At 38.3% G+C, this 115,343-nt stretch carries 95 protein-coding genes, 1 tRNA gene and 8 pseudogenes; 35 read left to right on the forward strand and 69 right to left on the reverse strand.

Features of this window, described 5'->3' with window-relative positions; translation table 11 throughout:
• Nucleotides 1–78: 78 nt before the first annotated feature.
• Nucleotides 79–459, reverse strand: a pseudogene (locus NO346_RS10595) (peptide deformylase); the annotation flags it as partial.
• A 130-nt stretch (nucleotides 460–589) separates the two neighbouring features.
• Between NO346_RS10595 and NO346_RS10600 the strand changes: the two are divergent.
• Nucleotides 590–793 (forward strand): hypothetical protein, encoded by a 204-nt coding sequence (locus tag NO346_RS10600; RefSeq protein WP_034602845.1) that lies wholly within the window; start codon nucleotides 590–592, stop codon nucleotides 791–793.
• Between the two features lie 45 nt (nucleotides 794–838).
• Here the strand turns inward: NO346_RS10600 and NO346_RS10605 are convergent, their stop codons facing one another.
• Nucleotides 839–1,330: a DUF2505 family protein gene (locus NO346_RS10605; RefSeq protein WP_005161389.1), complete on the reverse strand. Its 492-nt coding sequence runs from the start codon at nucleotides 1,328–1,330 to the stop codon at nucleotides 839–841.
• Between the two features lie 109 nt (nucleotides 1,331–1,439).
• Nucleotides 1,440–1,730, reverse strand: a complete 291-nt coding sequence (locus NO346_RS10610) for a hypothetical protein (protein WP_005161399.1) — start codon at nucleotides 1,728–1,730, stop codon at nucleotides 1,440–1,442.
• 213 nt (nucleotides 1,731–1,943) lie between these two features.
• Here NO346_RS10610 and NO346_RS10615 point away from each other — a divergent pair, with 213 nt between their 5' ends.
• Nucleotides 1,944–2,384, forward strand: coding sequence for a universal stress protein (locus tag NO346_RS10615; RefSeq protein WP_256415142.1), 441 nt, complete (start codon nucleotides 1,944–1,946; stop codon nucleotides 2,382–2,384).
• 44 nt (nucleotides 2,385–2,428) lie between these two features.
• Here the strand turns inward: NO346_RS10615 and NO346_RS10620 are convergent, their stop codons facing one another.
• The 3 genes from NO346_RS10620 to NO346_RS10630 are packed head-to-tail and all read right to left on the reverse strand — an operon-like array spanning nucleotide 2,429 to nucleotide 6,645.
• Entirely contained in the window at nucleotides 2,429–3,592 is a 1,164-nt protein-coding gene (locus NO346_RS10620) for an alanine racemase (RefSeq protein WP_256415143.1), read from the reverse strand.
• A gap of 18 nt (nucleotides 3,593–3,610) precedes the next feature.
• Nucleotides 3,611–4,903 carry a D-arabinono-1,4-lactone oxidase gene (locus NO346_RS10625; RefSeq protein ID WP_256415144.1) on the reverse strand — a complete coding sequence of 431 codons (1,293 nt, stop codon included), beginning with the start codon at nucleotides 4,901–4,903 and terminating at the stop codon, nucleotides 3,611–3,613.
• On the reverse strand, nucleotides 4,900–6,645 hold the full coding sequence (locus NO346_RS10630; RefSeq protein WP_256415145.1) for a neutral/alkaline non-lysosomal ceramidase N-terminal domain-containing protein: 1,746 nt from the start codon (nucleotides 6,643–6,645) through the stop codon (nucleotides 4,900–4,902). Before NO346_RS10630 ends, NO346_RS10625 begins: the two co-directional genes overlap by 4 nt.
• Nucleotides 6,646–6,707: 62 nt before the next feature.
• Here NO346_RS10630 and NO346_RS10635 point away from each other — a divergent pair, with 62 nt between their 5' ends.
• Nucleotides 6,708–7,808, forward strand: coding sequence for an AraC family transcriptional regulator (locus NO346_RS10635; protein ID WP_256415146.1), 1,101 nt, complete (start codon nucleotides 6,708–6,710; stop codon nucleotides 7,806–7,808).
• Between the two features lie 109 nt (nucleotides 7,809–7,917).
• On the opposite strand, the pseudogene NO346_RS10640 reads toward NO346_RS10635, so the two are convergent.
• Nucleotides 7,918–8,181, reverse strand: a pseudogene (locus NO346_RS10640) (IS701 family transposase); the annotation flags it as partial.
• Nucleotides 8,182–8,439: 258 nt separating this feature from the next.
• On the opposite strand from NO346_RS10640, the gene chrA reads away from it, so the two are divergent.
• Nucleotides 8,440–9,783 carry a chromate efflux transporter gene (chrA, locus tag NO346_RS10645; protein WP_256415147.1) on the forward strand — a complete coding sequence of 448 codons (1,344 nt, stop codon included), beginning with the start codon at nucleotides 8,440–8,442 and terminating at the stop codon, nucleotides 9,781–9,783.
• Nucleotides 9,784–9,922: 139 nt separating this feature from the next.
• Here chrA and NO346_RS10650 read toward each other — a convergent pair whose 3' ends face one another.
• From NO346_RS10650 to modA, 3 genes are read right to left on the reverse strand one after another with little or no spacing between them, the layout of a single operon-like run.
• Nucleotides 9,923–10,540: an ATP-binding cassette domain-containing protein gene (locus tag NO346_RS10650; RefSeq protein WP_256415148.1), complete on the reverse strand. Its 618-nt coding sequence runs from the start codon at nucleotides 10,538–10,540 to the stop codon at nucleotides 9,923–9,925.
• Nucleotides 10,541–10,542: 2 nt separating this feature from the next.
• Nucleotides 10,543–11,232: a molybdate ABC transporter permease subunit gene (modB, locus tag NO346_RS10655; RefSeq protein ID WP_005161422.1), complete on the reverse strand. Its 690-nt coding sequence runs from the start codon at nucleotides 11,230–11,232 to the stop codon at nucleotides 10,543–10,545.
• A gap of 4 nt (nucleotides 11,233–11,236) precedes the next feature.
• Complete coding sequence (modA, locus tag NO346_RS10660; RefSeq protein WP_371924557.1) at nucleotides 11,237–12,007, reverse strand: molybdate ABC transporter substrate-binding protein; 771 nt, start codon at nucleotides 12,005–12,007, stop codon at nucleotides 11,237–11,239.
• 752 nt (nucleotides 12,008–12,759) lie between these two features.
• Here modA and NO346_RS10665 point away from each other — a divergent pair.
• Together NO346_RS10665 and NO346_RS10670 are read left to right on the forward strand one after the other, a co-directional pair.
• On the forward strand, nucleotides 12,760–14,289 hold the full coding sequence (locus NO346_RS10665) for a cryptochrome/photolyase family protein (protein ID WP_256415149.1): 1,530 nt from the start codon (nucleotides 12,760–12,762) through the stop codon (nucleotides 14,287–14,289).
• A 2-nt stretch (nucleotides 14,290–14,291) separates the two neighbouring features.
• The gene (locus NO346_RS10670) at nucleotides 14,292–14,453 is read left to right on the forward strand and encodes a DUF2256 domain-containing protein (protein ID WP_081399873.1); all 162 of its coding nucleotides are present in this window, start codon (nucleotides 14,292–14,294) and stop codon (nucleotides 14,451–14,453) included.
• A 24-nt stretch (nucleotides 14,454–14,477) separates the two neighbouring features.
• Here NO346_RS10670 and NO346_RS10675 read toward each other — a convergent pair whose 3' ends face one another.
• A complete protein-coding gene (locus tag NO346_RS10675) occupies nucleotides 14,478–15,011 on the reverse strand; it encodes a lipocalin family protein (protein ID WP_371924560.1) in 534 nt (177 codons plus the stop codon).
• A gap of 344 nt (nucleotides 15,012–15,355) precedes the next feature.
• Between NO346_RS10675 and NO346_RS10680 the strand changes: the two genes are divergently transcribed.
• On the forward strand, nucleotides 15,356–16,528 hold the full coding sequence (locus NO346_RS10680) for an iron-containing alcohol dehydrogenase (RefSeq protein ID WP_256415151.1): 1,173 nt from the start codon (nucleotides 15,356–15,358) through the stop codon (nucleotides 16,526–16,528).
• Between the two features lie 365 nt (nucleotides 16,529–16,893).
• On the opposite strand, the gene NO346_RS10685 is transcribed toward NO346_RS10680, so the two are convergent.
• The gene (locus NO346_RS10685; RefSeq protein ID WP_256415152.1) at nucleotides 16,894–18,075 is read right to left on the reverse strand and encodes a transcriptional regulator; all 1,182 of its coding nucleotides are present in this window, start codon (nucleotides 18,073–18,075) and stop codon (nucleotides 16,894–16,896) included.
• Between the two features lie 142 nt (nucleotides 18,076–18,217).
• On the opposite strand from NO346_RS10685, the gene NO346_RS10690 reads away from it, so the two are divergent.
• Nucleotides 18,218–19,729, forward strand: a complete 1,512-nt coding sequence (locus tag NO346_RS10690) for an aldehyde dehydrogenase family protein (RefSeq protein ID WP_256415153.1) — start codon at nucleotides 18,218–18,220, stop codon at nucleotides 19,727–19,729.
• A gap of 212 nt (nucleotides 19,730–19,941) precedes the next feature.
• Here NO346_RS10690 and NO346_RS10695 read toward each other — a convergent pair whose 3' ends face one another.
• The 7 genes from NO346_RS10695 to NO346_RS10725 form a co-directional block, all read right to left on the reverse strand.
• Entirely contained in the window at nucleotides 19,942–21,336 is a 1,395-nt protein-coding gene (locus NO346_RS10695; protein WP_256415154.1) for an amino acid permease, read from the reverse strand.
• Nucleotides 21,337–21,513: 177 nt separating this feature from the next.
• Nucleotides 21,514–22,488, reverse strand: coding sequence for a succinylglutamate desuccinylase (gene astE, locus NO346_RS10700; protein ID WP_256415155.1), 975 nt, complete (start codon nucleotides 22,486–22,488; stop codon nucleotides 21,514–21,516).
• A 34-nt stretch (nucleotides 22,489–22,522) separates the two neighbouring features.
• A complete protein-coding gene (astB, locus tag NO346_RS10705) occupies nucleotides 22,523–23,863 on the reverse strand; it encodes an N-succinylarginine dihydrolase (protein WP_256415156.1) in 1,341 nt (446 codons plus the stop codon).
• 32 nt (nucleotides 23,864–23,895) lie between these two features.
• A complete protein-coding gene (gene astD / locus NO346_RS10710) occupies nucleotides 23,896–25,365 on the reverse strand; it encodes a succinylglutamate-semialdehyde dehydrogenase (RefSeq protein ID WP_087546862.1) in 1,470 nt (489 codons plus the stop codon).
• Complete coding sequence (gene astA, locus NO346_RS10715) at nucleotides 25,365–26,408, reverse strand: arginine N-succinyltransferase (RefSeq protein WP_256415157.1); 1,044 nt, start codon at nucleotides 26,406–26,408, stop codon at nucleotides 25,365–25,367. Before astA ends, astD begins: the two co-directional genes overlap by 1 nt.
• A gap of 22 nt (nucleotides 26,409–26,430) precedes the next feature.
• Nucleotides 26,431–27,636 carry an aspartate aminotransferase family protein gene (locus NO346_RS10720; RefSeq protein ID WP_087543387.1) on the reverse strand — a complete coding sequence of 402 codons (1,206 nt, stop codon included), beginning with the start codon at nucleotides 27,634–27,636 and terminating at the stop codon, nucleotides 26,431–26,433.
• A 79-nt stretch (nucleotides 27,637–27,715) separates the two neighbouring features.
• Entirely contained in the window at nucleotides 27,716–28,990 is a 1,275-nt protein-coding gene (locus NO346_RS10725) for a Glu/Leu/Phe/Val dehydrogenase (protein WP_256415158.1), read from the reverse strand.
• Between the two features lie 226 nt (nucleotides 28,991–29,216).
• Between NO346_RS10725 and NO346_RS10730 the strand changes: the two genes are divergently transcribed.
• Nucleotides 29,217–29,639 carry an Lrp/AsnC family transcriptional regulator gene (locus NO346_RS10730; protein ID WP_004660976.1) on the forward strand — a complete coding sequence of 141 codons (423 nt, stop codon included), beginning with the start codon at nucleotides 29,217–29,219 and terminating at the stop codon, nucleotides 29,637–29,639.
• An 82-nt stretch (nucleotides 29,640–29,721) separates the two neighbouring features.
• Here the strand turns inward: NO346_RS10730 and NO346_RS10735 are convergent, their stop codons facing one another.
• The 13 genes from NO346_RS10735 to NO346_RS10795 form a co-directional block, all read right to left on the reverse strand.
• A complete protein-coding gene (locus tag NO346_RS10735) occupies nucleotides 29,722–30,561 on the reverse strand; it encodes an SDR family oxidoreductase (protein ID WP_256415159.1) in 840 nt (279 codons plus the stop codon).
• A 9-nt stretch (nucleotides 30,562–30,570) separates the two neighbouring features.
• Nucleotides 30,571–31,638: an amidohydrolase gene (locus NO346_RS10740; protein WP_087546866.1), complete on the reverse strand. Its 1,068-nt coding sequence runs from the start codon at nucleotides 31,636–31,638 to the stop codon at nucleotides 30,571–30,573.
• 298 nt (nucleotides 31,639–31,936) lie between these two features.
• Nucleotides 31,937–32,047 (reverse strand): hypothetical protein, encoded by a 111-nt coding sequence (locus NO346_RS10745; RefSeq protein WP_087543379.1) that lies wholly within the window; start codon nucleotides 32,045–32,047, stop codon nucleotides 31,937–31,939.
• 213 nt (nucleotides 32,048–32,260) lie between these two features.
• Nucleotides 32,261–33,961 (reverse strand): NAD-dependent malic enzyme, encoded by a 1,701-nt coding sequence (locus tag NO346_RS10750; RefSeq protein WP_256415160.1) that lies wholly within the window; start codon nucleotides 33,959–33,961, stop codon nucleotides 32,261–32,263.
• A gap of 292 nt (nucleotides 33,962–34,253) precedes the next feature.
• Nucleotides 34,254–34,640 carry a carboxymuconolactone decarboxylase family protein gene (locus NO346_RS10755; RefSeq protein ID WP_087537219.1) on the reverse strand — a complete coding sequence of 129 codons (387 nt, stop codon included), beginning with the start codon at nucleotides 34,638–34,640 and terminating at the stop codon, nucleotides 34,254–34,256.
• Entirely contained in the window at nucleotides 34,637–36,094 is a 1,458-nt protein-coding gene (locus NO346_RS10760; protein ID WP_256415161.1) for an NAD-dependent succinate-semialdehyde dehydrogenase, read from the reverse strand. Before NO346_RS10760 ends, NO346_RS10755 begins: the two co-directional genes overlap by 4 nt.
• A gap of 147 nt (nucleotides 36,095–36,241) precedes the next feature.
• Entirely contained in the window at nucleotides 36,242–37,411 is a 1,170-nt protein-coding gene (locus tag NO346_RS10765) for a hypothetical protein (protein WP_256415162.1), read from the reverse strand.
• A gap of 25 nt (nucleotides 37,412–37,436) precedes the next feature.
• Nucleotides 37,437–38,837, reverse strand: coding sequence for a cytosine permease (locus tag NO346_RS10770; protein ID WP_005161499.1), 1,401 nt, complete (start codon nucleotides 38,835–38,837; stop codon nucleotides 37,437–37,439).
• A 313-nt stretch (nucleotides 38,838–39,150) separates the two neighbouring features.
• A complete protein-coding gene (gene tgnC / locus NO346_RS10775) occupies nucleotides 39,151–40,620 on the reverse strand; it encodes a (Z)-2-((N-methylformamido)methylene)-5-hydroxybutyrolactone dehydrogenase (RefSeq protein ID WP_046738912.1) in 1,470 nt (489 codons plus the stop codon).
• Nucleotides 40,621–40,630: 10 nt separating this feature from the next.
• The gene (gene tgnB / locus NO346_RS10780) at nucleotides 40,631–41,668 is read right to left on the reverse strand and encodes a flavin-dependent trigonelline monooxygenase oxygenase component (protein ID WP_005161501.1); all 1,038 of its coding nucleotides are present in this window, start codon (nucleotides 41,666–41,668) and stop codon (nucleotides 40,631–40,633) included.
• A 2-nt stretch (nucleotides 41,669–41,670) separates the two neighbouring features.
• Nucleotides 41,671–42,603, reverse strand: a complete 933-nt coding sequence (gene tgnA, locus NO346_RS10785) for a flavin-dependent trigonelline monooxygenase reductase component (RefSeq protein WP_225530754.1) — start codon at nucleotides 42,601–42,603, stop codon at nucleotides 41,671–41,673.
• 30 nt (nucleotides 42,604–42,633) lie between these two features.
• Nucleotides 42,634–43,425 carry an alpha/beta fold hydrolase gene (locus tag NO346_RS10790; protein ID WP_087546623.1) on the reverse strand — a complete coding sequence of 264 codons (792 nt, stop codon included), beginning with the start codon at nucleotides 43,423–43,425 and terminating at the stop codon, nucleotides 42,634–42,636.
• On the reverse strand, nucleotides 43,394–43,996 hold the full coding sequence (locus tag NO346_RS10795) for an amino acid synthesis family protein (RefSeq protein WP_256415163.1): 603 nt from the start codon (nucleotides 43,994–43,996) through the stop codon (nucleotides 43,394–43,396). Before NO346_RS10795 ends, NO346_RS10790 begins: the two co-directional genes overlap by 32 nt.
• Before the next feature lie 153 nt (nucleotides 43,997–44,149).
• Here NO346_RS10795 and NO346_RS10800 point away from each other — a divergent pair, with 153 nt between their 5' ends.
• Nucleotides 44,150–44,812, forward strand: a complete 663-nt coding sequence (locus NO346_RS10800; RefSeq protein ID WP_256415164.1) for a GntR family transcriptional regulator — start codon at nucleotides 44,150–44,152, stop codon at nucleotides 44,810–44,812.
• Nucleotides 44,813–44,868: 56 nt separating this feature from the next.
• Nucleotides 44,869–45,156, forward strand: a complete 288-nt coding sequence (locus NO346_RS10805) for a DUF1330 domain-containing protein (RefSeq protein WP_050041607.1) — start codon at nucleotides 44,869–44,871, stop codon at nucleotides 45,154–45,156.
• Nucleotides 45,157–45,272: 116 nt separating this feature from the next.
• Here NO346_RS10805 and NO346_RS10810 read toward each other — a convergent pair whose 3' ends face one another.
• The 6 genes and pseudogenes from NO346_RS10810 to NO346_RS10840 all read right to left on the reverse strand — a co-directional run bounded on the left by NO346_RS10810 (nucleotide 45,273) and on the right by NO346_RS10840 (nucleotide 50,481).
• Nucleotides 45,273–46,643, reverse strand: coding sequence for an ATP-binding protein (locus NO346_RS10810; protein WP_005214970.1), 1,371 nt, complete (start codon nucleotides 46,641–46,643; stop codon nucleotides 45,273–45,275).
• Nucleotides 46,643–47,323: a response regulator gene (locus tag NO346_RS10815; RefSeq protein ID WP_256415165.1), complete on the reverse strand. Its 681-nt coding sequence runs from the start codon at nucleotides 47,321–47,323 to the stop codon at nucleotides 46,643–46,645. Before NO346_RS10815 ends, NO346_RS10810 begins: the two co-directional genes overlap by 1 nt.
• Nucleotides 47,308–48,212 (reverse strand): annotated as a pseudogene (locus NO346_RS14955) (FAD:protein FMN transferase). The gene NO346_RS10815 and the pseudogene NO346_RS14955 overlap by 16 nt, the downstream one beginning before the upstream one ends.
• 81 nt (nucleotides 48,213–48,293) lie before the next feature.
• A complete protein-coding gene (locus tag NO346_RS10830) occupies nucleotides 48,294–49,673 on the reverse strand; it encodes a DUF3570 domain-containing protein (RefSeq protein WP_256415167.1) in 1,380 nt (459 codons plus the stop codon).
• Entirely contained in the window at nucleotides 49,664–49,918 is a 255-nt protein-coding gene (locus NO346_RS10835; protein WP_004660946.1) for a DUF4266 domain-containing protein, read from the reverse strand. Before NO346_RS10835 ends, NO346_RS10830 begins: the two co-directional genes overlap by 10 nt.
• A gap of 14 nt (nucleotides 49,919–49,932) precedes the next feature.
• Nucleotides 49,933–50,481, reverse strand: a pseudogene (locus tag NO346_RS10840) (TlpA family protein disulfide reductase).
• 168 nt (nucleotides 50,482–50,649) lie between these two features.
• Between NO346_RS10840 and dsbD the strand changes: the two are divergent.
• Nucleotides 50,650–52,557 carry a protein-disulfide reductase DsbD gene (gene dsbD / locus NO346_RS10845; protein WP_256415168.1) on the forward strand — a complete coding sequence of 636 codons (1,908 nt, stop codon included), beginning with the start codon at nucleotides 50,650–50,652 and terminating at the stop codon, nucleotides 52,555–52,557.
• A 65-nt stretch (nucleotides 52,558–52,622) separates the two neighbouring features.
• Here dsbD and NO346_RS10850 read toward each other — a convergent pair whose 3' ends face one another.
• The 6 genes and pseudogenes from NO346_RS10850 to NO346_RS10875 form a co-directional block, all read right to left on the reverse strand.
• A complete protein-coding gene (locus NO346_RS10850; protein WP_256415169.1) occupies nucleotides 52,623–53,507 on the reverse strand; it encodes a cation diffusion facilitator family transporter in 885 nt (294 codons plus the stop codon).
• Nucleotides 53,508–53,526: 19 nt separating this feature from the next.
• Nucleotides 53,527–54,036, reverse strand: a complete 510-nt coding sequence (locus tag NO346_RS10855; protein WP_250748186.1) for a cytochrome b — start codon at nucleotides 54,034–54,036, stop codon at nucleotides 53,527–53,529.
• A 322-nt stretch (nucleotides 54,037–54,358) separates the two neighbouring features.
• The gene (nudC, locus tag NO346_RS10860; protein WP_256415170.1) at nucleotides 54,359–55,132 is read right to left on the reverse strand and encodes an NAD(+) diphosphatase; all 774 of its coding nucleotides are present in this window, start codon (nucleotides 55,130–55,132) and stop codon (nucleotides 54,359–54,361) included.
• 97 nt (nucleotides 55,133–55,229) lie between these two features.
• Nucleotides 55,230–55,442 carry a TIGR03643 family protein gene (locus NO346_RS10865; protein ID WP_046738190.1) on the reverse strand — a complete coding sequence of 71 codons (213 nt, stop codon included), beginning with the start codon at nucleotides 55,440–55,442 and terminating at the stop codon, nucleotides 55,230–55,232.
• A gap of 1,336 nt (nucleotides 55,443–56,778) precedes the next feature.
• Nucleotides 56,779–56,868: transfer RNA gene (locus tag NO346_RS10870), tRNA-Ser, on the reverse strand.
• A gap of 96 nt (nucleotides 56,869–56,964) precedes the next feature.
• Nucleotides 56,965–57,312: pseudogene (locus NO346_RS10875) on the reverse strand (GreA/GreB family elongation factor); the annotation flags it as partial.
• 108 nt (nucleotides 57,313–57,420) lie between these two features.
• Between NO346_RS10875 and gmtY the strand changes: the two are divergent.
• The 7 genes from gmtY to NO346_RS10910 all read left to right on the forward strand — a co-directional run bounded on the left by gmtY (nucleotide 57,421) and on the right by NO346_RS10910 (nucleotide 65,287).
• Nucleotides 57,421–58,731, forward strand: coding sequence for a gamma-mobile-trio recombinase GmtY (gene gmtY / locus NO346_RS10880; RefSeq protein ID WP_004660863.1), 1,311 nt, complete (start codon nucleotides 57,421–57,423; stop codon nucleotides 58,729–58,731).
• Nucleotides 58,728–61,496, forward strand: a complete 2,769-nt coding sequence (locus tag NO346_RS10885; protein WP_256415171.1) for a VPA1269 family protein — start codon at nucleotides 58,728–58,730, stop codon at nucleotides 61,494–61,496. Before gmtY ends, NO346_RS10885 begins: the two co-directional genes overlap by 4 nt.
• A complete protein-coding gene (gene gmtX / locus NO346_RS10890; protein WP_005084418.1) occupies nucleotides 61,486–62,097 on the forward strand; it encodes a gamma-mobile-trio protein GmtX in 612 nt (203 codons plus the stop codon). The genes NO346_RS10885 and gmtX overlap by 11 nt, the downstream gene beginning before the upstream one ends.
• Nucleotides 62,094–62,567: a transcription elongation factor GreB gene (gene greB / locus NO346_RS10895; protein WP_256415172.1), complete on the forward strand. Its 474-nt coding sequence runs from the start codon at nucleotides 62,094–62,096 to the stop codon at nucleotides 62,565–62,567. Before gmtX ends, greB begins: the two co-directional genes overlap by 4 nt.
• An 80-nt stretch (nucleotides 62,568–62,647) precedes the next feature.
• Nucleotides 62,648–64,081, forward strand: coding sequence for an SIR2 family protein (locus NO346_RS10900; RefSeq protein ID WP_256415173.1), 1,434 nt, complete (start codon nucleotides 62,648–62,650; stop codon nucleotides 64,079–64,081).
• Nucleotides 64,082–64,089: 8 nt separating this feature from the next.
• Entirely contained in the window at nucleotides 64,090–64,686 is a 597-nt protein-coding gene (locus tag NO346_RS10905; protein ID WP_180061298.1) for a TIR domain-containing protein, read from the forward strand.
• A gap of 16 nt (nucleotides 64,687–64,702) precedes the next feature.
• Nucleotides 64,703–65,287 (forward strand): toll/interleukin-1 receptor domain-containing protein, encoded by a 585-nt coding sequence (locus tag NO346_RS10910; protein WP_180061297.1) that lies wholly within the window; start codon nucleotides 64,703–64,705, stop codon nucleotides 65,285–65,287.
• Nucleotides 65,288–65,363: 76 nt separating this feature from the next.
• Here NO346_RS10910 and NO346_RS10915 read toward each other — a convergent pair whose 3' ends face one another.
• The 4 genes and pseudogenes from NO346_RS10915 to NO346_RS10930 all read right to left on the reverse strand — a co-directional run.
• A complete protein-coding gene (locus NO346_RS10915; protein WP_256415174.1) occupies nucleotides 65,364–68,057 on the reverse strand; it encodes a DEAD/DEAH box helicase in 2,694 nt (897 codons plus the stop codon).
• 9 nt (nucleotides 68,058–68,066) lie between these two features.
• Entirely contained in the window at nucleotides 68,067–69,611 is a 1,545-nt protein-coding gene (locus NO346_RS10920; RefSeq protein ID WP_256415175.1) for a site-specific DNA-methyltransferase, read from the reverse strand.
• 80 nt (nucleotides 69,612–69,691) lie between these two features.
• On the reverse strand, nucleotides 69,692–70,984 hold the full coding sequence (locus NO346_RS10925; protein WP_256415176.1) for a hypothetical protein: 1,293 nt from the start codon (nucleotides 70,982–70,984) through the stop codon (nucleotides 69,692–69,694).
• Between the two features lie 199 nt (nucleotides 70,985–71,183).
• Nucleotides 71,184–71,327: pseudogene (locus NO346_RS10930) on the reverse strand (transcription elongation factor GreB); the annotation flags it as partial.
• A 367-nt stretch (nucleotides 71,328–71,694) separates the two neighbouring features.
• Here NO346_RS10930 and NO346_RS10935 point away from each other — a divergent pair.
• Nucleotides 71,695–72,804, forward strand: a complete 1,110-nt coding sequence (locus NO346_RS10935) for a transglycosylase SLT domain-containing protein (RefSeq protein WP_256415177.1) — start codon at nucleotides 71,695–71,697, stop codon at nucleotides 72,802–72,804.
• A gap of 52 nt (nucleotides 72,805–72,856) precedes the next feature.
• Here the strand turns inward: NO346_RS10935 and NO346_RS10940 are convergent, their stop codons facing one another.
• The gene (locus NO346_RS10940; protein ID WP_004660844.1) at nucleotides 72,857–73,240 is read right to left on the reverse strand and encodes an SCP2 sterol-binding domain-containing protein; all 384 of its coding nucleotides are present in this window, start codon (nucleotides 73,238–73,240) and stop codon (nucleotides 72,857–72,859) included.
• A gap of 200 nt (nucleotides 73,241–73,440) precedes the next feature.
• A complete protein-coding gene (gene ttcA, locus NO346_RS10945; RefSeq protein ID WP_256415178.1) occupies nucleotides 73,441–74,346 on the reverse strand; it encodes a tRNA 2-thiocytidine(32) synthetase TtcA in 906 nt (301 codons plus the stop codon).
• 492 nt (nucleotides 74,347–74,838) lie between these two features.
• Here ttcA and NO346_RS10950 point away from each other — a divergent pair, with 492 nt between their 5' ends.
• Nucleotides 74,839–75,699 carry a lytic transglycosylase domain-containing protein gene (locus tag NO346_RS10950; RefSeq protein WP_256415179.1) on the forward strand — a complete coding sequence of 287 codons (861 nt, stop codon included), beginning with the start codon at nucleotides 74,839–74,841 and terminating at the stop codon, nucleotides 75,697–75,699.
• Between the two features lie 211 nt (nucleotides 75,700–75,910).
• A complete protein-coding gene (gene htpX / locus NO346_RS10955; protein ID WP_004660837.1) occupies nucleotides 75,911–76,816 on the forward strand; it encodes a protease HtpX in 906 nt (301 codons plus the stop codon).
• A 57-nt stretch (nucleotides 76,817–76,873) separates the two neighbouring features.
• Here htpX and NO346_RS10960 read toward each other — a convergent pair whose 3' ends face one another.
• Together NO346_RS10960 and NO346_RS10965 are read right to left on the reverse strand one after the other, a co-directional pair.
• Entirely contained in the window at nucleotides 76,874–77,467 is a 594-nt protein-coding gene (locus NO346_RS10960) for a DUF4112 domain-containing protein (protein ID WP_256415180.1), read from the reverse strand.
• Between the two features lie 172 nt (nucleotides 77,468–77,639).
• The gene (locus NO346_RS10965) at nucleotides 77,640–80,747 is read right to left on the reverse strand and encodes a multidrug efflux RND transporter permease subunit (RefSeq protein WP_256415181.1); all 3,108 of its coding nucleotides are present in this window, start codon (nucleotides 80,745–80,747) and stop codon (nucleotides 77,640–77,642) included.
• Between the two features lie 310 nt (nucleotides 80,748–81,057).
• On the opposite strand from NO346_RS10965, the gene NO346_RS10970 reads away from it, so the two are divergent.
• The gene (locus NO346_RS10970) at nucleotides 81,058–82,671 is read left to right on the forward strand and encodes a phosphoethanolamine transferase (protein ID WP_256415182.1); all 1,614 of its coding nucleotides are present in this window, start codon (nucleotides 81,058–81,060) and stop codon (nucleotides 82,669–82,671) included.
• A gap of 91 nt (nucleotides 82,672–82,762) precedes the next feature.
• On the opposite strand, the gene pnuC is transcribed toward NO346_RS10970, so the two are convergent.
• Entirely contained in the window at nucleotides 82,763–83,338 is a 576-nt protein-coding gene (pnuC, locus tag NO346_RS10975) for a nicotinamide riboside transporter PnuC (RefSeq protein WP_256415183.1), read from the reverse strand.
• 438 nt (nucleotides 83,339–83,776) lie between these two features.
• Between pnuC and NO346_RS10980 the strand changes: the two are divergent.
• Both NO346_RS10980 and NO346_RS10985 read left to right on the forward strand, forming a co-directional pair.
• Nucleotides 83,777–83,938, forward strand: a pseudogene (locus NO346_RS10980) (EamA/RhaT family transporter); the annotation flags it as partial.
• A 120-nt stretch (nucleotides 83,939–84,058) separates the two neighbouring features.
• Nucleotides 84,059–85,663, forward strand: a complete 1,605-nt coding sequence (locus tag NO346_RS10985) for a CocE/NonD family hydrolase (RefSeq protein ID WP_256415184.1) — start codon at nucleotides 84,059–84,061, stop codon at nucleotides 85,661–85,663.
• 29 nt (nucleotides 85,664–85,692) lie between these two features.
• Here NO346_RS10985 and NO346_RS10990 read toward each other — a convergent pair whose 3' ends face one another.
• The 5 genes from NO346_RS10990 to rlmE all read right to left on the reverse strand — a co-directional run bounded on the left by NO346_RS10990 (nucleotide 85,693) and on the right by rlmE (nucleotide 91,535).
• Nucleotides 85,693–86,007 (reverse strand): DUF5713 family protein, encoded by a 315-nt coding sequence (locus NO346_RS10990; protein ID WP_256415199.1) that lies wholly within the window; start codon nucleotides 86,005–86,007, stop codon nucleotides 85,693–85,695.
• Between the two features lie 111 nt (nucleotides 86,008–86,118).
• Nucleotides 86,119–87,738, reverse strand: a complete 1,620-nt coding sequence (locus NO346_RS10995; RefSeq protein ID WP_256415185.1) for a VWA domain-containing protein — start codon at nucleotides 87,736–87,738, stop codon at nucleotides 86,119–86,121.
• 118 nt (nucleotides 87,739–87,856) lie between these two features.
• Nucleotides 87,857–88,711, reverse strand: coding sequence for a dihydropteroate synthase (folP, locus tag NO346_RS11000; RefSeq protein WP_256415186.1), 855 nt, complete (start codon nucleotides 88,709–88,711; stop codon nucleotides 87,857–87,859).
• Nucleotides 88,712–88,852: 141 nt separating this feature from the next.
• On the reverse strand, nucleotides 88,853–90,748 hold the full coding sequence (ftsH, locus tag NO346_RS11005) for an ATP-dependent zinc metalloprotease FtsH (RefSeq protein ID WP_087536934.1): 1,896 nt from the start codon (nucleotides 90,746–90,748) through the stop codon (nucleotides 88,853–88,855).
• A gap of 136 nt (nucleotides 90,749–90,884) precedes the next feature.
• The gene (gene rlmE / locus NO346_RS11010; RefSeq protein ID WP_004660807.1) at nucleotides 90,885–91,535 is read right to left on the reverse strand and encodes a 23S rRNA (uridine(2552)-2'-O)-methyltransferase RlmE; all 651 of its coding nucleotides are present in this window, start codon (nucleotides 91,533–91,535) and stop codon (nucleotides 90,885–90,887) included.
• 228 nt (nucleotides 91,536–91,763) lie between these two features.
• Between rlmE and yhbY the strand changes: the two genes are divergently transcribed.
• Complete coding sequence (yhbY, locus tag NO346_RS11015) at nucleotides 91,764–92,090, forward strand: ribosome assembly RNA-binding protein YhbY (protein ID WP_256415200.1); 327 nt, start codon at nucleotides 91,764–91,766, stop codon at nucleotides 92,088–92,090.
• Between the two features lie 5 nt (nucleotides 92,091–92,095).
• The gene (locus NO346_RS11020; protein ID WP_005161717.1) at nucleotides 92,096–92,632 is read left to right on the forward strand and encodes a DOMON-like domain-containing protein; all 537 of its coding nucleotides are present in this window, start codon (nucleotides 92,096–92,098) and stop codon (nucleotides 92,630–92,632) included.
• Nucleotides 92,633–92,681: 49 nt separating this feature from the next.
• Here the strand turns inward: NO346_RS11020 and NO346_RS11025 are convergent, their stop codons facing one another.
• Complete coding sequence (locus tag NO346_RS11025; RefSeq protein ID WP_005161718.1) at nucleotides 92,682–93,290, reverse strand: hypothetical protein; 609 nt, start codon at nucleotides 93,288–93,290, stop codon at nucleotides 92,682–92,684.
• Nucleotides 93,291–93,650: 360 nt separating this feature from the next.
• On the opposite strand from NO346_RS11025, the gene carA reads away from it, so the two are divergent.
• From carA to greA, 3 genes are all read left to right on the forward strand, one after another.
• Nucleotides 93,651–94,790 carry a glutamine-hydrolyzing carbamoyl-phosphate synthase small subunit gene (carA, locus tag NO346_RS11030; RefSeq protein WP_005161719.1) on the forward strand — a complete coding sequence of 380 codons (1,140 nt, stop codon included), beginning with the start codon at nucleotides 93,651–93,653 and terminating at the stop codon, nucleotides 94,788–94,790.
• Between the two features lie 14 nt (nucleotides 94,791–94,804).
• A complete protein-coding gene (gene carB, locus NO346_RS11035; protein WP_256415187.1) occupies nucleotides 94,805–98,038 on the forward strand; it encodes a carbamoyl-phosphate synthase large subunit in 3,234 nt (1,077 codons plus the stop codon).
• A 90-nt stretch (nucleotides 98,039–98,128) separates the two neighbouring features.
• Complete coding sequence (gene greA, locus NO346_RS11040; RefSeq protein WP_087546585.1) at nucleotides 98,129–98,605, forward strand: transcription elongation factor GreA; 477 nt, start codon at nucleotides 98,129–98,131, stop codon at nucleotides 98,603–98,605.
• 105 nt (nucleotides 98,606–98,710) lie between these two features.
• Here the strand turns inward: greA and NO346_RS11045 are convergent, their stop codons facing one another.
• A complete protein-coding gene (locus NO346_RS11045; protein ID WP_256415188.1) occupies nucleotides 98,711–99,193 on the reverse strand; it encodes a hypothetical protein in 483 nt (160 codons plus the stop codon).
• Nucleotides 99,194–99,676: 483 nt separating this feature from the next.
• Between NO346_RS11045 and NO346_RS11050 the strand changes: the two genes are divergently transcribed.
• On the forward strand, nucleotides 99,677–100,300 hold the full coding sequence (locus tag NO346_RS11050; protein WP_256415189.1) for a CatB-related O-acetyltransferase: 624 nt from the start codon (nucleotides 99,677–99,679) through the stop codon (nucleotides 100,298–100,300).
• A 210-nt stretch (nucleotides 100,301–100,510) separates the two neighbouring features.
• Nucleotides 100,511–100,948, forward strand: a complete 438-nt coding sequence (locus NO346_RS11055) for a universal stress protein (protein ID WP_256415190.1) — start codon at nucleotides 100,511–100,513, stop codon at nucleotides 100,946–100,948.
• Nucleotides 100,949–101,021: 73 nt separating this feature from the next.
• On the opposite strand, the gene NO346_RS11060 is transcribed toward NO346_RS11055, so the two are convergent.
• The 4 genes and pseudogenes from NO346_RS11060 to NO346_RS11075 form a co-directional block, all read right to left on the reverse strand.
• A complete protein-coding gene (locus NO346_RS11060) occupies nucleotides 101,022–101,150 on the reverse strand; it encodes a hypothetical protein (RefSeq protein WP_256415191.1) in 129 nt (42 codons plus the stop codon).
• 76 nt (nucleotides 101,151–101,226) lie between these two features.
• Nucleotides 101,227–101,349: pseudogene (locus NO346_RS11065) on the reverse strand (IS5/IS1182 family transposase); the annotation flags it as partial.
• A gap of 18 nt (nucleotides 101,350–101,367) precedes the next feature.
• Nucleotides 101,368–102,261, reverse strand: coding sequence for a neutral zinc metallopeptidase (locus NO346_RS11070; RefSeq protein ID WP_005161727.1), 894 nt, complete (start codon nucleotides 102,259–102,261; stop codon nucleotides 101,368–101,370).
• Between the two features lie 42 nt (nucleotides 102,262–102,303).
• On the reverse strand, nucleotides 102,304–103,227 hold the full coding sequence (locus NO346_RS11075) for a DUF808 domain-containing protein (protein ID WP_256415192.1): 924 nt from the start codon (nucleotides 103,225–103,227) through the stop codon (nucleotides 102,304–102,306).
• A 165-nt stretch (nucleotides 103,228–103,392) separates the two neighbouring features.
• Here NO346_RS11075 and trpS point away from each other — a divergent pair, with 165 nt between their 5' ends.
• The 3 genes from trpS to NO346_RS11090 all read left to right on the forward strand — a co-directional run bounded on the left by trpS (nucleotide 103,393) and on the right by NO346_RS11090 (nucleotide 107,212).
• The gene (trpS, locus tag NO346_RS11080; protein WP_004664430.1) at nucleotides 103,393–104,406 is read left to right on the forward strand and encodes a tryptophan--tRNA ligase; all 1,014 of its coding nucleotides are present in this window, start codon (nucleotides 103,393–103,395) and stop codon (nucleotides 104,404–104,406) included.
• Nucleotides 104,407–104,830: 424 nt separating this feature from the next.
• Nucleotides 104,831–105,475: a YqiJ family protein gene (locus NO346_RS11085; protein WP_256415193.1), complete on the forward strand. Its 645-nt coding sequence runs from the start codon at nucleotides 104,831–104,833 to the stop codon at nucleotides 105,473–105,475.
• Nucleotides 105,476–105,505: 30 nt separating this feature from the next.
• Nucleotides 105,506–107,212 carry a flotillin family protein gene (locus NO346_RS11090; protein WP_256415194.1) on the forward strand — a complete coding sequence of 569 codons (1,707 nt, stop codon included), beginning with the start codon at nucleotides 105,506–105,508 and terminating at the stop codon, nucleotides 107,210–107,212.
• A 111-nt stretch (nucleotides 107,213–107,323) separates the two neighbouring features.
• On the opposite strand, the gene sucD is transcribed toward NO346_RS11090, so the two are convergent.
• From sucD to NO346_RS11115, 5 genes are all read right to left on the reverse strand, one after another.
• Nucleotides 107,324–108,214 (reverse strand): succinate--CoA ligase subunit alpha, encoded by an 891-nt coding sequence (gene sucD / locus NO346_RS11095; protein WP_003655479.1) that lies wholly within the window; start codon nucleotides 108,212–108,214, stop codon nucleotides 107,324–107,326.
• 12 nt (nucleotides 108,215–108,226) lie between these two features.
• Entirely contained in the window at nucleotides 108,227–109,393 is a 1,167-nt protein-coding gene (sucC, locus tag NO346_RS11100; RefSeq protein ID WP_004664440.1) for an ADP-forming succinate--CoA ligase subunit beta, read from the reverse strand.
• A gap of 136 nt (nucleotides 109,394–109,529) precedes the next feature.
• A complete protein-coding gene (lpdA, locus tag NO346_RS11105; RefSeq protein ID WP_178882411.1) occupies nucleotides 109,530–110,963 on the reverse strand; it encodes a dihydrolipoyl dehydrogenase in 1,434 nt (477 codons plus the stop codon).
• 96 nt (nucleotides 110,964–111,059) lie between these two features.
• Nucleotides 111,060–112,256 (reverse strand): 2-oxoglutarate dehydrogenase complex dihydrolipoyllysine-residue succinyltransferase, encoded by a 1,197-nt coding sequence (gene odhB, locus NO346_RS11110; RefSeq protein WP_178882412.1) that lies wholly within the window; start codon nucleotides 112,254–112,256, stop codon nucleotides 111,060–111,062.
• A complete protein-coding gene (locus NO346_RS11115; RefSeq protein WP_256415195.1) occupies nucleotides 112,256–115,096 on the reverse strand; it encodes a 2-oxoglutarate dehydrogenase E1 component in 2,841 nt (946 codons plus the stop codon). The genes odhB and NO346_RS11115 overlap by 1 nt, the downstream gene beginning before the upstream one ends.
• Nucleotides 115,097–115,343 lie beyond the last annotated feature (247 nt).

A 115,343-nucleotide genomic window follows, 5' to 3' on the forward strand; every position in this document is an offset into this window, starting at 1 on the left:
CTTCATTGATGACTTTATTCTCGATAAAAATCATCTCCTACCACAGAGAATCTATAAATAATAGTGCGTAAGTCCTACTTGTAAAGTGTAATAACGCAATTTAATTGCCTCAGCACGTTCAACCTGCCCACGTTCATTCGGTACACTCAGGCATCCCTCTTCCCCCAAACAAGTCGCTTGAGAAAACTCCAAAATCTCAGGGTTCACCATCACCGCTGGATCCATTTCAGGAGCATCTGGATACCGAGGATTGGCACGAGAAGCAACGATGATCACTCGCTTAGAGATATACACTTGTGGTGCTGCTATCCCTACACCATTACGTTCAAGCATAGTGGCATGCATCGCAGAAGCCAGTTGCAATAGCCACTCGCTATTAAACTCCCCCTCAGCAACCGCAGTCGCTTTAATTTTTAAAATCTCTTCACCTCGTTGCGCTACAGGTAAAATTACATTCATCCCACGACCTAATTATTTTTGATCAATACTCACACACATCGTATTCGATATTTATTCACGCTTCTATAATTTTCATTTGAGAATCTTGTCATAGTATATGCACGATAAAAATAACGTATGGCAAATCACAATGAACGCAACCCAGCTTTTTCTTGGTGTGATCTTTAGCTCAATTGGCTTAGGCTATTTTATGTATGGCAAAAAGCAAAAAATGACTGTGCCTTTAGTTTGCGGTTTAGTTCTGATGATTTATCCTTATTTTATCGAAAGTACGACTTTATTAAGTGTCATCGGTGTGGTTATCTCAATATTGCCCTATTTTCTACGCTTCTAAAATAAAAAAACTCCCCTTACGGAGAGTTCTTTTATCGCATCTAAATTAAAGGTTTTTCTTTAATTCATCCTCAACAATTTCAATCTCAAGCTGGCTAAACTTGCGAATCTCGCCCTCTGCATGCTTTTCAAGCATTCCACCGATCAAAGGTACTTTCACCTTTACCGTCCAGGTCAGAGTAATGTCTACTTGGTTACTGTTACCTGTTACCTTACGTTCAGCTTTTGCTTCTAAAGGTAAGTTTGCGCCTAGCTCTACAGTTGAGGTTAAATTTTTTAAATCAGTAATATCAGAACGTTTTAAACGGAATGCATTTTTTAATAATTTTTTAGCCACATCCGGGATATTCACATCAAGATTATATTCACGACGTAAGGTATAAATATCACCTTTTACAGCAGATTCAATAATTTCTAAGTTCTCACCTGGAATACGCTTACATACTGCTTCATGCAATGAAGTCATAGCAACTAATCTTGAAAAATCTTCAATTGAAACGCCATGAATTGTTTCATTTACCGTAAATTGATGTGCCATTTTTTAAATTTCCGTTTAGTTTTAATTAAGGTTTCATCATCGCAGCAAATTATATCATTCTCATTTCAATCACAAAATCTGAACATGTAAAAATTAATGACTGCCCGGATTAATAATTTTTATTGTAATGATGTCTTATACCTAATTTTACCGTTACTCGCTCCGTTCGGCTGATATAGAGATAGTGATTGCCATATTCGATGACTGCATAAAACTGCTCAGCGCCATCATCTAATCCTGTAGCAGACCATGTCGCCCCTTGTGGAAACTCATCTAGCCATTCAGCTTTATAAAAATCTGAAACTGAGTCAAATGCGAGATAACGCTCTGGATCAGCCATAATTTTTGCTGCGACTTGATCAAATTTTTGTTGTTTGAATGCTTCTAAACTGAGTAACACGGATGTTCCTATGCCGATAAATATGAAGAAAAATTACAAAAATACAGAGATTCTCTTAGACCCATATTTTGCTGAGGGATTTCCTATATTTCTAGATTATATTCAGCGTTATCATAGGTTTTAGATGATCGTCCCATTTGCTAGAATAGGTTCAATGTGTTATCAACTGCTTATACTTTTATCTTTTACAACGATAAACTATAAGGAGTAAATATGTCTTACCAAAATATTTTAGTCGCTGTGGATGATTCTCCTATCTCCTATGCAGCGGTTGAACACGCCCTTTCCTTAGCTAAATTATCAGGGGCAAAAGTGACCATTCTGAGTGTGGTTGCAGTTGACCCTTTTGTTGGCGTGGATTTTTATCAGGTTGTGCCAGCAATTACCGATCATTTTATGCAGGCTGAAGCGCATGCTAAAACCCAACTACAAGATATTGCTCAATCTTTCATTCGCGATGGAATTGAGGTTCAAACCAAAATTCAGCATGGTGCAGCGAGTGAAGGCATTATTTTTATAGCTGATGAAATTGGCGCAGACCTTATTATTATGGGTTCACATGGTCGTACAGGCGTAAAACGCTTATTACTGGGTAGTGTAGCGCGTGCTGTTTTAACGGAATCACATATTCCTGTGCTGATTGTCAAACAATAAACTGAGACAAAATGCAAAGCCTTGTGTGATCGCACAAGGCTTTTTTATTCCCGAAAGCTTTGCCATGTCTCAAAAGCATGTGCGCAATAAAGCTTCAACTTAGAAAACTGAGGAATAATCGCTTCACTCTGTGTCGGTCTTAAAAACACAAAATCATCGACCTGAATATCACAATCATTGGGTACATTGACCAACTCCTGATTACTACTTCGCCCATAGAATGCATGTGGATGCGCTTGTTTTGGATAGACATAATTCGCCAGCCAATAGCCGCCATAAATAAACAGTGCCTTATACTTATGTGGCAATTTATCGAGTAAAGACATTGATGGCAGCTGGGTAAAAGGTAAAACTTTTAAGACTGGCGATGCAATCCATAAAGCAGGCTGTAAAGCCTTTAAAAAATCACTGTCAAAATCACTTGGTTTTAAGAGCATTGAACCAAAAGACAAATCATTGCAGACACTTTCAGTGGTATGAAAGCTAAAGGTTGGACTACCACCGCCATTAAAACACAGCGCATCACTCCACAGCGATGGAAACTGCTGTTTAATTAGCTTTTGGTAATCGGCATAGGTCTGCTGTGAGCTTTGATAAGCCAATTCAGGTTTTTTAATGATGGCTGGAATTTTAGTGACATGTGCATCATAGCCCATCAAACCAGAAAGCTTTAAATACTGCGGATACTGTTGAATCAACTTTAATATTTCGACCATTTGTGCTTCCGATTGCACGCCACCACGATGCAAACCAACATCAATCTCAATATTCACATGCAAAGATAGAGCATAGAGCTGAGCAATCTCAAGATACTGTTGTAAGCGTTGTTTGGTATCAATCAGCCACTGAATGTTGGCATTTGACCACTCCGCATGCTGATCAAAAAATTGATGGACTGCTTGAGCGGGCATTGGTTTACCCAACAAAATATTGGCTTCGGCAAAATTTTCTAAGATCGAAACAATATGCGGGTGATGAAATACCATAAAGCATTGCGTATTCAGTTGTTCAGATAGCAACTTAAGTAATTCTAGGCTTGCTAATGATTTCACTACCAAGCGTGCTTTTAAATGTGGTGCATGTGACAAACGCAGTTGTACATGTTGGATATTTTGTTTTAACGCAGCCGCATCTACAATAAGTTGCGGGGTCGCAATCCCCTGTTTTTTTAGGTCAAGATTGAGTTGTTTAAAATAATGCTCCAACATGCACATGTCCTTATTGTGTTAGTTTTTCCCTAAAAACAGCTTTTCCAGATAGGGATTTAAAAACTTAGCTTCTGGATCAAGCTGCTGACGCAAAGCCATAAAATCATCCCACTTTGGATATACAGCCCGAAGCTGTGTGCTGGTCATATGATGCATTTTACCCCAATGCGGACGCCCTCGATATTTCTGCAAAATCGGCTCAACCACATCAAAAATCAACTTCGGATCTTGCTTATGATATTGATGTACTGATATCGAAATCGAGTCCTGCTGATAAAAAGGACTGAGCCAAATATCATCACCTTTCACAAAGCGAAATTCGAGCGGAAAAAAGGTGGCGACTTTATACGTTCTTAAAGCATGTAATACTTCATCCAAACACTCAATTCCACGATCAACGGGAATCTGATACTCCATTTCATTGAACTTGGTATTACGCGGTGTTGGAAATATCTTGCTCGACCAATCGACATAGGTGGTTGGTTTGACAAAGATGCCTAATAGTTTCTGTAAATAAGGATTTAGTGACGGAAAGTTTTTGGTCAACTCAGAGCATAATGTCAGTAAGGTATCATCCGATGGGAAATTTTCCTTACGTGGCAAAATCTCCTCATCGGTTTCATCCAGCGTTTTCAACATCAACTGTTTTTCATAGCAAAAGATAAAGCATTCAATATGTCGATGCTGATGCTTCCATTGGTGAATGTTTTGCATCATGTCCTCGACTAGACAAAGTTGAATATGCTCTTTCAGCTTATAGCGAGGTCGGTTCTGCATAGTGATCTTGGTTAAGATTCCCAAGCTACCCAAAGAAACCCGCCCTGCGGCAAAGATTTCAGAGTTCTCTGTGCGACTGCATTTTAGGATTTCACCAGATGCCGTCAATAACTCAAAAGCTTCAACATAGGCTGAAATACAATGTAAATCTGCACCTGTGCCATGTGTGCCTGTAGAAACTGCACCCGCCAGACTTTGCTGATCAATATCTCCTTGATTCATCAAAGCCTGATTGATGGATTGCTGCTGTAAATGCTGATCTAAATCGTATAAACGTGTACCCGCATAAATATTGCTCTGACAGTGTTCTACATCGAAAGATGCAACACCTGAAATTCGATCTAAAGATACTAAGGTCGCATCGGTACACACCAACGGCGTAAAGGAATGCCCTGCACCCACGACTCTTATTTTTTGCTGTTCATAAACAATCGACTGTAATTCTTGAATATTGACTGGTTGTAAAATCTGTTGTGGCTTGGCTTTTTGAAAGCCTGACCAGTTTGTCCAAATGCCTTGTGTTAAATCACTCATACTGCCTCTCCTTGGCTAACGGCAGTTTTTAAATTGCCATGATTGCTGCGTTTTGCGAGTTCGTTTTCTGGAATCGGCTGTGGTCGTGTCATTTCATCGTAATGACGTTTATTTTTTTCTAACAACAATTGTTTTGCCAAATCTTTGAATTTGCTCTGACAAGCTGCCAATGTCCATTGACCAAATAAGGTATGCCCACCCTCATAAGCTTGTTGTTGGTATTCTTCATAGGTCGTGACATAACCCATATAATCATTGCAATACGATGCCAACCAAACGCTTTCAATCGAAGCCTGTACGGCAAGCATCTGTTTAACCGTATCAACCACACGATGCCCTGCGATGGTGGTAAATTCGCCTGGACAGCAAATCAAAGCCAATTGACCTAATCTCACAATCTGTAAGGGAACCACGCTCGGGACTAAAGGACTATGCTGAATCGCGCCTGCCTTGACCTGTCGGTTCATCTCTGCAATGAGAGGATCAAGAATACTCGGTGGAAAACCAATCGGCTGACCTAAAATCTTTTTAGTACCTGCTTCCAGTAAGATCTGTTTTGGTCCTTGAGAGGCATAGAGTTGCTGATAGTCTGCAAAATCAGCTGCTTTTGAATGCTTGGTTTTCTGTTTGCGAAATTGATCGGCTAAAAACTGCATCCCTTTAATTAAAACTTTTGGCGCACCTAAACCATCGACAGGTGTTCCTGCAAAAAATGCGGTGCCATGACAAGGCTGACTGGTTTTTGCATGCTTTTGCCCAGCTGCAAACTCATCGGGAATCTCAATATTACTCAGATCAACATAGGACAAAACAGCATCGATCTTGCCTTCAACTTTATGTAAATTTTTAGGAATATTGGACTGTAAAGCCGTCAAAGCCAGCTCACTTTGATAACGACCATTTTGTTGTGCGTATTGATATTCCTGCTCGCCTTTAATCTTATTGCGAATCTTCAGCTGATCTTTGCCATGAAAATGCGGTGATACGTCCCCTGCAGTTGCTTGAGCAAAAATCGTGACTGGATTTTGAATCCCTTGCTCAATTAAAGCCTGCTCAGAGAATACGGCTGCATAGCCTTTATTATCGCCATCATAGGCGTTTAAAGAATTTCCCAAACAGGTTGCATGGACACCAAATAATGAAATAAACGACTGTAGTTGTTGCTCACGATAGAAACCGATCAACTGCATTTCTCTGTTCAAGGCTAAATGCGTTTCAGCTTCGGTACGTGGCTGAACTTCTGGATTCCGATTATAGGCTTTGATTGAACGATTCCATGCGACAGGTGTCTGTTCTGGAAAATCCTGCGTCCCTAAAAAAATCTCGGTGTCTTGTTCAGATGCAATCGCATTTTGAATACTCAGTACAATCGCCTCAACAATGGCAGTTAAATGTTCAGGCACAAAACCAGGGGTTGGCATATTGTATAAAGCTTCATAGCCACAACCACCAGGTCCTGAGTGAGTATGGGTTGCCATGAGGACTAATTGATTTTCATCAAATTGTGAATCAAGGATTTGTGTGAGTCGCTCAACTGTTTGGCTACGCATGGCATGGGTAATACAGCCTAAATCCAGACAGCAAATGATGAGCCGATGCTGCTGATCAACAATACTAAAGCTACGTGCAAATAAAGCTGTGCGCTGTTCATAGGCCCGATGTGACCATTGTCCATAACCAAACATGGCATAGCCTTTCGGTGTAATTTTGATTTGTTGTTTATCCCAACCCACCTGATACATCACGACTTCCTTTCGATTCTTTTTCTAACTGTGTTAAAGCATGTTGAAAGTTAATCAAAATTATGCGATACGCAACAGGGTTAAAGAGACTTTTCTTTGGGGGGCAAAACGGACTTATGCTTATACGTAGCAGCGATAAAAATGATCAACAGCAATTTATTCCACCCACCATTCTGGCGAGCCTGATCCATTATGCAGAGCAGCAACAGTGGGATTATGCTGCATGGTTTCAGAATTCAGGTTTAGACATTGCACAAATACAGCAAACCCAAGCTGTGGTCCGTTTTAGCCAACTCTGTGATGTGGTTGGGCAAGCCATGACCACCTATCAACAACCTAACCTAGGTTTAAAGCTTGGCAGTAGCGAAGGTCTGATTTCGATGGGGATTTTGGGCTTTGCCATGCAATCCTGTAAAACCGTTGCAGATGCTCTAGATATTGCACTGCGCTACCATCGTATTTCGGGCAGTGTACTCAATATCGACTTTAAAATTCAGGGTGATGTTTGTGAATTGGAAGTGACTGAATCTCATCCATGTTTAGACCTCAAAGCCTTTTTCTATGATGAATTATTTAGCAGCATCATCACTTGTTTAAATGCAATGCTAGGTGATCATGATGATGTGATGAGCCTTGAGCTCAGCTATTTAGCAAGCGAATATCAACAGCAATATAATGATATCTTTGGCTGCCCAATTCAATTTAACCGTGACAGGAATATCATGCGTTTTAGCACTAGCCTGTTGCAGCGCAGCTTAAAAAATTACAGCCCTGCCAATTATGCAACTGCTATCCAAATCTGTGAACAAGCCTTAAAAGAAATCGACAGGCTCAATCAGGTCGGCTATGTACATTTACTTGACCACTTGATTGAACAGCATTTACCTGAACGTTTTGAAATGCAGCAAGCTGCGGAACATTTACGCATCAGCGAACGCCATTTAAGACGGCAATTATTATTAGAAGGCTTGAGTTTTCAACAAATCCGACAAAATGTCTTGGAGCGTAAAGCCAAACAATTACTGGAAAAGAACCTATCCATGAGTGAGATTAGCCTGCAACTGGGTTTTAGCGAATTACGTGAATTCCGACGTGCCTTTAAACGCTGGACAGGGCAAGCGCCTTCGGTTTATAAACAAGAGATCATTTTACTTGATGCCTAAGAATCAAACGGTCTAGAAATTTCCAAGCGCAGATAAAAGAGAACCGGAAATGCCTTTTCTTGTAATTTTAAATTCTCGCAAATATTCACTACCGCGCTCGGCGGCATGTATGCTGACTATACGGTTTATCTAAAAAAGTATCATCAATACTAACAATAAGTTTATTATTATCAATATGTTGAATTGCTTATTGATATAGGTCGTGAGGTGTGTAGTCTTCACGCTCTAGAAAGCGATTTACACTATCATGCGAGATGTTATAAGTCTCGGCAAGTTGTGTGCAGCTAATAGAGTTCGGTTCTGTCATGAGAAAGCCCATATAAATGGGTAGAGTACAAGTTGCCGTAGAAGCATGTTTAATTCGTCTGATCACAGATACTTTATAAAGCATTTTAATACTTTTTTGAATCTGTCAATGCGTAAGTCCTATATTTATATTTTTTATCGATATAAACACTTTGTTTTTATTATTCTGCAATCAGAAAAATTTATTAAAAGTCATTAATTTTAATTATTAAAGCTATTAAATATATAAAGAAATGAATTGGATTCATTTAGAATCGACAACTTCTTATGGTGTGCAATACAACTCGCGATATTCAGAAAATAAACGCTCTATCTGAGAATAATTATGCAGCAATCTGATCCAATAAAAGCTCTGGACTCTATTCCTTTTTGGCAAGCCTTTTTATTTTGGTTGAAATTAGGCTTCATTAGTTTTGGGGGACCAGCAGGTCAAATTGCAGTGATGCACCAAGAACTGGTCGAACAGAAACGTTGGATTTCTGAAAAAAGATTCTTACATGCACTCAACTATTGCATGCTTTTACCTGGCCCTGAAGCACAACAACTCGCCATTTATATTGGTTGGTTGATGCATCGAACCGCAGGTGGCTTAGTTGCAGGCATTCTATTTGTGCTGCCTTCTTTATTTATTCTAATTGCCTTGTCATGGATTTATGTACAGTTTGGTGATGTGCCAATTATTGCTGGATTATTTTATGGCATCAAACCTGCAGTCACGGCGATTGTGTTTCATGCAACCTATCGAATTGGCAGTCGCTCACTCAAAAACAATTTCTTATATTTGATTGCCGCTGCTGCTTTTATCGCGATCTTTTTCTTCAATATTCCCTTTCCATTGATTGTATTGAGTGCCGCAATACTGGGCTATTTACTGAGTAAAAAGCAACCACACTTATTTGCAACTCAAAGCACCCATCAAGGCAAGCAAAAACATTATGGCTCAGCCCTCATTGACGATGATACGCCTCCTCCTGCACATGCTATTTTCCGTTGGACTCAACTGACTAAAATCCTCGTTATCGCAGCATTGTTATGGTGTATCCCAATGATCAGTTTAACCTTAAGCTTAGGATGGCAACATGCTTATACCCAAATGGCATGGTTCTTTACCAAGGCTGCATTACTGACATTTGGTGGAGCTTATGCCGTATTACCTTATGTGTATCAAGGTGCGGTGAATCATTATTCATGGCTCAGTCCAACCCAAATGATTGATGGACTGGCATTGGGTGAAAGTACTCCAGGCCCACTGATTATGGTGGTTGCATTCGTTGGATTTGTAGGGGGCTTTAATCATGCCTTGTTAGGTGCAGATCATTTATTCTTGGCGGGTGCATTTGGTGCTGTCATTGTTACATGGTTTACTTTTTTATTTTCCTTTGTATTCATTCTCGCAGGTGCTCCGATTATTGAATCCACTCATAATGAACTTAAATTTACTGCACCACTTACGGCAATTACCGCTGCTGTCGTGGGGGTTATTCTCAATCTGGCACTCTTCTTTAGTTATCATGTGTTGTGGCCACAGGGTTTCGATCACGCTTTTAATTATGAAGCGGCAATCGTCACAATCGCTGCGATGATTGCGCTGTTTAAATTCCAAATCAATGTGCTTTATGTGATTTTCGCTTCTGCACTTTTTGGTTTAGTTCTATACCTATTTGTATAAAAATTTGCACTAGCGTTGATGCACAAATCAACTCTAGTCAGCCCAATCTATTGAATATGATAAATTTCCACTATTAAAAGATGTTGATCATGTCAATGATGAGGAAGTACAGAAATTTCTGGCTTTATTACAGCGCTATTTACAAATACCAGATTTCATGGGTGAGCTGCTCAATCTCAGATTTATCATGACTGACATATAACATTGGAATGCCTAATTCCTGTTTGACGCTTTGAAAAAAAGGAATGATCTCTGCTTTATGTGCTGCATCCAATGCAGAAAGTGGCTCATCTAATAATAATAATTGTGGTGAGTACAGTAAGGCACGACCAAGAGCAACACGTTGTTTTTCCCCTCCTGAGAGCTTAATCGGCATCCTTTCAGTTAAATGCTCCAATTTAAGCAATTCAACAATATAGTCGAGTTCAAACTGTCGCTGCTCGGGGCGAATATGTTTGAAGCCAAACAGTAGATTCTGCATTACATTTTTATGAGGAAATAACTGTGCATCCTGAAATACCAAACCAATCCGACGCTGTTGTGTACTCAGGTTAATGTTCTGTGCCCGATCAAACCATGTTTGATTCTGTATTTTAATCCAACCTGATTGAGGTTTAATCAACCCAGCAATACTATGCAAAATCGTGGTTTTTCCTGAACCTGAAGCTCCAAATAAACCAATCACAGACTGATCGGATTGAAAGCGTTGATCTAGAGAAAATTGTCCTTGGGTAAGTTGGATATGACAATCAATCATGCTTAACGACCACGTTTATTTTTCTGATAACGATTGAACCATTGCGCAAACCATAGTGCAAAGAAAGCTACGGATAAGGATAAGATTATTAAACGCCAAACTGCTGCTTCAGTATCAGGTTGCTGCATCAAACTATACATGGCTAAAGGCAAAGTACGAGTTTCACTGGCAATATTCCCCACGAAGGTAATCGTTGCGCCAAACTCACCTAAACTTCGGCAAAAACATAAAATACTTCCCACCAAAATTCCGCTACTTGCAAGTGGCAAAGTTACCTGCATAAACGTGCCGAATGCAGAAGCCCCTAAAGTTTTTGCAGCCATTTCTAAACGCTGATCCACCAGTTCAAACGCCAATCGAATTGATTGTACGAGTAAAGGAAAGCCCATTACCGCAGATGCCAATACCGCCCCTTTCCAATTAAACGCAAACTCCAATCCTAGTGGTGCTAGATATTGTCCTATGATGCCTCGATTGCCAAAAATTTGAAGTAACAAATAACCAGGTACAACTGGTGGTAACACTAAAGGTAAGAAAACCAGTGTTTCAAATAGTGATTTACCCCAGAACTCTTTCCTAGCTAAAATCCAAGCAATCAAAATTGCTGGAATTAAACTCACAATCAGACATGTTGCTGCCACTTTAGATGACAGTAGCAACACCTCAAGTTCTTCAGGAGTCAGAATCATCATTTAATTACTTAAGTACGCTAAAACCATATTTTTTAAATACTTTTGTTGCCTGACTGCTTTGTAAAAACTTATAGAATTTCATTGACTCTGTATTCTTCTTTACTAAACCTATTGGATAAATAATAGGTTGATGGGTATTTTCTGGAAATGTTCCAATGATGACGACATTTTTGCTGATCGCTGCATCAGTAGCGTAAACAATTCCTAACTGACATTCACCACGTGCCACAAAGTTTAAGGCAGCACGTACATCCTCTGTCTCCACTAGGCGAGTTGAAACCTTATCCCACCAGCCGATCGAGATCAAAGCCTGCTTTGCATATTTCCCAACAGGTACACTCTTGGTATCACCTGTACACCATTTACCTTGAGCAACCCTAGTGAAATCAAAACTTTTATCTATTTTTAATTTGATTGGACGAGCTTTGAGAGCAATCACTACCAAACGATTACCCAATAAATTCACGCGATCACTTGCTGAAACAAGCTGCTTATTCTGTAAATAATCCATCCATTGCACATCGGCCGAAATAAATACATCAGCTGGCGCACCTGCTTCAATCTGCTTAGCTAGCGTTGAAGAACCCGCATAAGAAGTCTTTACTTCAACTTTATTTTTTTGTTCGTAGATTGCATCTAATTCATTCACCGCATTGGTCAAACTTGCTGCGGCATAGACAGTTACAGACTCATTTGCAAAAACATTGCTACTAGAAAATACGCTACAACCAAAGATAGTACATAAAACACGGATCGCTTTCATGTTGATCGACATACCTCTCTTCCCTCAGAAATCGCTATATTTTTAAAAACATATTGAAAGATAAAAATATGCTCAAAATAACAGAGATTAGGGCTTTGCTATTTTTAATGATGCTATGAGTCAAAATAAAATCTCACAGCATGATGAAATTCAATTTCACCTAATGTGAGTTCATCCCAGTTTGGTGCAAAAATTAAAAACAGCTCAATTTAGTGCAATCCAAATTATGAAACCTTTTCCGCTTTTGCAAAGGTCGCATTTTAAAGATTCTGATTTTATTGAAATCAGAACGATAAAATATACTTCATACTTAAAAATATATTCTCAGAAATATAGCGATAAGCAAAAGATTTCACTCCAAAAATACAAAAAATATCGTGAAATATGTTTCAAGAAGGAAACAAACGAAAAATACTTTGTATCTCTTCCAAGAGCCTGAGCATAGATATTTTTCAACCAGCATAAAGCAATGGCTATGCCAAAAAATTGGATGATTAATGTAACTCACACAAAAGCTGTGGCAATGTCATTCAACCAACGCTGAGCTGTAATTGTTACGGTCAAAAATTAGATGCACGTTTGATGTCACCTGTTTCTTTCACTGAAAATATTTCATAGTCTATATTCAAGTTTTAGCCATTTATTTGAGTGCCCATGCTACTTAATTTAAAAGCTCTCAATCCAATACGATTAAAAAGAATTGCAGTATTCACAAGAACTTTACAACCGAAAAACTATATTCAAATTTTTAAGCGTGAAAGCTTATGCGCTACGGTTTAATTTTAGGTGATCAACTCTCGGAAGAAATCGCCACATTAAAACGACTTGATAAACATGAAGATGTGATTTTAATGGCAGAACTGGTTGAAGAAACCACTTACGTAAAACATCATCCTCAGAAAATTGCACTCATTTTTAGTGCAATGCGACATTTTGCCAAACATCTTAAACAACAAGGATGGACTGTTCGTTATCAAGTTTTTGACCGTTCAAAAACAACAAACAATTTTCTTCAATTTCTTAAGTCTCAATTAGATAAACAAGAGGCAAAAGGTTTAGTCATAACCGCATGTGGAGAATACCGCTTACAATATCAAATGGAAAATAGTTGGGAAAAAGAACTTAACATTCCCATACAAATCCTTATAGACGATCGTTTTTTCTCTTCGATTCAAGCTTTTAAACAATGGAGTTCAACTGCCAAAGTCCTACGGATGGAGTTTTTCTACCGAAAGTTAAGACAGCAAACAGGCTATTTGATGCAGGCGGATAAACCAATTGGAGGAAAATGGAATTTTGATAGTGATAATCGTCAAAAGTGGAATGGAACCCCCGCTATCCCTCCTACTTTAGATTTTACTCATGACCAAATTGATTTAGATGTGATCGCTTTAGTTAAAGCAGAGTTTCAAGATCATATTGGTCAAATTGATCATTTCAACTGGGCAACTACACGTCAACAGGCTCTTCAAGCCCTTGATTATTTTATCCGACATCAATTAGTCCATTTTGGTCAATATCAAGATGCTATGGTCAACCAACAAGATTATATGTTCCATAGCCTCCTTTCTCCCTACCTAAACTGTGGATTGCTGTCACCCAAAGAAGTTTGTGATGCTGCTGAATCAGCTTATTACAATAACCAAATTCCGTTGAACGCTGCTGAGGGTTTTATTCGACAAATACTAGGTTGGCGTGAATTTATTCGCGGCATTTATTGGCTGTATATGCCAAATTATCGTGATCTCAATAAATTAAATGCTGAAAGAGACTTGCCTAGCTATTTTTGGACTGCTGAAACAAAAATGCAATGTATGCATGAATGTTTAAGAAACTCTTTGGAAAATGCTTATGCTCACCATATTCAACGCTTGATGGTGATTGGTAATTTCACATTACTGAATGGCATCTCACCCAAGCAAGTCAATGAATGGTATTTGAGCGTGTATGCTGATGCATTTGAATGGGTACAACTTCCAAATACTCATGGAATGGTTTTATTTGCAGATGCTGGTCTTGTTGCAAGTAAACCTTATGCAGCATCAGGTAATTACATTCATAAAATGTCCAATTACTGTCAGCACTGCCATTACAATGTAAAAACCAAAACTGATCATGATAGTTGCCCATTCAACAGTTTATATTGGGACTTTCTACATCGAAATCGAGTCTTTTTTAGTTCAAATCCGCGGATGACAATGATGTATAAGCAATGGGATAAATTAGAATTATCTGAACAAAATCGTATTTTAAAACGTGCCTCCCACCTTCAAAATCAAATCGAAGAACTCTAAAAATGCATAAAAAAATACATTTACCCGAGAAAGTTTGTCTAAATTGCCACCTCACATTTTCTTGGCGTAAAAAATGGGAAAGATGTTGGAATGAAGTTCAATATTGCTCTAAAAAATGCAAATCACAAGCTAAAATTAATAGTAAAAATCAGGTATCAAACTGAGATACCTGATTAAATTTTAAGAACTTATGGTGTTCGATGAGGAGTTTTGATGAGCTTAGATAAGTCGTAACCTTGTTGTTTCGCTGTTTCAAGGTATGAATTATAAGTAGCGTCATCAATTGTTGGTGTCTTAGAAAGAAGCCATAAATATTTCGTCGATGGCCCACCTACCAATGCAACTTTATATTCAGGATCTACGCGTAAAACCCAATAATCGCCTTTCGTAAATGGCAGCCAACGTAAACCTTTAGGTAAGAAACTAACTTTCAATTTACTATTCCCACTATTAGCAGGATAAGCCACACCTTCTGAACTATCCATTTGCCCTGTTTTAGTTCTACAGCTATTTAAGACCCCGATGGTTTTATCAGGATTAAGCGTATACACAGCAGTCGTATCACTAAGACAGTGTCGTTGAAAATACATTGGCAAATGAGCGATCTCGTACCATTTTCCAGCATATTGATTCACATCAATTTTATCGACAGCAGAGGGTTTTTCAGCATTTGCTTGGATTGGTATTACAGCAGCAGTCATTGCAGCAGACAATATTGCCATGCCAAATAAAGTTTTAGCTTTCATTTTATCCTCTTGATTTTATCAAAATTGACTAAACAATTTATAGAGATAAAACCGTGAATAAAATGTGAGATTTACTCTTTATTACATTAAAAAACAATTATTTAACAACATAAATATTCAGTAAAAATACAGAAATTTAATTTTCTAATATGCATCGATTGCGCCGAGATAAAAATTCATATTATTTCATTTAAACAGTCTGAGACATTTCTTGGTAGGTTTTTGGTAGGTAGGAAAAATTTTTAAGCCTTGCATACTGAGCCTACAGTGATGAGATCACTGAATAACAAACAATGGAATATGGAAGAAGGAATCGCTCCATGGCTTTTAAAAATATTGCAGATCAAACTAACGGTTTTTACATCCCTTGTGTATCTCTTTTTGGACCAGGCTGTGCAAAAGAAATCGGTGCGAAAGCACAGAATCTTGGTGCAAAAAAAGCACTGATCGTAACTGATCAAGGCTTATTTAAATTTGGTGTTGCAGACACCATTGCACAATATTTAAAAGATGCAGGCGTTGACAGCCACATTTTTCCAGGCGCAGAACCAAATCCAACTGACATCAATGTACATCATGGTGTACAAGCCTATAACGACAATAGCTGTGATTTTATTGTCTCTTTAGGTGGTGGCTCATCACACGATTGTGCAAAAGGGATTGGACTCGTCACGGCTGGCGGTGGTCATATCCGTGACTATGAAGGTATTGATAAAAGTACAGTACCAATGACCCCACTTATTGCGATTAATACGACTGCGGGTACTGCATCAGAAATGACTCGTTTCTGTATTATTACCAATACCGATACCCACGTAAAAATGGCAATTGTTGACTGGCGCTGCACTCCATTAATTGCAATCGATGACCCTAAACTCATGGTTGCAAAGCCAGCAGGTTTAACCGCTGCAACGGGAATGGATGCACTTACACATGCAGTTGAAGCTTATGTATCGACTGCAGCAAACCCAATCACCGATGCCTGTGCAGAAAAAGCCATTACCATGATTAGCCAATGGCTACGCCCTGCGGTTGCAAATGGTGAAAATATTGAAGCACGTGATGCAATGAGCTATGCACAATACCTCGCAGGTATGGCATTCAACAATGCATCTCTAGGTTATGTCCATGCCATGGCTCATCAATTAGGCGGATTCTATAATCTCCCACATGGTGTATGTAATGCGGTATTGCTCCCTCATGTATGTGAGTTCAATCTAATTTCTTGCCAAGACCGTTATGCAAAAATTGCTGAACTTATGGGTGTAAATACTGAAGGGCTTACAGAAACTGAAGCGGCTTTTGCAGCCATTGACGCCATTCGGGAATTATCATCTTCAATCGGTATCCCATCAGGTTTAACTGAACTTGGTGTGAAAACTGAAGATCTTGCAATTATGGCTGAAAATGCTCAAAAAGATGCCTGTATGCTGACTAACCCTCGCAAAGCAACGCATGCCCAAGTTGTTGAGATTTTTAAAGCAGCATTGTAATCCACGCTTTTCCCGAGAAGTAAGCTGAATCTCTCCGACCGTTAGCTTACTTAATTTTAGGAATACCCCTCAAAAGGTATTCCCTTTTTTATTTCATTGAGCTTGTCAACATCCATAATCGAATTAAATTTCAGCGATCTTGTGAATCATTTTTTCTAAATTAACCGTGTCTTTGATAAGGTCAAACGCTGCTATATTGTTTAAAGGTTATGAACTAAATTAAGCGAATCATATTGTTTTTCAATTTGATTAGATGACATGCCTTTAGACAAATTTTTCTAATGCCAGCTAAATGACATCCCAAAAGATATCACCCTTTGTTATTGAATAATAAAACAAAATTTTATTTTTTAGATCCGCTATAGTTATGACATATCTCTGAATTTGCTCAGCGATTGATGAGCAGGATGATCTAAAGGTAACAATTCAATTAATCTTTCAACGGCATCAATTGCTTCAGGAAAATGAGCTACATGTTTCAGTAATACATCAATTTCTTTGGTTTTAAAAATCATATCGCTGAGACGTGATTCAAGACAATCTCGCCATGCGCATAGGAAAGGACTTTCTGTTTTTGATAAGAAGATACCCTTATACAATTGTAATGCTGAGGCGATATAACCCGAATCAAGTGCCTGTTCCACATATAAAAAATCAGCTTCTACATTTGCAAGTAAGCGATAAGGTCTTGAGCCTAGCATTCCGCCCAAAATATCACGTAACTGTGACATCTCAGCCTTTAACGTTCCAACACTGACTTTACGCTCACCATAAAGCGCTTGATGTAAATTTTCTAAATTTAAACCATTCGGACAGAGCGCTAAAATTGCCAAAATTTCAATTTGACGCGGCGTTAAAACCAAAGATTTATTATTAAAAATCACTTGCGGTGAAGTAAAAGCACGGATATATAAACGCTGACGTTGCTGTTCAATCAGAGCGGTTTGAATAATAGATGCACAACGCTCAGCAGCCAATACACCGAGCGTATTGTGATTTTTCCAAGTTGTGGATAAATCCACAACACCTAACACTTGTTTGGAGTAGGGATCAATCACTGGCGCTGCATAACAAACCCAGTCATGCACTGATTCCATATAATGCTCATTTGAAAACACGCAACTAGATTGTTGAGTCTTTAAAGACAGCGCTAAGGCATTCGTCCCAACCTCTTCTTCTGCCCATTGACCGCCTGCAATAAAATGTACCTTTTCAGCGGCGCTTTGCATCTGCGTGCTCGATGCGGTCCAAATAATCGTACTCCCAACATCTCCAACGGCGATGACCATAGATGATTGTGCCGCAATATGACTGAGATCATTTGAACAAGCCTCTAATGCTAAATCTAAAGTCGTTTTTGCTTTGTTATGTTGTGCCAATAAAGGTGCAGCCAAGCGCTCTTTTGGAATCGCACAAGATGCTGAGCGTTGCCAAGAACTAGCAATACTTTGTCCTAACATTTCAGCACTTTGCGGCGACAAACTATTGTGTCGCTTAAGTTGATCAATTGATGTTCGTTGTTGTAATAGGTCTCGTTTTGTAAACATTTGTGTATCCCTTACTAATGACCACGATTTCCAACCTTTCTCCAACCTTCCCAGTTATATCCTAATCAAATAGCGTACAAAAGTACCTTATACCAAAGCTGTAGATGCTTAACAGATCAATTATAAGCAAAGGAATATATATATGCGTTATGTCGATCCTAATCAACCTGATTCAAAGGTTCAATTCAAAGCTCAATACGAGAACTTTATTGGCGGTCAATGGGTAGCACCTATTAAAGGAGAATACTTCGATAATATCTCTCCTGTCGATGGCAAAGTATTTACAAAAGTACCGCGTTCGTCAGCTGAAGATATCGAACTCGCATTAGATGCAGCACACAAAGCCAAAGCTGAGTGGAATAAAAGCTCTCCGACAGTACGTTCAAATATTTTACTTAAAATCGCTGATAGACTAGAACAAAATCTAGAATATCTTGCCGTTGCAGAAACTTGGGATAATGGTAAGCCTGTTCGAGAAACACTTGCTGCCGATATTCCATTGGCAATTGACCACTTCCGCTATTTTGCTGGTTGTATCCGTGCACAGGAAGGCGGCATTTCAGAAATCGATGAAGATACAATTGCTTACCATTTCCACGAACCTTTAGGTGTCGTTGGACAAATTATTCCATGGAACTTCCCAATTCTCATGGCTGCATGGAAACTTGCTCCTGCACTAGCAGCAGGTAACTGTGTCGTATTAAAACCAGCAGAACAAACACCTGTAAGCATTCTACTTGTTTTAGAATTAATCCAAGATATTCTACCTGCTGGTGTATTAAACGTTGTGAATGGCTATGGTGTCGAAGTAGGCCGTCCACTTGCCACTAATCCTCGTATTGCCAAAATTGCATTTACAGGTTCAACCCAAGTTGGACAGTTGATCATGCAATATGCAACTGAGAATATTATTCCAGTCACTTTAGAACTTGGTGGAAAATCTCCAAATATCTTCTTTGAAGATGTTATGGATCAAGAAGATGATTTTCTTGATAAAGCACTTGAAGGCTTTGCAATGTTCGCACTCAATCAAGGCGAGATTTGTACTTGTCCCTCTCGCGCATTAGTTCAAGAAAGTATTGCGGATAAGTTCTTAGAAAAAGCCATTGAGCGTGTGAAACGTATCAAAGTTGGACATCCACTTGATACTGAAACAATGGTTGGTGCACAAGCTTCGCAAGAACAACAGGAAAAAATCCTACGTTGTATTAACATGGGTCGAGAAGAAGGTGCTGAACTTCTTACGGGTGGTGGTGCTAGACAAGAAGTGGGTGAGGGTTTCTATATCGAACCAACTGTCTTCAAAGGACACAACACGATGCAGATCTTCCAAGAAGAAATTTTTGGACCAGTTCTATCTGTAACAACGTTCAAAGATTTTGATGAAGCCATCAAAATCGCAAATGACACTATCTATGGTTTAGGTGCTGGCGTTTGGGCTCGTTCTGCACATACTTCATACCGCGCTGGTCGAGCAGTTGAAGCAGGACGTGTTTGGACAAACTGTTATCACATCTATCCTGCCCATGCTGCATTTGGTGGTTATAAAAAATCAGGCGTTGGTCGTGAAAACCACAGAATGATGTTAGATCACTATCAACAAACCAAGAATTTATTGGTGAGTTATTCAACTAAACCTGCTGGATTCTTCTAAAACATGACTAGCGATATTTACCTATAAGTGAATATCCTAAATCAAATGAAAAGAGCAAGTACTACGGCACTTGCTCTTTTTTGTCATCTCTATTTGAAGTTCTTTACATTTTATAAACAGCCAAATCGTCATTTCCTAAAGTAAAAAAGAGGAATCTCAACTCAAAGATTTTGAGTAAGGATTCGTCTGTTATGAAAGATTAGCTTATACAGTTAAGCTTTGTTTTTATAAAACATATAGTAGCTTGCATAGCAGGCGATGATAAATAGAACACAGCAGACAAAACCAACTTGCATTGAAGGATCTGCCACCATACTAATACAAGTAATGACACAGAAAGCCCCACCTAAAATTGGTGTCAACGGAAACAACGGCGCAGCAAATTTAAGATCTTTTACCGTTTTTCCAGACTTGATCCATTGTCTACGGAAGTTAAATTGGCTCACGCAAATTGAGATCCAAACCACGACCATGGTAAAAGCAGCAACACCCAATAAATTTTTGAAAATGGTTTCTGGCGCAAATTGTTCAGATAATAAACCAGGAATTGCACCGAACATGGTGACAATAATGGCGATAATTGGCGTGCCTGAACGTGTCAATTTAGCAAAAACTTTAGGGAGTTGATTCTGCGTTGACAATGACCACATCATTCGAGAAGCAGCAAATAAGCCAGAGTTGGCAGCCGATAATAGTGCAGTAATAATCACGAAACGAATAATATCTTCCGCATATGGAATACCGATGTAATTAAATACAGTTACAAACGGACTATTACTTACGCCACTCGCGTTAAGTCCAGCCATTTCATAAGGTAAAAGTGCACAAATCACTACGATCGTACCCACAAAGAAAATCAACAACCGCCAAATCGCAGCATTAATTGCTTTCGGTACCGTTTTCGCAGGTTCTTCAGCTTCCCCTGCGGCAACCCCAATCAGTTCTGTACCAGAGAATGCAAAATTAACGATCAGCATTGTGGCAAAAATTGGGTAAATACCATTTGGGAACCAACCATGCTCGGTCAATTTACTAAACAGCGGTGCTGACTCATGACCATGATAGGAGATCAAGCCAAAAATAGCGGCCAGACCCAATGCAATAAAACAGATAATGGTGAGAACTTTAACCAAAGATAGCCAAAATTCCGACTCAGCAAATAACCGAGTGGAACTCACATTCAGCGTAAAGACCAGTGCTGCAAATAATAAGGTCCATGTCCACATGGATATGGAAGGAAACCACTCCTGCATGAGTAAAGCTGCAGCTGTGAATTCAGTACCTAATGTTGCAGTCCACGTCAACCAATACAACCATGTGATCATATAGCCCGTGCCTGGTCCAATATAGGTTCTGGCATATTCACCAAATGAACCCGAAACTGGCATGTGTACTGCCAACTCACCTAAACACAGCATCACCATGTAGGCAATGACACCACCAAGCAGGTAAGAGAGAATCGCACCAATGGGACCTGCCTGTGAAATCACATCACCTGAGCCTAAAAATAAGCCCGTTCCAATTGCACCACCTAATGAAATCATCACCAAATGACGTTTCGTCATGGCACGTTTTAGCGGCTTACCCACTTCCATATTGTTAATCATACACGATCACTCCAACTATCTTTTTATGACAACCTGTCCTTGCTTTCCACTTCATAAAAATGAATATCCAATGGATATTTTTTCCGATCTTTTGTTTTCTACTGAACATCCATATTCAAACTCCATTTACGCCTATTCCGTATCACATCCATTTTTTAAAAGTCGATGTAGTGTATGCTACCCAATTTCCTTTAAAACCAGTCCAGCTCTCAAGCCCATCTTCACATTTGGATTTGGAAACAAAATCCAAACTTGTTGATTATCGACGACATAATTGCCTACTTGCTGAGTTGCAATCACCTCATCTTTCTGAAAGGTCGAAAAATTAGGCGCATCAGCACTTAATTGCAATTGGAAATCGTCACTCTGCTTTAGAACGGAGTCCACCACCTTAAATTGGCGAATACTTGGCTTCTGTCTACATGGCAAAGCCTGCTCTGAAAGTACCGCACGTAAAACCTGATCGGTACTCGCAAATTCAGCTAAATCATTTTGACCAAACGGCTTTGCTTTGCCTAACTCCAAGGTACTACTCGCCGCTTGACATCGTTCAGCAGTAAAATGAGTAAAGGTTTTTCCAACCGCATTGTGATACACCAAAGCATCCAAATCCGCAGCATTCAAACTTTGAATCAGGAAGTCATCATAGGGCTGTGTTTGATAGGGAAATAATGCAAATACAGGCAGTAATGATGCACGAATTGCAGTGTGCATATCATAATGATAGCGCTGTGCTTCAAACTGACTTTGCTCAAAAAACTCTGAAGTACACTGTTCTAATTGTGCCGCTCGATGCGTTTCATCATCTTGTGCTAACTGCTGATATGCACCACAAAACATTCGGTTCATATCATTTTCGAGATAACGAACACCTTGTCGAATTGCCTTAGGATTACCTAAAACAAAGAGTACACGCACCGCTAATTTTAAATGCTCAGCAAATAGGTCATTAATGATGCGAGACAATAATTCAATCGGTGCTGTTTCATTACCATGAATTCCAGCAGAAAGCACCATGGTTTTTCTATACACTGTTTTAGGTGTACATTGCAGTAACCCTTCACCTAGCCATTTCCATGTAAACTCAACTGTTTCACCCTGCATTTGCTCGGGTTCCTGTTGCGCTAAAGTCAACGCGAGTAGATCAACCATGTACTTTCATCCTTAAAAGCCGTTCTTTACTGTTTTATCTTTGGAAGTGATAAACCGAACCTAAATTTAAAATCTTAGTGAGTTCATCTAGCGCAGTACGGCTCTCAATCAATAAACTTGGATCATCCAAATCATCCTGCGTTAACTCATCACGGTAATGCTGATCCACCCACTGATTCAGTGTTTTGAACAAAGCATCATTCATGAACAAGTTTGGATTGACTGCATTTAGCTCAGCTTCGTTTACAGCAACACGAAGTCTTAAACATGCAGGTCCGCCGCCATTCCGCATACTTTCACGCAGATCAAATACTTTAATGTCGTCAATTGGTGTTCCCATTTGAATCATGTCATTTAAGTAACTCCAAACGGCTGAGTTCTGACGAGATTCTTCTGGTACAACAATGCTCATGCCACCATCAGCACGGGTTAAAATTTGACTATTGAATAAATAAGTTGAAACAGCATCTTCAACCTTCACTCGACTTTCAGGCACTTCAATCGAAACAAACTCTTGTTCAATTTCGGCCATCTTGTGACGAATTTCATCTAAGGCTGCAGCTTGATTTAAAAATGCATGTTGGTGATGGAACAACACCTGTTGGTTACTCACGGCGATCACATCATTATGAAATACGCCTTGATCAATCACGTCAGGATTTTGCTGAATAAATACAGTACGATTTGCATCTAACCGATGTAAACGCGCAATCGCTTCACTCGCCTCACGTGTTTGACGTGCAGGGAATTTTTGTGGTGCAACCGTACCACCAAGTTGTTGTTGACCGTAAACAAAAACTTGCACACCAGCCTGATCATAAGCACCGCCTAGACGATTATGATTGGCTGCACCTTCATCGCCAAATAAAGCAGCTTCTGGCAATGCTTCATGATGTGCGAAATATACATCATTCTTGAACATCGCTTGAAGAATACGAGTCGTTGTATGATGCTCAATTGATCGATGAAACTTATTATTTAGGTTTGCAGCAGTAAAATGCATCCGCCCGTCAGCACTGTCAGCCGATGGTGATACCGTACACGAGTTCGCGGTCCACATTGATGAAGCTGAACTCAATGATGATAGCAACGCAGGTGCCGTACGCATAGCTTGAGCAATTACATCAATATCACTACCCGTAAAGCCTAAACGACGCAATGTTGGCACATGCGGACGCTCTTGTGGTGCAAACACGCCTTGTTTAAGCCCTAAGTCTGCAAGGGCTTTCATTTTCTTCAAGCCTTGTTTTGCAGCAAGCTTAGGATTTGATGAGTTATTACGGTTTTTAGTTGAAGCCACATTACCAAATGATAAGCCCGCATAATGATGCGTAGGACCAACTAAACCATCAAAATTGATTTCATAACCAGACATTTTATTCTCCATGTGTCCCGATGCGATCCGTCTTAGAGCACAATGCCCGGTGATAATTTTGCAGGAAGCGTCACGTTATCACTTTCCAATGATGCCATTGGCCAAGCACTATAATCTGCTGCATAAAAGGCACTCGCTCGGTGATTACCAGAAGCACCTACTCCACCAAACGGTGCTGCACTTGAAGCACCAGTCAATGGTTTATTCCAATTCACAATACCCGCACGTGCTTCAATCAACACACGATCAAATAAATCGCGATCAGGTGAAACCAAACCAACCGCCAAACCAAAGCGAGTGTTATTGGCGATGCTTAATGCTTCATCAAAAGTGTTATAGCGATAAATCGTCGTCAATGGACCGAAGTATTCATCATCAGGAATACCATCCACCTGTGTTAAATCTAAAATACCTGCGGTCAACAATGAACTGTCTGCTTGTGGACGTGTCATTTCTAATAATGGTTTTGCGCCTAAAGCAATCAGTTTAGTTTGTGCTACTAACATTTGTTCAGCAGCACGAGAAGAAATCACACCACCCATAAATGGTTGTGGTTCAGCATTCCACTCACCAACAACTAGATTCTTCGCGACTTCCACAAAACGTTGAATGAAGGCATCACCATTTACACCCTGCTTGACAATGATTCGGCGTGCACAAGTACAACGTTGTCCTGCCGAAACAAAAGCGGATTGAATAGCTAAATTCACGACCGCATCAATATCTGTTACTTCGTCAATGATGAGGGCATTATTGCCACCCATTTCCAAAGCAAGGATTTTTTCAGGCGCGCCTGCCATTTGCTTATGCAAGTGATAACCTGTATTCGCACTACCTGTGAACAACAAACCATCAATTTGTTCAGCCGCAGCAAGTGCCTCACCTGTACTACGCCCACCTTGTACGATATTCAATACGCCATTCGGCAAACCTGCTTGCTGCCATAACTTTGCCGTTTCTTCCGCAGTCCAAGGGGTAAGTTCACTTGGTTTAAACACTACGGTATTGCCTGCAATCAATGCAGGAACAATATGACCATTTGGCAAATGACCTGGGAAGTTATATGGACCAAATACAGCCAAAACACCATGTGGACGATGACGTAGTGAAGCAATACCATCTGGCATTCTAGTTTCACTGAAACCCGTACGTTGATCATAAGCACGAATTGAAATCGCGACTTTGCCAACCATCGATTGCACTTCGGTCAATGTTTCCCAAAGTGGTTTACTGGTTTCTTGACTAATCACTTGAGCCAATTCATTTTTATTCTGCTCAAGTAGACTCGCAAAACGTTCAATAATTGCGATACGATCTTCTAACGGCATACGTGCCCAAGCAGGAAATGCCTGACGAGCAGCAAGACATGCCTGCTCAACATCAGCTTGGCTGGCTTCATGACCTGCCCAAATTTGCTGATTGTTAACAGGGTTGGTTTTACTGAATGCGGTTCCTTGTCCTTGGATCCAAGCACCATCAATTAATAATGCACCTTGTGACATTAGTTCTTCTCCATTTTTTCTAATGCTAAAACGCGTACTTGATCGTGTTCAGCAATATTCAGTGCTTGTGCTTGTGCTGCTGTCATGTACAAAGTGTCACTTTCAGTGATTTTGTTATTGATCAACAACACGCAATAATCTTGGTATTGGTCATTCGCAACCAAAAAATGAGTTTCTGTCGTTTCAACTTGCTCAGTGATTTGAACGTTGAGCAAACGACTCTCTTTGACTGCACGTAGTTCAGCGGTATTGGCTTCCAGTGTTGGTCCTGCATCAAAAATATCCACATAACCCTGATATTTAAGCCCTTCTGACATCAGCACTTTCGCCGCAGGCAATGTGTGCGGATGTACTTCAGCAATCACAGCACGCGCTTCTGAGGTCAGCAAATCAACATAGACTGGAAATCTCGGCATGAGTTCTGCGATAAACGCTTTTTGTCCTACACCACTTAAATAATCCGCAGCTGCAAAATCCATATCAAAAAATAGATAACCGAGCGAATCCCAAAATGGCGAATGTCCATTTTGATCTGAAAAACCACGCATCTCAGCAATCAATCTTTCTTCAAAGAAAGAACGAAACGCTGCAATAAACAGAAAACGTACTTTTGATAAAAACTTACCGTTTTGGTTTTTGCGGTATTCAGGATCAAGGAACAAAGTGCAGAGTTCACTGCAACCAGTATGATCATTACTTAAAAAAAGAGTATCTAAAGTCTTATACACATTTAAGGCTTTAGAGGCATGCACCTGTTTTGCTACACGGAAGTTGTAAAATGGTTCTTTTAACCCCACTGCAACTTCAATCGCACTCACACCCACAATTTTGTGAATACTGGTATCTTCTAAAACAAACAAATAACTTGCCTCACACTTTTCGGTTAAGCCCGCTAAAGTGTGAGTCGTACGTGTAATACGTTCAGCTAAGATTTCTTTGTTTTTTGGTAAGGAGGTCAAGCCAATGCCCGACTCTCCTGCTCTTTGCGCTAAACGATAAATATCATCTAAGTCCCGATGCGCTGCATGTCTAACAATCATCATGGTTAGATGCTCACAACAAGATTTAGAGGCGTGCTAAGGCACGAGCGAAACGATTTAAACCTTCGTCAATATCTTCCATTGGAATAATTAGTGAAGGGGTAAAGCGTACGACATCAGTACCTGCAACCAATGCCAACAAGCCTTCTTCACCCGCTAAGGTCACAATATTTTTTGCTTTGCCTGCATACTCATCTTTCAGTACGCAACCAATTAATAGACCTTGACCGCGGATTTCTTTGAATAAACCATATTCAGCATTGATTTTATGCAAAGCATCGATGAAATATTGATGACGTTTTTTAACGCCGTCTAAAACTTCTGGTGTATTGATGAATTCAAACACCGCACCTGCCACTGCACAAGCCAATGGGTTACCACCATAAGTCGTACCGTGATCACCCACCGCATACATGTTGGCATAATGATCTGTAGTAATCATTGCACCAATTGGGAAACCACCACCTAAGGCTTTTGCTGTCGTTAAAATATCTGGAGTTACGCCTGTATTCATATAGGCATAAAGTGAACCTGTACGGCCAACACCTGTTTGCACTTCATCAAAAATCAGCACAGCGCCTTTTTCATCGCACAACGCACGTAAGCCTTTCAAAAATTCGATGTCAGCGGGTAACACACCACCTTCGCCTTGGATCGGTTCTACAATCACCGCACAGGTATTTTCAGTAATAATAGCTTTAGCAGCATCTAAATCATTAAATGCCGTATGCTCGATTCCACCCGGTAAAGGTGCAAAATCTTGAGAATATTTAGGTTGTCCACCCGCTGTTACAGTAAACAAAGTTCGACCGTGGAATGCATTTTTAAATGCAACAATATGATTTTTATTTGGATTACCACTGAGTAAACCAACTTTACGTGCCAGTTTTAATGCTGCTTCGTTCGCTTCTGCACCAGAATTACAGAAAAATACTTTGTCAGCGAATGTACTTTCAACCAATTGTTTTGCAAGGCGTAATACTGGCTCGTTGGTATAACCATTACCAATGTGCCAAAGTTTTTGAGCTTGTTCTGTTAAAGCATTTACCGCAACTGGATGGGCATGACCTAAAGCATTAACCGCAATACCACCTGCAAAATCGATATATTCTTTATCGTTTTGATCCCAAATACGAGAACCTTCGCCACGAACCAAAATGAAATTTGCTGGAGCAAAAACAGGCACCATCCAATCATTAAAATTGTTACGTGTAATTGCGACTTCGCTCATTTTATTTACTCACTTCCTGTTTTGATATGCAGGCTCATTGAATATTCAATGAGCCGTTTGCTTTAACTTTATGGATGGTTTATCCCGGGAAAATACCACGCTCTTTACGAGCTTTGAGGATACGTTCACACGCTAAAATATAAGCTGCTGTACGCAAGCTACATTGCTTTTGCGCTGCGGTATTCCACACATCACTCATGGCTTGAATCATCAGCTTGTCAAGACGTTCATTAATTTCGTCCTCGCTCCAGAAATAACTCGCCATATCTTGAACCCATTCAAAATAACTGACGGTTACACCACCTGCGTTACAAATTACGTCAGGAACTACAGTAATGTTACGGCTAACGAATACATCATCTGCTTCTGGATAAGTTGGTCCGTTTGCACCTTCAAGCACAATTTTCGCTTTGAGTTTTTGTGCACGTTCAACCGTAATCTGACCTTCTAATGCTGCTGGAATCAGAATATCCATATCGACATCCCAGAATTCTTCATCCGAGATCACAGTCGCTTCAGCAAAACCTTTCACGCCACCCTGTTCAGCAACATGCTTTTGTAATGCTTTTACGTTAAAACCTTCAGCATTAAAAATTGTGCCTGTGTGATCTTGCACAGCAACAATTTTTGCACCTGTCTGATTAAACAAATAAGCAGCTTCATTACCTACGTTACCAAAGCCTTGAACTGCAACTTTGCTGCCTTCGATAGGTAATTTGATACGCTCTGCAACTTGCATACCTGTAACAAATACGCCACGACCTGTTGCACGAACACGGCCGAGTGAACCACCTAAATGCACAGGTTTTCCAGTTACAACACCCGTAACCGTGTGACCTTTAATACTTGAATAAGTATCCATCATCCAGCCCATGATATTGGCATTAGTACCAACATCAGGTGCGGGAATATCAATTTGTGGGCCGATAATTGGGCTAATTTCACTAGTAAAACGACGAGTTAAACGCTCTAATTCACGTGTTGAAAGTTCTTTTGGATTGACACGAATACCACCTTTTGCGCCGCCAAATGGGAGATTAAGCACCGCAGTTTTAATGGTCATCCATGCTGATAAGGCCATGACCTCATTCAACTCAACATCTTGGTGATAACGAATACCACCCTTACCAGGACCACGAGAGAGATTGTGCTGTACGCGATAGCCTTCAAAATGACGAATTGTGCCATCATCCATCACGATTGGCACATCAACAATTAGCGTACGTTTTGGTGTTTTCAGTGTGTTGATAAAGTTGCTGAGGTCGGCATCCAAATAAGGTGCTACACGATCTACTTGAGTGAGAAAGGTTTGCCAAGCACTACCATTTTGAGCCGCATATGATAAAGACATCATCTTTTCCTTAATTAATCAATTGTCCCTGTTATCTACAGATTCCCTTACTGCAAAGGTTTCCGCTCACCCCATCGTTCCGTGTCAACATAGATCTCTTGATTCATTCGAAAAAAATGTTTGGGGCTTCGTATATTGATTATTATTAAGAATCAAATTGATTCAAAAAATTCTTTATAATGATTAAAATGAATTAATTTTTATCAATTTGCTAATAGTAAGTATCAAAATGAACAATATTGATCATATTATCTTAGGTTTACTCAAAGATAATGCTCGGATCTCAATTACAGATCTGGCTGCAAAAACACGAGTCTCTAGAGCGACTGTGCAAAAACGAATTGAATACATGGAATCGACGGGTATCATCACGGGATATACTGTACGCTTTCGCCCTAATGTGGAGAAAAATATTATTCGGGCGTGGATGAATATCATGGTGGAGGGAACTAAAGCGCAAGCGGTTATTCGTGAATTACGCCTAGAATCCGCCGTTGAACGCCTGCATACTACAAACGGGAAATGGGATATTTTGGTTGAATTACAGTCCGACAGTTTAGAAAATTTTGACAAGGCACTCGAACGAATTCGAAATATTTCAGGTATTTATAATAGTGAAACAAGTATTTTACTTTCTACATATAAAACATAATGATAGATGATAATTCACCTTAAAATGAATTAACTAGGATGCTCACACAAATTAAATGAGCATCCTTAGATTGAAGAATATTTTATCTTTTTTTCAAAGTTTTTTTGGTTAAAAAATCTAATGCTTGAGAATAATGAGTTGGTGTAATCCGCTGAATCAAATCTAAAATTTTGGCATCATTGCCAATCAATATTCGAGCTTTATCCTGTTTGACCGCCTCTAAAATGATTTTTGCAGCTTCTTCAGGTGGGGTTTTCAAAACTTTATTAAATGATCGACTAGCCTTTGCAGGGTTCATACCCAAAGAACGAATACTGTCACTCATACGAGCACTATTAGCGATATTGGTTCGTATACCACCCGGATGCACACAAGTCGCACTAACACCATTATTTTGCATATTTAATTCTTGACGTAATGATTCGGTAAAACCACGCACTGCAAACTTTGTTGCGTTATAAGCACTTTGAGAAGGTTGAGCAGTGAGTCCAAATAAACTAGAAATATTAATGATATGCCCTTCACCACTTTGCTTTAAATAAGGCAAAAACTCTTTTGTGCCGTAGACAACACCCCAAAAATTAATATTAAAAATCCATTCCATTTCTTCATAGCTCATACCTTCTACGGTGCTTGCTAATGCAACGCCAGCATTGTTAAAAATCAAATTGATTTTGCCATGATCTTTGAAACTATTCTCCGCCCATTCACGTACAGCTTGCTGATGAGAAACATCCAGTTTGGTTAAAGTAACTTTTACAGGATACTGTTTTACTAAAGACAATGTTTCGGCTAAACCTTGATCATTTACATCGCTCAAAGCTAAATCAGCGCCTTGCTGTGCTAATAAAATTGCAAGTTGTTGACCGATTCCAGAACCTGCACCTGTAATTGCAGCAACCTTTTGATTAAAACTTTTCATATGATGACTCTAATTTAATTGATAAAAATTGGCAGCGTTTTGTCTAAAAATGGAATACATCGCTTGATCACCATAAGGTGTGATCATTTCAATATAAGCTTGGATCAAATCGCTTAGCGTTGTATTTGCTTTATCCATAGGAAAATTTGAAGCAAAAATGATTCGATCTGGGCCAAATACCTGTATTGCATGTTGAATCAATGGTGTTAATAAATTCACCATTTCATAGACGGTTGCAGTACGGTATTGTTGATAAAATCGGTGTCCTAACACGGGCATCATCAGCCCTGAAATCTTGGCATAAACATTTTTCTGCTCAGCCAGAACTGCCAAATCACGCTGCCATTGCTGGAAAATGGCGGCACGTTGTGAAGGTGTTTGACCAGTTTTTTTGCCAATAGGGCCAAAAAGTCCTGCGGGTGTTGCTAAATGATCAACGACTATAGGTGTTTGAGGAAATTGTTTCGCTAATTTTGTAATTTCTGAAATTTGTGTTGAATAAGTCCACGCATCAAAAGATAAATCCATTTTGGCAAGTTGTTCAAAGCCTTTAAGGAATTTTTTAGACTGATATAAATGTGCTTGATCACACCAACGAAAAATACCAGAATCCTCATGCCAAGAAGCCATTTTACGAATCCCCCTAAATAGCGGGCTGGCATCTTGATGTGCTTTTAAAATCTGTTTAAATTTTCGATCTCGCGGATCAGCAGTGGCAATAATTGCACCTAGCTTTAAATTTTGGTCTTTAAAATTTAATTGTTGAATCCATTTGGTTTCTTCAACAACACCAAACCCTTTATGATGATGCCAATTTGCTTCGACATGTACTACGCTTTCAATCCTATGATGTCCCATATCTTCATGATAATTTTGAGGGAGATAAGGACTCAACGCATATTTAGTTAATCCTAGCGTGTCTAAAAGTGGCTTCGGTTTAACGACTCGAATAACTTTATTCATCACACGGGGATAATTCCCCAAAGCTTTAACCAACAAGGCAGCAGAATGTGGAGTATGGTATGGATCCCATTGATGGATATGCGGATCTATAATTGCAAAATCAAGTTTTCTCATTCCAACACTCTTTATTTTTTCAAATGATGAAGATGTGATGATCATTGTCCCAAGTCATCATTTATGTAATTTTTAAAATACGGCTTATTTTTAGAGTACAGAACAAAAATCTATGAATAAAATGATTTATTCTAATGAAGAGCTATGAATATTATTCATTGTTTTGAATGGCTGGATGAATATAATCCAAGCCACATCCAGTAGATGTGATCATTGTAGCGAAACAGATTACCAAGCTTAAATTTGCTGTATTAAATGAATAGCTAAACAGTGCTATAAATCAGACTTGAAGCTGATTTTAAAGAAAATATTCCCAAATAATATAGCCTAAACCAAAACCGATAAAAGCATAGAGTGTGATAATAAAAAATACGAAACTCGCATTATTTTTCTTTTTTAAAAAACTCATATTTAGCCCATTCATATCAACCTCGTTATACTTTGAATGAATACAGATGATAAAGGTAGATACAGATTTTATAAAAAAAATATAACAGATAGTTGTATGAGAGTAATAATAAGCTAAAAACCTGAAAGATCATTCAAGATCAGTCAGGTTTTGTTCTGTTCTAGATTACTGAATTACATTTACATTTCATCAATCAGACTAGATCTGGCTCAATTAAAAAGTAACTCGGCGATAATTTCGATATTCAGGTGTCCAAAAATTATCTTCAATCACATTTTTCAGCACATCATTGCTCATGGGTACTGCTAATCCATCTGCCATCGCAGCTTTTGCAACTTTAAAAGCAATGAATTTGGAGACTTGATGAATGTCATTAATATTTGGCAATAGATCTGCAGCTGGATTTTTTAAACGCGGTGAGCAATCTGCCAATGCTGTGCTTGCAGCCATCAACATTGCATCACTAATATGATTTGCACCACACGCAATCACACCCAAGCCTATTCCTGGGAAAATATACGAATTATTACACTGAGCAATCGTATAGGTTTTACCTTGGAAATATACTGGTGCAAAAGGACTACCTGTCGCAACGATTGCAGCACCTTGTGTCCATTCAATAATATCTTTTGGCTGAGCTTCTACTTGAGAAGTCGGGTTAGATAATGGCAAAACAATCGGATGCTTATAATATTTAGCCAAAGTTTTAATCACTTGTTCACTAAATAAACCTGCTTGCCCTGATACACCAATCAGAATACTTGGTTTCGCATTTTTTACGACATCAAGTAGCGCAATCTCTTGTCCTGAATATTCCCATTCTGAAATTGTATTCACAGGTGTTGCGAGTTTTTGTTGAAAGTCGAGTAAATTGGGCTGTTGATCAGTCATTAAACCGAAGCGATCAACCATGAAAATACGTGAACGGGCTTCATGATCGCTCAAACCTTCATCCATCATTTGTCTAAAGATATGCTCAGCAATACCACATCCTGCTGAACCAGCACCAACAAAAGTAATGGTTTGATCTTTGAGTTGTTTACCAAGTGCTCTAGATGCAGCAATTAAACTAGCAACTGTAACTGCTGCAGTTCCTTGAATGTCATCATTAAAGCAGCAAATTTTATCTCGATACTGAGTCAACAATGGCATCGCATTAATTTGGGCAAAATCTTCAAACTGTATCAACACATTCGGCCAACGTTCACGCACAGCAGAAATAATCTGTTCGACAAATTGGTAATATTGCTCCCCTCTGATTCGAGGTTGCTTCAATCCCATGTAAATTGGATCGTTGAGTAATTCTTGATTATTTGTACCGACATCTATCGTAATCGGTAACGTATAAGCGGGACTAATACCTCCACATGCGGTATATAGAGATAATTTTCCAATTGGAATTCCCATACCGCCAATACCCTGATCACCTAAACCAAGGATGCGCTCACCATCGGTAATGACAATCACTTTGACATTTTTCTTATTTACATTATGAATAATTTGATCGATGTATTGACGTTCAGCATATGAGATGAAAATCCCACGATGACGACGATAAATATCAGAAAAACGCTGGCAAGCCTCGCCGACGGTTGGTGTATAAATAATGGGTAGCATTTCATCTAAATGCTGACTCAATAAATTATAAAAAAGAGTTTCATTTGTGTCTTGAATATTTCTTAAATAAATATGCTTATTCAAGTTATTGTCAAATGACAAGTACTGCTGATAAGAGCGTTGCGTTTGTTCTTCAATGTTTTCGATATTGTTAGGTATCAGTCCATGCAAGTTAAACTGCTCACGCTCTTCTGTTGAAAAAGCTGAACCTTTATTCAAGAGTGGAAGTTCTAAAAGAGCGTTCCCAGCATAAGGAATATATAAAGGTTTTTGGGTTTTACTAGGATTTGCGGGCATACCTTACTCTTTCGATGATCTATCAAATATCAAATTTTCTTTGCTCAAGATGGGATTAAAACCACCTTAAACGAAGTGCATAATTTACACCAATAGACACCTAAAGCTGCATATATCTCAGTATATAAAAGTTGATTGGTTATTTAGAAAATAAATACTCTGTTTAAATTATATTCATTCTGACCGAAACAATCGTAACAATTGGTATGTCACTTTAAGCGTAAAGAGCCAAAATGTAATCACTTAAGCAAACATTACCAATAAGCTGGGTAATGTTTGCTCAATCGTTCAATTAGTTATTTTCTTGTTCATATTCCTGAATCGCTTCTTTAGCAATTTGGAAACTATCTACGGCTGCCGGTACACCACAATAAATTGCGACTTGTAGCAGCACCTCACGAATTTTTTCTTTCGGTACACCATTACGCAAAGCACCTTTGACATGCAGCTTCAACTCATGTGGACGATTCAGCGCAGAAATCATGGCAAGATTGATTAAGCTTCGTTCAGGCTTGCTCAGTTCCTCTCGCCCCCAAACTGCCCCCCAGCAATACTCTGTAACTAACTCTTGTAAAGGTAAGTTAAAATCATCAGTATTGTTGATCGAATTATTGACATAAGCTTCACCCAACACTTGTTTACGAATGGCTAAGCCTTTTTCAAATTTTTCATTACTCATGCATTCAATCCCCCAAATAAGGTGTATTTGATTTCAAGATAATCTTCGATCCCGTATTTCGAACCTTCACGACCTAAGCCCGACTGTTTGATTCCACCAAATGGTGCGACTTCATTGGAAATTAAGCCTTTATTGATTCCAACCATACCGTATTCAAGCTGCTCACTCATCCGCCAAGCGCGTCCTAAATCTTTGGTATAACAATAGGCTGCTAAGCCAAATTCCGTCGCATTTGCCATTTCAATGGCTTGTTGTTCAGTTTCAAACTTGAATACAGCAGCCAATGGACCAAATGTTTCTTGAGTCGCAACATCCATCTCAGCTGTGACATCAGCAATAATGGTAGGTTCATAGAATAACTCACCTGCACTATGACGTTTACCACCAGCAACCAAACGACCTGCTTTAGCTAAGGCATCCGCAACATGAGCCTCAACCTTTTTCACTGCATTGGCATTAATTAATGGACCAATTTCACTCCCAACATCCAAACCATTGCCGATTGCAAAAGCATTGACCTTTTCACTTAATGCAGCAATGAATTTTTCGTAAATTCCTTCTTGAACAAGAAAGCGATTCACACAAACACAGGTTTGTCCTGCATTGCGATATTTAGCAATTAATGCCCCTTCGATTGCAGCATCCAAATCTGCATCATCAAAGACAATAAAAGGTGCATTACCGCCCAATTCTAATGAAACTTTTTTCAGCGTTTGCGCTGAACGTTGATATAGTAATTTTCCAACGGGTGTTGAACCTGTGAAAGTAAATTTCCGTACATCATCACTTTCAAAGATTGCATCCCCAATCGTGACTGCATCACCTGTAATGACACTGAAAATCTCAGCAGGTACACCCGCTTGAATCGCTAAATCGACCAAAGCCAATGCCGTAAATGGGGTTTCTGGCGCTGGTTTAACAATACAAGGACAACCCGCAGCCAAAGCAGGTGCAACTTTACGGGTAATCATTGCCGCAGGGAAATTCCACGGCGTGATTGCTGCAACAACCCCAATCGGTTGCTTGCTCACGATAATCCGTGCATCTGGATAAGGACTGGGAACAATATCACCATAAACGCGTTTTGCTTCTTCAGCAAACCATTCAACAAAGCTAGCAGCATATAAAATTTCACCTCTCGCTTCTGCTAAAGGTTTTCCTTGTTCGCTCGTCAAAATAAATGCAAGTTGATCTGCATTTTCAACCATCAAATCGAACCATTTTTTTAAAATCGTTGAACGATCTTTGGCTGTTTTATTTTTCCATGCAGCCCAACCTGCAACTGCTGCTTGAATTGCGCGTTCGGCTTCTGCCTTGCCCATATTCGGTACAGTACCAATCACTTCTTGTGTTGCAGGGTTATAAATATCAGAAGTTTGTTGATTATCGGCATCACACCATTGTCCAGCAACAAAAGCTTGTTGATGAAATAATGGCAATTGATTAAGTTGCATACTGATTATCCTATTTAGACTTCGGCATTAATACACAGAACATTTTAAAAAACAGTATCAATGTTCTGGTATTAACTAAACCTGTATTATGGCATACCAAATAAATCTTGAAAAAATTTTTCGGTTGCCCGAATGTTATAGCTGATTTTAGAAGTAATAGAATAACGTTAGGTTAAGTAACTTATTCCATTTACCATCATCTCCAACTGCCAGTGATTTTTCAGTACCACCAATGAAAGGATCATTTTGACTCATAATGTATTCTGCGACCAAAGAAATCTGTTTATGGTCGATTGAAACACCAAGGATATTACGGGTTGAATCTTGAGAACCAGCCAAATCCTTATTGTACCGACTGTGCATAAAATACGGCGTGATATTGCCAATTTGCTTAACATCTTTAAAAGTATAGCCAAGATCAGCTGTATAGTAAGTCGCTTTGTTTGCAACATAATATTCGCTGTCATATGAACCCATCAAAGATGAAGTTGCATCAACAACGTCTTTATTACTGACATCATTTTTACCCCCCGTTAAGGTCAGACCTAGATTACCATAATTGATTTTGCTAAATAATGCCCACGCATTACGTCGACCCGTTTGTGATGTGGTTTTATTGTCAATCTCTGAAGTCCAATATGAAGCACCGACTTGTGTAGTTAAACCTTTTACACCCAGATTAATATCTTGGGTAATACGTCCAACCCACATGTTTTTCTCTTCGATATCACTTTTGGTAATGTCATCAGAACTTACATAGTTCGCACTATAGCGACCAGAGTCTTGGGTAGTACCTTCATAGTGACCTGCATCTGCAGCAAAATAACCGACATCAAATTTGGTCGCACTTGGCAATTCAAAATGATAGTTTAAACCTAAATTATGAACATCTTCTAAACCTGCTGTAGTATTGATACTACCGTACAAACTATTGCCCCAGAAACGTCCTGATCCAAATGGAATAGCTTGCATTCCCGCCACAACCTGATCAGTTTCATTTAAATGATAACCTGCATATGCATCGATCAAGGTTGAAAAATCACACAGCGTATCGTATTGATAACAACGATATTCAGCATGTCCAAATAGTTTGCCGCGTTCATAATCAAGTTTTAGTTGTGCAGCATCAAAACGGATCTTATGTTCTGAAGCAGGTTCACCGTAATCTTTGTCTTGATAATTGGCACGTACATAACCAGAAACCGTTAACTTGCCTGAGTCGGCATTGCTGTCGCCAAAACTAATTCCTGCATAACTTGGTGTAATCATACTGGTTAATGCAGTCACCAATGTGAGTTGTAAATAACTTTTTTTCATGTCATCGATTCCGTTCTAAGCATGTTTAATGTTGCGCTTTTACATTGAGTGCTGGGCTGCTGCATTTAATCTTTTCGAGATTAAAGACGTAGTACACAACGAAACTCACCACCAATCCAATCACCCAAGAAATATCCACATCCTGAATGACGTTTGCGAATGGGCCTGTAAAAAATGCATTGGTAAGAAAAGGAATTTGAACCACGATTCCGATGAAATATGCAGTTAAAGCTTTGCCATTAAATTTGCCGTAGATGCCACCATCTTGTGCGAAGATCGACTGAATATCATAAGATTTCTTATTGATCACATAGAAATCCAATAGGTTAATCGATACCCAAGGTACTAAAATAAATAATAAGGCAAAAATGACGTTCAGGAAGAAGCTAATAAAGTTGCTTGATGCCCAAAGTGCTGTAAACGTAGCGAGGATTAAGACCATAATCGACAAAATAATACGGACATTCTTACTTGGCATCCATTGACCTGCAAAGGTTTGGATCGAAGTAATACATGATAAAACCGCACCATATAAATTCATGGCATTGTGACCGATGATATTACAAAGGAATAAAATCATCAGAATCGAACCGAAAATACCTGTACCCGATTTCACCGCTTCCATCGCATCGGTACCAGAACCAATACTCACCGCTACTGTACCAAATGCCATCGCAAAGATCGTTCCAAGCGAAGCGCCCAAGTAAGTAAAGATAAATGGTTTGAAAATCCCAATCGACTTAGGTAAATAACGTGAATAGTCTGAGGTATAAGGTGAAAAACTAATTTGCCAAACTGCACATAGACCAAACATGGCAAACCAACCTTTTAGGTTAAATGAGCCTTTGGCAAGTACTTCAGCATTAATTTGTGGCAACATAATCAACAAGCCGATCAGTAATGAACCACCCATCAACCATGTCCCAATTTTATTAAAATTATGAATTAAATGATAACCCACCACCCCAATGGTTGTTGCTGCAATTGCACCAATCACCGTCGCAGTTGGAACAGGGATTGCGGGAACGACGGTATGTAAGGTTTTACCTGACAAGATAATGTTGGAAATAAAGAAACCGAGATAAATCAGTGTTGTAAATAATACGACTAATAATGCACCATAACGCCCAAACTGTGCTCGGCTTTGAATCATTTGGGGAATGCCGACTTGGGGTCCTTGAGCAGAAGTTAAAGCTAAAATTGCAGCACCAAAGAAATGACCACAACAAATTGCCACTAGCGCACTGATCAAACTGAGGTTAAACGTTAGCATCGACATTGCACCAGTAATTACAGCTAAGGGTGCAATATTGGTACAAAACCAGAGCGTGAATAAATCACGTACTTTTCCGTGACGTTGAGATGGATCAACATAATCAATTGAATTGCTTTCAATGGCGAAAGCACTATTTTCATTTTGGCTCATATCCTTAATCTCTCTTTGAGGACTTCATTTTCCTCAATATCAAATATTTGTGAGAGTAAACTTAGGTTTCACAACCTGCCTGATCAGCGCCATATCCAGATGACCTGACCTTTATTTCTCTTGTTTTACAGACGAATCTCATCAACTTTGATTAAAGAAATGGCAAAAAAAGATAAAGGAAACCTTGTCGAGGCTCTTGGAGCTCAACCAATATTATCTTACGTATGCCTTGATCAGATTTATGTGATTTTGAAATTCAACTGCGTCATCTTTTCATCCTTGAAATTTAAATCCTAATGACTGTTGTGATGTATTAACGCATCACAAAAGGGTCATCAATCGGTTGATCTGAAGTACGTAACCACACAGTTTTAGTAGTGGTATAGTCCAACACCGCATCTGAGCCAGCTTCACGACCATGTCCTGATAGACCATGCCCACCAAAAGGTGCAAGTGGAGAAACAGCGCGATAGGTATTCAGCCAAACAATCCCTGAACGAATTGCTTTGGTCATACGATGCGCACGGCTTAAATTGTTGGTAAATACACCAGCTGCGAGTCCATAAGGCGTACTGTTGGCTTTTTGAATCGCGTCTGCTTCAGTGTTAAAACTCACTACAGACAAGACAGGACCAAATAACTCGGTCATGACGCAATCCGCTTGCGGTACATCACTACAGTCTAAAATTGTGGGTGGATAGTAATAACCTGCTCTTTCAAGCGTTTTCCCACCTGCCAATAATTTCGCCCCTTGCTGAATCGAGCGAGCAACGACTTGCTCAATTTTTTCACGTTGGCGCAAGGTGCACAGAGGGCCGTATTCAGTTGCCATATCATCAGGCAAACCAATCTTGATACTTTGCACACGCTCAACCAAACGTTGAACAAATTCATCTTTGATACTGTCTTCAACCAGCAACCGTGAACCAGCAACACAGCTTTGCCCTGTTGCTGCAAAAATCGCTGCGACTTGTGCATTCACAGCACTTTGTAAATCAGCATCTGCAAATACAATAAAAGGAGATTTTCCACCTAACTCTAACGATACTTTGGCAAGGTTCTCAGCAGAGTTGCGCACAATATGGCGTGCTGTTTCTGGACCACCAGTAAATGCCACATGAGCAACATCTGGATGACTACTTAAAACTGCACCACATTCAGGGCCAAAACCTGTAATAACATTCACCACACCTGCTGGAAATCCTGCTTCATGCACCAAACGCGCGAAAGCAAGTAAAGGCGCTGGCCCCTCTTCAGAGGCTTTCAGAACAATACTGCAACCTGCCGCCAATGCTGGACCAACTTTAACCGCAGACAAAAATAATTGGCTATTCCATGGAACAATTGCAGCAATGACACCCACAGGCTCACGAATGGTCCATGCTTGCATATCTGGTTTATCAATCGGTAAATAGCTACCTTCGAGCTTGTCTGCAATTCCTGCATAGTAACGATAATATTCAGCTACATAAGCAATTTGGCTCGACGTCTCACGAATGATCTTGCCTGTATCACTGGTTTCATATTGAGCCAGTTGCGGTGCAGCTTTTTCGATTAAATCAGCAAGTTTATATAACAATTTTCCACGCTGTGAGGCAGTTAAACCTGCCCAAGCCGCATCTTGCAGAGCCTGAGATGCCGCAGCAACTGCACGATTGACTTCATCTGTACGTGCTTCAGGCATTTTCGCCCAAACTTGCCCTGTCGCTGGATTGATGCTGTCAAATTGTGCAGCACCATCCTCAAATTGACCATTGATATACAACTGGAATTGAGAAGTCATGTCTTCTCTCCTATGCAAATGCAGGCATCACTTCATTAATCATACGTTGTAACGATGCTTTTTTACGCTCAAAGCTCATTCCTGTATCAATCCAGAATGAATATTCGTTATAACCCATTGCTTCATAAGCTTTTAAGCGATCAATCACTTCTTGCGCCTGACCAATCACATTATTTTTACGCATGGCTTCTGGCGTATAAAATGGATGAGCTGCAATTTCTTCATCACTCAATGGCGCGATTAGACCTTGCGTAATTTCACGCTCATTTTTAAACCATGCGCCAAAATAGTTATAGAATGTATTGATTTCATCTGCTGCTAATTGAGCATCTTCCTCACTATCAGCGACATAGGTATGACGCAATAACATAATTTCAGGACGAGGAATATCAGCAAACTTTTCACAGGCGGTATTAAAATGTCCCATGAGTTTTTCAACTTCTTCATCACCAAAATGTAATGGTGTGACTTGTACATTACAGCCGTTTTGCACCGCAAATTCATGGCTATTTGGATCACGTGCTGCTACCCAAATCGGTGGATACGGTTGTTGTAACGGTTGAGGTGCAGAAGTGGTTTTCGGGAACTGCCAAAACTCACCATTATGCTCATAATCACCTTTCCACAGGTTTTTAATCGCGGGGATCATTTCACGTAAACGCTGACCTGCACTCCATGCATCCATACCAGGCACCATACGCTCATATTCAAACGAGTAAGCACCACGTGCAATGCCAATATCTAAACGACCATTGGTGATAATATCCGTCATAGCAGCTTCACCTGCCAATTTAATTGGATGCCAAAATGGCGCAACCACTGTACCCGTGCCCAAACGTACATTTTGGGTTTTATTCGCAATATCAACTAAGTTAATGAATGGATTAGGTGCAATCGTAAAATTCATTGCATGATGTTCACCTGTCCAAATCGCATGCATACCACCTTGATCGGCAATCTGGCAAAGTTCAATCATCTCATCATAGAGCTGCTTCTGCGTTTGTTGATCAGAAACACGTTCCATGTGTACAAATAATGAAAAACGCATAGTTAAACTTCCTCTTTAACAATTTGACGAACCGTACCGCTAATTTGATTACCGTAATAAACACCATAGGTTTTGAGATGGTTTTCTTTACGATAACGCATCAACATACTCTCTAAAGCGCTATCCACAAAAGTCAGTTGTTCTAAATCATTTAAATCAACAAATTGACCTTTGGTTGCATGTGCGATCGGGGTATTACATAAAAATGCAATATATTGCTGCTGGGTGGTCACATCATCATAGACAGAATAGATAAAGCTTGGTGAGGCTTCTGGCTGATAAGCTGCAAAGATTTTTTCCAGTGCTTTTTCTGCACCATCTTTTTCAACCATCAAATGTGGCAATGTCCACTTTTGATCCTGTGTCTGTTCAAGCAAGATCTGATTTTCATGTCCAATCAATGCCATCATCATGACTTTCATACTCGAAATCACATCCGTAGATGATTTGGCAGGTGTGAAATAAGCTCCACGGTAATACCCTAAACCAGCAAAGCCTGCTGAGCCAAAATCTTCAACTTTACCAATTAAAATCGCATGATCACCTGCATCTACAACTTGATACGTCGTGCAATCAAACCAAGCACTGACTTGATCTATGACAGGGTTATGAGATGCGCTCTTTGTCCATGCTAAATTTGCAAATCGATCATCACTTGGGCGAGCAAAAGTATTCGAAATATCCTTTTGTTCTTCTGCCAAAATATTAATTGCAAAATGTGAAGCATTGGCAAAGTTATTATAATTGCTTGATGTCTTGGCAATGCTGACCAGCAGCAAAGCTGGGTCCAAAGACACCGAAGCAAAAGAGTTCGCAGTAAAGCCTAATGGTGTTCCATCATCTTTACAGGTGGTTACGACGGTTACGCCAGTCATAAATGAGCCAAAGGCATCACGTAGTTCACGTATTTTATTAACACTATCCATTTCACTCATTGTCATATTCCTTCATCAATGTGTGGCAATTTAGACTTGGGTTTCTAACCACGCCTGCATTGCAATATTTACTTGGTCTGGTGCAGTCAAATTCACCATATGACGCTCATTTTCAATCACAATAGCGGTGCCATTTCTCGCTTGGCTTGCCATTTGTATTGCCATTTCTGCTGTTGAATTTGGGTCATCTGTTCCAGTTAACACCAGTGCTGGACACTGAATTTTGCTCCAGTCATCTGCGTAAATTTGATCGCCATGTGCAAATGCCGCATATGCTGTGGTATATCCAGACAAGTCCACATTTTCTAACCAAGACTTGACTTTTCCAGCAGCAATTTGTTCTGCTTCACTGTTACCAAACCAGCGTTGTAGTGGTGTTTCAACGTCAATATGACCTGTTTTTAACTCTTCTGCACGATTCACGACAGCATCACGAGCTTGGCTGGTACGCTTGTATACACCGTTCAACACCGCCATTCGTTTGACTAAATCAGGACGAGTTGCACTTACGCCTGTCGTAATCAATGAACCCATCGAATGACCTGCCAAATTCACTGCACCTAAATTCAATGCTGTAATAAATTCGATCGCCCAATCAACAAATGCTTTTAAAGGTGCACCATCCGCAAGTTTTGTACTTTTTCCATGACCCGGCATATCCACCGAAATCACACGATAATGTTTCGAGAAATATTCGATTTGTGGATACCAAGCGGCTGCTTGCATACCTACACCATGGATGAGAACCAAAGGCTCTCCTTCTCCTTGCTCAAAATAATGAGCAATCCGACTATTTGACAGCTGCAGGGTTTTTGAGATCATGACCTAACTCTTCCAAATCTTGATAACGATCGCCAATACGATGATGTGGACGTCCACCTGTCGCTGCACCAATTACAATCACAATTTCATCGGCAGCAGGTGCATCTGGAATTGCAAATTGAAGAGTCAAATAATGAGAACGGCGGCCTTCATCATTTTTATCCATCATTGGAACAAGAATCGAAGCATTCGCTGGACCACGCGTATTATTAAAAGCGAGATAAGACTTAGCCCCGACCGCATTACGATATGTATTTCCAAAATGTAAGGTATGAATGAGGGCTGATGCATGCTCGAGCTCACCATTCAAACCTACGACCGCACTTTTACCAAATGCTTCTACCGCCTCACCTGAACCGACTTCATCAAGAATAAGTTGAGTTAAATGCTCACTTAGAATCGGAGCAATACGGCGAATATCAGGTGTTAGGTTTTCGACATAACCCTGACCAGCCCATGGGTTTTTGATCACAGCAGCAGCAGCCACCATTTTTAACGGTTTTGTTGCTTCTTTATCGCCATCGACATAAGTCGTTTCAACATGAAGAACTGTTTTACGGATTAGATTCATGGCATTTCCTTGCGAGTGAATTTATTTTTGCATTCGTATTATGGTATACCATAATACATAATGAAAAAAAAGCAAGAGTTTGGTATGCTAATTTTCAGCTAGAAACATGTAACAAAATTTTGACTTATTAAAATCAGGAAAGATTAATCATCTATGAATCTTAAAATTGAAAATCCACCTGTGACTTTACGCGAGCTTTGTTTGAATAAAGTACGTAATGCGATCATTACAGGATATTTCCCTTCTGGAAAAAGATTAGTCGAAAGAAGCTTGTGCGAAGAATTAGGAGTAAGTCGCTCTGTTGTACGTGAAGTCATTCGTTATTTAGAAGCAGAAGGTTTAGTTGAAATTCTGCCAAATAAAGGTCCAATTGTTTCATTATTGGATTGGGAAATTGCATCGCAAATTTATGAAATTCGACTATTACTCGAACAAAGTGCCGTTGCAGATTGCACCCAAAACCTAACTGCTCAAACAAAAGAAACGCTGAAAGTATTATTGATTGAACTTGAGCAAGCCTTTGCAGCAGATGATATTAATTTAATTATTTCTACCTCTTCAAAACTTTACGAAACTATTTTTACAACCGCAAAACATCATATTGCTTGGGAAGTGGTACAACGTTTGAATGGTCGGATTAGTCGTCTTCGTGCAATGACCATGAAATCGACGAAGCGAGAAATTTCTGGCTATCAACGTATTAAAAATATGTGCGAAGCAATTTATCTGCACCAAGATCCTGAAAAAGCAAAACAAGCCGTGGCTGAACATATTGCTGAAGCTGCTGCGGTTGCAAAAAATATTTTGAATGCTTAATGCCTCAATCTGTAACTAAAATGGTTTTTTTAATTTAGAAATAAAAGGATAAGGAAATGTCTGCTTACTGGATTGCACATGTCACCATTCACGATATGGAACAGTACAAAGAATACATGGCATTAGCTCCCTTAGCATTTGAAAAATATGGTGCTAAATTCCTTGCTAGAGGGGGAAAATCAATCTGTATGGAAGGTATACAGTTTCAACGCCATGTGATTATTGAATTCTCTGATTTGGCAACTGCACAAGCTTGTTATGATTCTGAGGAATATACTAAAGCAAGGCTTGCTCGTGAAAATTGTGCCGAAGTCATGATTAGTATTGTTGAAAGTCTAGATTGATCAAAGAAGAGAGATCGCCTCTCTTCTTTTTCTTATTCAACGATAAATTTGAAACAATGAATTTATTGAAATAAAAACTATTACATCACCGTAAAAATCAGGTTTATTTCTGTTTTCTACCATTGTAAGTGCACAATCAAGCCACCTGTTTCATGGTTATTTAGAACTAAGCGCATACCATGTAATTGAGCAATTTTAGATACTATTGCCAATCCTAATCCTGAAGCTCCCACATCACTTCCACCAACTTGGGTAAACCGATTGGTAACCTCACCTAAAAACTTTGGATCAATCCCCGTTCCAGCATCAACCACTTCAAAAATTATCATTTGAGCTTGCTTAAATAACTTTACTGAAATGACAGCATTATTTGGTGAGTGCCTTAGGGCATTATCAAATAAATTACGTAGCAACGAGAGTAAAAGCGCCGAGTCTCCATTGATAGTCACCTCTTCAACATCTAAGTGAAATTCAATATTTCTCTTAAATGCCAATGGCATGAGTTGAGCAATTGCCTCTCGAATTAAAGCTGAAAAAATAACAGTTGTGGTATGTACAGACATTTGCCCCGCTTCTAAACGGGCCAACAAAAGCATTTGTTCGACCACTTGCTGATTACGCTCTACACTTTCAGATAAACGCTGTAAAATCGTTTCTCTTGCATCAGGTTGGATAAGTGCTTGTTCAACTTGTAATTTAATCACAGTAAGTGGAGTTCTTAGTTCGTGCGCTGCATCAGCTAAAAAACGTTTTTCTCTTTCTAATGAAGAATCTACTCGATGGAATAGATCGTTTAACTCCGTTATCACGGGTTTCAATTCGTCGGGCGAATGAGGTAAATGTAACGCACTTAAATCATTAAAATCGCGTTGAGAAATTTTCTCACCTAATTCCACTAACGGTGCAAATGCTTTTTTAAGTTGAAGTTTTAATAAACATAAGGCTAAAAAAAGTGCAAAAATCAAACTGAGTAATAGACTAGCTTCGATATTGGTTGATAGCTCCTTTCGAATATCTAATCGCTCTGCAACAGCAAGCCAGCTCTTTTTGTTAGGCAGCCAAACGGTATAAACCATCCAATCATATTCCCCACCTTGAAATTGTGTTAATCCCTCTTTTAATGGTGCTAAAGCATGATTTGGGGCACTGGCCGAACGAAGGACTAAATCGCCCTCTTTACTCCATACCTGAATTGCGATCTTCTTTTCATACGCATGACCATTGAAGCGTTGATCGCCTGAACTAATATGTTCAAGTAATGTTTCATCAAGGCTTTTTTGCAAATCTATCCAATTTTGATGGGTCTGTTCTGAATCAATTAAACCCTTAATAATTCTGGTATTATCAATTAGAGTTGCGTCAAACAACTCATTTACTTCATGTTTTGTCGCAAGATAGCCTAAAATACTACTCAACACTAATGCGAGAATAAGTGCATATAAACTTGTTCTAACAACTTGTTGTTTTATCGATAATATTTTCTGCATTACAGTTCTACTTGAACTAAATATCCAACACCGCGAATGGTTCGAATAAACTCAGGAAATAGCTTTTTACGTAAATGATGGATATGCACCTCTAGCGCATTACTTTCTAATTCATCTTTATCTAATAATGCTGTTTCTAAACGATCACGGGTGATCACCTGTCCAATATGCTCCATCAGCAACTTCAGCAAACGATATTCTTGACGTGATAAGCTAATTTTTTGATTTAAATAAAAAACTTGATGTGAACTTGGATCTAAACAAACCTCACCAATTTTAATTTTGGTCTGCGCACGGCCACAACGTCGTCTAATTAAAACACGAACTCTTGCCAGTAATTCAGATAAGTCAAAAGGTTTTAAAACATAATCATCTGCACCAAGATCGAGACCAAAAACTCGGTCTTGAATCATGTCCCGTGCCGATAAAATCAGAACAGGCAAATCTTGTTGCATTTCCCGTAATTGAGCAAGTAACTCAAAACCAGAAATTTTAGGTAAACCAATATCCAAAATTATCAAGTCATAGCTTGAAGTTTGCAAGCAACTCATAACGCGTTCAGCATTCTTATGCCAATTTACCTCTGCACCTTGAGCTTGCAAAATTTCGGACAAAGACTCACCCAGCATAAGATCATCTTCAACTAAAAAAATACGTTGTCCACTTAGTCGATAATCCATGCTTGTCCCTCTGATTGTTCTGCTAAGAACCGTTTTGCACCTGCACCTTCTAACATTGCTAAGGTCGCTAACATGCCAGCTTGAATACAGGTTTGAGCATAAACGGTAATTGAACGCGGTGCATCTTTTACAGAGGCCCCTGTTAATGGATTTAAAATATGACTATAACGAACACCATCTTTGAACAAATACCTTTTGCTATCGCCGCTAGTCGCCATAGCCCCTGTATTTAAATCAAAATAGGCTTGAGCTTGATTGTTTTGTTCAGGTGTTTCTAAACCGATTCGCCATGCCAAACCTGATTTTCTTGGTCCTCTCGCTCTGAGATCCCCACCAAAATTGACTAAATAAGCTTGCTGACTTAATTGTTCAATAATGTCTGCACAACGATCCACTGCGTATTCTTTACCAATTCCACCAAAATCGAGCGACATTCCTTGAGGTAAGTAAATTTTTTTCTGAGATTGATTCCATTTTACTTTGTCCCAACCAATATGAGGCAAAAGCTGATTGATTTGCTCAATAGTTGGAACTTGCTCTGAACCATCAAAATGCCAAATTTTTCCAAGTACACCAGAGCTAATATCAAATTTTTTTCGGACAATTGATGTAAAATTTCAGAAAAATCAAATAATTTTGCTGTTTCTTCATCCACATCAAACCAACAGTCTGTATTGCGATGCAGAGCAGATAAAAAACTATCATCCCGATAACGGCTATATTTTTGTTCAATGCGTAAACATTCTGCATAAACAGCTTGTGCGATACGTGCTGCACTCGTCCAATCGGTATGATCTAATAAAACTTGGCAAGGGCTTGCCATCGCAGTAAAGCGAATTTGATGAAGCGCATCATTTTCTTGTATTAATTCTAATCTATGAGACATCATACTCAGGCTTAGTTTAAATCAGTATAAATTATGAAACCTACCACTCGAAAGTAATAGGTTTTAATAGCTTAGATTAAATTATTACCATTTAAAACTATAACCAAGTTGAACAAAGGTTGCCGATAAATCTGGTTGCAAAATTTGTCCTGCTAAGTTCCCACCAATCGGTTTTAGATCTTTAGCTTTCTGATCATATTGTTCGACGCGGAAGCTAAGCTCTCGGTCATTTGCAAGATTCATCCCAAACTTAACACCGTAGGTTGTTGCATCAAACGCACCCAAGCGGCTATCCGCCGATGCATACTGTACGGTCGGAACAGGTTCACCTTGAGCATCTAATTCAATACCATCACCCACTTTTAAGTAGCTATGATAGAAATCAGCAGCCGTTTGGGCATAGTAACGAACATGGGGTTCTACAAAATATTTCTCATTAACCGCATAACGATATTTTGCATCGAATGTGTGTGATTTAACACCCCAATCATCTGTGGTAAAACGATATGAGACATCGGCAACATCACCTCGATCAAACCCATATTTATATTCACCAAAGAAGCTATGACGTGTTCTTTTGTCTGGACGATTTTCAAATAAGTAGAAATTATTGCCTGCCGCAAAGTCCTGATCAGCAATTAAATTTCCGTTAGCATCGACTAGCGTCAAAATTTTATATGGGTCGTTTTGGTATCCATTACTCATCGATAATGAATAGTTGAATTGTACCAATGAATGACGATCAATTACTTGCGTTAAACCAAGTAAAACATCAGAAACATTCTTGCTCTTTGTACCTTGTTGTTTCTGTCCATCCAATTGTGGAGTTAGAGGTACAGGCGCACCACCAACCGCATCAATACTGTCATACTCAAATGCGCCACCCAATGACACAGTGGTATTTTTGTCATTAAAGTCTTTCGCAATGCTCGCATTTGCTCCGATTGATCTGAAATCGTATTCATTTGAGACATTTCCACCCACATTCAGCTTCATATCTGGTGCAATCGGTTGTTGCCAATTTGCGGATACTGCAACACGGGTATCATGAAATTCATCATCTAAGGGTAATTGGTTTGCCAGCGTTGGTTTCGCAGCATTACCTGATGGGCCTGTAAAAGTTTGTGGCACATTGGCTGATGTCGCACCGTTCGGTGAAGCACCTGTGAGTGAATCAATAACCACTTTTCCAGATAAAATATGTTGATCACCAAAGTCTTTTTCAAAGCGCAGACTCGGTTCGATAGCTTGAACACGACTGTCTGCCTCTTTATACATCAACACCGCAGTATCAACTTTCCAACCCGGCTCTACGATTTTAGATAAACTAAAAGGTGAAGTTGTACTTTCTTTGCTAGAAGTTGCTGTCGTTTCAGCATGTGCAACGTGACTACTTAATAAAACTGTTGAAGCCTGAGTCAAAGCAAGCGCAATGTGGCGTGCTGATTTTTTTGTTAATTGCATCCGCAACCTCCACCACCAAAACCACGACCGCCACTGGCTGCTTCTTTACTAAAATAAATATGTTCATCATAAGCTGCATCTAATGGTGCAGCATCTAATTGCATCGCTGGACGAGCCAAAATATCACGCTCCCAAGGCTTAACCCCTAAAGTTTGCATCTTTGTCGGCATATGACTACATGCGGATAACAACAGACTCGGCAATAAGATGCCTAGACTGCTTAATATCTTTAAACTAAGTTTCAAATTTCACCTCTGCTCTAAGTATTTTTTTTGGAGAGTAAGCGCACAATCTCAGCCTCATACTCGGCTTCTTTGGCCTTGAAGAAACCTTGATGTTTTGCTGCTGGCTGACCATCGCGGCCAAGAATGAATGTGGAAGGCATTCCTGGTACCTTAAATTGGCTGGCTAACTTTCCTTGTTGGTCTGATCTAATTTCAAAATTAGGCTGATATTGCTGAATAAACTTGAGCGCTAATGCAGGATCTTTGTCTACATTGATTCCGATGAAGACCAATCCATCTTTTCCATACTTGGCTTACATTTGTTTCATCCACGGAAAAGATTCTCGACAAGGGCCACACCAACTGGCCCAGAAGTCAATCACAACCACTTTCCCTGCATATTTCGACCAATTAATATCGCTCGCTGGCAACATTTTATTGTTCGCAGAAACTGCTGACGGTTCTGCTGCCTGAATTGTGCTGACACTCAAAGCACCACCACAACTCAGTAATGCTAAAACTGCAATTCGCCATTTTATTTTTGCTAACGTTTGTTTTTCCCAAGCCATCGACTGACTCCACATTTTCCTCAGCTCATAGACTAATGAAATGCAATCGGTCAAACATTAACACTTGCTTAAGACAATCCAGCAATGGCTTAAGCAAGTGTTAAGGCAAGTTGTGATTAACTTCAGTACGCTTCATCCATCAAAAAATGTACGTCCGTATAAATGAAATTAGGGGATGTCTGGATGAGACCGTTCTTCAATCCGATTCAAGATGTTTATAGATCTACACTGCATATTTTTATTGTTTTAATTTTAGGTTTTTTATCACTGCAAAGCGTGAATGCAGCTACACCTGATTTCTCGAAAGTTGTGGATACAACTCAAGATAGCTTTTTGCCTGTAGAACAAGCATTTTCATTAAAAGTACAACCAGATCAAAATCAAGCTGCACTAAATTTGAAATGGACGATTGCACCCAATTACAGTTTGTATCGAGATCGAATTCATGTAGAAGTCTTCACACCAAAAGATGTGACGATAGATACAAGCGAACTTGCTGGTCATATGGTATGGAAACAAGATCCTAATTTTGGACGTGTGGCTGTATTTCATGATGCTGCAACAATGAAAGTTGGTATTACCCATTTAGGTAGTAGCCAACCAGAAACAGTCCAAATCAAATTGCGTTACCAAGGTTGTGCTGATAGTGGCTTATGCTTTCCACCTGTAGATGAAGTACTCACCATTCATCCCAAAGGATTAAAATTGGTTTCTGCAACTAGTATTAAAAAGCTCAACACCACACTAGAAACCATAAGTCCTGTAAAAAATAAAGATGAAAATTACGATCTGAATAATGCCTCTAGTCTTGCTGCATTTTTAAATCATGCGAGTGTGCCACTTATTTTATTAACACTTTTAGTCTTAGGTGCAGGTCTTGCATTTACACCTTGTGTATTTCCGATGATGCCGATTCTTTCAGGTTTGATTGCGGGTGAAAAAAGTGAGCGATTAACAGGATGGAGAGGTTTTAAACTGTCCCTTGCTTATGTACTGGGTATGGCGGTGTGTTATGCCATCATGGGAACACTCATGGGGTATTTCGGTGCGAAAGCAAATCTTCAATTATGGCTACAATCACCAGCGGTACTTATCAGCTTTGCTATTTTATTTATTGTTTTGGCTTTCGGTATGTTTGGTGTATACACCCTACAACTCCCGCATTTTGTTCAAAACAAATTAGATCGATTTTCTCAACAACAAAAAGGTGGGCGCATTGGTTCGGTTGCACTGATGGGCGCACTTTCAGCACTTGTTGTTTCGCCCTGTGTTTCTGCGCCTTTAGCGGGTGTATTGGTCTATATCAGTGCCACTGGTGATGCTTTACTTGGTGGAATGGGATTATTTAGTTTAGGACTAGGTATGGGAATTCCATTAATTGTCCTAGGTACCACAAGTGCTAAATTATTGCCACGCTCTGGAAGCTGGATGGAGCAAATCAAGAGTATTTTTGGTGTTGGATTAATCGCTGTCGCAATTTGGTTACTATCTCGCGTTTGGACAGGAAGTGTAACGCTATGGATGTGGGGTGCCTTACTTGGAGGCTATGGGGTTTGGTTAGGTGCTTTTGAACAAGCAAAAAACCATAAAGATCGCTTAGTCAAAGCATTTGGTCTTGGGCTTAGCGTATTGGCGCTATTTTTATGGATCGGTGCTGCAACAGGCCAAGATGATCCATTACACCCACTTGCTGCTTTAAGCCATACGGCGGTATCACCCGATACCACTAAACCAGCGAATGTAGTCTTTGAAACAGTGAGCCAACCGCAAGCTTTACAAGCCTTATTAGATCAAGCCAAACAAAATAAACAGACTGTTGTAATCGATGTATCTGCCGATTGGTGCGCTGCTTGCCAAGTCATGGAACGTTCAACGTTTCGCGATAGCCGTGTGATTGAAGCATTTTCGAAATATAAAAGAATTCGTTTTGATATGAGCGAAAGCACTCAAGTACAAAAAGAATGGCTACAAGCCATGCATTTGTATGGCCCACCTGCACTCATTTTTATCGACAATAATGGTAATGAATTAAAAAGTTTACGCGTTCAAGGGGAAATTGAAGCAGATAAACTGATTGCACATCTTAAATAAATCATCCAAATCTAGGCATCTTGAATATCAGTTATTCTAGATGCCTTTGCATTTTCAATGCCTCACTATATTGGATCAATATGAGTGACAACATCTATGACATTATGATTTTTAAGGACTTCATTTCTCGCCTCTACTGCAATTCTATGTCCTTCTTTGACACTTTGTTCGCCACTGACTTCCAAATGAACATCGACAATAATCATGTCACCCATTTTACGTGTTCTGAGTTGATGCAGACCTAGTATCCCGTCTTTCTTCAACAAAGTTGCTTTGATCGCGGCTATTTCATCTTCGTTCGCCGACTTGTCCATCAAATCATGTAAGCCCGTCCAGCTAAACTCAAACCCCATTTTGGCAATCATTAAACCGACAATTAAGGCTGCGATTGGGTCAAGAATTGGATATCCTGCGAGATTACCTAAAATCCCTAAGGCAACAACAAAAGAAGATGCTGCATCTGAACGTGCATGCCAAGCATTTGCAATCAATAAACTTGATTTTACTTTTTTGGCAATAGCGAGCATATAACGGAACAAAAGTTCTTTGCATATCAAGGCTGTTATCGCAACCCAAAGCGCCATACTGTGAACTTTGGGAATCTGTTCAGGATGCAGTATCTTATGCGTAGCTGTCCATAACATGCCGATACCAACAATGAATAAGATCAGACCAAGTATAAAAGATGCTGCATTTTCAAAACGAAGATAACCATATGGATGTACATCATCAGGTGCTTTTTGGCTATGACGGTTCGCCACCAATACAATAAAATCCGCAACTAAATCACTTAAAGTATGAATACCATCTGCAACTAGACCTTGTGATTTTGAAAAAATACCAATCAATATCTGTCCAATCGACAAAAAGATATTAACAACAACACTTATCCACGTTGATTTGGAAGCAGCTTTTGCTCTCGACTCAAGATCAATATTTGATTCAATCATAATCTTTTAAGCTCTTGGTTCATTTTTTAAAATAAAGCATACTTTTCAAAACATTATCTTTAAATACATAATGATGAATTAAGGCAGCTAATGCATGTAAACCTATAAGCACCATGAAAAAATTTCCAAGAAATTCATGAGTTTCACCAATTATTTCTACGTCCCATGAATTACTTATTAAAGGTAAATTGACTCCAAACAACTGATAACTTTCGGTTAATCCAGATAAAGTAAACCAACCCAAAACAGGAATTAAAAATAACAATGAATAAAGTGTATGTTTCACCATTAAAAATAATGTTTTCTGATATTTACTCATAGACTTATTGTGTGGGAGATCTTTTTTATAAATAGAAATCATTATAATTCTGATAAAAAATAACAGAAATACTGAGACTCCAGCAAAAACATGCAGTTCCCCACTTTTTAGATGCACTGTTGGATCTCCACCAGTGATATAAGCAAGTACGACAAGAAGAAACGTTAACCAATGCACTGTCATTACAGGAAAAGGATATTTATTTTTCATACCACCCCGACATTAAAATTCATATTTCAAAATATATAAAAATATTCTATTACATTATAAAAGTGATCTTAAATTTAAATTAATTTTTTAAAAAAATTTTAAATATCAAAAACTAAAAATAAATATCATTTAATACTAAATAAAAGCAATCATTCTCAATTTCATTCATTATAAATTCATGAGAAAATACAATTCTAATTATTTCCATGTTTAATCGGAAAGTATTTTATGCAAAAATTTAGCATAAAATACTTAGGTATCTGTGAATTATAAAATTGGCTTAATCCGCCCAAATAATGCTATTAAGTGAATCAATACAAAATTACAACCATTCACTCGTATCATCGGCGACTGCTGTACCATGAATGATATGCATAATCATGGCATAGGCAATGCTGCCTTTAAATGGGATTTCTGGAAGTTGATCAAATTTAAAAAACTGCGCATCACTAATCTCATCTTGCTGTAATTCAATTTGACCCGCGTGATAATCTGCTTTAAATGCAACCATCAAATTGCTTGGAAATGGCCAAGGCTGACTTGCCAAATATTTTATATTTTTAATGTGTAGACCTACTTCCTCAAGTGTCTCACGTCGAACAGCATCTTCTAATGTTTCCCCTACCTCAACAAAACCCGCGATCAAACTATACATTTGCGTTTTATTTCGTGCATTTTTTGCGAGTAGTATTTCATCATCACCACGTGTAATAATCGTAATGACACATGGATTAACTTTTGGATATTGTGTATAGCCACAACTTGAGCAAACCATCGCAAACTGCTCAATGCTCTGGGTAGTTTTAGTTCCGCATCGACCACAAAACTGATGATTACGTCGCCATTCAAGTAGTTGAACAGCTCGACTTGCTTGCTCAAATTGCGTCTTATTCCAAAACTGTACTAATTGACGAATCGGTACAAAATCGAATCCTTCAGGAATCGTTTCATTTTCACATAAATCTCGAGCAATCACTTTATGATCACTTGATAACGCCAGATCATTATGCAATCTTTCGACTTGAGGAAGTTGGAAATCTTGATCCACTAAAAGCTGCTGTTGTTGAAAAATATAAGCAATTGATAAATTAGACATTACTTTACCTTAGTGATATACAATTGATCTATATAAATAAAATCTATGCCGTAGAATTGGTTATGAATGAAAGCTTATAATTTGTCACTGAACTTATTCAATGATGTTTATATTGGCGTGAGCAGTAACCACGAGACACTTCAGGCGAACGCAATTGCAAATGTTTTGTCTTCCTTCCACTTACTCTCTTCCGCCAAAGCTTAAAGCTATTGGTTTGTAAATGAAGCCGCATAAGTCGGATTACAGCTGATTCATTCAAACCATATTCACGAGAGATCGCTTCAAATGGGGTTCTGTCTTCCCAAGCCATTTCAATAATTCTAGATATATCACCATCAAGATATTGAGCTGTCTGAATCACTAAATCATCCTTACTTTTAGAATTAAACTCAAAAATTCATGCAATAGATGACTATCAATCATCTGTTATCAGAATTTAAATATTTGGATGATATTAAGATGTTGTAGATGAAAAATTTGTGATTTTTTAAGATAAAGTAATATAAGGAAATGATCTAAACAAGGGAGAAATTTAATCTCCCTTAAAACATAAGTGATTGATCTACAATTTTATATAATTCGTTTTATACGAGAGCAGTCTTTTTAGGATGTAACCTTGCTTAGGCTACTCAGAGATCAAAATTTTTTGACTTAAACAAACCATCGTAAACGGAACAGAATATTTACAGTATTGGATAATTAAAGTTAACCAGATTAAAAAAAGCTACATCTGGAAATGTGGCGAAAGGTGTAACTATACTTGTACGGCTTTAGCGTATTTTTAAGTTAACTGAATTAGCTTAAATCAAACTGAATTTATCAAACTCAAGAAAGTTCTCTGATCAGTAATGATCATATTAAGTAATAAGACATCTACGTTTTATATAGGATGCAATGGGGTTAAATTAGAGCAGAAAAAAGAAAGACACTGGTTACTAAGCCAAGAAAGCACTCGTCATCTTGGTCGGCTATTCAGACAGTACAATTCAGTACTAGTCTCACGAATTAGTTTTAAAATTTACTGTGAGATTAATGTCCTAGGCTGTAACATAAAACTACTACAGCAAGCAGCGAAACGATTATATCAAAAATTTGTCTACCACATTCATCACATTGGTTTAGATAAAATTTTATGTATTCAAAGTCGGATTCAAAGAACAATGACAGACCAATGTTACGTCAATATTCTTGTTTAAGCTAAACCAAATGCAGAAATTAATTCAATATTGATTTAAGTCTATTTCGCGATAGATACGAAAAGGATTCAATTCAACTTATCACCATTGCCGATGATCTGCTTGATAAACGCTTTGAACTATTCGCTAAAAGCAACAACCGTACTGATATCAATTTCAAGGAATGGAAAGGATTTTTTAAACATATACTCTATGCTTTGAATCATTACTACTGTGAATCAGAGCATATAAAATCATCATTTACCACAACTTTGCTATAAGTTGAAAACAATTACTAAATCAAGTTTCCAGTCAACCAACGAAATTTCAAACTTGGCAATTTCAAATTCCCAAGTAGTCCTCTAGACTCCTATCAAATGTAATTAAATCCAAAGTTTGATGAGGTATAGATTGAGGGATAAAACCACAGATAAAAAAAGCCCTTGTAATAACAAGGGCTTTTTTAATATTTGGCGGAAGCGGTGAGATTCGAACTCACGGAGGACTCACACCCTCGTCGGTTTTCAAGACCGGTGCATTAAACCGCTCTGCCACGCTTCCAATGGCGGCTATCATATAAATAAAAATTAGAATTGGCAAATCTTTTATTCAAAATAATCAATCAAATGCTCAAAATAAAATCAAAACAGTAAAAATTTAAGCATTTTCAGATTTTTCATAGCAAATTGAGTTGATATACCACACTTTTTTTCCTAATGGAGTAATGACTTCCACCTCATCATCCACCTGTTTACTTAACAGTGCCCGCGCCATAGGAGATTCAATTGAGATATGCTGAGGATGATGGTCGTAGATTTCATCCACCCCCACGATACGCAAGGTTTTCTGTTCACCATCATCATTCTCGATTTCAACCCAGGCACCAAAATAGACTTTTCCCTCCTGCTCAGGCACAAAGTCAACAATTTTCAACTCCTCTAAACGCTTACCCAAATAACGAACACGACGATCTATCTTCCTAAGTAATTGTTTATTATATTGATATTATAACCCCACCTTAAAACATACTATTTCTAGTATTCTGTATTGACAATAGATCAAATAATGATAAGTTTAAATTGAGAAAACCTCATACTTCATACTAAATAGTATATGGCTTACGTTAAGAAAATTTATGTAAATTACAAAGATTGTTCTACTCAAACCACCTTAGTCTTGCCTTGCCTCTTGACTGAGAAAGGAATCATCATTTCTCATTTGCGCTATTTGGCTTGGTTTAATTCAAAAAGTGAATCATGGAAAGAAAGATCTTGTTATGCACTTAAACTTTTATTGAAGTATATAAATTCAGTTCCACAAATTGAGAATGCTACTAAATTACTGAAAGCTTTCACCGAGGCATTAATCACAGGCACAATTGACCCAACAACCCGTACAGATTCTCTTAATCTTTATTGGCGACCACGCACAGTCAGAGATACCAATAATCTATTATTTCATATTACCCATTACACTGATTTTCTGACTTCACAGGATGAACATTCAACAATTCGTATAAATCCATTTCGCAAAGCCACAAGTTATGAAGAGCGTCTAAATTGGTGCGCTTATTATCATAAACAAGCAAATGTCTTTCTAAATCATTTAACTAAAAGAGATTTATCACAGCAGCAAGTTCGTTTGGTTGGATCGTTCAATGAAGACCTGATTGATTTTGAATATGCAGTTCGTTTCCCTGAAGATCAAATTGAAAGATTGATTTACTTAGGGTTCGAAAAAAATGGTAAATATGACTATAAATCGCAAGCGATTACGATGTTGATGAATTACGGTGGGCTTAGGAAAAGTGAAATTTTTCATATTTACACTTCAGATATCACATTAAACCCAAACCGTCCTCAAGAAGCTCTTGTTCGTGTTTATCATCCTGAATTAGGTCTAGCTCCAGACCCTCATTTCAAAAATAGACGTGAATTTCTTTTATCCAAAACATCATTGAAGCCTAGAAATAACTATCCATTTACCGAACGTTTATATGCAGGATGGAAGTCCCCATTACTTACATCTAAACAAGGTTACTTTGAGGTTGTATTTAACCCTCCTGAAAAAGCTAAAGATTTCCTATTAATTTGGGCAAACTATCTCAAATATCAGCGTGTAGAGCCGCTGAAAAGTAATCCACATCCTTTTGCATTTACAAATAATTTAGGTCAGCCTGAAACTATAAAAAACTTTCAACGCCTGCATAAACGTGCAGTAGAGCGTATCGGGCTAATTTGCAAAAAATCTCTTGGTACGACTGAGCATGGTCATCGTCATGCATATGGATTTCGTGCGCGTCAGGCTGGTTTAAATCAAGTCGAAATTCAAAAAGCTATGCATCATAAAAGCCCAACATCATGTCTTGTTTATATCAAACCAACAATTGAAGAAGTCCAAGAAAAGTTGAGAGCGATTAAATGATTAAACCTCAAGCAATCAGACGAATTGAAAGTAAACGATTTAATAAAGAGTTTTCGACTTTTCCTAGCTTAGATTCTTTAAAACAATTTTGTAAAAATGAAGGTATTACAAACTCAGTACTCTATAAACAGAAATATAGAGAATATGGGCTACCTGCTCATCCCGAAAGAATTTATGACGAATGGATTAGCTATAAAGATTTTTTTGAAATAGCTGATTTTATTTCATATGTCGAACTAAAAAATTTGATTGAAAACAAAAATCTTAAAAATGCGAAAGAGTACAAAGCTTTTATTTTAAAATTAAATGATCTAAGTCTTCCACTTGATCCACAAACTGCATATCCAAATGAATGGGAAAACTGGTATAAATTTTTAGGTAAAACAGAACCATTTAAGCCAGATTTTATTTCTTCTGACTATGTCACTTGGGCAATAAAAATTAAAGAATTTATGACTAAAGCTCGTGGTGGAGGTACTAAAGAAACTCAGCTTTGTCGTTTCGTTCGTCTTTATATTGAACAATTTGATAAAAGCAAAACACCACATGCTTTTCTTATACAGGAAAAATTCGATGTAAAACCCTTTCGAGATATTCTTGAAAATATAGAATCTGAACCTATGAGGAGGAAACTCGTTGTTTATGTCAATGAATTCTTAGATTACATTATTGACAATGATTTAACGATTGAAGATGAAGAAACAGGCGAAATAGTACGAGTCGATAATGCTAGAAATCCGTTCAGCCTTTTACTCAACCAACAGAATATATCATCTAGCTCAATCCGTTCTGAAACGACAAAACCATGCTTACAATATCATTTTGTCAAAAAAGCTCAAGAATGGATTATTCCATCAAGTGCAAAATGCTTCCAAGATTTAGAGCATCTTCATAAATTTGATGCCGATTGGGTAAAAGTCAACTTTGATCAATTAGACTTATATGACCCTGATTGTGTTTATCGTATCGTTGATAATCAAGCATATTTATGGTGTCCAATAGATTGGATTCATACTTATGCACTTACCAAAGTTCCCTTAAGAGGACGGCAAATCGCCTATAATGATTCTGGCGAAGCTGATGAATATATTGCTGATTTAGATCAACAAAACAAAATCATTTGGCTAAAAAATAATTCCCCACTTTCACGATTAACCAAAGAACAATCGTTCATCAAAAGAATGCCTGATGGTCAAACAGGTATGTTTACCACTACAAATAAAACAAATAACAATGGGCAAGGCTACACAATTCCGTGGATACCCGAAGACTTAGCATATTGGCTTATTAGGCTAAGGAAATGGCAACAAAAATATAATTCTATCTCATACCCCAGTGCTTGGATTAATTGCCAAAGAACAAATTTAAATGAGGTACAAAGAAAAGCCAAAGGATTGAATTGTTTTCTTTTTAGGCGCTTTAATGATTTTGAACCAGCAAATGTCGGAAATGCTTTAACCCCAAGATTAGCGGCTGCTCTTTATAATATACAGCCCTCAAATCTTTGCTTAGCTACACTTGAAGGAAATAGAGCAATTTTAGGTGCATATAAGTCTAAATATACACCTCATAGCATGCGTGTTAGCCTCATTACAGCCTATGTTCTTGAAATGGGTATGCCTATTGAAATCGTGATGAAGATCGTTGGCCATAGCTCCGTGATCATGTCGATTTATTATTGCAAAATTTCCAATCATGATATTAGAACTCGATTAGAAGAAGGTGAAAAAATAGCCTTAAAATCTGAAGTTGAATCAATTCAAAGGACAATTGAGCAAAATAAAATTGAAAGTGTTAAAAACCAATTAATTGGTAATAATTTGGAGTTACTGCAAGCTTTATCTAATGAGGTTCCTGCAGGTAATTTTATTTTTAGAGATTACGGTATTTGCCCTTTTGCAGCTTCAAGATGTGAGGATGGTGGTGAGTTAATAAAAAGTAGTTCATTCTATACCCCTACACCCCAAGGTTATTTAGGAACTCAGAATTGTATCCGTTGTAGACATTTTATAACTGGGCCTGCCTTTATTGGTGGTTTATTGGCAATTACAAATGAGATCTTACTCCAATCCAATGATCAATCTGAAATATGTTCGAAACTACAAATTAAAATCAATCAGATTAATCAAGATATTGATAATATTGAAAAAGAAGAATATATAGCCAATTTGAAGAAAGAAAAATTTGAAGGCACAGCAAACAGATCCAAGCTTGAGACTGAACTTCGAAATTTCGAATCTGAATATGAAACAGCCGCTAAAAAATTGGATATGCTTTTATGCGATATCCAATCGGCTTATAGTCATATTACGAAATGCCACAAGCTCATCAACAACAATCCCCTTATAGAGAGCGATGAAAAACTTTCCTTAATTACAGCCCCTAATGCTGAATTGATATTAGAAATGGAAGAAGTGAGCCATTATCAACAATTACAAGAAGTCTGTGAAAATGCAGCCATTTATAAATCTTGTAATGCAGATCAAGCTATTTATCCAAGAACTCAGCTCATTGATAAAATGGCAATGTTTAATGAAATTATGCCCGCTTTATTCATGTTATCTAAAGAACAGCAACTTTCAGCAGGCAATCAAATTTTCAAGTTATTGATGAGTCGTCTCAAATCTTGGGATAAAGTGCAAAGTGTTATAGATGGAAAGCTTAAACTAATAGAACTTTCTGAAACTGAACAAATTTCAAAATCAGAGATTGAACTCATTCTACATAATTCACCAAATTTAATTGAGGTAAGTCGTGAATCCTGAAGAGTTATTACATAAGTTAAAACATGGATCATCACTTAAAATCCAACAGTCACTCGATGCAATCTATGAAGTATGTATGGAGCAACAGGAACGTGGAATTCAGGATTTTTCTGTAAGTACGATTGCTAATTTAGGATTTAACAGAGGTGTTCCTAAAGCGCAAAGCATCAGGAATAAGACAGGTGAGAAATATAGAGCATTGATTCAATGTTTTGCAGATGCTTCATCACAGAAACCTAAATTGTCTAAACCATCTCAAACAGACAATGCGTGGATTGAAGAAATTCAAAACCCCAAACATCAGTTGCTTGTCCGTATTATGGCATCTGAGTTAAAGGAAGCTCAACAAATGATCCGTGAAATCATTCCACCTAAACAAAGGATTGATATTTATGATCATAAGAATATGATACCCGATGAATCTTTTAAGCTTTCTGATCAAGAAGTACGGGCATTACAATATTTATTGTCTACAGATTTCCAAAAAAAATGGAATTTAAAGCCTACACATTATGGTGAGCTTGTAGATGAGTCAAATAAGCCTGTTTTTAAAGTGTCAACATTGGATGCCTTACGCAAGGCTTTGGAGTATTTGTCTTGAATCGTAAATTATTAACGGTTGAAGGTTATCAACGTTTACAAGATGAGTTAAATGATTTAGTTCGTAAAGAACGTCCTGAAATTACTAAAATTGTGTCTTGGGCAGCCAGTCTAGGCGATCGATCGGAAAACGCTGATTACATCTATAATAAAAGAAAGTTACGTGAAATTGATCGTAGAATTAGATACTTAACCAAGCTTTTTGAGGTGGCACATAAAGTTGAATATAGCCCTGAACAAGATGGAAAGGCTTATTTTGGTGCTTGGGTTGAATTAGAAAATGATGTAGGTGAAACCATCAAATTTCGTATAGTTGGTGATGAAGAAATTTATGGTCGCAAAGACTATATTTCTCTCCAGTCACCTATAGCAAAGGCTTGTTTAGGTAAGTCTGTAGATGATGAGATTCAAGTACATACGCCTACAGGAAAAAGAACTTGGTATATTCTAAAAATTACTTATACAAGCTAATACAAATACTTGAAATTTAAAATTTTAAACCCACTAAAACTTTATAATTAATTGATTATAAAGTTTTAAGGGGATGTATTGTGTTTACCGATGATCAAACAATGCTAATAAATAGAATTGTTGAGGAATTACAAGAAGATAATGTTGCCGTATTTGCTGGTGCTGGCCTTTCTGTAGGAGCGGGACATGTCAATTGGAAACAGCTTTTAACCCCATTAGCTAAAGAAATCAAAATAGATATAAATCAAGAGCATGATTTAGTATCTCTTGCACAATATTACATTAATGAAAATGGCAGACAACGCCTTGCCAATAAACTAATCAATGAAATTGGTATCGAAAAATCGCCTACTGATAATCATAAAATTTTAGCAAAATTGCCTATAACTAATTTCTGGACAACTAACTATGACACGCTTATAGAAGAATCATTAAAAAATGAAGGTAAATTACCTGATGTCAAATTCACCAATGATCATTTAGCAATAACTAAAAAGGGGCGTTCAGCCATAGTTTATAAAATGCATGGGGATATAAGTTTAGCCCATGAAGCAATCCTTACCAAAGATCAATATGAGTCATATTCTATAAAGCATGCTCCATTTGTCACTGCCCTATCAGGACACTTAGTTTCAAAAACTTTTCTATTCCTAGGATTTAGTTTTACAGACCCTAATCTTGATTATGTTTTAAGTAGAATCAGAATTAGTTTTGAAGATAGACAAAGACAACACTTTTGTATCTTTAAGGAAGTAGCAGAGAAAGATTACAAAACTATAGAAGAGTACAATTTTAACAAGGTCAAACAAGAACTTTTAAGCAAAGATCTTAAAAGATTTAATATTAAAGTCATCTTGATTAAAGAATGGCTAGACTTAAATAAAATATTAAGAGAAATAACTAATCAATATAAAAGTAAGTCTATATTTTTATCAGGTAGTGCTCATGAATATGGTCAATGGACAAAAGATGAAACTGAAGATTTTCTGAGCAGATTAGGTGAGATACTTATTAGTAAAAAATTTAAAATAGTTTCAGGTCTTGGTTTAGGTATTGGGAATGCATTTATAAGTGGAGGAATAAAAGAAATCTACTCTAATCAATATGGAAAAATTGATGATCAAATAATAATGAAGCCCTTTCCACAATATGTACCAGACCCAATAGAAAGATCTTCTATCTGGACAAAATGGCGATATGATTTGATTGGTCGGTCTGGCATTTGCTTATTTTTTATGGGGAACAAATTAGTTAACAATAAAATCGAGCTAGCTAATGGTATGGATGAAGAGTTTAAAATTGCTAAAGAGTTAGGATTGAAACTAATTCCCATTGGTTGTAGTGGATATAAAGCATCTGAGTATTACCAAGAGATAATGAATAAGATTAACGATTATTACCCAAAAAAATCACTTGAATTTATTGAAAAATTAAAATCATTAAATGAGCAAGTGCATAAACCTGAGCAACTAATTGAAAAAATATTAGATGTATTAAAAGATTTGGAGTTGTGAGAAATAGAATGGCAAAAAATGTATTTTTTAGTTTCCACTATGAAGATGTAATAGGCTTTAGAGCTAATGTAGTCAGGAACCATGATACTGTTAAAGGAAGGCAAGCTGGATATTTTGATAAGTCTATTTGGGAAGATGCAAAAAAAACCAGTCCATTAGCCTTAAAACGTTTAATTAACAGCAATCTAGATGGAACATCTGTTACCTGTGTTTTAATTGGAAGTGAAACTTATGCTAGAAAATGGGTAATTTATGAGATATTTAGAAGTATATATAAAAGAAATAAAATCATTGGTATACATATTAATCGTGTTAAAGGCAAAGATGGATTAATAAAAAATAACGGTGAAAATCCTTTTGATTATACTGGTGTATATTTTAGTGAGGATGGTTCTTCATATGCTTTTATAACTAGAAACTCTCTTTCATCTCAATGGCAATATTGGGAAGAAATAGATAATTGCCGTTTTTTTAAAAATCAATATTTCTCAAGCCAATATGCATATTCAAATAGAGGTAAATGTATAAGTCTCAGTGCATTTATCAGTACATATGATTGGATTTCAGACAATGGTTATATAAATTTTAAAAATTGGATATTATAGTAAAGCGATAACTGATATGGCATATTTTACGAAACAAGAAGCACGAGAAGCTGCTCGTACAAAGCAAAGAAATTCTAATTTTTTATCATTTGAAAAAATATTGAATGAAAATATCAGACAAAAAAATGCTAAAACTGATTTTGATATTTTTTTATCACACTCATCTCAAGATTCTGAATTAGTTTTAGGTGTAGTAAGTATACTTGAAAATTTAGGTTATAGTGTTTATGTTGACTGGATCACTGATAAACAATTATCTAGAGAAAATATTAATAGAGCTACTGCACAAACTCTAAAATATCGCATGCGACAATCAACATCACTACTATATTTGGCAACATCAAATTCGAGCAATTCGAAATGGATGCCATGGGAACTAGGTTATTTTGATGGTATAAAACCAGAAAGAATAGCTATATTGCCTATTTTAGATAGTTCTAATAGTATTTTTAATGGACAAGAATATCTTGGAATTTACCCAGTAGTAAATAAGAGTAGCTATACAAGTGGAATACCTGATATTTTCATTTTTGATGGTTCTACGAGATGGTCTACTTTAAAAAAATTTACTACTGGCAATCCTAATTGGGCAAATTTTTAATTATGATGATGCCACATTAAACAAAGATTATGTGTAATGTGGCTTTTGAATTAGCTTTAGTTTCAAATCAAGTGTATTAATTTAGAATTGAGTTTATCTGCTCTTCCAAACTACGTCCAACTTCATCCTGATTTTTAGCCATTAAGAATAGTCGTTTTCCATTACTATCTTTAGCCCATTGCTTACCAATAGCATTTTTAATTCGTGCATCATCAGCTGTATCTAGATGTCCCCCTTTGTATTCCAACACAAATATCGAACCATCAACTAATTCAGCAATGAAATCTGGGTAGAAATAGTCTTTTTCTGTTGGTAACCAGAAGGAAGTATGTGGTTGCTTAGGAATATTACGCACCCAATATTTTACTTTAGGATGCATGTCCAAAAGCTGAGCACATTTAAACTCTTCAGAAATCTTTCCTGATTCAGTCTTTTCTTTTAAATCATCAATCTGAGCATAGAAATGCTTTTTAAACTTATAGCTACCTCGATAAGGCTTTCTAACTGGATATATCCCACGTTTAAACTCAAAACTATTTTCTAATTTTAATTCTTCTGCTACTTTCAACTCTGCAAATAAATCACTTTGGAATGCTTGTTTACGAGCAAGTTCAAAGAGTCGGTCAAGCTCACGAGAAACAGCCAGTGACAATTGGAATTGAGCACGATGTAGTTGCGTCAGTGTAAATCTACGCTCATTCAACAAGTGACTAATGAGCTTGGTTAAATACGCTCTAAGCTGAATTTGCGTTAATCCTGCTCTTCTTGTTTTCCGATCTAACCAATTCAACAAATCATTTTCGGTGATTGGTGTTGGCATATCATCAAATTGGATCTGTTGGCTATTGAGTAATTCATAACTCAATTGCTCTTCTTCAAGATTTAGATCAATCGCAAAGCTATTCACCGTTTCACGTATATTAAACCCTTCCAATTGAACTGGATAATCTAATAGATTCCATTCAACCGAATCTTCAATAGTTTCTTTGTCTGCAACTTGCCATTCACCATCAACAAATAATCCTAATTGTGGAATGAATGCGAAAGTAGCATTCCAGTTTTCTGGTGCTTGATAAGCTTGTCGCTCCGCACGAGCTTCCTTGAAAACTTCTTGTATTTGAGTTTTTTGTTTCGGAGTGGCTTTTTCAATTACAGCTTTTTCAATTTGATCAAACTCTTCATCAGTCGTCCCTTTATGAATAATCAAGGACGTACCTTGGCTATTTTCTCTCGTTTGAATCGCTGGTTGTAAATTAGTAGGAATAAGTTCAGGTGTAACAACAAATGGAATAGAGACCATGACTTCAGGAGTCTTTGGTTGAGTAGTCCCTTGACCTGTACCTGTAGTACCTAGATCCAATTCAGGTTGTGGATTTGCCACAATCGAGGCTTCAGCTTCCCACTTATCGAAGCCCATATTCTGCACCATACGATCTTTAAGAAGCATGGTGGCTTGAGCGATTGAACTTGAGACAACGTGTGCATATGCTTTGTTGAGTTCATCATTTTGACGTAGTTTTGCGTAAGGCATACGCAAGACACGTCCTAATAACTGCTCAACATCAGTTGCTGAGTTGATGTTCTGCAAACTTGCCAATACATATGCGAAAGAACAATCCCAACCTTCTTTTAAAGCTTCTACAGTGATGACTATCTTCACCTTACTAGTAGGGCTAAACAGATTTTCATCTTCAAGCTCTTTAGTTTGCCCTGTAGAGATCGCAATCCAGTCTTCAGTTATATTTTCATATTCACTTAATAAATGTTGTCTTACAGCGTCTACGTTAGCTTCACCATTTTTATCTTGAGCTTGGATCAATAAAATAGGGCGAATATATTCGTTTTCTTTTTGAGCAATTAACTCTAATTTTTTACGTTGAATAAGTGCATCACGAATACAATCTTGCCAACTATGTGGATGTTCAGTAAGTACAACTGGGAGCTTGATCATTTCAGCGACTTTGAGTTCCGCAGCTGATACTGAATAAAGCACGTTATTATCTTTAGGTGTCGCTGTTAGCTCAACTAAGCAACTAGGGTTTAATCGCTTTAGGGTAGGAAAGAAGGTCTTACCACCACGGTTTTTATGTGCTTCATCGACAATGATAATTGGTCGGTGCAGATTAAAGAAATTCACCAACGAATGCTTTACACGGCCAATATCTTTTTCAGTCAAGAATGGTTGATATTGCAATGTATCAGCCGTAACTCTATCCATATTTTGAGTCTGAAAATCTGTTAGCCCTGTAAAATGTTCACTTAAAGACTCATCAAAAGCATAAGCATTACGTTGAAATGTCTTATCTTTGTCAATATTAAAAATCTGAATCGTGGTCACAATCACAATACAAGACTGATTAACATCATGTTTATTTAATGTCTGTAAACTTTCAATATCACAAATTTTTAATTTATCACCATAGTAGCTTTGCAAAGCTTGTCTATAGGGATGTGTTACATCTGCCAAAGCTGCAAGTGTCTGTTGACGAATCATATCCGTCGGAACGAGCCACAAGACAATAGGCGTATCCGTATTTACATAATTTCGAGCAGCAATAGGAATACTATGTGATGCTAGTAAGGTTTTACCACCGCCTGTGGGAACACGCAGACATACGCTTGGAATGCCTTCTAAACGGTCGTTATACTGAATGTTTTCGCTCACACACTGCTTAAAAGCTCTTTCTGCCCCAAATGATGCAGCCAAAGTAAAAAACTGCTCTAAAGCTTGTAAAGACTGATTTTGATAATTTTTTAATTGAAGTGACATGAGTAATCCTTACTTAGCCTTATTGCCATAAAGTGAATATGGAATTTGTTTAAACTCGATATTTAATGATTCCAATCGAGCAGGGCTTAAACGAGAGGCTTCGCCAATTACGATTCGTTTACCATCATGAGCATGACATTCATTCAAATAATTCAATACGGATGACGTAAGGACATTTCCACCATTTGGTCGTCTATCACCTAAAATGCCGTTATACAGCAAATAGTAGGCTGTACCTTCATGAATACCTAAGAATGGATTATCAAAGTTTTCAGTTTGGTTTAATGCAGATTTGGTTTCGAGCCACCATACATAACTGGCAAGATCTTTAAACTTCACATCAGCATTTAAAAAGCCATTATCATCAAATACTGGATTACCTAGAGTATAAAAACTGAATCCACCACCGCCTTGCCAATTCACAGTTTGAGAAATACCACCTTGTTCACCGTCAATGACTTTTTCAAGACGTGGGATCACATGGGTTTTTGCATGCTCACCCATTTCGATACCGATATAACGTCTTCCCATCTTGTGGGCTACAGCTACAGTTGTTGCCGAACCAAGGAAAGAGTCAAGAACAATATCACCTTGATTTGATGCAATATGAATAACTTTTTCCATCAATCGTTCTGGTTTAGGGCTAGAAAAAGTTTCATCCTTTCCAAATAAAAATTGGCTCTCTTTTTTTGCTTCATCAGTATGACCATGGTCATCATGATTCCACCAAGTCCATGGAACTACACCCTTAACCTCAGATAAATAACGAATAATATTTGGCTGAGAATCACTATTTTTACCAAAATATATTCGTCCCTCTTCTAATAATCTATCGAATGTAGCTCTTGAAACCCCCCAACAACGCCCTTCAGGAGGTGTAAATGTCTTTCCAGATGGACTTACAACTTCATAAAATTGTTCAGGTGTAGCATGACCAGCTTGAGCCGTCATTGGAATACCACGCCATCTACCTTTTGGATCATTATTTGGATTTTTATATACTTTTGCTTGTGTTTCATTCATTGGAACGAGATTTCGAACTTGCTTAAAGCTCATTATATTTTTTGCATAGACAAGCAAATGATCATGTGCGTCACCGATTGCTTCGCGATTTTCTCTAGAATATCTTTTCTGCCAAACTATATTTGCTACAAAATTTTTACGACCAAAAATCTCATCACATAAAACTTTTAAATAATGAGCTTCATTATCATCAAGTGTAATCCAAATCGAACCATCTTCAGTCAAAAGCTCTTTTAATAGTTGTAAGCGTGGATACATCATCGAAAGCCATTGGGCATGCTCTAACTTATCGTCATAATGCTCAAAAGCGGTTTGTGTATTGTATGGTGGATCAATAAAAATACATTTCACCCGACCACCATAAAGTGGTAACAAGGCTTTCAATGCCTGTAAATTATCACCTTGAATAATCAGGTTTTCTTTTGCTTGTTCGACATCACCATATGATTTTTCGAATTTTAAAAGGTGATATGGCACTTGAGTTGCAGTTTCTTCAGCTTGGTTTCGATTGACCCAATCAAGTAAAGGCATAACATCACTGAATATAAGATAAAAATTGACTTAATCTTATCAAAAATGCCTCAATCGATGGGCAATTGAGGCAATATTTTTCAAATATTTTCTTCGTCGTTTTGCATTCCAACAGATTCAACCCATAACGCTAAAATTTCATCAGGCGTGTAAACTTCCCAATGTTCATAATTACCAATAATTTGAGCTGAAATAAAATTTTCCAATTCAGAATAGGTCCAGTCTATCGGAAGATCTCTATCGAATTTTGGATTCTGTTTTTTTTGCAATAGATGTGTTAGATAACTCGCTAATTTGTATCTAAATACATGATTTTTCCTAAATTTATAATTACTATCGCCTTGATGTTCAATTTTGTACAACTCAGCCGATGCTTCTTTAGCTTGATATGCTAGTATTGAAAAAATATATCTCAGATTGAAACTGTTAAGCATACGCATAAGCTCAAATTCCAAGGCTGAATCTTTTTCATAAGGCACTTTACGATAGTCACATATAAAGCCTACTAATTCATATATTTCTTTTAATCTTTTATTTTTTATATACTTTTCAATATCCTTGATATCCTGTACATAAATTTTTGACTCCACAATTTCCTGAAATAACCCTAAAGTCCATTGCTCTAGGGAATCATAGCATTCAGGAATTACAAGATTTATGTCCGTCCTAAAATTTAAAGCTAAGTAAGTTTGAATTTCATGCACCATATCTTCATTAAAATATTGTTTATAATCTGAATGTAGCTGGCGCAAATTAGCTTGTTCTTGTATAAACTCATCAAATTCATCTGTTTTAAAAAGATAGCCTTTTTCAAATATTTTTTTGACAAGATCACCAGTACCATTCGCTTCTAGTTCAATAAATGAATGCCATTCATGCTGAGGTAAGATATTATCTGAGCCAATTTTAATCTTGCTGATCATCGTATAAAGAACGATTTTTTCTAAATAACTTAGTTGTTGTGTCGGAGGATTATACGGAGCATCTGATGCTATGGGGATACATAATTTAAATTCATTGAGATATTTATTCATGTAACTTTGTACAGAAACTCTACGACACTCATGACAAACCAATTTTTTTTTATAAGAATTCCAACGCTTAAAATCCATATCTTTACGGATATAAATTTCATAATCGAAATAACATTTTTTGCAGTCTTTTAATCCCGTGTATTTTAAATGCCCACTATGTTTGACTATTCTTTCTAATTTTGCAGTCGATTTAATATCATATTTTTGCCATAACACTTTTGCAGTATACGTAAACTGTTGCTTTTCAATGTCAACAGACTCCCAATAATCTTTTAATAGTTCTAAATTGAAATCATCATACTCTGGATTCATCACAAGTTCATATTGTCCTTCGCTCATTATTTTATACCCTACTTTCAAATGATAAGACTTTGATTAACATGACCATAAGTATACAAACAATCGATTTGTACAAATTATCAACAATATGGTAAGTGCTCAGTTCATATAGTATAGTCAAAAAGTATATATACTATATGCAACAAGATGTTTTTAAATATCTTTATTTAAAATAGTACATAGAATAGGGTTATTTATTATAATCTGCATTTTCTGAACGATCTCCCAAACTTGCGGCCCAGTTTACCTTTTTGGTGATTTCTGGACGTTCGTCATGCCATAGTTTTTTTAATTCAGCAACCAGCAAGTCATGTCCATTACGTGTGATCAGGTTCGATTTCATATTTAAAAACGCTACAACAACAATCCATTTACAAGATTTAGCATTGTATTCCTTATTTGATCATCACCAAAGTGTATAAATTTTATTCTTTTTCAAATCAGACGGTTGTGATGTATTTCTCTTTTTTTTACTGTACAAAATTTGACAATCAGTTTTTTGACCCTTAATATGCGCCCCTAAGTTAGTTTTTGTTTACTTTTTATACATTTTGTAAATGTTGTGAAACATTTATTAAATATCCGATCAACCCAATGTCATTTTGAATGACGTTCATGACTTGCCCACCCCTTATCGAATTTATCAACTTTAAAAAGCGAAGTTTTTTTTCTGAGCTTTTAGGGCATAAATTATCTGTAGCGGAGACAACATGCACAGTAATTCAAGTTCTGGGTCTAGGCCTAGCCTTAACTCTTTATCTTCTAAACGTCCATTTCAAGCTTTAGCTTTAGGATTCGCAATCCTTCCTTTTAATAGCTTGAATGCTGAGAAATCTCATCAATACAACACAGTCGTAACGACAAAAGTTTTAACCGTGGTTGCAGTTGAAAATCCAACCACAGTTTTTAAAGACGGCGAATTTTTGCATGGTTTTGGCTATGATTTAGCACGAAATTATGCACAGAGTTTAAATGTCAAACTCGATTTTAAAACGGTTCCTGATAATGCAACTGCGTTAAAATGGATTGCTCAAGGTAAAGCTAATCTTGCTATGACAACTGCAAATTTAGCAGCCATTGAAAGTAAACAACTTGTCTCTTTTTCTGCAAGTTGTGGTGATCAAGCTACTTTAAGTAAAAATGGATTGAATCCTCAACTCAATTGGGTACTTAAGCAAGCTGATGATCCGTTAACGCTCACTGCAAGTGGATTTGTTTGTCAAAGCAAACAGCTTGGTACAACCCAACAACTAGCTTCCTTTTATAATCGCAATGTGGTTAAACCTGAAGCATGGTCTACGATTCAAAAAGACCTGAATCAGCGTTTGCCAATTTATAAAGCAAGCTTTAAACAAAGTGCGTCTAAGTATAATTTAGATTGGCATTTGCTCGCTGCTATTGGCTATCAAGAATCTTATCTTAAACCCACATCGGTTTCTCCCACTGGTGTACGCGGTTTGATGATGTTGACTAATAGCACTGCTCAAGCAATGGGTGTGAGCAATCGATCTGATCCAATACAAAGTATTCAAGGTGGTGCGAAATATTTTGATCTGATGCTAGATCAATTTTCGAATGTCCCTTATCCAGACCGTAATTGGTATGCTTTGGTCGCCTATAACATGGGACCAGGTGCAGTCAATCAGATTCAAAACCGAATCAAAACCCAAGGGAAAAACCCAAATCAATGGGTAAATTTATATGATTATTTACAGCGTAACCAAGCGCGAAATGGTCGATATAAACAAGCAGTTCAATACGTGACACGTATTCGAACTTACTTAGAACATTTAAAGACCAACAGTCGTATTGATGTCTAAGTTGAAAATAAAAAAGCTTACCGAGAGGTAAGCTTTTTTATGAGAAAAGGACTTAAGCAGTTTGCTCAAGTACTTTCTTGAATAAATCTTTTTGTTCTTGGCTTGGCTTCGCCGTTTGTAAAGCCATAAGTTGAGACATATCGCCTTGTACTTTGATTTTACCAGTCATAAACGCTTGCATCGCAGCAGCCATATCAAACTCTAAGAATACTTTACGTAATGTTTCAGCATCCATATTTAAAGTTGTTTTAGCATTTGCAGACAAACCTTTTTGGATTTTACCAGCATCTAAAGCCAATTCGGTATTACCAGCTGCATCTGTTACAACTAAGTTAATCGCTAAATTCGCAAGTGCTGGTGGTAAATTTAAATCACCCGCTTCAGCAGTAAGTTTTTCAACAGTTGCAAACCAATCATCAGTTAAAAATGCAGCCATGATTATTCCTCAAATATATTTGTTCAATTTCTTGTGTCATCTATCCAGACAACATTAAATGAAGCAATTTGCTTGTGCACTGTTATAGCACGTAATTTTTATTTTAGGCTATGGCTTTTTGTACGAAGAATTCACTTTTTAGCTCTTTTTTATAAAAAAAAAGACACTTAAATAAGTGCCTTTTCAAAAAGTTTTACATTTTATTCAGCAGCAAAACTCAAGTTCACCACATCAAGACGATTTTTCATCTGTTCAGGGTCTTTCATATCAAATTCACGTTGCCCATCTAAGGCTTCGAAATCAAACAATTCACGGTCAGCCAATTGTGAAGGCGATACATTCTGTAAGGCACCAAAGATGCTATGTAAACGTTTTGGATGTTGTTTATCCCATTCACGTAGCATGTCATTAATAATTGCACGTTGTAAGTTTTCTTGTGAACCACATAAGTTACATGGAATGATTGGGAACTTTCGTAGATCAGCATATTTAATAATGTCTTTTTCTTCGACATAAGCCAAAGGACGAATCAAGATATTCTTTTTATCTGAAGAAAGAAGTTTTGGTGGCATTGCCTTTAAGCTACCGCCATGGAATAAATTTAAAAAGAAAGTCGCCATAATGTCATCGCGATGATGACCTAATGCAACTTTGGTTGCACCGATTTCTTGTGCGAAGCCATATAACGAACCACGGCGTAGGCGTGAACATACCGCACAGTAGGTTTTACCTTCAGGCGTTAGGCGTTTAGTAATCGTATAAGTGTCTTTTTCAAGAATGTAATATGGAATGTTATTTTCTTCCATATAACGTGGTAAAACATCTTCAGGGAACCCAGGTTGTTTTTGATCAAGATTCACCGCCACAATATCAAAGTTAATCGGCGCGATACGTTTAAACTGCAATAAAATATCAAGCAACGTGTAACTGTCTTTACCACCAGACACACAGACCATGACCTTGTCGCCATCTTCGATCATGTTGTAATCACGAATTGCATGCCCTACTTGACGACGAAGCTTTTTCAACAGGCGATAATATGCCGAACTCGTCGGAAGCTCAGGCTTAAAATTAAATCCTTGGTTGGACTCCACTGGCGCGTACATAGACGTGATTTACTCATAAACAAAAATACCGCAAGATTTTATCCGATTCCGAAAAGATGCGCACCTAAAGAATTTTTCAATTTCGTGCAATCGTCATATTTCAGTTTCATACTGGTAAAATTCTGACCAAATTATGTCAAAACGGTCTGGATTGCTTATATTTCAAACTTTTCCACAGTTTTCCACAAAAGCTGTGGATAAAATTGTGGATTTCTTCGCTATTGACAAAGTATTTTTATGTGAGAACAAGGCTTACAATCAAATTGATCATTTTTTAATCAGTGTTTTTTAGTTAATAAAAACAATGATTTAAATATGTCAAGACTTAGATTTTAAAAAAAATAATTTAATTTTTTTGCTGAACATTCGCACAAAACGACTTGCTTTTTGTAAGAGAGCGGAAATAAAAAAATTGTAGCTAAAGTTTTTTTTATGCTTTTTTTTGTTACACTACTGTGAACAACTCCATGCTCATCTTTTGTGAATATTATAATGATGGACAAAACAAAATATATTTTCGTTCTTTTTTTGGGGACAATCGGTTTTTTAAATACGACAGTATCTAGTTATGCTGGTCAAACCATTTATCAATTTAAAGATGATAATGGTACAACTTTACTTACCAATAAAAAGAAAGCTGAATACAATCACCTAAAAGTGATTAAAGCGACCTATTATCCTGATAGCAATATTCACAGCTATAGTAACTGGGGCGCAAGTGAAGCCTCTGTTCTACCAAGTTATAGTCGTAATAAAAATGCTTTTGATCAGATGATCCGTCAAGCAGCGCAACAGCATGGCGTTTCAGAAGGTCTTATTAAAGCCGTTATGCATACTGAGTCAGGTTTTAATATTAATGCGCGATCCCCTGTCGGTGCTCAAGGATTAATGCAACTGATGCCTGCAACTGCACGGCGTTTTAACGTGAGTAATGCTTACGACCCTCAACAAAATATTTTTGGTGGTGCGAGATATCTAAGTTGGTTGTTAAAACGTTTTAATGGCAATACGCAACTTGCTATTGCTGCTTATAATGCTGGTGAAGGTAATATTGATAAATATGGTGGAATACCGCCATTTCGTGAAACACAAGATTATGTCCGTCGTGTCACAAGTCGTTTTCAAAATCTCTATTCATCAAGTCTAAGTTCAACTTCGAGTTCTAATAATGCAAATACTCAAGTGATTGCTCAATCGGCAAATTATACATCTTCAAATTCAGAAGCTGTGTCCGCACCTAAACAATATAGTCGTCAAATTATCACATTGGCCGATGGTACTTTTACAGATGCACCAGGCACATATACCACAGCCAATGCAACTGCATCTGCACGAATCCGAGTAAGTGATTAAACAAAGAAATCACTTATTCTCACATCATGATTTTATTTTTTTTCAAATAAATTAGTCGTTTTCCCCTTCTTAAAACACTTCTATTGTTTTATTAGCTTAATGTATCTACGCTCATTTTTTGCTTGAATTTTTAGGGTTCGCCCTGCATATTAGCGTTATGATTTATAATTTATAAATCAGATCAGTTTTTATTTATAAGAGGATTTTCTCAATGATGCGGATTGGTTTGTTCTTGCTGACCAACCTCGCGGTACTGGTTGTAGCTGGCATTATCTTGTCACTCTTCGGTGTCGGTAGTTACCATGGCGCGGGTGGCTTGAATCTAGGCAACCTTTTAGTCGTCTGTTTTGTCTTTGGTATGGTGGGTTCTTTAATTTCCTTATTCATGTCGAAGTGGATGGCGAAAAAAACCACTGGAACTGAATTAATTGACCCAAATGCTCCTCGTAGTCAAGCAGAAGCTTGGTTACTACAAGAAGTGGCACAACTTTCTCAACGTGCAGGTATTAAAATGCCTGAAGTTGGTATTTTCCCTTCTTACCAGTCCAATGCATTTGCGACAGGTTGGAATAAAAATGATGCTTTAGTCTCTGTTTCGACAGGCTTACTTGAGCGTATGAACAAAGATGAACTTCGTGCTGTACTTGCGCACGAAATCGGTCACGTTGCCAACGGCGATATGGTGACTCTTGCATTGATTCAAGGTGTAGTGAACGCCTTTGTGATGTTCTTTGCACGTATTGCAGGTGACTTTATTGACCGTAATGTGTTCGGTCGTGAAGATGGTGAAGCACCTGGTCTTGCTTATTTTGCTATTACGATTGTACTCGACATCGTATTCGGTATTTTGGCCTCTGCGATTGTAATGTGGTTCTCTCGTCAACGTGAATATCGCGCAGACGAAGCTGGTGCACGTTTAGCAGGCAAACAAGCAATGATTTCTGCTCTACTTCGTTTACAGGCAGAGTCAGAAATGCCAGATCAAATGCCAAAAGAAATGAAAGCATTTGCAATTGCGGAAGGTAAGGAACAAGGCTTTAGCTTAGCGGCTTTATTCCAAACTCACCCAACCATTGAACAACGTGTTGCCGCTTTACAGCAATTAAATGTTCAATAATCAGTATCAGATAAATGATAAAGCCTCCGTTATGGAGGCTTTATTTTTGCTTAAAATCTAGTGTGATTGGAAAGATTGATAAAACTGCCACAGATAACTAAAACCTGCCCAAACTGTAACAGCCAATAAAATGAGTACTGCAATACCCAATAAATCTGGGATACGTAACCAAATCCAACTTACGATCGGATTACGCCAGAAAGCTGAAGTTTTCTGCTTTTGTTCTAGGGATTCATGCAAGAATGGATGCACCACATGAATATCACTATGCACTTGATATTTCTCACGGATATGGTCATGAACGATTTCCAGTGTCTTGCGACTTGGACGAATAAATACATCAAATAAGGTACCGACAATCGGTACAAAACCCACCAACATATCCATAATCGCCAGTTTGACCACACCCTTCAATTTATGCTGTGGTACACCCACTTCTCTGGCTTTTTTAAAAGCATATAGTGTTAAAACAAAACCTGCGATATCGCCCGCAAACGGCATGGTACTCAATGCAGCATCTGCTCCGACTCCCTGTTTGGTAAAAGGAATTCGAACCAAACTGTCCATGGTATTGGCAAATTTTGCTAAATCACGTTCAACAGCAATCGCTTGCTGCTGAGTTAATTTTTTTTGTTTTGTTGGAGCAGTCATTCACTCAACCTAAAAACGTTGTTTATGCTTGAGAATAAAGTAGTTTTTAGGCTTTGTCGGTACAATTATTATTACAGCTCAGAATAAAATCATTGAAGCAATTAATAATTCAGGTCTATGAGCTTAACTCATAGACCTGATCATTCATTTGCACTGAATTTTAAAGATTGTCTTATTCAGTGGTTTCCAGTTTATGTTTAGGCTGGAACATACTGGCAACCAGTACAAACATAAATGGAATAAATATCAGTACCAACACTGTCCCGAATATCACACCACCTAAAACACTGATACCAATTTCCTGACGGCTTACAGCCCCTGCTCCAAATGCAAAAACCAGTGGAATGACTCCCGCGCCAAATGCAAAAGACGTCATTAGAATAGGACGCAAACGCAGCCCTGCACCTTGTAGTGCTGCTTGAATGGCATTTTTTCCTTGTGTTTGTGCCATCGCTGCAAATTCAACAATCAAAATTGCATTTTTACAGGATAAGCCAATTGTTGTAAGTAAAGCAATCTGAAAGTAAACATCATTTGGTAAATCAAAAATATGGGCAAAAATAATACTACCGCCAATTCCTAAAGGAATTGCGGTCATCACAGCCATAGGAATACGCAGACTTTCATACAACGCGGCTAAACATAGAAAAATAAATGCAATAGAAATTAAATATAGCCAAATTGCTTGATTAGTCGATTGCTGCTCTTGATAAGAAAGCCCAGTCCATAGCAAACCTAAGCCTTCTTGTTGGCCCACCAACTGTTCAATATCTTTCATGGCTTGGCCTGAAGATTGACCACTGACAACATTAGCTTGTAATTGCAAAGCACTGTATCCCATATAGCGTTGCACAATGCTTGGCGTCCCTCCCCATGATGTCGTTGAAAATGAACTAAAAGGTACCATTTGATTTTGATTATTGCGTACTGACCAGCTATATAAGTCTTCAGGCTTAGAACGGAATGGTGTATCACCTTGTAAAATAACTTGTTTAATTCGACCACGGTCAATAAAGTCATTCACATATGTCCCACCCCATGCGGTCGACAAAGTACTATTAATTTCATTTAGATTTAAACCATTTGCCATCGCTTGCTTATGGTCAATCTTCACATTCAAAGTAGCTTTACTATCAGTGGATTGTTTATCTAAGTTTTCAAAACTTGAATATTTTTGTCCCAACTGTTGCAACTGTTTAAAACTTTGATCGAGGAATTGCTCACCTTGCCCATTAATATCCTGAATCCATAAATCCATTCCATCTGTTGCGCCTAATCCATTTACCGAAGCAGGCAACGTCACATTGATCTGTGCATCGGGAAATTGGCTAAAATATTTAAGTGCTCTCTTGCGAATAGCTTCAGCAGAGTTTTTCTTCCCAATACGGTCGTCCCAATGATTTAATGAAACAAAGCCTTGTCCAAGATTTTGCCCCGTTCCAGAATTATTTCGTCCGTAACGAATAAGCACTAAATTGACATTTGCTTTTTCATTCTGAAGAAAATACTGACGAATTGCCTCACCGACCTCCTGACTTTTTGAAAGTGGCGCACTATCCACTAATTTAAATTGAACACTTAATATCCCTTGGTCTTCTTTTGGTAAAAAACTACTTTGCAGACTGCTATAGAACAAAGCAAATACGGCAATTAATGCAATAAAAATTACAGATACAGAGATTTTATAACGAAGCATGGTTTGCACTAGAGATAAATACTTATTTTTAAGTGTGTCTATCCCGTTATTAAACCGAATCGCCCATGACTTAGGTTGATGGTTTGGCTTTAAAATCAGAGCACATAAAGCGGGTGTAAGCACCAAAGCCACTACTAAAGATAAGACCATCGCAGCAACCAAAGTGATTGAAAACTGACGATAGATAACCCCGATAGAACCAGCAAAAAATGACATTGGAATAAAAACGGCTGTTAACACCATGGTAATTCCAATCAATGCACCACTAATTTCTTGCATAGATTCAACGGCTGCTTGTTTGGGTGACAAATGCTGCTCATGCATAAGCCGTTCAACATTTTCCACCACAACAATTGCATCATCAACCAACAAACCAATCGCAAGCACCAATGCAAAAAGAGTTAAGGTATTAATACTAAATCCAAGTAATTCAAGTACGGCAAAAGTCCCTAAAATCACGATCGGTACAGTAATACTTGGAATAAGCGTCGCACGCCAACTTTGAAGAAAAAGAAACATGACTAAAATAACTAAACCAATTGCTTCGACAAGTGTTTTAATTACCTCTTTAATAGATTCTTGCACAAAGGGAGTATTATCTCTTGGATAAACGATCTTATACCCTGTTGGAAGCTTGCTAGAGAGTTCATCTAAAGTCTGATGAATAAGTTTAGATGTTTGAATTGCGTTGGCACCAGAAGATAAAGAAATACCAAGACCTGCAGCTGGGTAGCCATTGATCGTATTAAATGATTGATAATTTTCTGCCCCTAATTCAATCCGAGCAATATCTTTTAATTGAACAAAACTTCCAGATACATCTGATTTCACAATAATTTGTTCAAAGTCTTGAATGGTCTTTAAACGAGAACCTGCTGTTACTTTTGCATTCAAGTATTGACCTTGAACAACAGGCAAATCTCCGATCGCACCTGCTGCCACCTGTGTATTTTGAGTAGTAATCGCGGTAACGACATCATTTGGAATTAAATTATATTGAGTCAATTTATTTGGATCTAGCCAAATTCGCATTGCATACTGCGATCCAAAAACATCTGTTTCACCTACGCCATCAATCCGATTTAAATTATCAAGGACATGCGTAGATAGATAATCAGACAACGCAATATTATTTGCTTGCCCTGTAGTGTCATACAGTCCAATCACCATAAAGGTATCACCCAAGGACTTAGTGACATTTACTCCCTGCCGTTGTACCGCATCTGGGAGACGGCGTATCACGCCACTAATTTTATTTTGTACTTGAACCTGTGATGTATCGGGATTTGTGCCATTTTCAAAACTAATCGTAATACGGCTACGACCAGCTGCATCGCTGCTTGAACTAAAGTACAGTAAATGATCAAGCCCTTGGATTTGCTGCTCTAAAACTTGAGTTACACTTTGTTCAACTGTTTTGGCATCAGCACCACTATAGTTGGTCGATACTGTAATTTTCGGTGGAGCAATATCAGGATAACGTTCAACTGGCAAATTCAGAATTGCCAGTATTCCTAATGCCATAACAATAATGGCAAGCACACCTGCGAAAATTGGACGCTCAATAAAAAATTTAGATAGCATGGCTGCTCATTCCATCGTGGAAACAGTCAATTTTTTCAAAAAGATAGGAAAATAGAGGGACTTTCAATCTACGATCATTACCGAGCTTTCAAGGAAACACCATCCTTATTAACATATCATTGCAAAAAGCGAAAATTACGGAGAAATAATGAATTTTTTATTGATCATCAGCATATTTCATCGAAAACAAATCAGGTTAAAAATTTAATTTACTATCCAATCAAATACTTCTTAATTTTAGATTGACACTCCACTCACTTAAACCGATAGTAGCACGCTCTCCGTTGCTCCCTTATTTTTCTAGGCATATATGAAGGCCAGTTTTAAACATTTTAATATTCTGCTCATAATTCTATTGCCCGCATTAATTACTGGGGGATTACTCAGTATTGCCGGCAATTTGTCTGATGGTTTAAGACTGGGATTTCTTTCTTTGCCAGGTGTAGGTTTAATTTGGCTTGCCATTAAAACACACAAAAAATATTGGTATGGATTTACAGTTTTATGGTGGTTTGCGACTTGGCTTGATGTACTACTGCGTTCGAGTACGTGGTTTTTATTTGATAGTGATAATGAAGCCTATTTTATTATTGAAGCTATTGCCAATACCAGTCAGCAGGAAACGTGGGAATTCATACAACTACACTTAAGCACAATCTTAAGTGTGATTTTTAGTCTACTTTGCTTGCTTATTCTTTACAGTATTTCTACTTTCAAACTGATTAAAGCTCATCATCTTGATCAGATGTGGCAGAGTCGAATTTATCGTAGTTGTATCGTTTTCATTGTTTTATTAACAATAACAAGCTATTTAATGAAGCCATCACGTAAAGTTCATCCCATCATTTTTTGGTCAGACTATCAAACAAAACTTCAGGATTTTAAAAATAGAATTAAGCAACATCAAAATGTACACCGACAATGGGACATCAGTGCAAAGCAAAATTTAACTCTAACAAAAAAACAGGATGAGAAACAAACACATGTGTTAGTTCTCTCAGAGAGCTTAACAAGTTTAAATTTAGGTGTTTGTGGTTATCAACGCGAGACGACTCCAGAATTAGCAAAAAAACTTGATGAGTTAAAAATCTTTTGTAATGCATTTTCACCGTCACCTTCAACGATCAATGCGCTACGTGTTTTATTGACTGAAAGTCCTGCATCTGCGCATGATCAATATTCTTCAGAAAGTGTTTTAGCTTACGCTCGGGCAGCAGGCTATAAGATTTATTGGTTAAGCAATCAAGATGATAGTTATTTATCTTCATTATTTGGTTCTTATGCAGATACGGCTGTTTATAAAAATACACGATCAGGAAGAAGTAGTCATTCATTAGATGAAAAGCTTATTCCCGTTTATCAACAAGCTCTTGCAGATCCGGATCCTAAAAAACTGATTATTCTTCATTTGATTGGCGCACATCCAAATTACCAACAACGTTACCCATTAGCGTTTAATAAATTTACTGGAGACAGTAATGATGCTGTCGAACTCGACCTCAAGAATCGCAATATTGATCCTTGGGTTCGTTCACTACGCAATGATTATGATAATTCAGTATTATATGAAGACTCGTTGCTTGCTAGATTTTTAGATGATCTAAAGGCTGATAATAATTCTGACTTTAGATCTTTTATGGTCGTTTCAGATCACGGAAATGAAGTTGGTCATGAGATTAACTATGCTGGTCACAGCCCGAATACAAAAGCGGGATACCAAGTTCCTGTGATTATGTGGCATGACAATATGCAAGTCACGGGTGTCAATAAAGAAAAAATACTTAATACAGCAGAACTTGATAACAATTTAATGCATATCATGGGTCTTAAAAATAAAACTGCTTCAACGCAATCTTATTGGTTAGATCGTGATTATCGTTTTACGCCTGAAGTAAATTGGCCTTATTGGCAAAATAAGTCTTAAAAATTTAGTCTAGAGAATGCCCATCATTTAAATCCTGTTAGGAATTTGACTCAATCAACGAAGCAGCTTATCGATTTGGATAGAAACCTATCTAAATCGAATTCGCAAGTTGCTTGTGTTTGACTTGTTCCCATTGCCACCAACCATATGCAGCCAACAACACAAAAGCGGCATACAATCCTGCGGTTAAAAATAATTCTTTATAAATAAACATACCGACATAGACAATATCAACAAATACCCAAAGTACCCAAGTTGCGATATGTTTACGACTTGTCCAATAGGTTGCCAGTAAACTAAAAGCAGCGAGTTGGGCATCTAATAACGGTACAGCAGCATCGGTAAAATATTTAAGCGTTAAACCAAACAATAATCCACCGATTGCTGCTAAACACATTTGCATCAATACCATTTTGGCTGCAATTGGTTCGATCCGAATCTCATGGTCTTGGCGTTTACCTTTCAGCCAATAATAAAAACCATAGAAATTAATCAGCATAAATAAGAATTGTAAAATCGTTTCGCCGTATAATTTAAAGGTAAAAAAAAGGTAAGCATATAAAATAAATGCCAAAAAATTAAACCACCAACACCACATATTTCGTTTTATCGTGAGCGCAACACCGATCACACTAATAATAACGGCAATAATTTCTAAAGAAGACAAGAGCAAACTACTTTGAAAATCCGAATGACAACATTATGGAAATATTCTTTATTTAAGCAAGCCAAAAAATCTTGATCTGATGCGCTTCTATTCGCCATATTTTTAAAGCTTTAACGCCAAAGGTTATTTTTCACTCAAGCCTCATGCTATAAAAATGTAAAGCTTATTTTAAAATTTCTCATATGTTGATTCACAAGGTTTCACCCATTCGTCTTATTCACATTAAGGATTGCATTCCCGCCAATGCAATGTGGCGAAGCGTCTGCATTTTTATGCGAGGGGACTTTGCATAGCTTCATCCGATGACAATTTAACAAGCTCATCATTTGAAAAATTGAGGTTGCCTCAATCGCGACCTTTTTTATTGCCTTCATTTTTAATTACTCAAATATAGTGTTGCAATCACAACGACAACAGGAACATTTCCATGACACAGTGACAGTGATGCTGATTACGATTATGACGCCTGTATTAGCAAGTTTTTGGGGGATATTTTTTAATCATGAGCCGCTTAATTCACATTTGATTTTAGGATTAATCTTTTTATGTGCGGGATTGTTTTTATATGCTTATCGCTCAAGCCCACATCGAATTAAATAGTATAAAACTGATAGGTCAATAAAATGACCTATCCTTTATAGTCTCAATCCGTTTCACACAGTAAACTACACACCATCCAATTAGAATTTCCCACAGATTTGCTCAAGGATGAAAGAATCTATGCGTTCAAATATTTTATGGCTTTGCTTTGGCATTTTTTTGCTATTACAAGGTTGTGTCAATGCGACAATTCAACCTCAAAAAATTCAATCGCAACCAACAGAATTAAAACAACGTTATTTTCAAGCAAAAACAATCGCAACAGATGGAACAATCATTGCATTTACAGTGTATCAACCTCATTTAAAAGCAGGACAAACAGCACCCTTACTACTACATACCCATGGTTTTGGTTTATCTCGAATGAAAAGACCAGAATTGAGCTTATATGGTTTTTTACTTCCGACGGGTCAAGTAGCCAAAACAGCGTGGAAAAATGGCTATTGGGTAATCAGCTATGATCAACGTGGTCATGGAAATAGTCAGGGTAAAATTCGCTTAACCGATCCTGAAAAAGAAGCTCAAGATGTCATCAGCATCATGAACTGGGCTGAAAAAAATTTGCCACAACTCGCACAAAACCAAAATGGGGTTCGTACGGGCATGATCGGTGAATCTTATGCAGGAGGTGTGCAATATATTGCTTCCGCTTTAGATCCTCGCTTACAAGCAATTGTACCTATCACAACTTGGTATGACATCGTCGAAAGTCTTGTGCCTAATGGTGTCCCTAAAGGTGACTGGCTAAGTTTCTTGAATTTGATTGGCGATTGGTGGAATTGGAACAAATTTGATCTGCAACTTAAACAAGCTTATCAAGATACCCAACAAGGTCAGTTGAAACAATCAACTTATGATTTTCTAAAGACACATCAAGCAAGTTGGTTTTGCGAAACTGCACAAGCCCCTCAAGCGGATGCTCTCATCATTCAAGGGTTTAGAGATGTTTTATTTCCTTTTAACCAAGGTGTAAAGGCAGCTCAATGTATTCACAAAGCGCAGCATGAAGTGCATTTAATCGGTGTACAAGGTGGACATTTACAACCATTTGCACAGCATTCTCCATTGGGTGATACTCCTTTTTGGTATATTGGTAAATCTGTCACCTGTGGAAATCAAAAAAAATATAAATTACAAGATACGATCATGGGATGGTTTGATCAAAAACTCAAAGACCAAACCGCAACAATTGATTTACCAGAATTATGTGTCGACAAAAGTCCGGTCTATAAGTTCAAAGATTTGGATGCAAAAACACAATACACGTTAAATAAAACTTGGATCGAACCTCAGAATTCGCAAGCTGTGTTTGTTCCGATCCATACGATAACTGAATTGGCACATATCACAGGTACACCACAACTTACTTTAAAGATCGAAACGCCAAAAAATAAAGTAGAACCAACACTATTTATTTCTATGGCCATTAAATCTGGAAAAACGGGTAAATATGCCATTTTAAATGATCAAACAACAGCATTAAATCCAAGCAAAAAACATACTTTTGACCAAGTTATTTCTAATAAAGATTCAGCATCGAAAGGAAATCAAACTATTGAATTACCTAGTATTAATGGACGTTTAAACAAAGGCGATACTTTAGGCTTACTGATTCAGACCGAAAGTATTTATTATCAAAAAATTAAACAACCTAAAATTGAAGCATGGATTTCAGGTCAAATTACTTTACCTAAATTTTGGAGTGAGATTTCAAATAAGGAATGATTATAATTTCTAAATATCGAGAGTGAATTTTACCACTCTCGATTTGCAATCAATTGTTCCATTTCAATATCAAAATAACCTGCTTCTTGCACAATCATCATCATAGCTTCAGCAATATAATCCGCAGCCGTATCATCTAAACTTGAATCTAGGTCTTCAAACTGGGGTTTCATCTCATTAATTGCGATCATTGTATGATGAGCAAAATGATATATTTCTGCTTCAGTTAAACCTGAACGACTCACCTTTTTGGAAAAGTGTTTAATCTGTTGTTTAACTTCGGCAACGAGAATATCAGGATAATATTCATCATCAAACATGGGGAGAAGGAGATCTTCAAACATAAATAAAATAATATGCCAATAAAACGCCATGCTTATAACATAATCTCATACAAATCACGATATTTAGACATAAAAAAAGCGATCTTTCCGACCGCTTTTTAAAAAGATAATTTAGTCTTTTTTAGCACTTAAACTTTTTGCGATCTTGGCAAGCTCTATAAATTCCTCACGCATTTGGTAAGGATCTGGTTTTGCTGATTGCTGGGCTAACTGAATAATTTGATCCCACCCCATAGCAGCATTGTATTGCCCGCCTTTTAGCTGCTGGGCATAGGAAGCCACTGCAATGGCAAAACGAGTATCGCTATTGGCCTGAGCAAGGGACTTACTTTCAGCTTTTACAGCTTGGTTTAAAAGAATGCTCTTCTCTTGATTTGGCAATTTATAGCGCAAATTTACAAACGCATATTCAGATTTTTTCGTTGTATCTGTTTTTGTCGATGCCTGATAACGTGAATCATTGAGCCAGCCTTGTTCTCCAACTGGAACGATTTCATAAATTGCTGTTACGTTATGCCCTGCCCCAATATCTCCTGCATCGACTTTATCATTATTAAAATCTTCCTGTTTTAGCATCCGATTTTCATACCCCACCAAACGATATTCCTTCACCGTCGCAGGGTTAAATTCAACCTGAATTTTGACATCCTGAGCAACCGTTGCAAGTGTCGATGAAAGCTGTCGTTCTACGACTTTTTTTGCTTCATTTTTATTATCGATATAGCTGTAATTTCCATCACCTGCATCCGCCAATTGTTCCATCAGCTGTTCATTGTAGTTTCCAGTACCAAAACCTAATGTTGTGAGGGAAATACCACTTTTACGTTTCTCAGCGACCATGCCTTTTAAAGTGCTAAAGTCAGTAATACCAACATTAAAATCACCATCTGTCGCCAGTAAAATGCGGTTAATACCATTTTTCACAAAGGCTTTTTCTGCTTGCTTATAAGCCAGTTGAATCGCTTGTTCTCCTGCCGTTGTACCACTTGCTTGTAATGTATTAATCACTGCTAGAATCTTATCTTTTTCATTACCAGCTGTCGGTTCTAATACCAGTTTTTCGCCACTCGCATAAGTAATGATGGTGACTTTATCTTGAGGTCGGAGTTGCTCCGTGAGTAAACGCAAAGTTTGTTTAACTAATGGAAGTTTATCTGCTGCATCCATACTACCGGAAACATCAACCAAGAATACCAAATTGGCTGGTGGTAACTGTTTGGTTGCCAAGTCTTTGGCTTGAATCCCGATTTTGATCAGTTTGGCATTTTCTTTCCACGGTGAATCAACAATTTCAGTCGTGACCGAGAATGGGTGAATGCTGTTTGGCTGTGGATATTGATAATCAAAATAGTTAATCATTTCCTCAGCACGAACCGCATCGACTGGTGGCAAACGCCCATCATTGAGGAAACGGCGGGTATTGCTATAACTGCCTGTATCGACATCAATGCTAAAGGTTGAAACTGCCTGATCTGCAACCCGATAAATAGGATTGACCTCATTCTTTTGATATTTTTCAGTATTCTGTTCTAGCCGCACGCTTTCTGAACTAGGCATTGCCGCCATGTACGCAGCAGGAGCAATCATCTTTCGGGTACTATCCGCTGCCATATTAGACATAACCAAAGATGCAGGAGCGACTACATGGCTACGTTCCTTTACGGGATTACCACAGGCGATCATCATGGAACTTAGCAAGGTTAAGGTCAGTATTTTTGTAGATTGATGCATAATAAAATCCCCCAATTTTATGTCTTTTAAATGAATGACAAGATTGCAGTGATTGTATGCAAAAAGATAAAGATACATCGTATTGGAATGTATTTTTATCTTCATTATTTCTCTGTAATTATTGAGCTAAACGCATCGCATTCCAAACTTTTATCGCATCGCTTGTGGCTTTAACATCGTGCACTCGAACAATACTAGCGCCCTGCTGAATACTCAGTAGATGCCCCATGACACTTCCAAGCGCACGTTCCTGTGCAGGTATACCATTCAATGCCTCACCAATGAAACGTTTACGTGACAAGCCAGACAAGATCGGATACCCTATCCGATTCAGTTTCCAAAATTCATTGAGTAATTGAAAATTCTGTTGTGCGTTCTTGGCAAAACCGAAACCCGGGTCGATAATAATATTTTCTTTGCTTACTCCGACTGCAATTGCTTGATTAAGCCGCTGCTGTAATTCATGGATCACATCTTCAGTCACATCCTGATATTGATCCAACTGATTCATATTGGTCGGTTCACCACGCATATGCATCAACACCACAGGAATATTTAATTCAGCCGCCGTTTCTAAAGCTTGTGGACGAGTTAAAGCACGAACATCATTCCAGATATGCGCACCTACTTTCACGGCAGCTCGAATCACCTCAGGCTGACTGGTATCAATCGATATGATCACATCATATTTTGCCAATGCTTCCACCACTGGAATAACCCGTTGAATTTCTTCTTCCAATTCAACAGGTGATGCATTTGGGCGTGTAGACTCTCCACCAATATCAATAATGCTTGCACCCTCTTCCATCATCTGCAAAGCACGTTGAACCGCATGTTCTTTATGATGATGCTGTCCACCATCACTGAAAGAATCAGGGGTGACATTGAGAATACCCATAATCTGTGGCTGGGATAAATCCAGTGTAAAACGACCACATTGTAACTGGCACTGTGGTAATGGCATCAACTGCATTATCAAAAAACTCTTAACACTTTACGAATCACTTTAGTTTAACAAGACTATTCTGAGAACATTGTTGATTTATTTTTTCAGCTTAGCCAAAATAAGGACAAAAAAAGAGCCGCTTTTAGCGACTCTCTTTGATTTTAACCATTAGCCCATTGCTGGTAATGGTGGTGGTGTAGATGGACCATCTTTCGGTGGTTCAAATGCAGCCACTGGATTTTCAGGAATATAGACCTTAGGTGGTTGTGGTTCACGACCTTCCATAATGTCACGGATTTGGTCACGATCGATGGTTTCCCATTCCATCAACGCTTTCACCATTGCATGTGCGATATCTTTGTTATTTTCCAAGATATCACGAGCAACTTTATATTGTTCATCCAAGATACGACGTACTTCTTCATCAACTTTTTGCTGAGTTGCTTCTGAAATTGTACGGCTACCCACATTACCAAAGAAACCACTTTGGTTTTCATCTTCATAAACCATTACACCAAGAGCATCAGACATACCATACTTGGTCACCATTGCACGCGCCATTTTAGTTGCACGTTCAAAGTCGTTTGATGCACCTGTCGACATTTGATTAATGAACACTTCTTCGGCAATACGACCACCGAATAAGATTGAAAGCTCGTTCAACATCTTATCTTTGTAATGGCTGGTTTGGTCTTGCTCAGGCAACTGCCAAGTTACACCTAATGCCCAACCACGTGGCATGATTGTCACTTTATGCACAGGGTCTGTACCTGGCAAAATTTCAGCAACAATGGCATGTCCAGCTTCATGGTAAGCCGTCGCACGACGTTCTTCTTCACGAATCACCATCGATTTACGTTCTGGACCCATGTAGATCTTGTCTTTTGCATCTTCAAAGTCATGCATATCGACCGTGTTTTTATTACGGCGAGCAGCAAACAACGCAGCTTCGTTGACTAAGTTCGCAAGTTGCGCACCTGAGAATCCTGGCGTACCACGAGCAAGGACTTTAACATCCACGCCTGTAACCGAAGGAAGTTTCTTCAAATGAACATTCAAGATTTGCTCACGACCACGGATGTCTGGTAAACCCACCATCACTTGGCGATCAAAACGACCTGGACGAAGCAATGCTTTATCAAGTACGTCTACACGGTTAGTTGCAGCAATGACAATTACGCCTTCATTACCTTCAAAACCATCCATCTCAACAAGCATTTGGTTCAGGGTTTGTTCACGCTCATCATGACCACCACCTGTACCCGAACCACGATGGCGACCCACCGCATCAATCTCGTCAATAAAGATGATACATGGAGCATGACGTTTAGCTTGTTCAAACATGTCACGAACACGTGAAGCGCCGACACCAACAAACATTTCAACGAAGTCAGAACCAGAGATACTAAAGAATGGAACTTTAGCTTCACCTGCAATGGCTTTCGCAAGTAATGTTTTACCCGTACCTGGAGGACCAACCATCAATACACCACGAGGAATGGTTGCACCAAGACGTTTGAACTTAGAAGGATCTTTCAAGAAGTCAACAATTTCAACCACTTCTTGTTTTGCTTCATCACAACCTGCAACATCGGTAAACGTAATCTTAATCTGGTCTTCAGATAACATTTTCGCTTTTGACTTGCCAAAACTCATTGGGCTGTTTTTGCCACCAGCGCCCCCACCCATATTACGCATAAAGAACATGAATAATAAGATGATCAGTAATACAGGGAAGCTCGCAATGAGAAGTTGCATCAAAATGCCTTGACGTTGTGGTGCAGTACCTTCAACGACTACATTCTGTTTATTCAAGCTTGGAAGCAATTCAGTGTCTTCTACTTGTGGACGAACCGTTTCAAAAGAAGAACCATTGGTTTTTTCACCACTAATGTTTAAACCGTCAATTGTGACTTGTTTAATTTGCCCAGCATTCACCGCTGCAACGAAATCAGAATATTTCATCGCTGCAGGCTTATTGCGGTCACTGACGTTGCTAAAAATCAAAATCAGAACACCGAGTATGATGAGCCACAATACGGCATTCTTGAAGTAATCGCTCAAGGCTTTATTCCCATATCAATCTAATTTGATCATACCTAATCTTGGCTGACCTTCACAAAAACAGCAATAAATTTGCGTTGCAAAAAACTTAAAAGGTACAAAATGCACAATTTTTAACAACTTGGCAAGTACACTTTTATTGCAATGCCTTTTTACGACCTTGACCAATCAAAAAAACTTCTTTTGATCGAGCACGAGATGCCGCAGGTTTGGCTGTTTTTAATACATCAAAACTATCAACAACTTGTTTTCTGAACTCATCAAATCCTGAGCCTTGGAACACCTTAACAATAAACTGTCCATTTGGGCCTAAAACTTTTTGAGCAAAATCCAATGCCAATTCACATAAGTAAATCTGGCGTGGTTGATCGACAGCCCTATTACCTGATGTATTGGGGGCCATATCTGAAATTACAACGTCTACTTGACGTCCATTTAAAATATTTAACAATTTTTCGAAAACTTCTTCTTCTCGGAAGTCACCTTGTAAGAAAGTCACATCTGGAAGAGCGTCCATTGCGAGAATATCTGAAGCAATCACTAAACCATTTGCACCGACTAATTTACCTGCAATTTGTGACCAACTGCCTGGTGCTGCACCAAGATCGACAACGGTCATACCCGGCTTGATCATTTTATATTTTTCTTGGATTTCAAGTAATTTATATGCTGCACGTGCGCGATAACCTTCCTTCTGTGCTTTCTTTACAAAAGGGTCATCTAAGTGCTCTCTCATCCATGCACGACTGCTTTTAGACAATTTTTGATTGGTAATGCGTGTCGCCATAACTCACTAAATTTCAAAAAACTTCTGATTGGTCATTGTACGTTAAAATTACTCTCATTACAGTACGGTTGTAGTTCATTCACACGAACTTTTACAGATTTTTTCCGATTGTCATGATTGGCTATTTGCCTAATTTTCACATATTTGTTTCGAGTGCCTGTCTGCTAAATCTATCTTAGAAACGGGATGCAAGTTATACTAGGTCGTTTTCACAATCAGGTATTTTTAATGGCGGCTTTATCTATCCATGAGCGTAAGCGTTTACGTCAAATTGGCCATGCACTTAATCCAGTTGTAATGATTGGTGGCCAAGGTCTTACAGAAAACGTCATTGAAGAAACTCATCGCGCACTCAATGATCATGAACTCATTAAAGTGAAAATTGCAGGTGAAGATCGTGATGCACGTGCCGCAGTAATTGATGCGCTTGTTGAAGCAACAGGTGCTGAATCTGTACAGAAAATTGGTAAAATTGTTTTGCTTTATAAAAAAGCAGCAAAACAAAACCAGCATCTTTCTAATTTAGTTCGTTTTGCTCACTTCAGTAACAAGTAATCAAAATGGCAAGTTATGAACTTTCTGCTTTCGATCGCTTTAATGCTATTACTGTCGTTGGAGCAATTGAGCAACAAACACCAGCGACATTAAATGTTGGTTTTTGGGTTCGTGATCCCAATCAGTTTCTGATTTACCCAGATCAAGTCAAGGCTCATCCTCGCCAAGACTTTTTATGGGAACAGACTTGTTTTGAGATTTTTATTGGTGTGAAAGATGAAGATTTTTATCGTGAAATCAATCTTTCTCCCTCTCAAGCTTGGCAAGCCTATCAATTTGAAGAATATCGCTTTCCAGAGGATATGCCGCCCGTTGCTGCATATGACATTGAGTTGAACCATTTGCAACGCACACATTATGGTTTAAATGTCAGTCTAGATTTATCTAAATTTATGCAACAGAATAAATTGAAATGGTCTGACTTGTATTTAGGTTTAACTGCGGTTTTTAATACCACTCAAGGTAATCACTATTTTGCAATGCAACATAGTAGCCCACAAGCCGACTTTCATAATAAACGCGATTGGTTACATCAATTCTAAAAAATAAAAAAAAGCGAGAATGATCTCGCTTTTTTTATTTAAATACTTGTTAGCTAGCGCGAACTTTATTCCAAGCTTCTACCGCTTGCTCTTTAGTACGCTTAAAACTACCAACCAAAGTATCTTTATGCTTCACTGAAATTTGACCAATATCATCTTTCAACTCTTTGCTGACCTTCGTTAAATCTTCAATTAAAGCATTTAACTCAGTTTTTAATGCATTCGTTAATTCAACTAAATTGCCTTGTGATGAATTCAGTTGAGTTTTAATAACATCAATACGCTGCAAAATATCTTGCTTAATTTGTGCAAGCTGATTTTGGATATTTTGGTTAAGTTCTTTCGCTTCCGCCTCAATTTTTTCTTGAGTTTCAGCTAATACTTCTTTCACTTGCTCTTGAGTCTCAGCAATGACTTCTTTCGCTTGTTCCTGAGTCTCAGCAATCACTTCTTTCGCCTTCGCTGTTTTTTCAGCTACAACTTCTTTCGCTTTTGCAGTTTTCTCAGCAACCACCTCTTTCACTTCTGCCGTCTTTTCAGCAACAGCTTCTTTAACTTCAGTGGTTTTCTCTGCAACAACTTCTTTCGCCTTCGCTGTTTTTTCAACCACAACTTCTTTAACTTCTTCAGTTGCTGGTGTCGTTTGATTATCAGCCATTGTGTTTCCCCTCTATATTGTTAGTTGATTTTTTGGCTAAATATAAGATAAAACGCTTTACTTTTAGAGTATGAAAAAATTGTTAGACAATTTTCATAATATCTCATGATATAGATAGAAGAATGATTGATTTGGCAATAGACATAACAACAGCCAAACTTATAAAAGAAAAACTACAATTACTCGCTTTAGCCAATAAAACAGATAGACTTTTGAACTACTCATGCGTATAATGCGCTGTTAAGTTACAAGCGAGCAGACTGGAAGGAGGGGCATGTTTTTAAAGACAGCCTACCTTTTTTTATGTCTTCTCGCTTTTTTACAGCCCTATTTTTGTGGTTTTAGTTCAGGAGCTTTGGTTTGAGCACCCCCGCCATTTTAGCCCTCGCAGATGGAACGATCTTTAAAGGAACGTCTATCGGTGCATCGGGAAGTACGACTGGTGAAGTCGTTTTTAATACAGCCATGACTGGCTACCAAGAAATTTTGACTGACCCAAGTTATGCGCAACAAATTGTGACGCTGACTTATCCCCATATTGGAAATACAGGCTGTAATAGCGAAGACGTTGAATCTGGTCGCATCCATAAAGTATGGGCGAACGGTTTAATTATTCGTGATCTTCCTTTATTACATAGTAATTTCCGTGCAGAACAATCACTCAGTGAATACTTGGAACAACATAATGTTGTTGCAATCGCTGATATTGATACGCGTAAATTGACACGTATTTTACGTGACAAAGGTGCGCAAAATGGTTGCATCCTTGCTGGTGAAAATATCACTGAAGAAGAAGCAATTGCAAAAGCACGTGCATTCGGTGGTTTAAATGGTTTAGACCTTGCAAAAGAATGCTGTGATCCTGAAGGCTTTGAATGGACTGAAGGTTCTTGGACTTTAGGTCAAGGTTTTAGCCAACCAGAATTTAAATTTCATGTTGTTGCATACGATTATGGTGTCAAAACCAACATCTTACGTATGCTTGCAGACCGTGGTTGTAAACTCACTGTTGTGCCTGCACAGACCCCTGCTGAGAAAGTTCTCGCTTTAAATCCAGATGGCGTGTTCTTGTCAAATGGTCCTGGTGATCCAGCAGCATGTGACTATGCGATTGAAGCAGTAAAAACGATTGTTGAAACTACGACTTTACCTGTATTTGGTATTTGTTTAGGTCACCAAATTTTAGCACTTGCTTCTGGCGCGAAGACCATGAAAATGAATCATGGTCATCACGGTGCAAACCATCCTGTACAAAATCTTGAGAATGGTACAGTGATGATTACTTCTCAAAACCACGGCTTTGCTGTCGATGAGAGTACTTTACCTGCAAACTTAAAAGTGACACATCGTTCACTGTTTGATGGTACAAACCAAGGTATTCATCGCACTGACAAACCAGCATTCAGCTTCCAAGGTCACCCTGAAGCAAGCCCTGGTCCACATGACTGTGCTCCATTGTTCGATCATTTCATCGAACTTATTGAAGCATCTAAGAAGTAATTAAGGAGCGAGTAATGCCTAAACGTACGGATATTAAAAGCATCTTAATTATTGGTGCAGGTCCAATTGTGATCGGTCAAGCATGTGAGTTTGACTACTCAGGTGCACAAGCATGTAAAGCACTTCGTGAAGAAGGCTATCGTGTTATTTTGGTGAACTCTAACCCAGCAACCATTATGACTGACCCTTCAATGGCGGATGCAACTTATATCGAGCCAATCACTTGGCAAACTGTTGCTCAAATCATTGAAAAAGAACGCCCAGATGCAGTCCTCCCAACGATGGGCGGTCAAACTGCATTGAACTGTGCACTTGCATTAGATGCCAACGGTGTTTTAGAGAAATACAATGTTGAGTTGATTGGTGCATCAAAAGAAGCGATTGAAAAAGCAGAAGATCGTAAACTGTTTGACATCGCCATGCGTAAAATCGGCTTAGAGTGTCCTCGTGCCGATGTTGCAGAAAGTATGGAACATGCACTGGAAATTCAGTCGCGTTTCGGCTTCCCAGTGATCATTCGTCCATCATTCACGATGGGTGGTTCTGGTGGCGGTATTGCGTACAATAAAGAAGAATTTATTGAAATCTGTGAACGTGGTTTCGATCTTTCTCCAACCAAACAATTATTGATTGATGAATCACTGATTGGCTGGAAAGAGTACGAAATGGAAGTTGTTCGTGACAAAAACGACAACTGTATTATCGTATGTGCGATTGAAAACTTTGACCCAATGGGCGTACACACAGGTGACTCAATCACTGTTGCCCCTGCGCAAACATTGACAGATAAAGAATATCAAATCATGCGTAATGCATCGGTTGCTGTTCTTCGTGAAATCGGTGTTGAAACAGGTGGTTCAAACGTTCAGTTCGGTATTAACCCGAAAGATGGTCGTATGGTTGTGATCGAGATGAACCCTCGTGTTTCTCGTTCATCTGCGCTTGCCTCTAAAGCAACAGGTTTCCCAATTGCGAAAATCGCGGCAAAACTTGCGGTTGGCTATACCCTTGATGAATTGAAAAATGACATCACTGGTGGTATCACGCCTGCAAGCTTTGAACCAGCGATTGACTATGTTGTAACCAAGATTCCTCGCTTCAACTTCGAAAAATTCCCGCAAGCTGAGCCTGTATTGACGACTCAGATGAAATCTGTGGGCGAAGTGATGGCAATTGGTCGTAACTTCCAAGAATCCGTTCAAAAAGCGCTTCGTGGTCTTGAAGTAGGTGTCAGCGGCTTTGATGAAAAAATCGAAGTTGGTACGTCTAATGCCAAAGACATCATCTTAAAAGAACTTAAAGTTCCAGGCCCTGAGCGTATTTGGTATGTAGCTGACGCATTCCGTCACGGTTTCTCATTAGATGACGTATTCGAAGCAACGAAGATTGACCGTTGGTTCTTGATCCAAATCGAAGACATCATTAAAACTGAAGCTCAAGTAAAAACTTTAGGCTTTGGCGATTTAAATGCTGACAATATCCGTTCGTTCAAGCGTAAAGGTTTATCTGATCTGCGTATTGCTGACTTGATGGGTATTTCACAAAAACAATTCCGTAAACAACGTTGGAACTTGGGTGTCTACCCAGTTTATAAACGTGTTGATACTTGTGCTGCCGAATTCGAATCTAGCACAGCTTACATGTACTCAACTTACGACGAAGAATGTGAAGCAAATCCATCGAACCGTGACAAAATCATGGTGATTGGTGGTGGTCCAAACCGTATTGGTCAAGGGATCGAGTTTGATTACTGCTGTGTACACGCTGCGCTTGCCATGCGTGATGACGGTTATGAAACCATCATGGTGAACTGTAACCCTGAAACAGTTTCAACTGACTATGACACTTCAGATCGTTTGTACTTCGAACCTGTAACACTTGAAGATGTACTTGAAATCGTACGTACAGAGAAGCCTAAAGGCGTGATCGTACAGTACGGTGGTCAAACACCATTGAAATTGGCGCGTGCTTTAGAAGAAGCAGGTACACCGATCATTGGTACATCTCCTGATGCGATTGACCGTGCAGAAGACCGTGAACGTTTCCAACAAATGATTCAACGTCTACAGCTTCGTCAACCAAACAACAGCATCGTTAAATCTGCTGAAGAAGGTATTTCAGAAGCAGCGAAAGTGGGTTATCCACTAGTTGTTCGCCCATCTTATGTATTGGGTGGTCGTGCAATGGAAATCGTTTATAACGAAGATGAGCTAAAACGTTACCTTCGTGAAGCAGTTCAAGCTTCAAATGAAGCCCCTGTCCTGTTAGACCGTTTCCTTGATGATGCAACTGAAGTGGACGTAGACTGCGTATCTGATGGTAAAGACGTTGTGATTGGCGGTATCATGCAGCACATCGAACAAGCAGGGATTCACTCAGGTGACTCAGCATGTTCAATTCCTCCTTACTCACTTTCACAAGAAGTTCAGGATGAAATGCGTCGCCAAACTGTTGCAATGGCAAAAGAACTTGGTGTAATCGGCTTGATGAACGTTCAGTTTGCAGTAAAAGGCAACGACATTTATGTACTCGAAGTGAACCCACGTGCATCACGTACAGTTCCTTTCGTTTCTAAATGTATCGGTGAATCTTTAGCGAAAGTTGCTGCTCGTTGTATGGCTGGTCAATCTTTAGAATCTCAAGGATTCACTAAAGAGATCATCCCGACTCACTTTGCAGTAAAAGAAGCTGTATTCCCGTTTGCTAAATTCCAAGGTGTTGATCCAATGCTTGGGCCTGAGATGAAATCTACAGGCGAAGTAATGGGTGTAGGTCAAACTTTCGGTGAAGCATTCTACAAAGCAGTACTTGGTTCAAACGAACGTTTACCAGGCTTGCCAACAGAAGGCGAAGTGAAGCATGCGTTCTTATCAGTTCGTGAATCAGATAAGAAATACATTGCCAATATTGCTAAACAATTAATCGAATATGGCTTCAAACTTGTTGCGACGAATGGCACACATCGTGTTCTGAAAGAAGCAGGCATTGAGTGTGAAGCTGTCAATAAAGTCACTGAAGGTCGTCCACATATTGTAGACCGCTTGAAAAATGGTGAGATTCATCTTATTGTCAACACAACTGAAGGCAAACAAGCTCAATACGACTCTGCCATGATTCGTCGTGCTGCCCTACAAGGTAAAGTGTATTACACTACGACAATTAATGGTGCTGAGGCTGTTTGCCAAGCATTTTCTGTGAAATTGCCAATGGATGTATACCGCTTGCAAGATTTACAAACTGTAGGTTAATTCTTTACTGATAAGTCCCGTCACCTTATCGGTGGCGGGCTTTTTCTTTTTTTAATCCTGTATTTTCCCAACCAATTTAGAGGGACTGAAATGCAACGTTATCCTATGACTCCTGAAGGCAAGGTTGCCTTAGAGAAAGAATTACAACAGCTAAAAACAGTGGATCGCCCACGTATTATCCAAGCGATCGCGGAAGCTCGTGAGCACGGTGATTTAAAGGAAAATGCTGAATATCACGCTGCACGTGAACAGCAAGGTTTTTGTGAAGGTCGTATTCAGGATATCGAAGGCAAACTGGGTGCAGCTCAAGAGATTGATGTCAAAACACTTGAACAAAACGGTCGTGTTGTGTTTGGTGTTACAGTAACCATCGAAAACCTAGACACTGAAGAACGTAAAACTTATAAAATCGTAGGTGATGATGAAGCAGATTTTAAAATCAATAAAATCTCAGTGAACTCACCGATTGCCCGTGGTCTTTTAGGTAAAAACGAAGGCGACGAAGTAAAAATTCAAACACCACAAGGTGAAGTTGAATACGAAATCGTCAGTGTGGAATATCTTTAATATTCCAAACTGAATTAGCCCCTCTATTTGAGGGGTTTTTCTTCTCAGTTATTTTTCTTTTGTTAGCTTTTAAAAGCTTAGTATTCATTTTCACTACTAAGAGTTTTAATCATAATCTATATTGCGAGATTTTAGAAATGAACGACTCTTTTCAATCTGTGGAATAAAACAATCTTTCATTCCAACCCTTTCATCATCCATAAAGATGCAAAGGAAATATACCCAGTCGGTATCATCCAATCCTATTGCTTTATCAATGACTCGATCAAAAGAATCTTTTAGTTTATAAATATCTATCTCAGCTAAATATCCATACAAAATTCTAGAGCCAGGCCAATTTAGATCCATAAAACCTTCTAATAACTGATCTAAGTTTTCTTCTATGATTTCTCGTGGAAGATATGGAATCATCATCGTTAAATTTTCCCATTCAGAACCACCATACGGTTGAATTAATGCAGAAAAATCTAACTCTTTATTTCTCAATTTTCCTTTAATTTCAAATGCTAAATCAATTAAATCATGTATATATAAAAGTTTTTCACCAATAATTTTTAAAATTGAACTTTCATTTATTGGTTCAATCATTAACATTTATCCTTTTGTTATCATTCAGATATTATGCATTTATAAATGAATTCAGTTCAATATTTTTTATTCTTTTCCTTTAAACCCATAATTTTATTACCAATAACGTCAATCAAATTAAATATGCAAAATTTACTCAATTATATCTAAAATGAATTTTTAACAGATTGAATAGTTCCTTTGTTTCAAAAGCATGCTATTTCTAAATACAATAAAAACGAATAGAGGAATGCAAAATCGACTGATCATTAGCATTATGTAAAGATTACTAGAATAATCCTATTGATTGTTGTTGCAATCGTATGAGCTTTCCATAGCAATCTTATGACCAATGCGGTACGCTGTATGCTATTCTAGACTTTGTATTTGCAAATCAAAATCAATGTTTGTTAATTTGGTTTTGGAAATTCTTCCTCAACTAACGCTCTCTCCTAATATAAAAGCTATAATAGCGCCGATTTCTTTTAGTATTTTGTCTTAGTTATGGATTCATTGATCAACTCTCCTGTTAAACATTGGTGTGAGTTCGAATTTATTTCAAAAACAGTTAAAAATCCCAATATCCATATCAAAGGCAATTACTCTTATTATTCTGCTTATTGGGATCAGGGCTTTGAACGCTGTGTGGTACGTTATCTACATGACAAACCTGCTACACCTGAGAAACCAATTGATCAACTGCATATTGGCAATTTTGTCTGTTTTGGTGCTGAATGCGTGATTATGATGGGTGGCAATCAATTACACCGTCCTGATTGGATTTCGACCTTCCCTTTTGACACCCGTAGTTTCTTGCCTGCTGGTGATACCGTGATTGCCGATGGTTGCTGGATTGGTAGCCGCGCCATGATTATGCAGGGAGTAAAATTGGGTGAAGGTGCTGTTGTAGCAACAGGCGCTGTAGTCACCCAAGATGTACCGTCTTATGCGATTGTCGGTGGTGTGCCAGCCAAAGTGATAAAATATCGTTTTCCTGAACAAGACATCGAAAAACTGCTTTCCCTCAAATTGTATGACTTAGATGAAAAGCAAATTTTAAAAATGCGTGAATATTTGCAGACGGATCAACTCGTAGAGTTATGGTCATATTTAGACCAAAGTCTATAATCTTTCCAAATCTAATATTCACATTAATATTTAAAAAAAAGATTATTTTTTCAATGGATTGAATAATTAAAAACTGCTTTAACATTTAATTATTCTTATAAAATTACTAGGTTTTATTATGCTACTAATAAGTTTAATATGAAAACATAGATCTTATTTTAAACAAAAATTTAGAAACAACTCAAAGTGCAATAATAAGGAGTAATAAACATGGCCTATCAAAAAATCTTAGTTGCAATTGATGACTCTGAAATCTCCGATAATGTCATTCAACAAGCGGCTCAACTTGCAAAAGCCCTAAATAGTGAAATCACTGTGGTTGAGGTGATGACCTTAGACCCATATTTGGCAGATGCATACCTTAGACTCGGTCAAAGTAATGAATTGATAGAGCGTGTTCGTAGCTACGTTCAAGAAAATTTAACCAAAGCGGAAAAGAAATTTGAAGCTTTAGGATTGACAGTTGCAACTCAAGTGTTGGAAGGCTTCTCTGTAAATGGGGAAATTATCAGTGCTGCACAGAACTTAGGTACTGATCTGATTATTATGGGATCACACGGTCGGACTGGTTTCAAAAAATTTATCTTAGGCAGCGTAGCTCAAAAAGTATTAGGTGAAAGCCATATCCCTGTTTTGGTCGTACGTTAAATATTCTGATTTTTAGTTTTAGAAACATTGCAACCCTTATGAAACCTTAAGTTTCATAAGGGTTATTTTTTGATTATTGAGTTTTTAATTCAATAGGTTTTGCTTTTTGTAAAACTTCTTTTGGTAACTCAGTCGTAGAAACAATCGTCAGTGACTGTGTATTTGCTTGAATGTTTTCTTTATTAAGATAATTCAGCACCATTGGTATCTTTAGTACTTAAGGGCTTTTTTGCACACAGATTTGAAATGTACCCCCCTAATTGAGCTAAATTTAAGGCCTAACTTGGGTAAGTGGGTCGACCTAATTTCGCAAATCTGTTGAGGACTGCTATGCGTGCATGAATCTCATTCACTTGGCTATCAAAATTCCTTGAGCAGAGTTTATCGCCTAATAATTTAAGAACAAATATTCATCGTTTTTACTTAAAAGTATCACATTGATTGATATCTCCAGATTTCAGACCTTGCTGAAACCAGTGCATTCGTTGTTCACTACTGCCATGTGTGAAACTATCGGGAACAACCTGACCCGTAGCTCTACGTTGCAAATAATCATCGCCAATTTTCTCGGCAGCATCCATTGCTTCTTCAATATCACCCTGTTCTAAAAATTGAGTGCGTTGTTGATTCTGATGCGCCCATATACCAGCAAAACAATCTGCCTGTAATTCTAAACGGACAGAAAGCTGATTTCCTTGTGTTTGGCTAGCTTGTGCACGTGCTTGCTGTACTTGACCAGAGATGCCCAATAGATTTTGAATATGATGCCCGACTTCATGCGCAATAACATAAGCCTGTGCAAAATCCCCTGCTTGATCTTGACGAGAAAGTTCTGTCTGATTCTGCTCACCAGAAATACCCATTTGCTGGCGCATATCTTTAAAGAAAGCAGTATCGATATAAACTTTTTGATCAGCAGGACAATAAAACGGCCCCATCGCTGCTTGTGCCCTACCACAAGCTGATTTATCGACACCGCTAAACAAAACTAAGCGTGGTGGCGTGTAAGTCATGCCAAGTTTTTGAAAAATCGGCGTCCAAGTATCTTCTGTATCCGCAAGAATAGTTCCAACAAAATCACTTGCCTCTTTCTGTTCAGCAGTTAAATTTTGTGGCGCAACACCCTGTTGTGAAGACTGAGCACTGGTAACCGCTTGAGTTGCTTGATAGGCTTGTTGTGGATCTACTCCAAAAAACTTCCACGCAACAAATGCAACGATCAAACCTATAATACTGATACCACCTGCTTTTGCTCCGCCACCACCACGACGATCTTCAACATTGGTACTGACACGACGACCTTTCCAACGCATATTAACCTCACATATGATAATGATGGTGATTGAGCATTTTATTTATGCAGATGCTTTTGACCAAAATTTTTGAATAAGTATAACAACCATTAATACAATCGCACCTGCAATAAAGCCGATTCCTAAATTAATCAATGTTGGTGTTAAGGCACCAATAATTGAACCAAAACTTGGAATCAACTCTAAATGGTCTACGGTTTCTTCAGTAAAATGATGTAATAAAGGAACTGTATGCGAAATAATTCCACCACCTACCAAAAACATTGCAACCGTTCCGACAATAGATAATGTTTTCATTAGAATAGGGGCAAATGAGAGTAGACCACGACCTATTTTATTTTTAAACGCAGATGCTTGCTGTGTTAAATATAAGCCTAAATCATCAATTTTCACAATCATTGCAACAAAACCATAAACACCTACGGTCATTACGATTGCAATCACACTTAATACAGTCACTTTAGTCATAAATGCTGCTGTTGCAACTGTACCTAACGAAATCACCACAATTTCAGCAGATAAAATAAAATCAGTACGAATCGCACCTTTTACTTTTTCTTTTTCAAACTTGTCTAAATCTATTTCGATCTGTTCCAAGCTTTCATTGGCTTCCTCAGCTGTTTTTGCTTTTTTATGCTGGAGCATGTGTACAACTTTTTCTACTCCTTCATAACATAGAAATAAGCCGCCAATCATTAATAAAGGATTGATTAACCAAGGTGCAACTACACTAATCAGTAATGCTAATGGAACCAAGATAAGTTTATTAACGAAAGACCCCTTAGCAACTCCCCATACCACAGGCAACTCTCGATCTGCACGTACACCACTGACTTGCTGCGCGTTTAGGGCTAAATCATCACCCAACACCCCTGCTGTTTTTTTTGCAGCCATCTTACTCATTACCGCAACATCATCTAAAATCGTTGCAATATCATCGAGTAATAACAATAATCCACTCGCCATTTTTATTTCCCAGTTTGTATTTATTTCGCTATTGTAGAATTCCTCAATAAATTCACAACATTATTTTAAGAAAAAGTTTAAGCAATCGCTGACGAAAAAATTTTATTTCCCGTACAATAATATCAATCTTTATATTTATGAAACTACTGAATCTTGGAATATATCATGAGTAATGCTGATCAACGTCCAATCATCTTGACAGGCGACCGCCCTACTGGACAACTTCATCTTGGACACTTTGTTGGCTCATTACGCTCTCGTGTTGGTTTACAAGACAGTCATCATCAACACCTTTTATTAGCAGATGCTCAAGCACTCACTGATAATGCTGATAATCCAGATAAAGTCCGTAATAATATTCTTCAAGTTGCATTAGATTATTTGGCAGTTGGTATTGATCCAACCAAAACAACGATCTGTGTACAATCATGCTTGCCTGCTCTCAATGAACTGACCATGCTCTATCTGAATTTTGTGACAGTTGCTCGTTTAGAACGCAATCCAACCATTAAGTCAGAAATTCAAATGCGTGGTTTTGAACGAGATATTCCTGCTGGCTTTTTATGTTATCCAGTGGCTCAAGCAGCAGACATTACCGCATTTAAAGCGACTGTAGTACCTGTTGGCGAAGATCAAATCCCAATGATTGAACAAACCAATGAGGTTGTACGTCGCGTTAACCGCCAAATTGGTCATGACTTATTACCTGAGTGTAAAGCATTATTATCGAATATGGGACGCTTACCTGGTTTTGATGGTAAAGCAAAAATGTCTAAATCTTTAGGCAATACTATTGTGCTGAATGCTTCTGATAAAGACATTAAAAAAGCAGTCAACGCAATGTATACCGATCCAAATCACTTAAGAATTGAGGATCCAGGTCAAGTCGAAGGTAATATTGTATTTACTTACCTTGATGCGTTTGATCCAAATAAAGAAGAAATCGAAGAACTAAAAGCGCATTATCGTCGTGGTGGTTTAGGTGATGGTACAGTGAAAAAACGCCTAGAAGGTGTACTCAAAGAATTGATCCTGCCGATTCGTGAACGCAGAGCTGAACTTGAAAAGGATCCTGATTATATTATGGACATTTTAAAACATGGTACAGATAAATGCCGTGACATTACTCAGCAAACATTAGATGAAGTGAAAAGCGGATTAGGTTTATTTAAATTTTAATTTACGTTACTTTTATCGCAAAAAAGCCTAGTATTTAGGCTTTTTTTATTTCACCATTTGATTTGAGTTCAATTTAAGAACTTTTAACATCCATCTAAAACTAACAATTTTTGTCACCTCTTAACATCCCTTAACATCCATTAACACTAGTTTACATGAATACCTATGAACTCTGTCAGGTTTTTTTGTACTATAGCCAAGTAGATCAGTAAACACTAATCTCATGACATTTCTCCTTTCAACCGAAACTGTTTCTGCAGATTCGTTGTTCACGCAATGACTACCCCAATCATTGCGTTTTTTTTGTTTTTAATAATATGAATGATTTGGGTTGAAATTAAATCAAGTTACATTTAATCTTATAAATGATTTATTTTTATAAAAATTTTATTAATTATCTCTAAAAGAAATAAGAGTAATACAAATGATATGGGATTTATTAACACATCCATCAAACATTGTTTTTAGTATTTCATTAATGCTATGCCTATTTATAGGTGCTCTAGAATTAATTTTATTATTATTTGGCGGTAGTAGTAGTTTCATTGATCAATTTTTACCAGACAGTCTAGTTGATGTTGATCATGCCGATATTTCTATTGAACATACTGACGGTATTTTTATTCAGCTTTTAGAGTGGCTTTATCTAGGAAAAGTTCCTCTTCTCATTTGGTTAATTATCTTTTTAACGGTCTACTCACTCACAGGTCTTATTATTCAGGATATTTTTTTCCATTTAACCGAGCATTATTTATCTGCTTGGATCATTACTCCTATGTGTTTATTTTTATGTATGCCACTAGTGAGAACAAGTGCAGCATTGATCAGTAAAATTATTCCAAAAGATGAAACCACAGCTATTCATAGTGATGAGCTGATTGGTCGTACAGCACAAATTATTTTAGGACAAGCCAAACAAAACTCCCCTGCTCAAGCTAAGGTAAAAGATCAATTTGGTCAAACCCATTATGTTTTGGTTGAACCTGAGTTAGATATTATTTTTTATCAAGGGCAAGATGTGATTTTAACTCAAAGAACAAAAATTGGATTCCAAGCAATTACCGCTTAATTTGTATATTAATTTAAGGAGGGATTTTAAATGTTGAGTTCAGCATTGACTGAAATTTTAATCATCACAGGTATTATTTTTGCAGCACTCATTTTTATCGGTGTTGTGATTGCTCGCTTATATACCCGTTCCAGCAAAGAAGTGTCCTTTGTACGAACAGGTTTTGGAGGTGAAAAAGTTATTCTGAACGGAGGAGCAATTGTCCTCCCTGTTTTACATGAAATTATTCCTGTGAATATGAATACGCTGCGCCTCGAAGTTAAACGGGCAGCAGATCAAGCACTGATCACTCGTGATCGTATGCGTGTCGATGTCATGGCTGAATTCTATGTTCGAGTCAAACCTACTGGTGAATCAATTGCAACGGCAGCCCAAACATTAGGTCGAAAAACCATGTCACCTCAAGAATTGAAAGACTTGGTTGAAGGTAAATTTGTTGACTCTTTACGTGCTGTTGCTGCTGAGATGGCAATGGAAGAACTGCATGAAAAACGTGTGGACTTTGTACAAAAGGTTCAGCAAGTCGTTTCTGAAGATTTATCTAAAAATGGTTTAGAACTTGAAACAGTGTCATTGACTGGTTTAGACCAGACCAGTTTTAAATTCTTTAATCCACAAAACGCCTTTGATGCAGAAGGTTTAACCAAACTAACTGAAACCATCGAAGATCGTCGTAAAAAGCGTAACGACATTGAGCAAGATGCTGATCTGGCGATTCGTGCGAAAAATCTGCAAGCTGAACAGGCAAGACTACAAATTTCTCGTGAAGAGGAATATGCCAAGCTACAGCAGGAACGTGAAATTTCAATTCGTAAGGCCGAACAAAGTGCTGAAATTGCTGCTCAGGAAGCGGCTAAAAAGCGTGAAGCAGAAGAAGCCCGTATTGCTGCTGAACGTGAAGTTGAAATCAAACGTATTGCTTCGGCTCGTGATGTCGAAAATGAAAATATTCAAAAAGCACAATTGATTCAAAAAGCGCAAGTTGAGCAAAAGAAAACCATTGAATTGGCTGAACAGGATCGTGCCATTGCGATTGCTGAAAAATCTCGTGCAGAATCAGAAGCCAAAGCCCAAGCAGATAAAGCCCGTGCTGAAGCCGTAAAAGCCGAAGAAGAAGTTGTAACGGTACGTGAAACACAACGTGCTGAACGTCAAAAAGCGGTTGAACTAGTTGCAGCCAAACAGACTGCCGAGAAAGAAGCAATTGCCATTACCGTAGCTGCTGATGCAGGTAAGAAAGCCGCTGCTGATGAAGCAGAAGCTGTACGTATTGCTGCTGAAGCAGATGCTGAAAAAATTCGCTTAAAAGCGAAAGGTGAAGCCGATGCTAAAATATTGCTTGCCCAAGCTTTAGAGAAACAATATCAAGTTGATGCGGAAGGTGCTCGTGCAGTGAATGAAGCCGCCAATACTCTTTCTGCTGAGCAAGTGGAAATGCAAGTTCGTTTGGCACTATTAAAGCATTTACCAGAGATCATTCGTGAAAGTGTTAAACCAATGGAAAACATTGATGACATCAAGATTTTACAAGTGAATGGTTTAAGTAATTTCGCAGGTGGTTCTGTATCAGGTGAAACAGTTGAAAATACCCAAACCTCTTTGTCTGATCAGGTTGTGAATAGCGCCCTACGCTACCGTTCACAAGCACCGTTAATTGATAGCTTAATGAATGAATTAGGCTTACAAGGTGGCGATATCAATGGTTTAACTCAAGGGTTGAAACCAAAAGCAGACTAAGTGTTGTTGATCTAAAAAGAGTCTTAGCCATAAGGCTCTTTTTTATACAGAATAAGGAATAAAAAACCCCAATGTCTCCATTGGGGTTTTTTAAGATTAAAATCTAACGTATTACGCTAAACCTTTCTCTTTTAAAACTTGCAACATAGTAGAACCAAGCTCTGCTGGGCTACGCGTGTAAGCCATTCCCGCACGTTCAAATGCAGCGAATTTCTCTTCAGCAGTACCTTGACCACCAGAAATGATCGCACCAGCATGACCCATACGCTTACCTTTAGGCGCAGTTACACCAGCGATGTAACCGACTACAGGCTTAGTCACGTTAGATTTAATGAATTCAGCAGCTTCTTCTTCCGCTGTACCACCGATCTCACCAATCATGATGATTGCATCAGTATCTGGATCATCTTGGAACAATTGAAGCGCTTCAATCTGGTTCATACCCGGAATTGGGTCACCACCAATACCGATACAAGTAGACTGACCTAAACCAAGCTTAGTTGTTTGAGCAACAGCTTCATAAGTCAATGTACCTGAACGTGAAATGATACCAATACGACCTGGTTGGTGGATGTGACCAGGCATAATACCGATCTTACATTCACCTGGAGTGATCACGCCTGGGCAGTTAGGACCAACCAAACGAGTACCGTTACCGTTAGTTTCTAAATAGCGTTTCGCTTTAAGCATGTCGATCGTTGGAACACCTTCAGTGATCACAACGATTAGGCCAACACCTGAATCAACCGCTTCAACGATTGAGTCTAAAACGAATGGAGCTGGTACATAGATTACAGATGCATCAGCATTTGTTTCACGTACTGCTTCTTTCATTGTGTTGAATACTGGCAAGTCAAGGTGAGTCGTACCACCTTTACCTGGAGTAACACCACCAACAACTTTTGTACCGTAGTCTAAAGCTTGTGCAGAGTGGAAAGTACCGTTTTTACCAGTAAAACCTTGTACCAATACTTTAGTGTCTTTATTAATTAATACGCTCATGATTGATACTCCTTACGCTTTAACTGCAGCTACAACTTTTTCTGCGGCATCAGATAAACCATTCGCAGAAATTAATTTCAAACCTGATTCATCAAGTAATTTAGCACCTAACTCAGCGTTGTTACCTTCTAAACGAACAACAACGGGTACAGTGACATTTACTTCTTGAACCGCTGCAATAATTGCTTCAGCAATCATGTCACAACGTACGATACCACCGAAGATGTTGATTAAAACACCTTGTACAGACGTATCAGCAAGGATGATTTTGAACGCTTCGATTACGCGCTCTTTGGTTGCACCGCCACCAACGTCAAGGAAGTTTGCAGGTTGACCACCATAAAGTTTGATGATGTCCATTGTTGCCATTGCAAGACCAGCACCATTCACCATACAACCGATATTACCTTCTAGAGCAACATAGTTAAGATCAAATTCAGATGCTTTTAATTCACGCTCATTCTCTTGAGATTTATCACGTAAAGCAGCAACTTCTGGTAAACGGTATAACGCATTTGAGTCAATGCCAACTTTTGCATCAACACACAAAATTTCACCATTTTCACGTACTGAAAGTGGGTTAATTTCAAATAAAGCAAAATCATTTTCTACAAATGCTTGATATGCAGCTGTCATGATTTTAACAAATTGACCGACTTGTTTATCTTTTAATGCTAATTTAAATGCAACTTCACGCGCTTGGAATGGTTGTAAGCCAACAAGTGGATCGACTTCAACTTTAATAATTTTTTCAGGCGTTTCTTCTGCAACTTTCTCGATTTCTACACCACCTTCGGTAGAAGCCATGAAAGTAATACGACGGCTAGAACGGTCTACAACCGCACCCAAATAAAGCTCACGCTCAACTGGATATACATCTTCAGCAACAATAATACTATTTACTGGTTGGCCATTTGCATCTGTTTGATACGTTACAAGACGCGTACCAATAATATTGTTTGCAAATTCGATAACATCTTCTTTTGATTTCGCAACTTTTACACCGCCAGCCTTACCACGACCACCAGCATGAACTTGTGCTTTCATTACAGCAAATTTACCACCAAGCTGTTCAAACGCAGCAACGGCTTCATCTGCATTTGTTGCCAAGATACCTTCCTGTACTGGCATACCATATTTTTTCAATAATGCTTTAGCTTGATATTCATGTAAGTTCATTCAGTTACCTACTATGTAGTTTATTGTCATACAGTCTAGATATATTATAAATTATAGACTGTTACAAGTTGAGTAAATGATTGTTTTTATTTCAACCATCATTAATTAAAAAGTGTGGCGAACCACACTTATTTTGTTATTTACGTTTACGTTGAATCGCGTGGATGGCACGACCATCAACAGCAAGCGCGGCTTCATGTACAACTTCTGAGAAAGTTGGATGACCAAAAGTCATTAATTGTAGGTCTTCAATTGAAGATACAAATTCAAGTGCGATCATACCTTGATGTACGATATCAGATGCATTTGGACCCACAACGTGCATACCTAATAAACGGTCAGTTTTTGCATCAGCAACGAACTTCACAAAACCAGCAGTATCACCAGCAGCCAACGCACGACCATTCACCGCAAACGGGAATTGACCTGCTTTAACTTCGTGACCTTTTTCAGCAGCTTGTTCTTCAGTTAAACCAACCCAAGCAGCTTCTGGGTGTGTATAAATAACGCTGATGATTGTGTCATAGTTCACTTGAGCAGCATGACCGTGAATACGCTCAACTGCCATTACGCCCTCTTCCATTGCTTTATGAGCAAGCATTGGACCACGTACCAAGTCACCAATCGCGTAAACACCTTCAACAGATGTTTGGCACTGATCATTGACATCAACCAAACCACGTTCAGTCAATTTAATGCCAGAATCTTCTGCCAATAAACCTTCTGCATATGCCTTACGACCTACACATACGATTAACTTGTCAAAAACTTGTTCTTTGTCTTCGCCAGCTTGGTTATATTTAACCGTTACTTCGCGGCCATTGGTTTCAGCACCAGAAACTTTTGCACCGATACGGATATCTAAACCTTGTTTTTTCAAGATTTTTTGATATTCCTTCGCCAATGCTTTGTCTGCCATTGGTAAGAAAGCATCTAATGCTTCAAACACAACAACTTCCGAACCAAGGCGACGCCATACAGAACCAAGTTCTAAACCAATAACACCTGCACCAATCACACCAAGACGTTTAGGAACTTCTGGGAATTTTAATGCACCAGTAGAATCAACGATTAAGTCTTCATCAACTGGAGCTACTGGAATATTTACAGGTACAGAACCAGTCGCAAGAATGACATATTTAGGTTCTAAAACCTGTACTTCACCTTCAAACGGTGTGAATTCTACTTTTTTACCTGCAAGTAATTTACCAGTACCTTGTAACCACTCGATACCATTACCTTTAAGTAATTGAGCAACACCACCAGTCAATTGATCAACAACTTTGTCTTTGCGAGCTAACAAAGTATCCAAATCAAATTTAACTTCACCAGTCGTGATACCGTGTTCAGCAAGTTCATGAACTGTTGCTTCGTAACGATGAGAAGAGTCAAGCAATGCTTTAGAAGGGATACAACCTACGTTCAAACATGTACCACCCAAAGATGGTTTACCGTTATGAATACGTTTTTCGATACATGCAACTTTAAAACCTAGTTGTGCAGCACGGATTGCTGCTTCATAACCACCAGGTCCACCGCCAATAACAACAAGATCAAACTGTTGAGACATTTTTATCTCCAATCAATCTCCCTAAATCCCCTTTAGATTAAGGGGATTGAACTTTCTTAATTAAAGAAAAGTTAGGGATGATTTTTAAATAATAAGTTATAGGTCAAGAATAAGTTTAGCTGGCTCTTCTAACAATTCTTTAATTGTTACTAAGAAACCTACTGCTTCTTTACCATCAATTAGACGGTGGTCATATGAAAGCGCTAAATACATCATTGGCAAGATTTCAACTTGTCCATTTACCGCCATAGGACGTTCTTGGATTTTATGCATACCAAGAATCGCTGTTTGTGGCTGGTTTAAAATAGGTGTTGAAAGTAATGAACCAAAAGTACCACCATTAGTAATAGTGAATGTACCGCCAGTCATTTCTTCGATCGATAATTTACCTTCACGTGCTTTAGCAGCATATGCAGCAATACCACCTTCTACTTCAGCATAGTTCATACGATCAGTATCACGAAGGATTGGCACAACTAAACCACGGTCAGAAGAAACAGCTACACCGATGTCATAGAAACCGTGATATACGATATCGTCGCCATCGATAGAAGCGTTTACAGCTGGGTAGCGTTTTAACGCTTCAGTTGCCGCTTTAACGAAGAAAGACATAAAGCCTAAACGTGCACCATGACGTTTTTCGAAAGCATCTTTATATTGCTTACGCATTTCCATAATTGGTTTCATGTTAACTTCGTTGAACGTTGTTAACATTGCAGTTTGTTGTGTCGCAGCCAATAAACGCTCAGCAACACGCTTACGTAAACGTGTCATTGGAACACGTTTCTCGATACGCTCGCCGACAGCAACGCTTAATGGTTGAACTGATGCAGCAGGTTTAGCTTGATGACTAGCAACATCTTCTTTAGTGATGCGACCACCACGGCCTGTGCCTTGAACGTCAGCAGGATTGATACCAGTTTCAGATAATGCTTTACGAACTGCAGGCGCTTGGTTTTGATCAACTGCTTGAGTTGATGCAGCCACCGCAGGGGCAGATGCAGCAGGCGCCGCTTCTGCTGGTGCAGCAGCTTCAGGAGCAGCCGCAGCAACAGCACCAGTTTCGAATTGAGCAATCACTTCGTCAGAAAGAACTGTATCGCCTTCACCTTTGATGATTGCAACTAAGCTACCATCAGCTGGAGCAACCACTTCTAAAACAACTTTATCGGTTTCAATGTCACAGATCACTTCATCACGTGATACAGGTTCACCTACTTTCTTGTGCCAAGTTGCGATCGTACCGTCAGCAACTGACTCTGGAAATACCGGTGCTTTAATTTCGGTTGCCATTATTTAGAATCTCCTGATTGTTCAACTTCAATCGCAAGTGCGTCATTGATAAGCTGAGCTTGTTGTTTTGCATGCAAGTATGGCGAGCCACAAGCAGGTGCGGCAGATGCGTCACGACCAGCATAGCTAATACGAATTTGTTTACCTGATTTAAGAACGTCTTCATATAAACGAGGAACGATAAATAACCAAGCACCTTGGTTCTTCGGCTCTTCTTGTGCCCAAACAAGTTCTTGAATGTTTGGATACTGAGCCATAACCTCAGCTAAGCGTTGTTCTGGGTATGGATACAATTGTTCGATACGAATAATCGCAATATGGTTTAGACCAAGCTCACGACGTTTTTCGAGTAAATCGTAATAAACCTTACCACCACAAAGAACTAAACGAGTCACATCAGCTTTATTGATTTGATCAACTTCATCAATCACAGTTTGGAATGAACCGTTTGCTAATTCATCTAAAGTTGAAGTCGCAAGTTTATGACGGAGTAATGATTTTGGTGACATTACAATCATTGGCTTACGAATCGGACGAACCGCTTGACGACGCAATGCATGGAAAATCTGCGCTGGTGTTGTCGGTGTCATCACTTGCATATTGTCTTCAGCGCAAAGCTGTAAGAAACGCTCTAAACGTGCAGATGAATGCTCTGGACCTTGGCCTTCATAACCGTGTGGTAACAACATGGTTAGGCCACACACACGCTCCCACTTGGTTTCACCCGAAGCGATAAATTGGTCAATAACAACTTGCGCACAGTTTGCGAAGTCACCAAATTGTGCTTCCCAAACGATTAAGCTTTTCGGCAATGTCGTTGAATAACCATATTCAAATGCAAGCACTGCTTCTTCTGACAACAAAGAGTCATAGACCGCAGTACGTGGCTGATTTTCTTTGATATGACAAAGTGGAATATAAACCGAACCATCGACTTGGTTATGTAATTTGGCATGACGGTGCGAGAATGTACCACGACCCACATCTTCACCCGTGATACGCACAAGGAAGCCATCGTCAAGCAAAGATGCATAAGCTAAAGTTTCAGCGGCACCCCAGTTCAGTGGCATTTCACCTGTTTGCATCTTCACGCGATCTTCGATCACTTTCTGAACTTGACGTTGTAATACAAAACCTTCTGGTAATGTATTCATTTTCAAACCAAGTTCTTTTAGACGTTCGATGCTAAAAGTTGTATCCCAAATATCTGTGTATTCATGACCTAAATATGGCGACCAATCTACAAACATTTTTTTGTTTGGTTCACGAACTAAAGCATTGGCAACATGATTACCTGCTTCTAAGTCAGAGCGATAACCTTCAACCATGGCATCAGCACTTGCACGATCAAGCACTTTTTCTTGAACCAATTGATCAGCATACAACGTACGTGTTGTTGCTTTCTTGTTGATCACTTGATACATCAATGGTTGAGTTGCAGATGGTTCATCCGCTTCGTTATGACCACGACGACGGTAGCAGAACAAGTCTAAGATGACATCTTTACGGAAAGTATGACGGAAATCATGTGCAAGCTGAGTTACGAAAATCACAGCTTCAGGATCATCACCATTCACATGGAAAATCGGCGCCTGAATCATCTTCGCAACGTCAGTACAATACTCTGTAGAACGTGTATCACGCGGATCAGAAGTTGTGAAGCCCACTTGGTTATTGATCACGATATGAACAGTACCGCCCACTGTGTAACCACGTGTTTGTGACATTTGGAAGGTTTCTTGGTTTACACCTTGACCCGCAAATGCAGCATCACCATGTACAATCACTGGAAGAACGTCATCGCCGCCAATATCTTTACGACGAACTTGACGCGCACGAACCGAACCTTCAACTACAGGGCCAACGATCTCTAAGTGTGATGGGTTAAACGCCAATGCTAAGTGAACTTCGCCACCCGGAGTCATTACGTTTGAAGAGAAACCTTGGTGATACTTAACGTCACCAGAACCTTTTTTATGTAGGCTCTTGCCTTCAAATTCACCAAAAAGATCCGCTGGGTTTTTACCCATGATGTTCACAAGAAGGTTGAGACGACCACGGTGTGGCATACCAATCACAACTTCTTTACAACCGACGCTGCCTGCACGTTGAATGATTTCATTCATCATTGGAATAAAAGACTCACCACCTTCTACACCAAAACGTTTCGCACCAACGAATTTATTACCAAGATATTTCTCTAAGCCTTCCGCAGCGGTTAAACGCTCAAGAAAACCTTTTTTCTGATCATTGGTATAGTTGAATTTACCGCGAGCACCTTCCAAACGTTGTTGAATCCAACGCTTTTCTTTGGTATCAACGATATGCATGTATTCTGCACCGATTGAAGAGCAGTAAATTGCTTCCATGGATTCAACCATTTCAGACAATGTCGCTTCTGCTTTCCCAATCGCGAGGTTACCTGTATTAAATACAGTATCTAAATCAGATTTAGTTAAACCGTGTGCAGATAAATCAAGATCTGGAACTTCTTCGCGTTTCGCAAGGCCTAATGGATCAAGTTTGGCTTTTTGATGACCACGGTTACGATAAGCAGCAATCAGTTGTAATACACCAATTTGACGACGCTCATGTTCTGTACTTACAGTGCTTTGTACAACAGGTTGAACTCGGTTTGAATTACGACCCAAAAGGAGGAATTGCTCGCGCACACTGCCGTGTGGTTGATCACCTTTAGGGTATTTATCGAAATATTCACGCCAATCCTCTGACACTGAGGTTGGAGAAGTTAGGTACTGTTCGTAAAGCTCTTCAATATACGCTGCACTATCAGCGGAAAGTTCAGTGTCAAGACGCAGTGCGTCAGCAACTTCTTGCATTTTTGGACCCATTTCCTATTGCAAAAAATAATACAGGTTGCCTTTTAAGCACACCCATGATTCATAGTATCAAATTGGTAACATGACACTACTACTCAAGATCATCCAACCTTGAGACATTATCACTACACATCAGGAGTATTCCTTTTGATGTAATAAATGAGCTATGCACTTTCAATTCAAAGCACATAACTCATCCTTATACTCGATGAAATCGAGCAATTTTTTGCAAACCATTTTAGAAAAA

This window comes from Acinetobacter sp. 5862 (assembly GCF_024494585.1).
Taxonomy (GTDB): Bacteria; Pseudomonadota; Gammaproteobacteria; order Pseudomonadales; family Moraxellaceae; genus Acinetobacter.

Bases quoted from the DNA above. Each gene is read 5' to 3' on its own strand.
- NO346_RS10600 (WP_034602845.1), top strand. From the start codon at position 590: ATGAACGCAACCCAGCTTTTTCTTGGTGTGATCTTTAGCTCAATTGGC.
- NO346_RS10605 (WP_005161389.1), bottom strand. From the start codon at position 1,330: ATGGCACATCAATTTACGGTAAATGAAACAATTCATGGCGTTTCAATT.
- NO346_RS10615 (WP_256415142.1), top strand. From the start codon at position 1,944: ATGTCTTACCAAAATATTTTAGTCGCTGTGGATGATTCTCCTATCTCC.
- NO346_RS10620 (WP_256415143.1), bottom strand. From the start codon at position 3,592: ATGTTGGAGCATTATTTTAAACAACTCAATCTTGACCTAAAAAAACAG.
- NO346_RS10625 (WP_256415144.1), bottom strand. From the start codon at position 4,903: ATGAGTGATTTAACACAAGGCATTTGGACAAACTGGTCAGGCTTTCAA.
- NO346_RS10630 (WP_256415145.1), bottom strand. From the start codon at position 6,645: ATGTATCAGGTGGGTTGGGATAAACAACAAATCAAAATTACACCGAAA.
- NO346_RS10635 (WP_256415146.1), top strand. From the start codon at position 6,708: ATGCGATACGCAACAGGGTTAAAGAGACTTTTCTTTGGGGGGCAAAAC.
- chrA (WP_256415147.1), top strand. From the start codon at position 8,440: ATGCAGCAATCTGATCCAATAAAAGCTCTGGACTCTATTCCTTTTTGG.
- NO346_RS10650 (WP_256415148.1), bottom strand. From the start codon at position 10,540: ATGATTGATTGTCATATCCAACTTACCCAAGGACAATTTTCTCTAGAT.
- modB (WP_005161422.1), bottom strand. From the start codon at position 11,232: ATGATGATTCTGACTCCTGAAGAACTTGAGGTGTTGCTACTGTCATCT.
- modA (WP_371924557.1), bottom strand. From the start codon at position 12,007: ATGTCGATCAACATGAAAGCGATCCGTGTTTTATGTACTATCTTTGGT.
- NO346_RS10665 (WP_256415149.1), top strand. From the start codon at position 12,760: ATGCGCTACGGTTTAATTTTAGGTGATCAACTCTCGGAAGAAATCGCC.
- NO346_RS10670 (WP_081399873.1), top strand. From the start codon at position 14,292: ATGCATAAAAAAATACATTTACCCGAGAAAGTTTGTCTAAATTGCCAC.
- NO346_RS10675 (WP_371924560.1), bottom strand. From the start codon at position 15,011: ATGGCAATATTGTCTGCTGCAATGACTGCTGCTGTAATACCAATCCAA.
- NO346_RS10680 (WP_256415151.1), top strand. From the start codon at position 15,356: ATGGCTTTTAAAAATATTGCAGATCAAACTAACGGTTTTTACATCCCT.
- NO346_RS10685 (WP_256415152.1), bottom strand. From the start codon at position 18,075: ATGTTTACAAAACGAGACCTATTACAACAACGAACATCAATTGATCAA.
- NO346_RS10690 (WP_256415153.1), top strand. From the start codon at position 18,218: ATGCGTTATGTCGATCCTAATCAACCTGATTCAAAGGTTCAATTCAAA.
- NO346_RS10695 (WP_256415154.1), bottom strand. From the start codon at position 21,336: ATGATTAACAATATGGAAGTGGGTAAGCCGCTAAAACGTGCCATGACG.
- astE (WP_256415155.1), bottom strand. From the start codon at position 22,488: ATGGTTGATCTACTCGCGTTGACTTTAGCGCAACAGGAACCCGAGCAA.
- astB (WP_256415156.1), bottom strand. From the start codon at position 23,863: ATGTCTGGTTATGAAATCAATTTTGATGGTTTAGTTGGTCCTACGCAT.
- astD (WP_087546862.1), bottom strand. From the start codon at position 25,365: ATGTCACAAGGTGCATTATTAATTGATGGTGCTTGGATCCAAGGACAA.
- astA (WP_256415157.1), bottom strand. From the start codon at position 26,408: ATGATGATTGTTAGACATGCAGCGCATCGGGACTTAGATGATATTTAT.
- NO346_RS10720 (WP_087543387.1), bottom strand. From the start codon at position 27,636: ATGAGCGAAGTCGCAATTACACGTAACAATTTTAATGATTGGATGGTG.
- NO346_RS10725 (WP_256415158.1), bottom strand. From the start codon at position 28,990: ATGATGTCTTTATCATATGCGGCTCAAAATGGTAGTGCTTGGCAAACC.
- NO346_RS10730 (WP_004660976.1), top strand. From the start codon at position 29,217: ATGAACAATATTGATCATATTATCTTAGGTTTACTCAAAGATAATGCT.
- NO346_RS10735 (WP_256415159.1), bottom strand. From the start codon at position 30,561: ATGAAAAGTTTTAATCAAAAGGTTGCTGCAATTACAGGTGCAGGTTCT.
- NO346_RS10740 (WP_087546866.1), bottom strand. From the start codon at position 31,638: ATGAGAAAACTTGATTTTGCAATTATAGATCCGCATATCCATCAATGG.
- NO346_RS10745 (WP_087543379.1), bottom strand. From the start codon at position 32,047: ATGAGTTTTTTAAAAAAGAAAAATAATGCGAGTTTCGTATTTTTTATT.
- NO346_RS10750 (WP_256415160.1), bottom strand. From the start codon at position 33,961: ATGCCCGCAAATCCTAGTAAAACCCAAAAACCTTTATATATTCCTTAT.
- NO346_RS10755 (WP_087537219.1), bottom strand. From the start codon at position 34,640: ATGAGTAATGAAAAATTTGAAAAAGGCTTAGCCATTCGTAAACAAGTG.
- NO346_RS10760 (WP_256415161.1), bottom strand. From the start codon at position 36,094: ATGCAACTTAATCAATTGCCATTATTTCATCAACAAGCTTTTGTTGCT.
- NO346_RS10765 (WP_256415162.1), bottom strand. From the start codon at position 37,411: ATGAAAAAAAGTTATTTACAACTCACATTGGTGACTGCATTAACCAGT.
- NO346_RS10770 (WP_005161499.1), bottom strand. From the start codon at position 38,837: ATGAGCCAAAATGAAAATAGTGCTTTCGCCATTGAAAGCAATTCAATT.
- tgnC (WP_046738912.1), bottom strand. From the start codon at position 40,620: ATGACTTCTCAATTCCAGTTGTATATCAATGGTCAATTTGAGGATGGT.
- tgnB (WP_005161501.1), bottom strand. From the start codon at position 41,668: ATGCGTTTTTCATTATTTGTACACATGGAACGTGTTTCTGATCAACAA.
- tgnA (WP_225530754.1), bottom strand. From the start codon at position 42,603: ATGAGTGAAATGGATAGTGTTAATAAAATACGTGAACTACGTGATGCC.
- NO346_RS10790 (WP_087546623.1), bottom strand. From the start codon at position 43,425: ATGATCTCAAAAACCCTGCAGCTGTCAAATAGTCGGATTGCTCATTAT.
- NO346_RS10795 (WP_256415163.1), bottom strand. From the start codon at position 43,996: ATGAATCTAATCCGTAAAACAGTTCTTCATGTTGAAACGACTTATGTC.
- NO346_RS10800 (WP_256415164.1), top strand. From the start codon at position 44,150: ATGAATCTTAAAATTGAAAATCCACCTGTGACTTTACGCGAGCTTTGT.
- NO346_RS10805 (WP_050041607.1), top strand. From the start codon at position 44,869: ATGTCTGCTTACTGGATTGCACATGTCACCATTCACGATATGGAACAG.
- NO346_RS10810 (WP_005214970.1), bottom strand. From the start codon at position 46,643: ATGCAGAAAATATTATCGATAAAACAACAAGTTGTTAGAACAAGTTTA.
- NO346_RS10815 (WP_256415165.1), bottom strand. From the start codon at position 47,323: ATGGATTATCGACTAAGTGGACAACGTATTTTTTTAGTTGAAGATGAT.
- NO346_RS10830 (WP_256415167.1), bottom strand. From the start codon at position 49,673: ATGCAATTAACAAAAAAATCAGCACGCCACATTGCGCTTGCTTTGACT.
- dsbD (WP_256415168.1), top strand. From the start codon at position 50,650: ATGAGACCGTTCTTCAATCCGATTCAAGATGTTTATAGATCTACACTG.
- NO346_RS10850 (WP_256415169.1), bottom strand. From the start codon at position 53,507: ATGATTGAATCAAATATTGATCTTGAGTCGAGAGCAAAAGCTGCTTCC.
- NO346_RS10855 (WP_250748186.1), bottom strand. From the start codon at position 54,036: ATGAAAAATAAATATCCTTTTCCTGTAATGACAGTGCATTGGTTAACG.
- nudC (WP_256415170.1), bottom strand. From the start codon at position 55,132: ATGTCTAATTTATCAATTGCTTATATTTTTCAACAACAGCAGCTTTTA.
- NO346_RS10865 (WP_046738190.1), bottom strand. From the start codon at position 55,442: ATGGCTTGGGAAGACAGAACCCCATTTGAAGCGATCTCTCGTGAATAT.
- gmtY (WP_004660863.1), top strand. From the start codon at position 57,421: ATGGCTTACGTTAAGAAAATTTATGTAAATTACAAAGATTGTTCTACT.
- NO346_RS10885 (WP_256415171.1), top strand. From the start codon at position 58,728: ATGATTAAACCTCAAGCAATCAGACGAATTGAAAGTAAACGATTTAAT.
- NO346_RS10905 (WP_180061298.1), top strand. From the start codon at position 64,090: ATGGCAAAAAATGTATTTTTTAGTTTCCACTATGAAGATGTAATAGGC.
- NO346_RS10910 (WP_180061297.1), top strand. From the start codon at position 64,703: ATGGCATATTTTACGAAACAAGAAGCACGAGAAGCTGCTCGTACAAAG.
- NO346_RS10915 (WP_256415174.1), bottom strand. From the start codon at position 68,057: ATGTCACTTCAATTAAAAAATTATCAAAATCAGTCTTTACAAGCTTTA.
- NO346_RS10920 (WP_256415175.1), bottom strand. From the start codon at position 69,611: ATGCCTTTACTTGATTGGGTCAATCGAAACCAAGCTGAAGAAACTGCA.
- NO346_RS10925 (WP_256415176.1), bottom strand. From the start codon at position 70,984: ATGAGCGAAGGACAATATGAACTTGTGATGAATCCAGAGTATGATGAT.
- NO346_RS10935 (WP_256415177.1), top strand. From the start codon at position 71,695: ATGCACAGTAATTCAAGTTCTGGGTCTAGGCCTAGCCTTAACTCTTTA.
- NO346_RS10940 (WP_004660844.1), bottom strand. From the start codon at position 73,240: ATGGCTGCATTTTTAACTGATGATTGGTTTGCAACTGTTGAAAAACTT.
- ttcA (WP_256415178.1), bottom strand. From the start codon at position 74,346: ATGTACGCGCCAGTGGAGTCCAACCAAGGATTTAATTTTAAGCCTGAG.
- NO346_RS10950 (WP_256415179.1), top strand. From the start codon at position 74,839: ATGATGGACAAAACAAAATATATTTTCGTTCTTTTTTTGGGGACAATC.
- htpX (WP_004660837.1), top strand. From the start codon at position 75,911: ATGATGCGGATTGGTTTGTTCTTGCTGACCAACCTCGCGGTACTGGTT.
- NO346_RS10960 (WP_256415180.1), bottom strand. From the start codon at position 77,467: ATGACTGCTCCAACAAAACAAAAAAAATTAACTCAGCAGCAAGCGATT.
- NO346_RS10965 (WP_256415181.1), bottom strand. From the start codon at position 80,747: ATGCTATCTAAATTTTTTATTGAGCGTCCAATTTTCGCAGGTGTGCTT.
- NO346_RS10970 (WP_256415182.1), top strand. From the start codon at position 81,058: ATGAAGGCCAGTTTTAAACATTTTAATATTCTGCTCATAATTCTATTG.
- NO346_RS10985 (WP_256415184.1), top strand. From the start codon at position 84,059: ATGCGTTCAAATATTTTATGGCTTTGCTTTGGCATTTTTTTGCTATTA.
- NO346_RS10990 (WP_256415199.1), bottom strand. From the start codon at position 86,007: ATGTTTGAAGATCTCCTTCTCCCCATGTTTGATGATGAATATTATCCT.
- NO346_RS10995 (WP_256415185.1), bottom strand. From the start codon at position 87,738: ATGCATCAATCTACAAAAATACTGACCTTAACCTTGCTAAGTTCCATG.
- folP (WP_256415186.1), bottom strand. From the start codon at position 88,711: ATGCAGTTGATGCCATTACCACAGTGCCAGTTACAATGTGGTCGTTTT.
- rlmE (WP_004660807.1), bottom strand. From the start codon at position 91,535: ATGGCGACACGCATTACCAATCAAAAATTGTCTAAAAGCAGTCGTGCA.
- yhbY (WP_256415200.1), top strand. From the start codon at position 91,764: ATGGCGGCTTTATCTATCCATGAGCGTAAGCGTTTACGTCAAATTGGC.
- NO346_RS11020 (WP_005161717.1), top strand. From the start codon at position 92,096: ATGGCAAGTTATGAACTTTCTGCTTTCGATCGCTTTAATGCTATTACT.
- NO346_RS11025 (WP_005161718.1), bottom strand. From the start codon at position 93,290: ATGGCTGATAATCAAACGACACCAGCAACTGAAGAAGTTAAAGAAGTT.
- carB (WP_256415187.1), top strand. From the start codon at position 94,805: ATGCCTAAACGTACGGATATTAAAAGCATCTTAATTATTGGTGCAGGT.
- greA (WP_087546585.1), top strand. From the start codon at position 98,129: ATGCAACGTTATCCTATGACTCCTGAAGGCAAGGTTGCCTTAGAGAAA.
- NO346_RS11045 (WP_256415188.1), bottom strand. From the start codon at position 99,193: ATGATTGAACCAATAAATGAAAGTTCAATTTTAAAAATTATTGGTGAA.
- NO346_RS11050 (WP_256415189.1), top strand. From the start codon at position 99,677: ATGGATTCATTGATCAACTCTCCTGTTAAACATTGGTGTGAGTTCGAA.
- NO346_RS11055 (WP_256415190.1), top strand. From the start codon at position 100,511: ATGGCCTATCAAAAAATCTTAGTTGCAATTGATGACTCTGAAATCTCC.
- NO346_RS11060 (WP_256415191.1), bottom strand. From the start codon at position 101,150: ATGGTGCTGAATTATCTTAATAAAGAAAACATTCAAGCAAATACACAG.
- NO346_RS11070 (WP_005161727.1), bottom strand. From the start codon at position 102,261: ATGCGTTGGAAAGGTCGTCGTGTCAGTACCAATGTTGAAGATCGTCGT.
- NO346_RS11075 (WP_256415192.1), bottom strand. From the start codon at position 103,227: ATGGCGAGTGGATTATTGTTATTACTCGATGATATTGCAACGATTTTA.
- trpS (WP_004664430.1), top strand. From the start codon at position 103,393: ATGAGTAATGCTGATCAACGTCCAATCATCTTGACAGGCGACCGCCCT.
- NO346_RS11085 (WP_256415193.1), top strand. From the start codon at position 104,831: ATGATATGGGATTTATTAACACATCCATCAAACATTGTTTTTAGTATT.
- NO346_RS11090 (WP_256415194.1), top strand. From the start codon at position 105,506: ATGTTGAGTTCAGCATTGACTGAAATTTTAATCATCACAGGTATTATT.
- sucD (WP_003655479.1), bottom strand. From the start codon at position 108,214: ATGAGCGTATTAATTAATAAAGACACTAAAGTATTGGTACAAGGTTTT.
- sucC (WP_004664440.1), bottom strand. From the start codon at position 109,393: ATGAACTTACATGAATATCAAGCTAAAGCATTATTGAAAAAATATGGT.
- lpdA (WP_178882411.1), bottom strand. From the start codon at position 110,963: ATGTCTCAACAGTTTGATCTTGTTGTTATTGGCGGTGGACCTGGTGGT.
- odhB (WP_178882412.1), bottom strand. From the start codon at position 112,256: ATGGCAACCGAAATTAAAGCACCGGTATTTCCAGAGTCAGTTGCTGAC.
- NO346_RS11115 (WP_256415195.1), bottom strand. From the start codon at position 115,096: ATGCAAGAAGTTGCTGACGCACTGCGTCTTGACACTGAACTTTCCGCT.